Raw genomic sequence first — 115,343 nt, forward strand, 5'->3', positions numbered from 1 at the left:
GCCAATTGCGACATTGCGGTCGAGACGCGCCCCGCTCATACGGGCGCCCTCGTCGAATCCGGAGCGACGGAAGAGCCGGACGGCGAAGCGCGCCTGCTTGGCGGCGTGGGCCGCGAGCGTTTCGTCTATTCCGGTCGGGCGGGCGTCTGGCGTACGCCGGTCGATATCGGGATGTGGGTTCCAAAGGGCTTTTTAATTGGCCGCCATGAAGGCTCGCCGGTCCTGGCGCCACTCGACGGCCATGTGCGCGGCGTGGCGCGCGATTCGGCTTTCGCGCCGGCGGGCGTGAAACTATTGGAAATCGATCCGCGCGGGCGCGCCGAGGGCTGCAAGGGCGCCGACGAGCGCGGCCGGATGATCGCCGCCGCCACCTTGAAGGCGGTCAAGCTGGAGGCCGCCCGGCGCGAAACCATGGCCGATGCGGCGCCGGGCGCTCGCTGACGGACGCGCGGCGTTTCAATATTCCCACTGCGTGGCGACGCCCGCCGAGGTGCTGCCGTCGGCGGCGGCTTCGCCCTGCACACGCAGCCGCCGGGTGACATCCACGCCGAGGGTCACGCCATTGTCGGCGGGCTTGGTGCCGGTCTGGACGCCAATCGTCACATTCCGCGTGATGTAGCGGCTGGCGCCGAGGCGCGGATTTCCGTCGGGACCGAACTGGACGTCCAGACTGTCGACGCCGAGCTGGCGGCGCATCCTCTCCAGAACGCCGGGGCCGCCATTTCCGCTGAATTCGGCGACCGTCTGCGCCAGCTGCAGCGCCTGGATGGGGGTGAGGCCCCCCGACGCCGAGGCGAACAGCAGGCGCGAAATCACTTCGTCCTGCGGCAGTTCCGGCGACGAGGAGAAGGCGAACACGGGCTGGTCCGCCGGGCCGGTGATGGCGATGGTCGCGGTGACGTCGCCGGCGGAGGTCTGCGCGGCGAAATCAAGCTGCGGGATGGTCCCGCCGGCGAAGAAAACATTGCCGCGGTTGAATGACAGCCGCTTGCCCGCCAGCGTGAAGGCGCCGCGCCGAAGCTGGAACGCGCCATGGGTCACCGGGGCGGTCAGATCGCCGGTCACGGTCAGGTCGCCGCCCAGTTCCGCGTCCATGCCGTGGCCGCGCACGAAAATGCGCGAGGGCGCGCTGACGGCGATGTTGAGATCGGCGTTGAAGGCCGGGCGGGGCGCGCCCCTGCGGGCCTGTTTCGCCTTGCGTTGCGTTTCCAGCGCCAGACGCGCGCGGGCGGCGGGCGTCGGATCGACCTGGACGGTATTTTCCAGCGGTCGGCTCGAAGAGGGGATGCGGTCCGGCACGCGAACATCGATGCTGTCGAAGGCGATCTTGCCGCCGATGCGCGGACGGCGCGCCAGCGGGCCGCTGAGGTCGAGCGCCAGATTGGCGACGGCCGTGACATAATCATTGGAGACCAGCTCCGCCCGCTGGCCCGTGACCCGTAGTGAGGCGGGAAATCCGGCGTCGGGCGCGACGCGGAAACTGCCGGCGACGCCGAGGGTTCCGCCGCCCCGTGTCGCGGCGGTGAAGCGCTCGACGACGACCTCATCGCCGCGCGCGCGCAGGCTGGCGGCGATCTGGTCGAACCGAATCCCCGCCAGCGGATCGTCGAAGGCTCCATTGGCCAGATTGGCCGAGCCGGACAGCTGCGGGTTTTGTGGCGAGCCTTGCGCGTGGGCGTCGATTGTCAGCCGCCCCCGCACGGTCTGGCCGCCGGCCGCCATGGCGACATTGGCCACAGCGGCGTCGAGCGCGGCGCGAATGGTCAGGTCCATGGCGCCGGCGGGGTCGAGCGGCAGGAAGCCGTCAGCCTGCGCGCTTCCGCCGCGCGGCAGGCTCAGGGCGGCGTTGAGGCTGGTCCGTCCGCCTTGCAGTCGCCCGGAGGCTTTGAGAGCGACGGCGGGAAGGCCCGCCGCACGCAGCGGAGGCGCCGACAGCCGCGCCAGTTCGAGCCGCCAGTCGCCGACGGGCGCCGAGGCCTTGCCGGCGATGCGCGCCGAAGCGTCGAGTGCGCCATCGAGTGCGAGATCCGGCGCCGCGAGCCTCGCCAGCGCCAGCGGAAGCGCCCTGGCGGAAATATTCAGGTCGAGCGTCTCGCCCGCCGTCCCATCCACATTCAGCCGGCCCGCGCCCGAGGCCAGCGCAAAGCCGCGAATTTCGACCCCGCCAGCCGGGAAGGCGAAGCGCGCCGGTCCCGCCAGCGTGAGTCTCTGGCCCGCGCCCCTGGCCTCGAAGGCGCCGAGTTCGACCCGCAGCGGCGTCGAGGCGAACAGGCGGCCCCGGCTTTCGACCTGTATGCCCCGCGCTTCGGTCGAGAGGTTGAATTCGCTGGCGTCGCCAGCCGCCTTCGAGGTGAAGCGCAGACGCGGGATGCTTTCCCCTGCAAAGGTCGCGCGGTCGAGCGCGGCATTGGCGTCGAGTTTCGGCGCGCCGTAAAGGTCGCTGGCGCGGGCGTCGAGATCGAGCCGTTCGAGGCTGGCCTGCGCGCCGCGCAGGCCCGAGGCCTTTATCTGGATCGCGCCGGATTGCTTGCCGCCCTCGGAACTGAACGTGAATTGGCCGTCGAGCCGGCCCGCCAGCTTCTGCAAGGCGAGCGGCGACAGGTCGTCGAGATCGTCGGCGCGCAGCGTCAGCGCGCCGTCCAGAAATTTTCCTGCCGTCAGCGCGCCGGACCCGGCGATGGCGACGGAGCCAAGGCTCAGATGATCGGCGACGAGGCGCCAGACCGATTGCGCGTCGCGCGCAACGTTCAGCGCGCCCTTGGCTGGTTTGCCGCTGACGATTCCATCGAGCGCGATCCGCGCGGACGGCGCCGCGACGAGGTCCCTGGCGGCGACATCGACATTCAGGCGCGGAATGGCGCGGCCCATCGAGCGCACGTCGGACAGGGCCAGCGTGATGGCGGCGTCGGGATGGGCCAACGAGCCGGTCAGGCGGCCCTGCGCCTTGGCGCGTCCCGTGACGTCGCTGGAGAGGCGGCCGAGGTCCGGGGCGTCGGCGGCGAAATTCACATCCGCTGTCGCGCGCGTGGCCTGCCCATCGAGGCGCGCGGTGACATTGGGCGTGGAAAGCGTGAGGCCGTCAAAATGGAAGCCGTCCACGCTTTTGCCGAGCGCCCCGGCGATTTCGGCCTTGCCGCCGATCATGGCGTCGGCGGCGTCGATCCCGGTCGCCAGCTTTTCGCCGGTCGCCGCCACTTTGGCGTCGATGCGGCCTTGCGCGGGCGCGCCGGAAAGGTCGAGGCTTCCTTTGAACGATCCGGCCAGCGCCGTTTTGGCGAGCGCGGCGAAGCGGCCCAGATCCGGCGCCGCGAAGGCGACGCGTCCCTTGAGCAGGTTCAGGCCGAAGGCGCCAGACGCTTCGAACTCGCCCGCGCCCGTGGCCAGTTTGGCGACCGACACATCGGCGTCGCCGCTCGGCGCGGCCCTTGCGCGCAGCGTGAGGGCGAGTTTGCCGCCGAGCGCGGCGTCGAGGCCGGTGTCGCTGAAGCTCAGGTCCTCGCCGGCGGCGTCGGCGGCGAAATCGACGCGGGTCGCCGCGTCGGTCGCGGGGCCATCGGGCCGCGCCGTCGCCTTCGCGTCGAATCGCCCGATCCGCCCGGCGGGAGCGGTCGCGTCCGCGACATGGAGCTTCGCATCCAGCTTGGGCGCGAGCAGAGGTCCGGCGGCGTCAAGCTGGAAATCGAGCGCGCCGATTTCGGCGCCCCCGGCATGGGCGGCGCCGCCGTCGTCATTGCGGGCGCGGAGCGTGACATGGCCGTCGAGCATCTGATCTGCGCCGAGCCGGCCATTGGCCTCGAGCTGGGCCTGTTTTGCCATGATCTGGAATTTGTCGAGGCCATAGGAGCCGTCGGCGCCAAACAGCGCCGCGCCCGCGAGTTTGGTCTGGCCCTGGAACACCGGCCCGAGCCAGGGCGGCAGCAATTTCTCGATGGCGCCGTCGAGGTCGAGCGTCAGGGCGCGCGCGGCGTCGCGCCGGTCGAGCCGCGCGCCGCCGCCGACCGAGGCCAGCGGCCCGGCGGAGAATTGCAGCTGCGCCTGAAAGGCGTCGAGCGGTCCCGCGCCCTTGAGATCGAGATCGACCGGCGGCAGTCCCTCAAGCCGCGCGGCATGGGCGATCAGGCCGCCCGCCGGCTCATGGGTGGCGGCGTTGATCTTCAGCAGGGTGGATTTCGGCTCATAGGAAAGGCTCAGGCCGAGGGCGCCGGGCGCGTCCTGCCGTTTCAGGTCGAAGACGAGATCGAGACCGTCGGAGGGGCGGCCGAGGCTGGCGTGGCCCTTCGCGCCCAGCCGCGCCGCGACGCCGATGACGTCCTCGCCGAGGTCGAGCTGGGCGAGGGAAAAGGAATCGATCGCGACTTTGATCGGCAGGCTCGGCGCCGAGAAGCCGGAGGAAGGCGCGGAGTCGCCTGGCGCAGCCTCGGGCGCCGCAGCCGGGATGGGCCGGCGCAGCAGTTCCAGATGGCCGATCTCGAGATTGCGGACGATCAGTTGTCCCAGCAGCAGCGCGCTGCGTGTCCAGACGATGCGCGCCCGGTCGAGCCTGAGCCAGGGGCCTTGCTCGTCGGAAATCACGACGTCGCGGATGACAGCGTCGGAGGAGAGCGGGCCGTCCACGGCGCCGATGGAGATTTTCATGCCCGGCGTGGACAAGACGTTTTCGATTGCGGTGGCGAGGAGGCCCTTCTGGTCGTCGCCGGAGACTCCCGTCAAATGGTCGCCGGGGCGCGCGAAATAAAGCAGGCCGGCGTAGATCCCGCCGCCGATCAGGGCCAGAAGAAGCACGGCGACGCCGAGATATCGCAGCAAGCGCGCCATCAATAGGCCTGTCCTATGCCGACGTAAAACGCCATGGAGGGCTCGCCCGATTGCCGTTGCAGCGGGAAGGCGACATCGACGCGGAACGGTCCGAAGCCCGTGTAATAGCGAAGGCCGAGGCCGACCGCATAGCGCATCTGCGTGAAATCCGGGAATGACGTCGCATAGGCGTCGCCCGCGTCCACAAAGGGCACGATTCCGATATCGTCCGTGACCTTGATGCGCGCCTCCATCGAGGCCTCGAACAGGCTCTGGCCGCCGATGGGCTGGCCATTGGCGCCGAGGGGGGCGAGCGAGCGATAGGCGTAGCCGCGCACCGAGCCGCCGCCGCCCGCGAAGAAGCGCCTCGTGTCCGGAATGTCTAGAATATCGGCTCCGCCGCCCGCGCCCAGCCCGATGCGGCCGGCGATGATGTAGCGGCTGTCCTCGTCGATGGAATAATAGGTCGAGGCCTGCGCCTTGCCCTGAAACAGATTGATCGAGGAGCCGAAGAAGCGCGGATAGGCGCCGCCGGTGGCGAGCACGCGCACGCCGCGGTGCGGGTCGAGCGGGTTGTCCGTGGTGTCATAGCGCAGGCCGACCGAGACGCCGGACAGGAAATAATTGGTCTTGCCGAAGGAGTCCTGCGACGTCCCGCGCTCGACCTCCCAGCCGCCCTGCGCGGAAAAGGTCTCGTCGAACCGATGCCGGATATATTGGCTGACGTTGAAATATTCGGCCTGATAGCTGGTGGTGACCTCGCGCGCCAGAGTGACGTCGGCGAGGTAATCGTTTCGCGTGCCCCACAGCGCCGGCTTGATGAAATTGGCGTTGAACCGTCCGATCATGCGGTTGGGATCGAACCAGTCCCGGGTGTTGGAATTATAGGTCGTTTCCTGCGAATAGCCGACCAGGCCGCTGAGCCGCAGCCTTTCGCCCCCGCCGAACAGGTTGCGCGCGGTCCAGTCCGCCCGCGCGGAGGGGCCGTCGATGCTGGAATATTGCGCCGCCGCGCTCACCGCATATTTCTTGCGCTCATCGATCTGCGCGGTGATCGGGAGATTGCCGTCGCGGTCGAGATGATCGGATTCCAGAATGCGCGTCGAGCCGATCGCCTCGATCTGCGCAAGAGACCTGCGCATCGCCGCGATTTTTTCCGGCGAATAGGGGTCGCCGGGCTCGACATAAATGAAGGAGCGCACCACGCGCGGATCGAGGTCGCGGGCGCCCGTGATCGTAACCTCGCCAAATCCGGCTTTCGGCCCGGAATCAACCTTCACCAGCAGATCGACGGTCTGGCTGTCGTGGAGGACGGCGGCCTGGGCGAGATCGACCTTGGCGAAGGGATGCGAGGTCGCGCGGATCGCGTCGGCGAGGCGCGCCTGCATGTCGCGGACGGCGTTGGCGCGGGCGGGGTCGCCGCTGGCCAGTTTCAACACCCGCGGTTTGGCGATCTCGGGGTCTATGGGCGCGCCTGTCTGGGCGTCGACGATTTTGATCGCGCCAATGTGGTAGAGCGCGCCGGGATGGATTTCGAGCCGGATCGTCACGACGCTTCGGCCACGCGCGGATTCCGCTGCGCGGGCGGCGGCGTCAAGTCCCGCGCCTCCCATTTCGATGGCGTGGCCGTCGATGATCGCGCGCGCGGAGGCGTCGTAATAGCCCTGCGCCCAGAGAGCATCGACCAGACGCGGCAGATCGGCGGAGGCGCGCCGCGCGAGGCCCTCGCCGCTTTCCGGCGGGTCCTGGCGCAGGCGGTAAAGATTGGACGCTCCTTGCAGCACGTCCTTCAGCGAGTCGTCCGGCGTGACGAATTCGACTGAATAAGAGACAGCGTCGGGGCGCGGGGCGGGGGGCGCGTCGGAGCCTCCAAACAGGCCGAAGAACCAGTCGGCGCGCGCGGGCGCCGAGAGCGTCGCCCCCGTGAGTAATCCAATCAAGAGGACGCTGCCAAACCGGCTCATTAAGGAACTGCTTCAAGGCCGGCCGAATGTCCGGGGGGCAATTATCTCCAACTATCTTAAATCGGCGTTTCTTTCAAAGCGATTGGCAAAGGGACTGCGCGCGCCTCCACCCGGTCGAAGTGGAACCGAATATCAACCCTATTGCCCTAACAGGACGTCTCACGGCGCCATTGCCGTCGGGAGAGTACGATGCTGCCGAATAGTGTGACGACCGCGCTGGAGTTGCCGGGTTACCGCGTGGTCCGAAATATCGGGATCGTGCGCGGAATCACGGTCCGCTCGCGTTCCGTCGTTGGAAATATCGCCGGCGCGTTCCAGATATTCTTTGGCGGGAATATCTCGGTCTATACCAATCTCTGCGAGCGCGCGCGCACGGAAGCCTATGAAATGATGTGCGAACACGCCGACGCCGTCGGCGCCAACGCGATCCTGATGATGCGCTACGACGCCAATGAAATCCTCAGCGGCGTCACCGAAGTCATCTGCTACGGGACGGCGGTTGTCGTCGAGGAGGAGGCGACATGAACTGGACGGTTCCCGCCGGTTTCGGCCTTTTCCTGGTCGGCGCGATTGTCGCGCTGATTCAGCTCTGGCTTCGGGTTCTTGATCCCGAGATATTCATGAAGACGATGATCACCCTCGGCGTGCTGCTGGCGCTGGTCGTCGCCTGGGGACTCGTCCTGCGCGAGCGGCGCGATGCGGCCCGGCTGAAGGACAAGAGCCGGCTCGACTAGGACCCGACGCGTCAGGAATGGTCGTGGCGGTGATGCAGGTCCGGAAAGTGCGGATGGGAATGGACCAGCCGCTGATGCCTATGACGATGGGAATGCGGCTCGACGACAACTTCGCCGTCATGCCTGTGCCGGTGGTGCGCGTCATGCACATGGCTGTGCTCGTGCTCCAGCGGTTCATGGTCATGCTCGTGCTCATGCCGTTCGGCCAGATGAAGCCAGACGCCGAAGCCCATCAAGGCGCCCGCGACAAGCAGGCTCGGCGTGGCCGGCTCGCGCAGAAGCAGGATGGCGGCGACAGCGCCGATGAAGGGGGCGAGCGAGAAATAGGCGCCCGCGCGCGCGGTCCCCAGATGACGCAAGGCCAGAATGAACAGCACGAGACTGATGCCCACGCCGAAAAATCCAAGCGTGGCGGCGGCGGCGACCGGCCCCGGTCCCGACAGGTCTGCGCCGCGCGCCAGCGCCACGGCGCAATTGACCGAACCCGCCGCAAGTCCCTTGATCGCCGCGATCGCCACGGGATCGGCCGAAGACAATTTGCGCGTGAGATTATTGTCGACGCCCCAGGCGAGGCAGGCGCCTGCGATCAGCAATGCGCCTTTGTCCAGCGACACGCCCGCGCCGTTCCATGACAGCACAACGGCGCCGGCCAGGATCGCCATCGCCCCGGCGAACAGACGCGCGTCGACATTTTCGCGAAAGACGATCCAGGCGATGGCCATGGTCGCCAGACCTTCGAGATTGAGCAGCAGCGAACCATTGGCGGCGCTGGTCGATTGCAGGCCCGTCATCAGCAGCAGCGGGCCGATCAGGCCGCCCGCGAGGACGACCGCCGCGAGCCACGGCAAATCGGGCCGCCGCAGCGGCGCCTCGGCTCCGGGCAGGTCGATCGCGCGCCGACCGAAATTGACCGCCGCAAGGCCGAGGCCCGCGCCGAGATAAAGCACGCCCGCCAGCAATTGCGGATCGAACCGGTCGAGCAGCAGTTTACTGAGCGGCGCGGTCAATCCGAACAGCAATGCGGAGCCGAAGGCGAACGCCGCTCCCGGCCAAAGGCGGGAATGAGAATGAAGGCCAGACATAACGCCTTTTACCACTGCGCAGGCGATGGCGGCCAAAATTGGATCTGTTGGCCGTGCAAACGGGGTCGCTCGGCAGCGCCAACAATCATCGAAATGCCAGCGGCCTCGCCGTCGATCAGATAAAACCCAGATCGCAAAATCAAGCCGCGCAGGAGATGCATTTGGTCGCTGTCGGAAGCGCCTTCAGACGTTTCGGGTCGATGAGCTCCCCGCATTGCGCGCAGACGCCGTAGGTTCCTTCAGCGAGCCGATTCAGTGCGTCTCGAATCTGGCCGATCTCCTGAAGCTTGGACTTCTCTATGCCTTCGAGCGCGTCCTGATCCTCGAGTTTCGTGGCCTGCTCTTCCCAACCGGCGGGCAGCGCGCTGCGCAATTCGCTGTCGATGTCGGCGACATTGCCCAGCAGTTCCGCCAGACGGCGCTGAAGCGCTTTCTCGATGTCCTTGTTCATTTCTACCGCTCCAGGTCACATATCGAATGGCTGATCAGGTTATTCTTAACCTGAGTCCTGGGCCGCCGCCATTCGCAATGGAGAGAAACCAGCGGAGACGCCCGGCGCCCTGTGAAGGTCAAAGCTGCCTTGGTTGGGGACCGGCGCGCGCGAAAGCTTGGCGCTGCCGCGTCTAAGAACCAACTGTCTAATTTCATTGGTTTAATTGGCTGGGAGACCTGGATTCGAACCAAGATTAACGGAGTCAGAGTCCGCTGTTCTACCGTTGAACTATCTCCCACCGGGCGCGCAGCCAAGCTGGACTTCACATAACGAAACGTCCGTTGGAACGCAACCCCCGATTTGCGTCCTGCAGGGGGCGCTTTTGCAGGGCGGGCCTGTGTTTTCCACATAATTCCCTTGTCTGCCAGCTTGTCGGGGCTTTATGCTGCCGCGTTGACCAGTAGCGCGCAGAGACGCGGGGAGGAAGAGTGCCGTCAGCTGACGCGACACGAGCCGAGCGTTCCGACGGCCAGTCGGCGACTCTGCCGCGGTTCTCCGCCGGCGGAGGGCCTTCGCTCGCGCGGCGCACGGCGACCTATGCGGCGCTCGATCTCGGCACGAATAATTGCCGCCTGCTGGTCGCGCGGCCCGTCTGCGACCCAGAAAATCCCTTTGGCGAAAGTTTTCGCATCGTCGACGCCTTTTCGCGAATCGTCCGCCTCGGGGAGGGGCTGAGCCAGAGCGGGCAGCTCTCGGAGGCGGCGATTCGGCGCACCATCGACGCCTTGCTGGTCTGCCGGGACAAGATGGCCGCGCGCGGCGTCACGCGCTCCCGCCTCATCGCCACGGAGGCCTGCCGCGCGGCGGCGAATGGCGCGGAATTCATCAACCGGGTGCAGGACAGCACGGGGCTGGCGCTCGAAGTCATCAGCCGTGAGACCGAGGCGCGACTTGCCGCCGAGGGCTGCGCCTCGCTGGCCGATTCTGCGGCCAAGAGCGTGGTGCTGTTCGATATCGGCGGTGGTTCCTCCGAAATCGTCTGGCTCGCCGCTGGAGCGGGAATCCCCGGCGCCGACAGGGTGCGGCACTGGACCTCGCTTCAGCTTGGCGTGGTGACGCTGGCGGAGCGATTCGGCGGCGCCGACGTCACTTATGCGCAATTCGCCGCCATGACCGATCTGGTCGTCTCTGAATTGCAGCAATTTCTCGCCTCGGCCTCCAAGGAAGAGCGGTGCAACCGCTTCCATCTGCTTGGAACCTCGGGCACCGTCACGACCCTTGCGGGCGTTCATCTCAATTTGCCGCGCTATGACCGGCGCCGCGTCGACGGACTCTGGATGTCCCACGCGGAAATCGACGCGGTCATGAATCGCTTGCGCCGCATGTCCTTTGCGGAGCGTTCGCGCAATTCCTGCATTGGCCCGGACCGCGCCGACCTTGTTCTGGCTGGTTGCGCGATTCTCGAGGGAATCCGCCGCTGTTTTCCTTCCGAGCGGATACGTATCGCCGATCGCGGCTTGCGCGAGGGCATCCTGCTGGAGCTGATGCGGGCGGATCGCTCCTTCGCTTTTTGATCGCGGCGCTGTTCATCCGGAGCTTTTGCGTTTACGGGAGGGCGATCTCGCGCAAAAGGGCGGTGGAACGTGAAAACGACAAAGAGCCCCGGCGGACCGGGTGGCCGTGAACTCAAGACGCGGGTCAAGACCGCCCGCAAGCGCACACTCTCCTCCACGCTTTGGCTTCAACGCCAGTTGAACGACCCCTATGTCGTACGCGCCAAGCGCGAGGGCTGGCGCTCCCGCGCGGCCTATAAACTGCTCGAAATCGACGAAAAGCACCATTTGCTTCAGCCGGGCCAGCGGATCGTCGATCTTGGCGCGGCGCCGGGCGGCTGGTCCCAGGCGGCGGCGAAGAAGGTCGGCTCGGCTCATGGGCATGGCAAGGTGGTCGGGATCGACCTGCTCGACATCGAACCCATTGCCGGCGTCGAATTCGCCGTGCAGGATTTTCTGGCGCCGGAAGCCCCGGATTTGCTCAAGACGATGCTGGGCGGAGAGGCCGATGGCGTCATTTCCGACATGGCGGCCAACACCACGGGTCACAAGAAGACCGATCATCTGCGGATCGTGCATCTGGGCGAACTGGCGGCGGAATTCGCCGGCGAGGTGCTCAAGCCGGGCGGTTATTTTTTATGCAAGCTGTTTCAGGGCGGGGAAACGGGCGAACTGGTCGCGCGGCTCAAGCGCGATTATGCCGTCGTGCGCCATATCAAGCCGAATTCCAGCCGCGCCGATTCCTCGGAGCTTTACGTTCTTGCGACCGGTTTCCGCGCGAAAGCGACATGATCGCAAAATTGATTTGAACAAAAAAAAGAGCCCGGCCAATTGGCCGGGCTCAATCGGGTTACCCCTGATCCTTACGGATCTCAGTACTTGGCGACGACCGGAGCCGGGGCGCTGAACAGATAAGCCAGGCCGACGCGGACGGTGTTGACCGAGGTCTGCTCGCGGATGGGGGTGAACGTGTTAACCAAGGCGCTCACGTTGTTGTTGCCGAAGTCGTAGTAACGATATTCGACGCGGCCAACCCAGTTCGGGGTGAAAGCGTATTCCACGCCGCCACCAATATCGAAGCCGGACAGGTCAGTATTCTTGGAGACCGAACCGATGAACAGGCCGCTCGGAGCAGCGCCCGACAGGGTCGCGCTGCCCTGAGCCCAGGCCGCGCCGCCAATGGCGTAGAACAGGGCGCGGTCATAGGCGACGCCGAGGCGGCCGTTGATCGAAGCCAGCCAGTTCGTCTGAACCTTCGCGGTGTAGACATTGGCGTCGCCAAGGACGTTGCTGCCAACCCACGACCAAGACTTCGAAGCCGACGAGCCCTGGAAGTCGCCTTCGAGGCCGATCACGAAGTTCTGGTTGATCTGGTAGTTATAGCCGACGTAGCCGCCGCCCATGACGCCCGAGGTGTCGAGGCTGTGAGAGTTCCAGCCGGTCCAGTCGGAGTGGAGCGAGGTGGAGCCGAACTGGCCGCCGATGTCCGCGCCGATGTAGAAGCCGGTCCAGGAGAAGACCGGGGTCGGAGCGATGTAGACCGGGGCTTCCTTGCGCGAGGGCAGGTCGGCGGCGAAGGCCGAGCCCGCCAGAGCCGCGAGAGCGACCGTGGAGAGAAGAAGATGACGCATTGAATTTTCCTTCCTTGCTAAAGCCCATAACGACCGCAAGCCGCTATCGTGGGCAGACCATAATTCGACTTACCAACCAAGGCTAGGCGAATAAAACTTCGTCAGCTTGATTGTCACGGCGTGTTGCAAAACTGCCTCACTGCGGGGCCGTATTCGCCGGGAAACCGGCTGAAACGCGGCGTAATGACAATCAATGACAAAAATTTGATATTCCATTAAGGACGATGCGTCGAGCGTAAAATTTCTGTGTTGTTGTGCTTCTTGGTTTGTTTTGCGCAGGCGTTTCTTAAAAACCACACGTCGGATTGTGGCGATTCGTTGGCGGCCGTTTAAGAAGAAGAGAAAAGCCTTATCGCCTCAGAGCGTTATTTGAAAATATACCTTCCCATTCGTTAACACCGTTTTCCTGCGCTTCAGCGATTGCCCAAAAATGTTTCAAGGCAAGACGGGAAAGCATCATTTTTGCTCACGCGGATTCGCCCAGGCGAGTCCGGCGTTCGTGGCGCGGCAGCATTCTTGCGTTGGCCTGGCTCTGTCCTTCGAACGGCTTTGCCAGCCTTAAGCTCGCGTCATCCGGCGGCTTTGCGGCCCGCCAGACTCGCTCCGGCGTCGAGCGAAAGCCTGCGGAAAATTAGGGTGGATGAGGCCGTGATGGCCGCGACGACGAAGAAGGCAGGCGGAAATTCGCCAAATTCGATCTCGCCGCTCGGGGAAAGCCGCCGGGTCTCCTCCACGACGGCGGCGGCGATGGCGACCCCGGAAGACAGGGATAATTGCTGGACCACCGCGGAAAAGCTGGTCGCCTTGCTAACGTCGGAATCGGCGACGTCCGCATAGGCGAGCGCGTTCAGGGCCGTGAATTGCAAGGATCGGAAAAAGCCGCCGACAAACAGGGCGAGCAACAGCACGAATTGGGGCGTGTCGGGCCGGAACCAGCCATTGCCCGCTAGAAAGGCCGCGCTGATCACGGCGTTGAAGATCAATGTGGAGCGGAATCCGAACCGGCCGAGCGCGGTGGCGGCGGTCGCCTTCATGACGAGAGCGCCTGCAGTGGCGACAAAGGTCGTCAAGCCGGACTGGAACGGCGTCATGCCGAATCCCAGCTGAAAGAACAAAGGCAACAGGAAAGGCGTCGCGCCGACTCCGATCCGGAACAGGAAGCCCCCGGCGACGCTGGCCAAAAAAGTCGGGATTCGCAGCAGCCGGAGTTCGAGAATCGGATTGGCGGCATTGAGCGCGTGGCGAACATAGAAGCCCATCAGAATGAGTCCGGCCGCGATCAAGGCGATATTGATTCCCAGCCCGATGGAGCCGCGTCCGAGCACGGTGAGGCCGAAAATCAGGCTCGGCAGGCCGAAACCGGACAGGAGAAAGCCACGGAGGTCAAAGGCGGCGACATTTTCGTCGCGGATATCGGGAATGTAGAGGCTGGTGAGAATGACGCCGACGATTCCGACCGGCACATTGATCCAGAAATTCCAGCGCCAGTGCAGATAGGTCGAGATGAAGCCGCCGAGCGGCGGCCCGAGAATCGGTCCGATCAGCGCCGGAATGGTCAGATAGGCCATGGCGCGCACGATTTCACTGCGTTCGACGGAGCGAAAAAGGGTCAGTCGGCCCACAGGCGTCATCATCGCCGCGCCGCAGCCCTGAAAGATACGTGCGCCGACGAATTGCGGCAGCGTACTGGAGAGGGCGCAGAGAATCGAGCCAAGGGTGAAAACGATGATCGCCGCGCGAAACACCTTTTTCGTGCCGAATCGATCCGCGACCCAGCCCGACGCCGGGATGAACACAGCCTGCGCCAGGAGATAGGAGGTCAAGGCCAGTTTCAGCGCGATAGGGTCCTGCTTCAAATCGGCGGCGATGGCCGGCAGCGACGTCGCGATGATGGTCGAATCGAGATTCTCCATGAAGAGGGCGCAGGCGACGATCAGCGGCGTAAGTATGAATGGGCGCAAGTTCCGTCCCGATAATTCGTATTTATAAGCCAATATGTTGCAGGCGATATTTCGAGCATTGCGGTAAGTTTCCACGTCCACGCCGGAGGCCGGCGGCCGGGACTTGTTGCTTTGAATCCGCCCCGGCGTTCCGGTGACCGCGTGGGGAAGGACCGCTCCTGCGCGCAAGGATCGGACTTCGCCGGGCGGCCGTTCCTGCGCCTGTCTTTAAGCATAGAAACCCGGGATGCAAAATCGGGTTGAGGCCTGCCGCAGGGGAATTTGGCCGAGGCGAGGTGAAAATATGCGCTTGCGCGGCGCATTGGTTTGAAAGCCGCGAAAGAAATGCTATGAGCAGCCGCCAACTCGGATGGCCACGCGCCATGCGTCCTTTTCGCCGATGGAGCTGGCTATGAACGGTTTTCCCCAACTGACCGAAGCGCTGACCTTCGACGACGTATTGCTGCGTCCCGGTCATTCCGAAGTCATGCCCTCGGGCGTCTCAATCAAGACCCGGCTGACGCGTGATATTGAACTGAACCTGCCGATCCTGTCCTCGGCCATGGACACGGTGACCGAGGCGCGCCTCGCCATCGCCATGGCGCAGGCGGGCGGCATCGGCGTCATTCACCGCAATTTTGAGCCGGCCGAGCAGGCCGAGGAAGTCCGCCGCGTCAAGCGCTATGAGAGCGGCATGGTGGTCAATCCGATCACGATCTTTCCCGACGAGACCCTCGCCGACGCCCTGAGCCTCATGAGCCGGAACTCCATTTCCGGCATTCCGGTCGTCGCGCGCGGTTTCGACAACCGGCCGGGCAAGCTGGTCGGCATTCTCACCAACCGCGACGTGCGCTTCGCCGACAATCCGGCCCAGCCTGTCTCGGAACTCATGACCAAGACCCTCGTCACCGTGGGCGAGGGCGTCCAGAAGGACGAGGCGCGCCGCCTTCTGCACCATCACCGCATCGAAAAGCTGCTGGTGGTGGACGCTGAATACCGCTGCGTCGGGCTGGTGACTGTCAAGGACATTGAAAAGGCTACGCTCCATCCTTCCGCGTGCAAGGACGAAGCCGGACGCCTGCGGGTCGCCGCCGCCTCCACGGTCGGCGACAAGGGCTTTGAGCGCGCCGAACTGCTGATCGACGCCGGTGTGGACTGTATCGTGCTGGATACGGCGCATGGCCATTCGCAGTCCGTGCTGGACCAGGTCGTGCGCATCAAGCGCGTCTCCAACAAGGTTGCGGTGATCGCCGGCAATATCGCGACCGCCGAAGGCGCCAAGGCGCTGATCGACGCCGGCGCGGACGCCATCAAGGTCGGCATCGGCCCGGGCTCGATCTGCACCACCCGCATCGTGGCGGGCGTCGGTGTGCCGCAGCTCACCGCGATTCTCGAAGCCGCTTCGGAGGCGAGGAAGGCGAACGTTCCGGTGATCGGCGACGGCGGCATCAAATATTCTGGCGATTTCGCCAAGGCCGTCGCGGCGGGCGCGGATTGCATCATGATCGGCTCGCTGCTGGCCGGCACCGAGGAATCGCCGGGTGAGGTGTTCCTCTTCCAGGGGCGCTCCTTCAAGGCCTATCGCGGCATGGGGTCGGTCGGCGCCATGGCGCGCGGCTCGGCGGACCGCTATTTCCAGCAGGACATCAAGGACTCGCTGAAGCTGGTGCCGGAAGGCATCGAGGGCCAGGTGCCCTATCGCGGCCCCGTCGGCCCGATCCTTCACCAGCTCGCGGGCGGGTTGCGCGCCGCCATGGGCTATGTTGGCGCCGCCTCGATCCCGGAATTCCAGAAGCGCGCGAGCTTCGTGCGCATCACCAACGCCGGCCTGCGCGAGAGCCACGTCCATGATGTGGCGATCACCCGCGAGAGCCCGAACTATCCAACCGGGCTCTGATCGGGCCGCCGTTGAAAAGAAGCGTTTGAAATCGCTTCCTTATTGGCGTCGTCGCAAATCTGGGCCACATTGACGCCTTCTGGGGCGCAAATCGAAAGGCGGGCTTCCAGCCGCCTTTCCTGCGCGCAAAAGGAGGGGCCATGACGCCATCTTGCCTGTGTTTCAGAGCCGGGGTTTTGATTCTCATCTCAGGAATGGCCTGGGGCCTGCAGATGGGCATATCCGGCGAGCATTCGGCCCTCGCCGCGCATGCGCATCTAAATCTGCTCGGATTCGTCGCGCTTTTCCTGATCGGCATTTTCTACCGCCTCAATCCGACGGTGGAAATGAATCCGCTGGCCAGGCCGCAGGTCTGGATCTGGATCGCCGGAACGCTGACGCTGACCCTCGGCGTGGCGCTGCTGCATCTGGGCCACCCCATCGGCGATTCGTTCGCGGGAATCGGCTCGATCATCGTCCTGCTCGACGCAATCCTGTTCGCCTGGCTGGTGTTCCACGCGCCTCCGGGCGAGGCGAGCGCGCCCTGACGCTGGATCGATTTGGGTTGCGCGCGGGCGAGGACTATGGAACGACGAGCCCCATGAAGGGCGGCCCGCGCGCCGTTCCCCCCCCCTTTTTCCTATAGGTCAAGATGCATCCCTCCGCCCGGATCGCCGCCGCGATTGAAGTTCTCGACGATCTCGAAACCCGCCGTCGCCCGGCGAATGACGCCATGAAGGATTGGGGCCTCGCCCATCGCTTTGCAGGGTCCAAGGACAGGGCGGCCATCGCCTCGCTCGTCTATGACGCCCTGCGCCGCCGCGCCTCGGCGCGCTGGCTCATGAAATCCGAGACGCCTCGCGCGGAAATGATCGGCGCGCTGGTTCTTGCGCGCGGTTATTCGCCCGGCGAGATCGAAAGTCATTTCAGCGGCGAGGGCCATGCGCCGTCGCCTTTGAGCGCTGACGAGCGCGCGGCCCTCTCCGCAGCGGATCTCGCAGATGCGCCAGTCTGGGTTCGCGGCGATTTCCCCGAATGGCTGGCGCCTCAATTCGAGCGCGCCTTCGGCGAACGCGCGGCGGAAGAGGGCCGGGCGCTTTCCGCCCGCGCCCCGCTCGACCTGCGCGTCAACGCCCTGAAGACGACGCGGGAAAAAGCTCTTGAGGAACTAACGCATCTCGGCCCCTCGGCGTGCCGCTTCGCGCCGCTCGGCTTGAGAATTGCGCAGGCGCAGGACGGCCGCGCGCCGGCGCTCGCCGCCGAGCCGGCCTATGTGCGCGGCCTGGTCGAAATTCAGGATGAGGGCTCGCAGATCGCCGCGCGCCTCGCCCGCGCCGCGCCGGGCGAACAGGTGCTCGACCTTTGCGCCGGTGGCGGCGGCAAGAGCCTCGCCATGGCGGCGCAAATGGACAATAGCGGCCAGATCTACGCTACCGATACCGATGGGCGGCGGCTGACGCCGATCTTTGCGCGGCTGGATCGGGCAGGGGTTCGCAATGTGCAGGTGCGCGCGCCGCGCGGCCCGGCGCATGATCCGGTCGGCGATATCGCGGGAGCCTGCGATCTGGTGCTGGTCGACGCGCCTTGCACGGGCGTTGGCACGTGGCGGCGCAATCCCGACGCCAAATGGCGCATGCGTCCGGGCGCCCTGGAGCAGCGGATCAAGGCGCAGGACGAAGTCCTCGCCCGGGCCGCGCCCTTCGTAAAGCCGGGCGGGCGGCTGGTCTATGTCACCTGTTCGCTGCTGTGCGAGGAAAATGAGGATCGCGTGGCGGGTTTTCTCGCCGCCCATCCGGATTTTTCCGCCGAACCGGCTGAGGAAAGCCTGAAACGCGCGGGGCTGGACGCGCTGGCGGGAATCCAATCGCCGCATGGCCCTGGCCTGCGTCTCAGCCCGGCCCGGCATGACACTGACGGCTTTTACGCCGCCGTCCTTCTCCGCGCCGGAGTCTGACGCCCCGCTGGCGTCGCCCGGCTCAGGCTCGCGCGACGATTTTCAGGGACGATTCGCCGATGCGGCGCACCAGCGGCCGCAGGTCTTCGGCGATGCGCCAGTGCCCGTGGCGTCCGCCGCAGGCGTTGCTCGCCAGTTCGCCGCAAAAATTCGCCCGGGTCATGGTCGCGCATTGCAGTCGCGTCGCCAGGTCCGAAGGGCTCCTGATGTCGATCAGGGCGAAATTCCAGCGCTGGAGCTGAAAAGCCAGATTATTGACGGCGTGGACGAGCGAATCCTCATCGAGCGCGAACATGCGCTCGATGGTGAAGACGCCGCCGGCGGCGACGCCGATCAGGCCGGCGACCAAAACGCCATCGCGGCCACGCACCTCAAGGGAATGGGCGAATCCGGCGTCATAGAGATCGCCGAGCGCCATATCCAGCTCGGGCTTGCGCCAATGAGCCGGCTCCGCGCCGCCGCAGGCGGCGAGCACGACGTCAAAGGCTTCGTCGAGACTGACGCGTTCGCCTTCGGCGTCGCTTGCGGCGATGCCGCGCGGAAAATCCCACGGCCGCAGCACGGCGCGGGTGCTCGGAGCCCAGAGCGTCGGCGCCCCCATGAAATTGCGCAAGATCAGGCCGCGCGCATAGGCGTCGATCAGATATTCCGGCTCGAGCGAGGCGGCGAGCCCGCAGAAACCTTCAGGCGATTGTGCGGCGCGGGCCGGCGAGGGCATCTGATGCGCTGTCATCCAGTCATGAGTTATGCGCGCGAAGGCGAGGATCGCGGCGGGCAGGTTCTTTGGCGCGAGCCAATGGAGGGTCCCGCGCAATTTGCGCGAGAAGGCCGCAGCTGGCCGCTCCGCCAGCGTTTCCGCGCGCGCCTGGCGCCGTTTCGCGCGGCTGGGGGCGGGGCAATCGTTCTCGACGCCTTCGGCGAACAGTTCGGCGATTCGGGCGGCCCGCTGCTTCAAAGGCAATTGAGTCAGTTCAAAAAAACGGGGGTCGGACACTTCTGGCTCCCAGTATGACGCTGGGAAAGATTGCACGATCAAATTGCCGTCTGGTTTGGGCATTAACTAAATTGCGTCCTAAATGGCGTTAAGACTTTTGCCGTCGCCGCGGGAATTCGACCTTGCCGGAATGGCCGAATCGGACAAGTTTCCGACCTGTCCCGAGGGTTTTCCCTGCTACTCCGGGCTTGCGGCCGGCGGATTGAGGGACAGCGTCCGGAAAGGTCTTTTTTTGCGCGCAATTCCGGACTATCTGCGAAGAAAATGCGTCGAACTCGGCGCGCTCGCCGCTTCGGGCTCCTCACGCTCGCTTCCGCTTCCGCCTCGGACCCTGATGACCCAATTGAGATCGATTTTTGCCGGTCGCGGCGGCGATGCGTCGGGCGCCGCGCCCTTCGGCGCCTATGAGCGCATGCTCGCGTTGCGCTACATGCGCTCGCGCCGGAGCCGCTGGCTCCCCTCGGCCATCGCGGGGCTGTCGGTCACCGGCATCACCGTCGGCGTGATGGCGCTGATCGTGGTCATGTCGGTGATGAACGGCATGCGCGACGAGATGATTTCCAAGCTGATCGGCGTCAATGGTCATATTTTCGTCCAGCCGATCGACACGCCTCTCACCGATTACCGCGAACTGACCGATCAGCTCGCCACGATTCCGGGGGTGACGCTCGCCTTCCCGATGGTCGAGAACGCGGCGGGCATTTCCTCGCCCCAGCAGCAGACCGGCGCTTTGGTGCGCGGCGTGCAGGAGGCCGATCTCAAGCGCCTGCCCGGCATAGTCGGCAATGTGAAACAGGGGACGCTGGAGCATTTCGACGATGAGGTCGGCGTGGTGATCGGCCAGAGGATGGCCGAAGTGCTGGGCGTGCAGGTCGGAGACAAGGTCTCTATTCTCACCGCGCGCGGCGCCCAGACGCCATTTGGCATGACGCCCCGGCTCAAGGCCTATCCGGTCAAGGCGATCTTCCAGTCCGGCCTGTTCGATTTCGATCAGCTGATCGTGTTCATCCCGCTGGCTGAGGCCCAGGCCTTTTTCGACCGCCCCAACGAGGTCAACATCATCGAGGGATTCGTCGCCCATCCCGACAAGGTCGACGACGTGCGCACCGAAATCGTCCAGAAGATCACCCGGCCGATCATGCTCACCGACTGGCGCCAGCGCTACAAGAGCTTCTTCGACGTTCTGAAGGTGGAGAGCGACGCCATTTTCCTGATTCTGGCGATCATTGTCGCCGTCGCCTCGCTGCTGATCGTGCAGGGGCTGATCCTGCTGGTGAAGGACAAGGGGCGTGACATCGCCATCCTGCGCACCATGGGCGCGACCCGCGGGGCGATCCTGCGAATCTTCATCCTGACCGGCCTGTCGATCGGAGCGACCGGCGCAGTGCTGGGCGTGGCCCTGGGCGTGCCGCTCGCGCTGCAGCTCGAAAGCATCAGGGCGTTCATCAATAGCGTGTTCGGCCTCAATCTTTTTCCCGCCGACATCTATCATCTCTCGCAACTGCCCTCGTCGCTCGACCCGCACGAAGTGGTCGGCGTCGCGATCATGACCCTGTGCCTGTCCTTCTTCGCCACGCTCTATCCCGCGTGGCGGGCCGCGCGGCTAGACCCGGTGGAGGCGCTTCGCCATGAGTGACGTCACGCAAGAAGCCGGGGCGAGGGCCGCCAGCCAGGAGATCTCGCCGACCCTGAGACTCGAGGGCGTCGTGCGCCGCTACCGCGAGGGCGACGGCTATCTGGAAATTCTCAAGGGAGTCGACGGCGTGCTCTGGCCGCATCAGGCGGTTGCGCTCGTGGCGCCGTCCGGCGTCGGCAAATCCACTTTGCTTCACATTGCCGGACTGCTTGAGCGGCCGGACGGCGGCGAGGTCGTGATCGATGGGTTGCCGACTTCCACGCTCAGCGATTCGCAGCGCACCGCCCTGCGCCGCAACCGAATCGGCTTCGTCTATCAGTTCCACCATCTGCTGCCGGAATTCACCGCGGCGGAAAATGTCATGACGCCGCAGATGATCGCGGGCTTGCCGGCTGTCGAGGCGCGACGTCGCGCGCTCGAACTGCTCGATTATCTCGGCCTCGCCGCGCGCGCGAATCACAGGCCTTCGGAAATGTCGGGCGGCGAGCAGCAGCGGGTCGCGATCGCGCGCGCGGTCGCCAATGCGCCGGCTCTCCTGCTGGCCGACGAGCCGACCGGCAATCTCGACCCGGAGACGGCCGATCGCGTCTTCACGGCTTTGATGTCGCTGGTGAAGGCGACCGGCCTCTCCGCGCTGATCGCGACGCATAACCTCGAGCTCGCGACGCGGATGGACCGGAGAGTGACGCTGCGCAACGGACTTCTGGTCGAGTTGCCCTGACCCTGCAACTGTCCGGCGAGGCAGTCGCTCGCGGCCGGCGGTCGCGGGGCGCTGGCAAAGTGGGCGATTTCAAGGCGTTGACCTGCCGCGCCTTGTTCTCGTGGAAAAATTGTCCACAAGAAGAAATCGAACTTATCCACAGGCTTTTAATCTGTAAGAATTTGTTTTCGCGATCCTTGTGGCCTTGGAAGAAATATTTTCAGAAGATTTTGCCAAACGGAACATAAGCAGAATATAATTAGAACATCTGTTCGGGCGGGTTATCCACCGCATTTTGGCGCGCAAACTTTTCGGCAATGCCGCCGGACGCGACAAGACCAGAGGCCTTGGCTATGCTGGTGGCTATTCTGCGGCTACGGGGAGGGTTGGAATGATTGACGAGACGATCGCGAAGGTCGGCTTCGTCCATCTTCACGTCCACACCGCCTTTTCGCTGCGTGAGGGCGCGCTTCCGGTCGGCAGGCTGCTGAAGCTGGCCACAGCCGACGCCATGCCGGCGGTGGCCGTCACCGACGCTAATAATCTGTTCGGCGCGCTCGAAGTTTCAGAGAAATTCGCCAAGGATGGCGTGCAGCCCATCGCTGGCTGCCAGCTGACGGTGGAATTCGGCGACGGCGAGGCTTTGCGCACGCGCGGCGAGATTCCGCCCGCCGACGCCGGCCGAGGCAATATCGTTCTGCTCGCCCAGAGCGAGCAGGGCTATTCCAATCTCATGCGGCTGGTCTCGCAGGCCTGGCTGGAGGTCGAGGCCGGCGAGACGCCGCATGTCGGAATTGCGCAGCTCGCAGAGGCGAGCGAAGGGCTGATAGCTCTGAGCGGCGGCCCGACGGGACCGCTCGATCGCGCCTTTCTGCTCGACAAGCCGGACGTCGCCTGGGCGCGACTGGGGGCTCTCGCGCCGCTGTACCCGACGCGATTTTACGTCGAATTGCAAAGGCACGGGCTGGAGAGCGAGCAGCAGGTCGAGCCCTTGCTGCTGGACCTCGCCTATCGCGAGGAGCTTCCTCTCGTTGCGACCAACGAGCCTTTTTTCGCCAGCGCGGCGGATTACGAGGCCCATGACGCGCTGACCTGTATCGCGGACGGCACGGTCGTCGGGCAGGACAACCGCCGAAGGCTGACGCCCGAACATCGCTTCAAGACCCGCGCGGAAATGGTCGCGCTCTTCGCCGATCTGCCCGAGGCGACGCAAAACAGCGTCGAAATCGCCATGCGCTGCGCCTATCGGCCGCGCACGCGCAAGCCGATCCTGCCGAATTTCACGCAGGGGACCGACGAGGCGGCGGAATTGCGCGCCCAGGCCGAGGCTGGACTGACCGCGCGGCTGGCGGCCCATGGCCCGGCGCCCGGGCAGACCGAGGAGGATTACCGCAACCGGCTCGCCTTCGAGCTGTCGATCATCGAAGGGATGAAATTCCCCGGCTACTTCCTCATCGTCTCGGACTTCATCAAATGGGCCAAGTCGAAGGGAATTCCGGTCGGGCCCGGGCGTGGTTCGGGCGCCGGCTCGCTGGTCGCCTACGCCCTGACCATCACCGACCTCGATCCGATCCGCTTTTCCCTGCTGTTCGAACGCTTTCTCAATCCCGAACGCGTCTCGATGCCGGATTTCGACATCGACTTCTGCCAGACCCGGCGCGACGAGGTGATCGCCTATGTGCGTGAGCGCTACGGCAAGGACCGGGTCGCGCAGATCATCACTTTCGGCTCGTTTCTGGCGCGCGGCGTGCTGCGCAATGTCGGGCGCGTGCTGGAAATGCCGCTCGGGCTCGTCGACAAGCTCGCCAAGCTGGTGCCGCAGAATCCCGCCGCGCCGATCACGCTGCAGCAGGCTATCGACACCGAGCCGCGCCTGAAGGAGGCTGCCGAGCAGGATTCGCGCGTGCGGCAATTGCTGGAGATCGCGCGCAAGTTGGAAGGGCTTTATTCCAACGCTTCGACCCATGCGGCGGGCATCGTGATCGGCGACCGTCCGCTCGACCAGCTGACGCCGCTCTATCGCGATCCGAAATCGGACATGCCGGCGACCCAATATAATATGAAATGGGTCGAGCAGGCGGGGCTGGTCAAATTCGACTTTCTGGGCCTGAAGACCCTCACCACGCTCTCGACCTGCGTGGCTTTGCTCAAGCAGCGCGGGGTCGAAGTCGATCTGGCCAAGATCCCGCTCGACGACAAGAAAACTTTCGACATGCTCGGGCGCGGCGAGACTGTCGGCGTGTTCCAGCTGGAAAGCGCGGGCATGCGCAAGGCTCTGGCCGAAATGCGCGCTGACCGGTTCGAGGACATCATCGCTCTGGTCGCGCTCTATCGCCCCGGCCCGATGGCGAACATCCCGACTTATTGCGCGGTGAAGCTCGGCGAGGAGGACGCCGATTACATCCATCCCAAGATCGAGCCGGTGCTGAAGGAAACTTTCGGCGTCATTATTTATCAAGAGCAGGTGATGCAGATCGCGCAGATCCTGTCCGGCTATTCTCTCGGCGAGGCGGACATGCTCCGCCGCGCCATGGGCAAGAAGATCAAGGCGGAGATGGACGCCCAACGCGCGCGGTTCGTCGACGGCGCCATGAAGGGCGGTCTCGAAAAGGCCAAGGCCGACGAAATCTTCGATCTGCTGGCGAAATTCGCCGATTACGGCTTCAACAAGAGCCATGCGGCGGCCTATGCGCTGGTCGCCTATCAGACCGCCTGGTGCAAGGCCAATCATCCGGTCGAGTTCCTCGCCGCCTCGATGACGCTCGACAAGAGCAATACCGACAAGCTGGCGGAATTCCGCAATGAGGCCATCCGGCTCCGCGTCCGGATCGAGCCGCCCTCGGTCAACAGGTCCGGCGTCGATTTCGACGTCCATCGCGATTCCGACGGCGAATTGACGATCCGCTACGCGCTTTCCGCGGTGAAAGGGGTTGGCGAGGGGCAGGCCGGCGCTCTGGTCGCCGTGCGCGGGGACAGGCCCTTCCGCGATCTGTCCGATCTCGCCAAAAGGCTCAACCCGCGCGAGGTCAACAAGAAGGTTCTGGAGGCTTTGGCCGCCGCGGGAGGGTTCGACGAGATCGAGCGCGACCGCGCCCGCGCCTTCGCGGCGGTGGAGCAGATACTCGGCCTCGCCAATCGGGCGCAGGAGGATCATCTCATCGGCCAGACCGGCCTGTTCGGCGCCGGCGAGCCCGAGGCGCTGCGTTTGACGCAATATGAAAACTGGTCGGCGGAAGAGCGTCTGCGCCGCGAATTCGAGGCGATCGGTTTTTTCGTCTCCGGCCATCCGCTCGACGCCTATCAGAAGGTTCTGGAGCGGCTCAAGGTCATGAGCTGGGCGCCTTTCGTGCGCAGCGTGAAGCTGGGCGCCGTCGCCAACCGCCTCGCGGCGACCGTGCTCGACCGCGCCGAGCGCCGCACCAAGTCCGGCAACAAGATGGGCATCGTGACCCTGTCCGACCCCACCGGCCAATATGAGGCGATCCTGTTTCAGGAGGGCCTGAACCAATATCGTGATCTGCTGGAGAAGGGCGCCTGCGTGCTGGTCACGATTCAGGCCAATGTCGAAGGCGAGGACGTCCGCGCGCGCATCACCATGGTCGAAAAGCTCGATGAGGCCGCGGCGCGCATCCAGAAGGGGCTGCGCATCACCCTGCGCGATTCCTCGCCGTTGCCGAAGCTTTCGGAAAAACTGAAGGGTCGGCCCGAAGGCGAGGTGTTTCTGGTGCTCCGTCTTGACGCCCCGGAGCGCGAAGTCGAGATCAAGCTCCCCGGCCGCTATCCGATCAACCCGCAGGCGTCGGGCGCCATCAAGGCGATTCCGGGCGTGGCGGAAGTAGAGTTGGTGTAGGGTGTGGCTTCGCGGGAACGCCCGGTGGTTTTCTCCAAGCTGCGGCTGGACAGGGCTTGGGTGTTTTAACTAGCTTGTCGCCAGCAATGCCCCGGGAATGGCCGCGATGACGTCCGTCGATACAATAACTCCAGAGCGCTTCCGCTTTTCCTCGCGCGCGGCCGCCTTTTTCTCGCATCTCCGATATTCGCTGCAAAATATCGCCTTTCTGTTCGGCGTTTTCGGGCTGCTCGCCGGAGGCGTCTGGCTATGGCTGCCCTTCATCCTTTTCGTCATCACTATCCTTATCGGCAACGTCAAATTCAGGCTCGATATTACCGAGCCTGAAAACCCGCCCTACGCCCTACATGATTTCCTGCTGCGCGCAGCTTTGCCGCTGCTGCTGACCAATGCGATCCTGTTCGCGCATTATTTCACTAATGCGGACCCCTTCCACATCGTCGCCGGGCTGAAGCATGTCGGCGTCAATCTCGACGCGGCGCGAGCCTCGACCAATCTCGGCGATCGGATCCTCGGCGTTTTCGCCCAGGGCTTTTACTGGGGAATCGGCCAGACGGCGGGGCACGAGCTCTGCCATCGCCTCAATTCACGGCTCGATCTCGAACTCGCGCGCTGGATCGGCGGACTGGCCCTTGACCCTGTGTTTCACCTCCATCACCCCTTCTGCCACCATCGCCACATCGGCCTGCTGCGCGATCCGGGCACGGCGAGGCGCGGCGACAATCTCTATGGCTTCACGATCCGTTGCGCCGTCGGCAGCACGCTTTACGCCGCGCGGGCCGAAGCCGAGCGCATGCGCCGGACCAATCGCCCCGTTTTTTCGCTTCACAACAGATTCGTCACCGCCTGGGGCATTTGCATCCTTTACCTGGGCGTCTTTGTCGCCATCGCTGGTCCGGCTGGCGGGTTGGCCTTTCTCGTCGCGGGCGGTTTCAGCCGGCTGCTGCTCGAAAGCACCGCCTATGTCGAGCATTACGGGCTCTTCCGGCTCGAAGGCGAACGCATCAACAACCGCCTGAGCTGGGACGTCTATACGTTCTTCAGCAATGCGATCCTCTACAATGTCGCCCGGCACACGGATCATCACCTTCATCCGCTGCGCCACTGCGCCGATCTGAAGATTGACCCGGGAGCGCCGCGCCTTAATCACGGCTATATCGCGCTGGTGTTGATTTCGCTCGTCCCGCCGCTCTATTGGCGCATCATGCAGCCGCATCTCGACGCCTGGGACCGCGAATTCGCAACGCCAGCCGAACTCGCCTATATGCGCGAACATAATATTCCTCACGCCGAACCCCTTCCGGCGGACTGACCTTCTCGACGCCGAGGGCAGCGCCGGCGGCGCGGCCGGGCGGGCGCAATGGCGGCCTCGCGGAAAATGGGCATAATGGCGGACTCGGAGAAGCAGGCGGTTTGTTGCTCCGCACGACTTGCGCAGTTGAAGCCATGACCTCTGTCCGCCTCAAGGCAATCGTGTTTCTCCTGCTTGCCTCAATTGCGGGCCCGGCGATGGGCGAGCGAGGCTCCCATCTCTCGCGGGGCTACCGGCCTCATTTTCCGCACCGCAATTTTCCGCGCGTGCTGCCAGGCCCCACCATCGTTCCGAATATCATCCTGCCGGCGCCGCCCGCCGGCATGCCGATGGCGCCGGACATGCCGCCCGCGTCCGGGTCGGCGCCTTTTCGCGAACCATCCTATTCAGGCGTGGCGCCCTCCCTGTCGCAAGGGATGGTGATGACCATCGACAAGATAGTGTCGGATCAGCACGGGCCCGAGGACGCGCGATCCTCCTCGCCAGTGACCCGTCCGATCGAGGCGGCGCGGGCGCTGGCGAAATGCTGGGCGCCGCCCATTCCGGCGAAAGGAGAGACAGTCGAGGTCACGATCCGATTCGGCTTCGACAGCGGCGGTTCGGTGCGCTGGCCGCCCCGGATCACCTATGTGAAAGCGGCGCAGGGATCGTCGCAGGATGTGGTGCGGACCTCGATCCTCGATGCGCTCAAGGCCTGCACGCCCTTGAATTTCACGAAATCCATGGCGGCCAGCGCGCCGGGCTATCCTTTGACCATTCGCTTCATCGGCCGGCGCGGCGAAGACTCCCAGTCCCCCGGCGACCGCCGCTGAGTGGCCCGGAGCCAGGGCGGAGAGCAGGAAATTCTCGATCCGCCTTGCCAAACGGCCCCGGCTGCTATAGGAGGGCCGTCCATCCCACACGCGAATTCAGGCGGGCCTGTTTCAAGGTTTCGCTCCGGTGGCCGCAAGGCCCGAAAATTCGCGGAGGTCTAACCGGAGAATAGTTTTATGTCGCTTCCCGATTTTTCCATGCGCGGCCTTCTCGAAGTCGGCGCTCATTTCGGTCACCAGTCGCATCGCTGGAATCCGAAAATGGCCCCCTACATCTTCGGCACCCGCAATAACATCCACGTCATCGATCTCGCCCAGACCGTGCCGCTGCTGCATCAGGCGCTGAAGGCCGTGTCGGACACCGTGGCCAAGGGCGGCCGCGTGCTGTTCGTCGGCACCAAGCGCCAGGCGCAGGAGCAGATCGCCGACGCCGCCAAGCGTTCCGCGCAATATTACATCAACTCCCGCTGGCTGGGCGGCATGCTCACCAACTGGAAGACCATTTCGGCCTCGATCCAGCGCCTGCGCAAGCTCGACGACCAGTTGGGCGCCGGCGCCTCCGGCTTGACCAAGAAAGAGCGCCTGATGCTCTCGCGCGAGCGCGAGAAGCTGGAAAAGGCTCTTGGCGGCATCAAGGATATGGGCGGCGTCCCAGACCTGATCTTCGTCATCGACACCAACAAGGAGCAGTTGGCGATCAAGGAAGCGGCCCGCCTGCACATTCCGGTTGCGGCCATCCTCGACACCAATTGCGATCCGGACGGCATCACCTTCCCGATCCCGGGCAATGACGACGCCGGCCGCGCCATCGCGCTCTATTGCGACCTGATCGCCCGCGCCGCGCTCGACGGCATTTCCCGCAGCCAGGGTTCGCTCGGCCTCGACACCGGCGCCTTCGAGGAGCCCACCGTTGGCGAATTGCCCGCCGACGCCGAAATCGGCGAAGCCGCGGCCGACCAGTTCGAACTGCTGACCGCGCCGCGCGGCGCCCCCGACGACCTGTCCAAGCTGGCTGGCGTCGGCCCGCAGGTCGAGAAGAAGCTGAACGAAGCCGGCCTGTTCCATTACTGGCAGTTCGCGGCCATGACCGCCGAGGATTCCCAGAAGGTCGACGCCGATCTGAAGCTGAACGGCAAGGTCGGCGGCTGGGTCGAACAGGCGCGCGGCCTCATCGCCGGCTGATCCAAACCTTCAGCTGGGAGATTCGCGGCGCGCCGGGTCCTGCTTGGCGCGCCGTCCTTTTGAATGGGCGACTGACGCTCGTCGATTGTCTTCCAGTTTTCACATTTTCCCGATTTTCATACGGCAGAGGCGCCAGAGCGCCGGCCTTAAACCCTGAAGGAAACGTTTCCATGGCCAATATCACCGCCGCGATGGTGAAAGACCTGCGCGAAAAGACCGGCGCGGGCATGATGGACTGCAAGGGCGCGCTCAATGAGACGGGCGGCGACATCGAGGCGGCTGTCGATTGGCTGCGCAAAAAAGGCCTGTCCAAGGCCGCCAAGAAGTCCGGCCGCGTCGCGGCTGAAGGCCTGGTCGGCGTCGCCGTGCATGGCGAGAAGGGCGTGGCCGTCGAAGTCAATTCCGAAACCGATTTCGTCGCCCGCAACGAGGAATTCCAGGCTCTGGTCAAGACCATCGCGCTGGTCGCGGTGGAAAAGGGCGAGACCGACGTCGAAGCCCTCAAGAACCAGCATTATCCGGGCGGTGCCGGCACCGTCGCCGACGCGATCTCCAACGCCATCGCCACCATCGGCGAGAACATGACCCTGCGCCGCGTTTCCGCGCTCAGCGTCTCGCAGGGCGTGATCGGCCAGTATGTCCATAATTCGATCGGCGACGGCCTCGGCAAGATCGGCGTCATCGTCGCGCTGGAATCGACCGGCGACAAGGAACAACTGACCGAACTCGGCCGCAAGATCTCCATGCATGTCGCCGCCGCCGGTCCGCTGGCGCTGGACGCCGCCGGCATCGACCCGGCCGTGCTGGAGCGCGAGAAGAACGTGCTGCGCGAGAAGAACGCCGGCAAGCCGGATCATGTGCTGGAAAAGATCGTCGAATCCGGCCTGAAGACCTATTTCAAGGAAGTCACGCTGCTCGAGCAGCCCTATATCCACGACAATGGCAAGACCGTGTCGCAGGCTGTCGCCGAAGCCGCCAAGACCGTCGGCGCCCCCGTGGCTCTGAAGGGCTTCGTCCGCTATGCGCTCGGAGAAGGCATCGAGAAGCAGGAATCGGATTTCGCGGCGGAGGTCGCGGCGGCGGTTTCGGGCGAAGCCTGAGTACAGGCTTCACTCTCATTTCAGGGAAAGGCGGCCGCATTGGCCGCCTTTTTCATTTGTGTAAATCGAAGGGCAGGGCGTCGGCGCGGGCGTGGATGATGGCGTCGCGGTCGGCGTAAATCCTTTTCCAGCCGGGGCGGGCGTCGAGCGTCCGCACGACGGCGGAGGTCGGCGGGAAGATCGTCCAGACGATCGCGTCCTTCTCGATCGCGGCGTCGAGCGCCTTGGCGTTTCCGGCGGCGATGCGGTCGAAATTGTCGAGGAAAGCGTCGCCGAACAGATCCGCGCGGCCATCGACATAGGGCCTGACGCCCGAAAAGATCAGATAGCCGCCGAAGTCGTAATGATTGAGCACGGGACGCGCGCGCAGTTCGGACGGAACAGCGGCGACGGCGGAGATGGGGGCCATCGGGCCGTCTTCGCGTGCGACCGGAATGGCGAGCCGCAAACTGGCCAGCGCGACGAAAAGCGCGAGCGCTAGCGCCGCTTGAACATGGGTCAAGCTGCGTGGAGCATCCGGCTCTTGCGCCTGGGTTTCGGGCGTTTTCGCCAAGGCTTCGGCGATCGGGCGGGCGAGGATCATCGGGGCCAGCAGCCCGAGCAGCATTCCGTGCCGCGTATGATGCAGGGCGAGGTGGATCAGGCCGATCAGCAGCAGCAGCCGCACCGGCGCCACGCGCAGCGGACGAAGCAGTGCGAAGCCGAGCAGGGCGAACAACGCGATTTCCATTGGCCCGACGTGATCGAAGGCTTCCGGCCGCCATTCGCCAACGCCCGCGAGGCTTTTCTGGCCCATCAGTCGGATCGGGAACAGCAGGGCCTCGATCCCCAGCGGGTTGATCAAAGCCGCGCCGACCGCCAGCACGCTGAACAGAATCCAGCCGCGCGTGGAGGCGATCCTTTTCTCCGAGGGGGCGGCCAGCACGGCTTCGAGCGCGAAGGGGCCGATCAGGGCGAGGCCGAAGATGAAGCTGCCATGCAGATTTGACCACAGCGTCATCACCGGCAGCAGAGCCAGCGAAGGCGCTTCGTCCCTGTCGCGCGCGGAAAGCAGTCCGGCGGCCCATGCGGCGAGTGCGGGCAAGGCGAAGACATGCGGACGGGCCAGCAGGCTGCCGGCGACGAGGCTGAAACCGAGCGCCGCGACGCAGAGCAGGGCGGCTCCGTCGAGATCGCGGGCCAGTCGGCGGATGAAGATGAAAATCGTCGCCGCGACCGCCGCTGCAGTCAAGACCACCACGCCGCTCCAGCCGCCCAGGCGGAAGCTGAGCGCCAGCAGGACCTCTGACAGCCATTCATGGGCCGTCCACGGCGCGCCGCCAAAGCTGAAAGTGAAGGGATCGATGGTCGGAACGGCGCGATGGGCGAGGATCCAGTCGCCCGCCGCAATATGCCAGAATGTGTCGCCATCGTTGAGGATGGCGGGCGACAGCAGGGTGAGGGAGAAGATGAGCAAAGCCGCCGCGGCGGGCGTCCATGCGCTGCGGCCGATGGATCCGGCGGGGGAGGCGGCGGTCAGTGGCAGGGCTGCAAAGGTCATGAGGCGAATTCGAGGCTCGTCGCGGCGACAATGGGGAGAGCGTAGGCGGAAGGCGGTAAAGAAAGGGCTGCGAAAGGCCGATGCGGGATTCCCATACCGGCGATTCCAAAGATTGCCGCGATGCTTTAGAAGCGGGACGCGGCCGCTCGAATCGCGGCCCGCGCAAGGAGCCCGGCATGAACGCTTCGCCTCAAACCCCGAAATGGAAACGCGTGGTGGTGAAACTGTCGGGCGAGGCCCTTCAGGGCGGCCAGACCCACGGCCTCGATTCCGCTACTCTGGAGCGGATCGCGGGCGATCTTGACGCGGCGGCGGGACTTGGCGTCGAGATTGCGGTGGTTGTCGGCGGCGGCAATTTCTTCCGCGGCATCCAGGGCGCCGACAAGGGCATCGAGCGCGCCCGCGCCGATTCCATCGGAATGCTGGCGACCGTCATGAACGCGTTGGCCATCGAATATGCGCTGGAAAAGCTCGGCCGGCCGGCGCGCGCGCTCTCCGCCGTGGCCATGCCTTCGGTCTGCGAGCCCTATTCGCGCCAGGCTGCGCTGCATCATCTCTCCAAGGGCCGCGTCGCGATTCTCGCCGGCGGAACCGGCAATCCCTTCTTCACGACGGATACGGGCGCAGCCTTGCGCGGCGCGGAATTGTCCTGCGACGCCATCATGAAGGCGACCCAGGTGGACGGCATCTATACTGCCGACCCCAAGAAGGACCCCAAGGCGACGCGCTACGAGAGCCTGACGCATGACGAAGCGATCGCGAAAAACCTCGCCGTGATGGATACCGCGGCCTTTGCACTTGCGAGGGAGAACCGGATTCCGATAATCGTGTTCTCGATCGCCTCGCCGCGCGCCATCACAGAGGCGCTGTCGGGGCAGGGCAAGGCGACAATCGTCGTTCCGTGACGAAAAAGCCGGGCCTGGCGCATTTGGCGATAGCCAGCACGGCGCGGCCCGTTACAGAAAAAGAAGGCGCTCGCGCGCCGGTGAGGACAGGTGGTTTCATGAGCGCTCCATTCGATCTGGCGGAAATCAAACGGCGCATGCAGGGCGCGATCCAGGCTCTCAAGCATGAATTGGGCGGCCTTCGGACAGGTCGCGCCTCCGCGGCCTTGCTCGAGCCTGTCCAGGTCGAGGCCTATGGCCAGTCCATGCCTCTCAACCAGGTGGCGACCATTTCGGTGCCGGAATCCCGCGCCCTGGCCGTGCAAGTCTGGGACAAGGGCATGGTCGGCCCCGTCGACAAGGCGATCCGCGACGCCAATCTCGGCCTGTCGCCGACCGTCGAAGGCCAGATCCTCCGCATCCGCATCCCGGAGCTGAACGAGCAGCGCCGCAAGGAGCTCGTCAAGCTGGCCCATAAATATGCCGAGGATTCCCGTGTGGCCGTGCGCCATGTGCGCCGCGACGGCATGGACACCCTGAAGAAGCTGGTCAAGGACAAGGCGATCAGCGAGGACGACGAAAAGCGCCACGAGACCGAGGTGCAGAAGGCCACCGACTCCGCCATCGGCGAAATCGATACGGTTCTGGCCGGCAAGGAAAAAGAGATCATGCAGGTCTGAGCGGGCCTCCTTTCCGCCGGGCGTCGTTTCCGGCGGATGATTGTGCTAAGGCAATTGGGCGTGCAATGATTGGCGCGCGCGGGAAGCCCGCTTCAACCCGGCGCCGGCGCTGGCGAAGCGGCGCGCTATTGGGGCAGCGGACGGAGCTCGATGAGCGAAAAGCAGACAAGCGGCGGCGTCGCCGGCCAGGCAGGCGCGGCTGACGCCCAAGGGCTGCATGTCGGAATCATCATGGACGGCAACGGCCGCTGGGCGGCTGCGCGCAGTCTTCCGCGTTTCGAAGGCCATCGTCGTGGAGTCGAGGCCCTTCGCCGCACCGTGCGCGCGGCGACCGATCTCGGCGTGCGCTATCTCACGGTCTACAGCTTCTCCAGCGAGAACTGGGCGCGCCCCCCGCAGGAAATCGCCGAACTGATGGGCCTTCTGAAGCTCTTCATCCGCAACGACTTGCTCACGCTTCAGGAATCGGGCGTCCGAATCAGGGTGATCGGCGAGCGCGACAATCTCAAGCCCGACATCGTGGCTCTGCTCGACGAGGCCGAGCAGCGCACGCGCCACAATGACAGGCTGCACCTGATCGTCGCCTTCAATTATGGCGCGCGGCAGGAAATCGTCGAGGCGGCGCGGGCTCTGGCGCGCGACGCGGCCGCCGGGCGGCTCAACCCCGACGACATCGACGAGGCCGCCTTCGCCGCGCGCCTCCATACGTCGGGCATTCCGGACCCGGACCTCATCATCCGCACCTCGGGCGAGATGCGGCTCTCCAATTTCCTGATGTGGCAGGCGGCCTATAGCGAGCTGGTGTTTCTGCCGATCTACTGGCCAGATTTCGACCGCCAGTCCTTCGAACAGGCAATCGAGAGCTTCCGCGCCCGCGAGCGGCGCTTCGGCGGCGTTGGCGCGGCCTGCGTCCCGAAAGTGAAATCCGCCTCATGATTTTCGGCTGCCTTGCCCAAGAACTTCGGCTGACCGGCCATGAATGAAAAGGATCTGGCGCCGCCGGCAGAACCGGCGCAGGCCATCCCGCCGGGCCTGATGTCGCGCCATCATCTGGAAGACCTCGGCGTCCGCGCGGCTTCCGGGATGGTGCTGGTTGCGACGGCGGTCGGGTCGCTCTTCGCGGGCGGCTGGCTGTTCGTGCTCTACTGGCTGATCGCCGCCCTGGCTGTGCATTGGGAATGGCAGCGCCTGATCGGCGCGCCGCTGCCCTGGCTGCGTTTTTTCAGCGGCGGCTTGGCGCTCTGCGCCGCCGCCGCGTTCTATCGACTCGGGCTGACCGAACTCGCTTTCGCGATGATTCCGCTGGCTGCGGCCTTCGCCGCCTGGGCCGGGGGCTCCGGCTTTCTGCTCTGGAGCGGATTCGGCCTGTTTTACGCGGGCGGCCTGCTGCTGGCGACGCTCTCTCTGCGTCATGCGCCTTTTTTCGGCGTCTGCGCGATCGGTTGGCTATTCGCCGTCGTGTGGGGGACGGATGTCTGCGCCTATTTCGGCGGACGGTTGATCGGCGGACCAAAGCTGGCGCCGCGCATCTCGCCCGGGAAGACCTGGTCCGGTTTTCTCGTCGGCGTCATTTGCGGCGCGGCTTTCGGCGCCTTCGTCGCCCATGTCTGGCCCAATGTGCTGGCTCCGCTGCTGCCGGTCTTCCTGCTTGGCCTGGCCGCCGGCGCCGTGGCGCAGGGCGGCGACTTGTTCGAGTCCTGGGTCAAGCGCCGTTACGGGTTAAAGGATTCCAGCCGGCTCATCCCGGGACATGGCGGCGTCATGGACCGGCTCGACGGCTTCATCGCGGCGGCGATTTTCGCCGCCTTGTTTGGCATGGCGCGCGGTCTGCCGAGCGCGGCTGCCGGTTTGCTCTATTGGCAATAGGATTCGAATGACAGCTCCCGCTCAAGTCTCGCCGCCCCGCAAACTGACCATTCTCGGCGCCACCGGCTCGATCGGCCGGTCGACCGAAGCGGTGATCCTTGGCGCGCCGGGCTCCTTCGAGACGGTGGCGGTCGCGGGTGGGCGAGACGCAAAGAATCTGGCGCGGGTGGCTCGAACTTTGAAGGCGACCTTCGCCGCCGTCGCCGATCCCTCGGCCTATGCCGAGCTCAAGGCCGAGCTGGCGGGAACGAATATCGCGGTCGGCGCGGGGCCTGAGTCGCTCAAGGAGGCCGCCGCCATGGATTCCGACCTCGTCGTCGGCGCCATCGCGGGCGCGGCGGGCGTGATCCCGACTTTTGCCGCCGTGGAGGCGGGACGCAACGTGGCGCTCGCCAACAAGGAATGTCTCGTCTGCGCGGGAGAGCCCTTCATGCGCCGGGCGCGCGAAAAGGACGTCCGCATCCTGCCGATGGATTCCGAGCACAACGCCATTTTCCAGGCGCTCGGCGGCGAAAGCGCGAAGACCATCGAGAAAATGTGGCTGACGGCGTCGGGCGGCCCCTTCCGGACCTGGAGCGCCGAGCAGATCGCGGCGGCCACGCCGGATCAGGCGCTCGCCCATCCGAACTGGGCGATGGGCCCCAAGGTGACCATCGATTCGGCGAGCCTGATGAACAAAGGGCTCGAACTGATCGAGGCCCTGCATGTCTTCGGCATCGACGCCGGCAAGCTCGATGTTCTGGTTCATCCGCAATCCATCGTGCATGGCCTCGTCTCGTTCACCGACGGCGCCGTGACGGCGGGCATGGCGATGCCGGACATGAAGGTTCCGATCGCGCATTGTCTCGGCTGGCCGGACCGCGTCCCCACCCAGGCGCGCCGGCTCGATCTCGCCGAGATCGGCTCCCTGACCTTCGAGAAGCCGGATTTCAATCGTTTCCCCGCGCTCCGCGTCGCCATGCAGGCGCTCGCGGCGGGGGGCGCCATGCCGACCATTCTGAACGCGGCGAACGAGATCATGGTTGCGGCCTTTCTTGATAAACGCATCAGCTTCAATGATATAGCCAAGCATGTTGAAGCGATTTGTGAGATTTTTGACAAGGAGGGCGCGGCTCGGACTCCGCCAGACATTGATGCCGCCCTCGCCGTTGACCATATTGTCAGAGAAAGGTCCCGGGCGGTCCTCGCAGGCCTTGGCCATTAAACCGTGATGCGTCATGGTAACGAAATGGTAACCATTTTCGCGACAGGCGGGATCTAGTCCGTCATCGCGGGCGGAGTAGGTCATGGCGATTTTTCACTGGCTCTGGACCGTGGGGTCCTATCTCGTGCCCTTCCTTTTCGTGCTCAGCCTTGTCGTGTTCGTTCACGAATTCGGCCATTTCCTGATCGGCCGCCTCTGCGGGATCAAGGTTGACGCCTTTTCGATGGGATTCGGGCCTGAACTGGCGCATTACGTCGATCGCAGCGGCACACGCTGGCGGCTCGCGGCCATTCCCCTGGGCGGCTATGTCCGCTTTCACGGCGACGCCAATGGGGCGAGCCAGCCCGATTTTGACGCGACGTCCAAGATGCCGGAAACCGAGCGCGCGGTCTCATTCTTCGCGCAAAAGGTCTGGAAGCGCGCCGCGGTTGTCGCCGCAGGGCCGATTGCGAATTTCATCCTCGCCATCGTGATCTTCACGGCGCTGTTCTATGTCGACGGACGCTCGGTGCTGACGCCGCGCATTGAAAGCGTGGTCGCTGGCGGACGCGCCGCCGCGGCGGGGTTCCAGAAAGGCGACCTGGTCGTGTCCATCGACGGCCAGCCAATCGACAGTTTCGCGGAAATGCAGCGCATCGTTTCGGCTTCCGGCGACACGCCGCTGCGCTTCATGGTGCAGCGCGACGGCAAGCCGGTCGCAATCGACGCCACGCCCGAGCGCAAGGACACCCGGACGCCGTTCGGCGTCAGCCGGGGCGGGGTGCTCGGCGTCGCCGCTGGCGGCGCGCCGGAAGACTGGCGCACGGTCAGCTACAGCCTGCCGAAGGCCTTAGTCGAGGCGACCGGCGAGACCTGGTATGTCATCGAACGCACAGGCTCCTATCTGGGCGGGTTGGTGATCGGCCGCGAATCGCCGGAGCAATTGTCGGGTCCGATCCGCATCGCCGAAGTGTCCGGCGAAGTGGCGAAAGCGGGCATCTGGCCGCTGTTCAATCTCGCGGCAATTCTCTCGATCTCAATCGGGCTGCTGAATCTGCTGCCTGTGCCTCTGCTCGATGGCGGACATTTGCTCTATTACGCCTGCGAAGCGGCCCGTGGCCGGGCGCTGACACAGCGGGCGCAGGAATTCGGGTTCCGCATCGGCCTCGCTTTCGTCGCCGCGCTTATGCTGGTCGCGACCTATAACGACCTTGTCCGCATCACCCGGCAATGGCTGAATATCGGCTGATATCCCATTTCGATGGGATGCTGGACGCCATGAAACAACACGCCCGTTGCGCCAAGCAACGGGCGTTTTCTTGGGGTTCATTCGGGGATTGCGGCAGAAATGTGAAGCAAAAACGTGGCTTACCGGCCACGGCGGCGTAAAAAAACGAGACAGCGGCCGTTAGGCGTTTGCAGGGTTCCGTAAACCTTGTAGAAGCAGAGTGAGATGGGCAGGCTGGGTTTGTGTGTTATCCAGCCGCGTCTGAAGTTCGGCCGAATCGCAAGATTCGGCCTCCGCTTGCGGGGCGAGTCCCCAAGCGCTGGAAGAGTTCACGGGGACCGGGTTTCAATGAAGTTTCGCCGAGGTCTTAAAGGTCGGTCCGCATTGGCGGTCGCGTTGGTTGTCGGTACGCTCGCGGCGCCGAACCAGGCGTTTGCCGAAACTATCGTCGTCGAAGGCAATCATCGCGTCGATGCGGAGACGATCCGCTCGTATTTCGTGGGCGGCGACGCCAACGATGCGGTCAAGAAGCTTTACGGCACCGGATATTTCTCCGACGTGCAGGTCAGCCGTCGTGGTTCGACGCTGGTGGTGCATGTCGTCGAGAATTCGACGGTGATCAATCACGTCGTTTTCACCGGCAATAGCAAGGTCAAGTCCGAGGACCTCGAAAAAGAGGTCCAGCTGAAGAACCGCGGCGCCTATAGCCGCGCCGTCGCTGACGCCGACGTGCAGCGCATCATGGACGTCTACCGTCGCGCCGGACGCAATGCCGCTTCCGTCACGACGCGCACGGTCGAGACGCCCAATGGCACGGTCGACGTCGTCTATGACATCAAGGAAGGCGAAAAGACCGGCGTCAAGGAAATCCGTTTTGTCGGCAATCAGGCTTATTCCAGCGGTCGCCTGCTGGGCCTGATGGACACGACGGAGATGAACCTCCTGTCCTTCTTCAAGACTTCGGACGTTTTCGATCCCGACCGTCTCGCCAAGGACGCCGAGGCGATCCGTCGCTTCTATCTCAAGAACGGCTATGCCGACTTCCGCATCATCGGCGTCGATCCGGTCTACGACCCGGCTCAAGGCGGCTATATTGTCACGATTTCGCTGGAAGAGGGCGGCGTTTACCACGTCGGCTCCGTCCAGGTCGAATCGCACATCAATGGCGTTTCCGACGCCGCTCTCCAGCCGTCGCTCCAGATTCATGCTGGCGACACCTATGACGGCGACGCCGTCCAGAACACTGTTCTGCGCCTGACGAAGGAAGTCCAGAAACAGGGCTACGCCTTCTCGCAGGTTCGCCCGCGCGGCGACCGCGATCCGGCCACCCACACCGTTGCGATCGCCTTTGTCGTCGAGGAAGGTCCTCGCGTTTATATCGAGCGGATCAACATTCGAGGCAACACGGCGACGCGCGATTACGTGATCCGCCGCGAGTTCGATATTGGCGAAGGCGACGCCTATAACAAGGTGCTCGTCGACAAGGCCGAACGCCGCCTGAATTCGCTGGGCTTCTTCAAGAAGGTCAAGATTTCCAACGAGCCCGGTTCGGCGGCCGACCGCATCATCGTCGATGTCGATGTCGAGGAGCAGTCCACGGGTTCATTCTCGGTCTCGGGCGGCTATTCGACGACCGAAGGCTTCATTGCCGAAGTCTCGGTCACGCAGAGCAACTTCCTGGGTCGCGGCGATTACATTCGCACCTCGCTTTCCTATGGCCAGTACACCAAGGGCATCGAGCTCAACTACACCGAGCCCTTCTTCCTGGATAACCGCCTTGCGGCGGGCTTCGACCTTTATTCCAAGATGTCGAGCGCCTCCAACTATGCCTATTATTCAAACTGGGTCACGGGCGGCACCATTCGCTTCGGCATACCGCTGACGGACGATCTTTCGATCGCCCCGCGCTATTCGCTGTATAATTCGCAGCTGACGATCCCCAATAATTCCAGCCGTCCTTATAACGACTGTACTTATCCGATCTGGGGCATCACGCCCGGCACGCCTGGCGCGCTGCCAATCGACTATACATTTGGCACTTCGAGCTGCTTGACCAATGGCGAAGCTTCGCTGGCGCTGAAGCAGGCGCAGGGCAACTGGCTCACGTCGATGATCGGCTATACGCTGGCCTATAACACGATCGACAATCCGCGTGATCCGCATAACGGCATTCGCGCCGAATTGAAGCAGGATTTCGCCGGTGTTGGCGGCGATTCCAATTTCCTCCGCACGACGGTCGATATTCGCGGCTATCACGAGCTTTATTTCGACAATATCGTCGGCATCGGGCATTTGCAGGCGGGCAACTTGCTGAATACCGGCAGCCAGCCCCTGCGTATCGTTGATAACTTCAATCTTGGCCCGAGCCTGGTTCGCGGCTTCGCGCCGGGGGGCATCGGTCCGCGCGACGTCACCAACCTCTATACCAACAATAACGGCAACGCGCTCGGCGGCACCGATTATTGGGGCGCTTCGCTCGAAGCGCAGTTCCCGATCTGGGGCGTGCCCAGGGATCTGGGACTCAAGGGCGCGGTCTATGCCGATGCCGGCAGCCTCTGGAACTACCAGGGCATGACCAATTTCGGCACCTATCTGGGGTATAATTCCGCTCAGGCGCTGTCCTGCGCCTATATGACCAACAACACCCCGACGGGCGCGCCGAAGAGGACCTATGCGGCCAACGGCGTCCCTGTTCAGCAAACGCCTTGCATCAATGTCGGCAGCAACAACGCGGCCGTCCGGTCGTCGGTTGGCCTCGGTCTGATCTGGGCTTCGCCCATGGGTCCGATCCGATTCAACTATTCCTTCGTTCTCTCGAAGGCCAATACCGACGTCACTCAGGCGTTCAGCTTCACCGGCGGCACGAATTTCTGATCGCGCAGCGTAGGGATAAGAGGGCGCGGCCGAAAGCCGCGCCCTTTTCCTTTGGCGGGCCGGCTCTCGAGCGCCGCGTCTCGCTTTGTCGCACAACCGAAATCTCTTCGAAGCAAGGGAGTCCCGAAATGGACGAGATGAAGTTTTTTCGTCGCGCGATTTCGCCCACTCTTGGCGAGATTGTCGAATGGACGGGCGCAAAGCCGGCCGAAGGGGTCGATCTGAGCGTCGCAATCGTCGATGTCGCGCCGCTTGACCGGGCGCGGCCCGGCGACCTGGTCTTTCTCGACAATCCCAAATATGCCGATCAACTCGCCGGCACGCGGGCGACAGCCTGTCTGGTCGGCGAACGCTATGCGGACCGCGTGCCCAAGGGCGTTGCCGCATTGGTCGTGCGGGAGCCTTATCGCGCCTGCTCCATCGTCACAGCGCGGCTTTACCCCGACGCCGCGCGTCCGGGCTCCCTGTTCGACAGCCATGGCGTCTCGCCCGGCGCGAATGTCCATCCGCTTGCGCGCCTTGAGGCGGATGTCATTGTCGATCCCGGCGCGGTGATCGGACCCTATGCGGAAATCGGCTCGGGCGCCGTCATCGGCCCCAATGCGGTCATCGGCCCGCGTGTGCGGATCGGCCGCTCCAGTGCCGTCGGCGCCGGCGCGACCATATGCAACGCCTTGATCGGCGATCGCGTCATCATTCATCCCGGCGTGCGAATTGGTCAGGACGGATTCGGCTTCGCGATGAGCCCGAAGGGGCACCAGAAGGTGCCGCAAATCGGCCGCGTCATCATCCAGGACGATGTCGAGATCGGCGCGAACAGCACGATTGATCGCGGCGCCAATCGCGACACGATCATCGGCGAGGGCACGAAGATCGATAATCTGGTGCAGATCGCCCATAACGTTGTGATCGGTCGCCATTGCGTCATCGTCAGCCAGGTCGGCATATCCGGCTCGACCGAGTTCGGCGATTTTGTCGTCGCGGGAGGGCAGGCCGGCATCACCGGCCATTTGCGTATCGGCATGGGAGCGCAGATCGCGGCGCAGTCCGGCGTCATGAATGACGTCGATCCGGGCGCCAAGGTCGGCGGATCGCCGGCCAAGAATGCGCGCGACTGGCTGAAGAGCGTCGCCGCGCTCGACAGATTGACGAAAAGTCGTAGCCGCGGGCGCGAGGAATGAGTTTTTGCGCTGGCTTTCGACGCGAATGTGTCGTTAAAGCGGGCTTAGTCGTACAGGGCTTGAATTTTACGGAACTTGATATGTCGGACCAGGGCAGTACTTTGGAGACGATCGATATCCAGCGGCTGATGCAATTGCTCCCGCATCGCTATCCTTTCTTGCTGGTCGATCGGATCATTCAGGCGCGCGGGGACGAATTCGGCGTCGGCATCAAGAATGTAACGATCAACGAGCCGCAATTCACCGGCCATTTCCCTGAACGGCCCGTCTTCCCGGGTGTTCTTCTGATTGAGGCAATGGCCCAGACGGCCGGCGCGCTGTGCGTCAATTCGCGTCTCGGCGGCGCCAAGCCTCCGTTGGTCTATTTCATGACCATCGACAAGGCGAAATTTCGCAAGCCGGTCGTGCCGGGCGACCGCGTCGAATTTCATATGACGCGCATCAATCAGCGGCGCAACATCTGGTGGTATCAGGGCAAGGCGATGGTCGACGGCGCGCTGGTCGCCGAGGCGGAAATCAGCGCCATGATCATCACCGAAGACGCTGACAAACAAGGCTGAACCATGTCCATTCATCCCACTTCGATCGTCGAGGACGGCGCGAAACTGGGCGACGGCGTCCATATCGGCCCGTTCTGCCATATCGGCCCGAATGTGACGCTTGGCGACGGCGTGAGCCTGAAGTCCCACGTCGTCGTCAACGGCCACACCGCCATTGGCCCGCGCGCCCGCATCTATCCCTTCGCGTCGGTCGGTTATGAGCCGCAGGATCTGAAATATCGGGGCGAGGAAACCACGCTGACCATCGGCGCCGATTGTGTGATCCGCGAGGGCGTGACGATGAATCCCGGCACGGTGACGGGCCGCTCGGCGACCATCGTCGGCGATCGCTGTTTCTTCCTTGCCAATTCCCACGTCGGCCATGACAGCATCATCGGCAATGACTGCGTTTTTTCCAACAATGTCATGATCGCCGGCCATGTCACCATCGACGACTTCGTCATTTGCGGCGGCGGCTCGGCCATCGTCCAATATGCCCGCGTAGGCGCGCATTCTTTTGTCAGCGGCATGACAGGCATCGGGGCCGATCTCATCCCATTCGGTCTGGCCTTCGGCAGCCGTGGCTTCCTCATGGGCCTCAATCTCGTTGGTCTGAAGCGGCGAAATTTCACCCGCGAAGCCATCCATGACCTGCGCCGCGCCTATCGCGCCCTGTTCGCGCCGGAAGGGACCTTGAAAGAGCGCGTCGAAGACGTCGCCGAGGAATTTGCCGATAACGCCGAGGTCATGATGATCGTCGATTTCATCCGCGCGGGCGGGGATCGCGCCTTGTGCATGCCGCAGATTGAGCGGCTCACGCCGTGAGCGACCGCGTCGCCCTGATTTGCGGCGGCGGGCAATTCCCCCTCGTCGCGGCCCGCGCGGCGCGGCAACGGGGGCTCGAGGTCTTTATCCTCGGTCTCAAGGGAATGGCGAGTGAGGCGATCGAGGAGTTTCCGCATATCTGGCTCGGAGTCGGGCAGTTGGGCGCTGCGCTGCGCGAGATCGCGGCGCGGGACATCAAGGACGTCTGCCTGATCGGCGGCCTTGGGCGGCCTGAATTCGCCGACCTGCGCCCGGATTGGGGTGCGATCAAGCGTCTGCCCGATATTGTTCGACTTCTGAAAGGCGGCGACGATCACGCGCTCAAGGGCGTGATTCGGCTGTTCGAAGGCGAGGGGCTGCGTGTGGTTGGCGTCGATTCCTTCGCGCCGGAACTGCTGGCGGCCGCAGGGCCGATGAATCGCGTTCCGTTTCCGAAGGATTGCGCGGAAGATCTCGTCTTCGGCCACGATTGCCTCAGCGCGCTTTCGGCCTTCGATATCGGGCAGGCTCTCGTGCTGTTCCATCGCCGCATCATCGCTCTCGAGGCCGCCGAGGGGACGGACGCCATGCTCCACCGGGTCGCGGAACTGCGCGAAAAAGGACGCTGGCGGGCCAAGGGGCCGGCGGGCCTGCTTATCAAGGCGCCGAAAAAAGGCCAGGACCTGCGTGTCGATTTGCCCGCCATGGGACCGGAAACGGTGGCTTCGGCCGCAAAAGCCGGGCTAATGGGCATCGCGGTCGAGACGGGCAGAGTGCTGATCCTCGATCGCGCCGCCGTCGCCGCGCAGGCGGAAAAGGCGGGACTGTTCCTTTACGGCTTCTCGCGGGAGACGGCGGCGTGAAAATTTACATGATCGCCGGCGAGCCCTCGGGTGATCTGCTCGGTCAGGGCTTGATCCGAGCGATACGCGCCCGCGCGCCCGATGTCGAACTTTTGGGCGTCGGCGGCGAGGCCATGCGCGGGGAAAATTTCGACAGCCTGTTTCCGATGAACGAAATTTCGTTGATGGGCGTGCTGCCAGTGCTCGCCAATCTGCGCAACCTGCTAAAACGGATAGACCAGACCGCGCGCGCGGTGATCGCCGCGCGTCCCGACGCGCTGATCCTCATCGACAGCCCGGATTTTACCCATCGCGTCGCCAAGCGCGTGCGCAGGGTGCTGCCAGATCTGAAAATCGTGAACTATGTCGGGCCGACGGTCTGGGCCTGGCGTCCTGGGCGCGCGAAGAAGATGCGCGCCTATGTCGATCTGATTTTGGCGATATTTCCTTTCGAACCGGAGGCGCATCTGCGCCTCGACGGGCCGCGTTGCCTTTATATCGGCCATCCGGTGATCGAGCGGGCGGCGCAGTTGCGGGGCGATGACGAGACCAAGAAATTAGGCCCGGTGCTCGTCCTGCCCGGCTCGCGCGCCTCGGTTGTGCAGCGCATGGGCGCGCCTTTCGGCGAGGCCATCGCGCGGCTCGATGCGGAGCATCCGGGCCTCGAATATATCTTGCCCACCGCGACGAGCGTGCTCGAACAGGTTCGCGCAATGACCGCCGGCTGGCCGGTCAAGCCGCGCGTGGTGGTGGACGACGCCGAGAAATACGCCGCCTTCCGCTCCGCTCGCGCCGCGCTCGCGGCCTCGGGCACCGTGGCGCTGGAACTGGCGATGTCGCGGACGCCTGCCATCGTCGCCTATCGAATCCCCAGGATCGAGGAATTCTTCGCGCGCCGCCTCATTCAGGTGAACATGGTGTCGCTGCCCAATCTGATCATCGGCGAAAAGGCCTATCCGGAATATTTGCAGGACGAAGCGAACGGCGCATTGCTGGCCGCGCGTCTGGCCGAGATCATCGAGGACAGCCCGGAACGGCGCCGGCAGCTTGCCGCGCTTAGCCTGTTGCGCGAACGGATCGCGATTGCCGAAGGGCAGAAGCCGAGCGAAAAGGCGGCTGAAGCCATTTGCGAGCTTATCGGCGCAAACTAATAAAATAACGGAATAATTTTCTTCAGCGCGGATTCATGATCGCCAGCGTCTTCTTGCCGAAGGTGGTCAGCACGACAACGCGCGCCCTGGCGTCGCCGATCTTCGGGCTGTAACGCAGGAAGGGCGTATTCGGGTTTTCATTCCCCGCATAGCTGAACGCCTTGTCGCCGAGGCAGGCTTCGACAGTCGCCTTGAGGTCGGCCAGACTCAATTTCTCGGCCTGGCAGGAATAGATGATTTCGCCGATCTTCTTCTTATCGACGATCTCGCAAGCGCCAAACAGCGGGTCTGTCACGCCAAAAGTCGCCAGCGAATCGCTTTCGGCCTTTACGGCGCTGCGAACGCCTTTGAAGCCGTCCGAGGCGGCGGCGATCAGTTTCCTGAAAGCGGCGCAATCGAAGGCCTTGTCGTCGATGGGCGCCGGTTCGACGCGCTTTTCGACCAGTCCGCCTTCTTCGATCGCATTGGCCTGCGCGAAAACGAAACCGCCCCCAAGGCTGAGCCAGATGAGGGCGGCTGCGGAAGAGGACCGCGCCGCCGCGCGCAAGGCGCAGGACGCGGGCCGGATTTTGTCCGAGAGATGGATCAACGCGAACCCATTTTCACATAATCGCGCTTCGGCGCACCGGTGTAGAGCTGGCGCGGACGGCCGATCTTCTGGCTCGGGTCTTCGATCATTTCCTTCCACTGCGCGATCCAGCCGACGGTGCGGGCGAGAGCGAACAGAACGGTGAACATCGAAACGGGGAAGCCCATCGCCTTGAGAGTGATGCCCGAATAGAAGTCGATGTTCGGATAGAGCTTCTTCTCGACGAAATATTCGTCGTGCAGCGCGATGCGCTCCAGTTCGACCGCGACGTCGAGCAGCGGATCGTCCTTGATGCCAAGTTCGCCCAGCACTTCATGGCAGGTCTTGGCCATGATCTTGGCGCGCGGATCGTAGTTCTTGTAAACGCGATGGCCGAAGCCCATCAGGCGGAACGGATCGTTCTTGTCCTTGGCCTTGGCGATATATTTCGGAATATTCTCGACCGAGCCGATTTCCGACAGCATCTTGAGCGCGGCTTCATTGGCGCCGCCATGAGCGGGGCCCCACAGGCAGGCGATGCCAGCGGCGATACAGGCGAAGGGATTGGCGCCCGAGGAGCCAGCGAGACGAACGGTCGAGGTCGAGGCGTTCTGCTCGTGGTCGGCGTGCAGGATGAAGATGCGGTCCAATGCGCGCGAGAGGATCGGATTGACCTTGTATTCCTCGCAGGGCACGGCGAAGCACATGCGCAGGAAGTTCGATGTGTAGTCGAGGTCGTTCTTCGGGTAGATGAAGGGCTGGCCGATATTGTACTTATAGGCCATGGCGGCCATCGTCGGCATTTTCGCGATGATGCGCATGGTGGCGACCACGCGCTGCTGCGGATCCGAGATGTCGGTCGAGTCGTGATAGAAGGCCGAGAGCGCGCCGACCGAAGCCACCATAACGGCCATCGGATGGGCGTCGCGGCGGAAGCCGGAGAAGAACTTTGCCATCTGCTCATGGATCATGGTGTGGCGGGTGATGCGATAGTCGAAGTCCGCCTTCTGGTTGGCGGTCGGCAATTCACCGTACAGCAGCAGATAGCATGTCTCGAGGAAGTCGCCGTGCTCGGCGAGCTGTTCGATCGGATAGCCGCGATGCAGCAGGACGCCTTCGTCGCCGTCGATATAGGTGATCTTGGATTCGCAGCTCGCTGTCGAGGTGAAGCCGGGATCATAGGTGAACATGCCGGTCTGGCTGTACAACTTGGCGATGTCGGCGACGGCCGGCCCGATGGAGCCATGCTTGACCGGCATTTCTACGGTCTTGTCGCCTAGGATAAACTTGCCCGTTTCGCTCATGAGACTCGCCTTTTCGCTGACGCTGCAGGCCGCGCGTTGCCGGTCGCCCGCCGCGATTTGACGGGCGAAATACGGCGAAAACGCGGGAAAATTGTGCGCTGCAAATGACTAGCTCATTGTCGGCGCCGGTTCAAGATGACAGCTTCTTAAACGTTGGGGGCGCCGCCGCCGTGCGCGGCGTCCCGGATTCGGCCGAGACTCTCCTCGCGGCCAAGCGTGACCAGCACGTCGAAAATGCCCGGCGAGGTCGCGCGCCCGGTGAGCGCCGCGCGCAGCGGTTGGGCGACCTGGCCGAGCTTGGCGCCGGTTTCGGCGACATAGGCGCGCACGGCGGCCTCGGCCGCCGCCGCAGCCCATTCGGGCAAGGCTTCGAGCTTCGGCGCGAGCGCCGCGAGATGGGCGCGGCCCGCCTCGCCGAGCAGGTCGCGGGCCTTCTCGTCATAGGAAAGCGGCCGCTGCGCGAACAGGAACTGCGCACCGTCGGCGAGTTCGACCAGCGTCTTGGCGCGCTCCTTCAGGCCGGGCATCGCGCTGGCGAGCTGCGCCTTTTTCCTGTCGTCCAGCTTGGCCGCAAGCTCGGGCCCGTTGGGGAGATAGGGCAGGGAGGCGACGAATTGCTCCAGCAGCAGCGCGTCGTCCATCGCCCGCATATATTGGCCGTTCATGTTTTCGAGCTTCACATAGTCAAAGCGCGCCGGGGAACGGTGCACCTGGTCCAGCGAAAAGGCTTCGACCAGCTCCGGCGTCGAGAAGAATTCGCGGTCGCCCTGGCTCCACCCCAGCCGCGCCAGATAATTGCGCAGGGCTTCGGGCAGATAGCCCAGCGCGCGATAGGCGTCCACGCCGAGCGCGCCATGGCGCTTGGACATTTTCGCCCCGTCCGGCCCGTGGATGAGCGGAATATGGGCGAAGGCGGGGATGTCCCAGCCCATGGCCTGATAGATATGGGTCTGGCGCGCGGCGTTGGTGAGATGATCGTCGCCGCGAATGATCTGGGTCACGCCCATGTCGTGATCGTCCACCACCACCGCGAGCATATAGGTCGGGTTGCCGTCGGAACGCAGCAGCACGAGATCGTCGAGATCCTTGTTGGGGAAGGTGACCATCCCTTGGACCTTGTCCTGGATGACTGTCTCGCCCTCGCGCGGCGCCTTGAGCCGGATCACCGCCTTGCGGCCTTCGGCGATGGCGTAAGCCTCGGCCTCGCTGCCGCCGAGGTCCCGCCAACGCCCGTCATAGCGCGGCGGGCGGCCCTCCTTGCGCGCCAACTCGCGCATTTCGTCCAGTTCGGCCGGCGTCGCGTAGCATTTATAGGCGGCGCCGCTGGCGAGCATTTGCGCGGCCACCTCGCGGTGGCGGTCGACGCGGGCGAATTGGTAGATGGTCTCACCGTCCCAATCGAGCCCCAGCCATTGCAGGCCGTCGATGATGGCTGCGATGGCGCCTTCCGTGGACCGTTCGCGGTCGGTGTCCTCGATGCGCAGCAGCATCTTGCCGCCGCTCTGGCGGGCGAGCAGCCAATTGAACAGAGCGGTGCGCGCGCCGCCAATGTGCAGATAGCCGGTGGGGGAAGGGGCGAAACGCGTGACGGCGGATTGGGACATGACTAGAAAACCTGATGCGGCGCGCGGGGTGATGACGCAATGCGGCGTGGCGTTGCGGCGGCGCGTTCGTGTAGCATGGGCTCTAACGGCATAAAAACTAAAAAGGCAATGGCATGGCGTCCCCGCCCAAGGGGTTGACGGAGCGGCTGACAGACAGGGTTTTCGGCGGCGCGGGCCTGGCCGGCTGGACGCCGGGCGCCGCGCTCGCCGCCCTGCGTCGCCGCTGCGGCGCGGCGATGGAGGAGGAATCGGACCTGCGCCGTCCCTTCCTCTGGCTGCCAGCCGCCGCGGGCGCAGGCGCGATCTTTTATATCCTCGCGCCGACCGAGCCTGTGCTGTGGATCGTCGGGGCCGCCGCCGTCCTGTTCGCGGCGCTGGCTTATGCCGCGCGGGGGCGTCGCGTCCTTTCCGCTTTGTTTATCGGGCTGGCGGCGATGGCGGCGGGAGAATTTTCCGGCGGCTGGCGCGCCGCACGGGTCGAGGCGCCGGTGCTGGAGCACACCTTCGTCGGCGACGTCGCGGGTTTCGTCGAGGAGGTGGACCATCGCGTCCAGGGCGCGCGATTCCTGTTGCGCGTGACTGAGGCCGAGGGGCTGGCGCCGGAAAAGACGCCTTATCGCGTACGCTTGACCTCGCGCGGCGTTCCCGCTTTCGCCGCCGGCGATTTCCTGACCATCAAGGCGCGGCTGCTGCCTCCGGCCCATGCCGCGCTGCCGGGCGGCTATGATTTCGCCCGCGACGCCTATTTTCAGCGCATCGGCGCGGTCGGCAATGTGCTCGGGCGGGCAGAGGCCGCGCCTGCGCCCGAAGAGCCGGGCTGGCGGCTGCGGTTTTTCGCCGGGCTGGACCGGGCGCGCAACGCCCTGGCGTTGCGGGTTTACAACGCCATCGGCGGCGACAATGGCGCGATCGGCGCGGCCATGGTGACGGGCAAGCGCGACATGCTCTCCGAAGACGCGCGCGAAACCATCCGCAAGGCCGGCATTTTTCACGTCATCACCATATCCGGCGTGCAGATGACCCTGGTCGCCGGCATATTTTTCGTCGGATTTCGCGGGCTGCTGGCGCTCTTTCCTGCTCTGGCGCTCAATTATCCCATCAAGAAATGGGCGGCGGCGCTCGCGATGCTCGGAGCGCTGGCCTATGGCCTGTTCACGGGATCGCGCGTCGGATCCGAACGGGCCTTGTTCATGACCTTGATCCTGCTCGGCGCTGTTCTGGCGGATCGTCCGGCGCTGACCATGCGCAATCTCGCCTTCGCCGCCCTGGCGGTAATCGCTCTGGAGCCGGAGGCCCTGCTTGGGGCAAGCTTCCAACTCTCCTTCGCCGCTGTCGCGGCTCTGGTCGCGGTCTATGAAACGCGCGCGGGGGCGCGACGTCCGATCGCCCCGGCGAGGCTGGATGGAACAGAAGCGGAAAAGGAAAAGCAGGGAGTCGCCAAGCATGTCGCCGAAATGAGCCGCCACGGGCTGCTTGGCGCTCTGGTGGCGACTTTCTGCGCGACCTCGGCGACGGCATCCTTCATGGCCTATGATTTCCATGAATTGAGCCCCTATGTCCTGATCGGCAATCCGCTGACGCTGGCGATGATCGAGCTGTTCGCGGTGCCCGCCGCGCTAATGGGATCGCTGCTTTTTGCTTTCGGGATCGATGGCTGGGTCTGGTCCTATCTCGGGGTGGGCATCGCCATGATCATGACCTTCGCACGCTGGATCGGCGAAGCGCCGGGCGCGACTGTCGCTCTGCCAGCTTTCGCGCCCTGGTCGATCGCCTGCCTGACGCTGGCCGTGTTGTCAGCCGTGCTGTGGCGTACACGAATTCTGAAGCTCACAGCGCTGCCCTGGCTTGCTCTGGGGCTGCTCGGCGCGGCGAGCGGCGAGCGCTTCGACCTCGCGGTGGCGCCGACGGGCGATATGGCCGCCCTGCGCGACGCTGACGGGTTGCTGACCCTGTTGGGCAAGAGAAGCGATAATTTCGCCGCCGAGCAATGGCTGCGGGCCGACGCCGACCTGCGATCTTCCGGCGAGACGGAAAGATCGGGCCGCTGCGACTCGCTCGGCTGCGTCGGCGTGTTGCGCAATGGCGACCAGACTGCGCTGGTGCTCGACCCTTCCGCCTTCCATGAGGATTGCGCGCGGGCTCAGGTCGTGATTTCGCCGCTCTACGCGCCGCGCTCCTGCGCGCCGAAAATCCTGCTCGACCGGCGCAAGCTGGCGGAAACAGGCTCGGTCACGCTGGCTTTTGGCCCGGATGGCGCGTCATGGCGCACGGCGCGCGCCCCGGGCGAGGATCGACCGTGGTCGCGCGCGCCGCGGGGGCGCGCCGCGGCGCTTGCCCCGCTTCCCCAAACGGGGCCCCGGCGCGAGACGTCCGCCGGTTGGAAGGAGCCGCCGGAAGAGCCAGTGGACTGAGCCTTCCGCGCGGGGCAGGGCCGTTCAATATTTGCGTAGCAGGCTGACCAGCTTGCCCTGGATATTGACGCGATCCGGCCCGAAAATCCGGGTTTCATAAGCGGGATTGGCCGCTTCGAGCGCGATCGAGGCGCCGCGCTTGCGCAGGCGCTTCAAGGTGGCTTCCTCGTCGTCAATCAGGGCGACGACGATATCGCCCGACTCGGCGGTGTCCTGCTTCTTGATGACGACCGTGTCACCATCAAGGATTCCGGCCTCGATCATCGAATCTCCACGCACTTCCAGCGCGTAATGCTCGCCGCCCGAGATCATGTCCGGCGGGAGCGCGATCGAATGCGAGCGCGTCTGAAGGGCGGAGATCGGCGTGCCGGCCGCAATGCGTCCCATCACGGGAATGGTGACGGTGTCGGTCGATTCAAAAGGATCGCCGGCCGCGACCGGGCGCGACTTGCCGAGATTTCCTTCGATCACGCTGGGCGAGAAGCGGCCGCTGCGCGGCGTCGCGGGCGTGGATGATTCGGGCAGGCGCAGGACTTCCAGCGCCCGCGCGCGGTTGGGCAGGCGCCGGATGAAGCCGCGCTCCTCCAGCGCCATGATCAGCCGGTGAATGCCCGATTTCGAGCGCAGATCGAGCGCATCCTTCATTTCGTCGAAGGACGGCGGCACGCCCGTCTCCTTGAGGCGCTCGTGAATATAGCGCAGCAGTTCGCTTTGTTTTTTCGTCAACATGGTCGCGCCTTGTCTCGCCTCGCGGGCTGCCGGAACTTGATCCGCCGAATATTGGACTCAACTTAGACAAATCATGAACGGAACATAGACGTTCCTGCTTAGTTCTGCAATATAAATGTTCCAATTTCGTTAGCGACACGGCGTATGGAGACGCCAGGGCGGCTATTTCTGGCCGATCCGATTCGATCAGTATTGATTTGCCGATGCTTCGGCCGGCGCCGTAATTTGTTCGCCATAACGAATCGTCAAAACTTCGGCCAAGCAATGCGTAAACTGGGCGCCTCGCCTCTGACCGGCGCGGAGAAGCAGCGTCGCCACCGCGAGAGAACCAAGGCGCGCCTCGCCGAGGCCGAGCGTTTGAAAAGCCTGTTCGCGGGTGAGGACCGCGGGGCTTTTCCCGGCCTTGCCGCGCTTTATGATTCGCTGCTCACGGGACTCGGCGCGTCGGCGGATGAGCGCGAGGCGCTCGCCGCAGGCGTCGGCGCCGTCGCTGCTGATCTCCATGCGGCGCTGGCGGCGCGCGCTGGCGACGATCTGGCGCAATTGCGCGAAGACAAGCGCTGGCGCCCGACGAGCCTGCTGGCGCGGCTCGATGGGGCGAGCCGCATCAAGGGCTAGTCGATTTTCTGGCCCAGCCGCCCCGCCAGGTCCTGGATATATTGATATGCCGCGCGGCCGGAACGTGAGGCGCGCGTGATGGCCCACTCCAGAGCCTCGGCCCGGATCTGCTCTTCCGGCGCCTGCAACCCATAGTGCTTGATGTAAGCGAAGACCATGGCGAGGTAATCGTCCTGGCTGCATTTGTGGAAGCCAAGCCAGAGGCCGAAACGATCCGAGAGCGAGACTTTTTCCTCGACCGCCTCGCCGGGATTGATGGCCGACGAGCGTTCATTGTCCATCATGTCGCGGGGCAGCAGGTGGCGGCGGTTCGAGGTCGCGTAGAAGAGGACATTGGCGGGCCGCCCTTCGACGCCGCCCTCCAGCGCGGCCTTGAGCGATTTATAGGAGGCGTCGCCGCCGTCGAAGGAGAGATCGTCGCAGAAGACGATGAAACGTGGCGCGGCGTCGCGCAGTTGGGCCATCAGCGCGGGCAGCGATTCGATGTCCTCGCGATGGATTTCGATCAGCTTGAGCCCGGGAAAATCCGGTGTCGCGGCGAGCCGGTCGTTGATGCCGGCATGGGCGGCCTTGACCAGCGAGGATTTGCCCATGCCGCGCGCGCCCCATAGCAGGACGTTATTCGCAGGCAGGCCGCGCGCAAAGCGTTCGGTATTGCCGAGCAGCTGGTCGCGCAGATAATCGACGCCCTGCAAAAGCGCGAGCTCGACGCGGCTCACTTTACGGACCGGAGCGAGAGTCTGCGTCTCCGCGCGCCAGACGAAGGCGTCGGCAGCGGAAAAATCGGGCCGCGGCGGCGGCGGCGGGCTCAGCCGCTCCAGCGCCTCGGCGATGCGCGCGAGCAGGGTTTGCACGTTCGAGGTCTCTGCAACAGTCATCGGCGTCCGTCCGGGTCGGAAAGGGCCGGTTTAGGGCCGCTCCGCGAAAGACTCAAGGCTTTCGCCGCCGCCGGCGATTGCTTTCGGCTTTGCAGCCGCTATAGTCCGGCGCGATTTTCATCCCGGCGCCCGAAGCGCCGCAGGCAACTGGCGCCCAGAGTGCGCCCAAGAGCGGAAACGTGACATGAATTTCATCACCCCGGCTTTCGCGCAGACGGCGGCGGGCGCTTCCGGCGGAGCCGACGTCCTTATGCAGCTGGCGCCGTTCGGCATCATCCTGATCATTATGTATTTCCTGATCCTGCGCCCGCAGCAGCAGCGCGCCAAGGCGCAGCAGGACATGATCACGAACATTCGCCGCGGCGACACCGTCGTCACCAATGGCGGGCTGATCGGCAAAGTCACCAAGACCATCGACGACAGCGAAATCGAAATTGAAATCGCTCCGAACGTCCGCGTGCGCCAGAGCCGCGTGGCGATAGCCGACGTGCGCGCCAAGGGCGAGCCGGTGAAGGACAACGCCTGAGGGCGCAGGAAAAAGAACGGACTAGCCGCCCGCAATGATGCGCTTCGCCCCCTGGAAGGTAGCCGCCACCGTCGCCGCGACCCTCATCGCCATCCTGATCTGCCTTCCGAGCATGATCGGACCGGATAATCGCGCGCGGCTCGCGGGCGTTCTGCCGTCCTGGCTGCCGCCAAACTCCATCGTGCTCGGCCTCGACCTTCAGGGCGGCGCGCATCTCCTCTATGAGGTCGATCGCGGCGACGTCATCCGCTCCATGACCGGCAATCTGCGCGACGACTTGCGCCGCCTGCTGCGCGACGAAAAGATCTCCATCGCGGGAGGCATTGGCGTCAATCCGCGCGGCGTGCAGGTCCGCATCCCCGACGCGGCCGAACGCGCGCGAATCATGCCCAAGCTATATGGCCTGGTGCAGGTCGCGGCCGGTCCGGGCGGCTCGGGCCTCGATATTTCCGACGCCGGCGACGGGCTGCTCAAGCTCACGCTCACCGACGGCGCGATCGATTCCAAGGTGAAGCGCGCGGTCGAGCAGACGATCGAAGTCCTCAATCGCCGCGTCAACGGCCTTGGCACGACCGAGCCGAACATCCAGCGCCAGGGCTCGGACCGCATCCTCGTCGAGGTGCCCGGCCTCCAGGACACCAATCGCCTGAAGGATATCGTCGGCACCACCGCCAAGCTGGAATTCCGTCTCGTTGGCGAACCCGGCGCCAATCCCGGCGACGTGGACATGCTCGACCAGGCCGATCAGCCCGGCAAATTGCCGGTCGAAAAGCAGGTCATGGTGCAGGGCGAGGATCTCACCGACGCTCAGCCCGGCTTCGATTCGCGCACGGGCGAGCCGGTCGTCAATTTCCGCTTCAACATTCGCGGCGGCCAGAAATTCGGCCAGGTCACCTCGGCCAATGTCGGGCGGCCCTTCGCCATCGTGCTGGACAACAAGGTCATTTCCGCGCCGCGCATCCTGGGTCCGATCACCGGCGGTTCCGGGCAGATTTCGGGCCGTTTCAGCGTGGAGCAGGCCAATAACCTCGCCATTCTGCTGCGCGCGGGCGCGCTGCCGGCCAAGCTGAACATTGTCGAGGAGCGCAGCGTCGGTCCGGGCCTTGGCCAGGATTCGATCGACGCCGGCAAGCGCGCGGCCTATTGGGCGGCGGGTCTGGTGGTCGCCTATATGCTCGTCACTTATGGCGTGTTCGGCATCTTCGCCAATGTCGCGCTGCTCATCCATATTTCCATGATCTTCGCGGCCCTTGTAATGCTGCGCGCGACCCTGACGCTGCCGGGCATCGCCGGCATCGTGCTGACCATCGGCATGGCGGTCGATTCCAACGTGCTGATCTATGAGCGCATCCGCGAGGAATCGCATGCGGGCCGCTCGCTGATTTCGGCGCTGGACGCCGGCTTCAACCGCGCCTTCGCCACCATCGTGGATTCCAACGTCACCATGTTCGTGGTCGCGGCGATCCTCTATTTCCTGGGCTCCGGCCCGGTTCGCGGCTTCGCGGTCTCGCTCGCGCTCGGCATTCTCACCACCATCGTCACCGCCGTGACCATGACGCGAATGATGATCGCTCTGTGGTATCGTTACGCGCGCCCGACCAAGCTGCCGATCTGACGGGTTTTTCCGATGAAGCTTCTGCGCCTCGCGCCTGAAAACACCAAATTCCCGTTCATGCGCTTCCGGCGCGTGTCATATCCCTTTTCGGCGGTGCTCTCGATCATCTCGGTCGTGCTGTTCCTCGTCGTGGGCATGAATTTCGGCATCGACTTTTCCGGCGGCACCTTGCTGGAGGTTCAGGCCCGGTCGGGAACGGCGGATCTGTCCTATATCCGCGACCTGTCGGATCATCTCGGCCTTGGCGATCTCGAAGTGCAAGGGTTCGGGACCCCGGCCGACGCCTCGATCCGCTTCGGCATGCAGCCGGGCGGCGACGCGGCGCAGCAGGTCGCGGTCGAGAAGGTCAAGACCGCGCTCGGCGATTCCTATGAATTCCGCCGCATTGAGGTCGTCGGCCCGCGCGTGTCGGGCGAATTGGTGCAGCAGGGCACGCTCGGCGTAGTGCTCTCGATCTTCGCCGTTCTGGCCTATCTCTGGTTCCGCTTCGAATGGCAGTTCGCCATTGCGGCCATTATCGCGACCATGCATGATCTGCTGCTGACGGTCGGCTTCTTCTCGATCACCCAGCTTGAATTCAACACCACCTCCATCGCGGCCATCCTGACCATCGTCGGCTATTCGCTGAACGAAACCGTCGTTGTGCTCGACCGCATCCGCGAAAATATGCGGAAATACAAGAAGATGCCGACAGACCAGTTGATCGACCTGTCGATCAACGCCGTGCTGCCGCGCACCTTGATGACCGCGACCACGGTGTTCCTGGCGCTGCTGTCGCTGGTCGTCTTCGGCGGACAGGTGATCCGCTCCTTCTCGCTGGCGATGATGTGGGGCATTTTCGTCGCCACCTATTCCTCGATCTTCATCTGCTCGCCGACCCTGATTTATCTCGGCCTGCGCAATGAATCGCGTTCGGCCAGCGAAGAAGTCGCCGGGGTTGGCGCCAAGACCGGCGCCCGGCCGCTGTCGAGCGCCTGATTTGGCGATCGAGCGCAAATATGACGGCTTCCTGCCCGGCAGCTTCCCGATCGACAGCATCGGAGCGGGGGGATTTCAGTTCGGCGGCATGTCGCATCGTGGCTCGCTGCTCGCATTGCCGGACGGAATCCGCGCCTTGGCCGCAACAAGCTTTTCGGAGATCGACGTAGCGGCCTTGGCTCCTTTGTTCGCGCTGCCGCGCGGCTCGGTCGAACTGATGCTGTTCGGTTGCGGCGCGTCGCTTCAGCTGATCCCGCCAGTCTTGCGGCAGAAGCTACGCGATTTCGGCATAGCTTGCGACCCGATGAGCACCAGCGCAGCCTGCCAGACCTATAATATTCTTTTGGGCGAGCGGCGCCTCGTCGGCGCGGTCCTCATCGCCGTCGAGTGACGGGCGGACTCAAAGGAAATCGAGGGCTGTAAAAGAAAAAAGCGCCCGCCGGGGGGAGGAACCGGCGGGCGCCATATTGAACGAGGGGTAGTCCGCGCCCGTTCAGAAGTTTGTCCAGACGAAGCGGAGGGGATGTTTGCCGTCCGTCTAGAAACCCAGTCTGTGCGCAGATGCGGTATAAGTGAACCAATTATTTTGCAAAGCAGCATTTCGTTTTTGCATAGCTTCGCTCATCGCCTGTTCACTTCTCCTTCGCCCAAAACTAACCCACGCACGAAAAAATGGCGCCCCAACCTTTCGGTTAAGACATAGGCAGGGGGCGGCGCGGCGTCGCGCCGTGCAAGTCTCACTCCGCAGCCTGGGCTCCGCTGGGGCGCCGCTCCAGCACGTCCTTGAGATATTTCCCGGTGTGGGAGGCGGGCTCGCGCAGGATCGCCTCCGGAGGGCCATGCGCCACGATGCGCCCGCCGCCGTCGCCGCCCTCCGGCCCCATGTCGATCACCCAATCCGCAGTCTTGACCACTTCGAGATTGTGCTCGATCACCACGACGCTATTGCCCTGGTCCACCAGTTCGTGCAGCACCTCGAGCAGCTTCTTGACGTCATGGAAATGCAGGCCGGTGGTGGGCTCGTCAAGGATATAGAGCGTCCGCCCGGTCGAGCGGCGCGACAATTCCTTGGAAAGCTTGACGCGCTGCGCCTCGCCGCCGGACAGGGTGGTGGCCTGTTGTCCGACCTTGACATAGCCGAGGCCGACGCGCGCAAGGGTTTTCATCTTGTCGCGGATCGAAGGCACCGCCTTGAACAATTCGGCCGCTTCTTCCACCGTCATGTCGAGCACGTCGGCAATGCTGCGGTCGCGATAGCGCACTTCGAGCGTCTCGCGATCGTAGCGCTTGCCCTTGCAGACGTCGCAGGTGACGTAAACGTCAGGCAGAAAGTGCATTTCGATCTTGATGACGCCGTCGCCCTGGCAGGCCTCGCAGCGACCGCCCTTGACGTTGAAGGAGAAGCGTCCCGGGCCATAGCCGCGCGCCTTGGCCTCGGGCAGCCCGGCGAACCAGTCGCGGATCGGCGTGAAGGCGCCGATATAGGTGGCGGGATTGGAGCGCGGCGTGCGCCCGATCGGCGACTGGTCGATGTCGATGACCTTGTCGATCAGTTCCAGTCCTTCAAGTGTGTCGAACGGGGCGGCGTGCTCCAGCGCGCCGTTGAGCCGCCGCGCCACCGCCTTGTAGAGCGTATCGACGATCAGCGTCGATTTGCCGCCGCCGGAAACGCCGGTGACGCAGGTGAACAGGCCGAGCGGAATTTCCGCAGTCACATTTTGCAGATTGTTGCCGCGCGCGCCGACCAGTCGTAACTTGCGGCCAGCCTCCGGCTTGCGGCGCTTTTTCGGCGTCGCCACCTGCATGCGGCCAGTAAGATAGGCGCCGGTGAGCGAATTCTTGTCGGCGAGAATGTCCGCCGGAGTTCCCTGCGCGACGATCTCGCCGCCATGGACGCCCGCGCCCGGGCCGACGTCGACGACATAATCGGCCGTGAGGATCGCGTCCTCGTCATGTTCGACGACGATGACCGAATTCCCAAGGTCGCGCAGCCGCCGCAAGGTTTCCAGCAACCGGGCGTTGTCGCGCTGGTGCAAGCCGATGGAAGGCTCATCCAGAACGTAAAGAACGCCGGTGAGGCCCGAGCCGATCTGCGAAGCGAGGCGGATGCGCTGGCTTTCTCCCCCGGAAAGGGTGCCGGAACCGCGTGATAAAGTGAGATAATCCAGCCCGACGTCGATCAGGAATTTCAGCCGATCGTCGATCTCGCGCAGGATGCGCGAGGCGATTTCCAGCCTTTTGGCGTCGAGCTTGCCGGGCAGCGCGGTAAACCACTCGGCGGCATCACGCACCGCCAACTCGGAAATTTCGCCGATATGCTTGTGGTCGATCTTGACCGCCAGCGCCTCGGGCTTGAGGCGATAGGCGTTGCAGGCGGGGCAGGGGCTCGCCGCCATGAAGCGCGAGATTTCTTCGCGCGACCACTCGCTCTCCGTCTCGATATAGCGCCGCTCCAGGTTGCGGATGACGCCCTCGAACGGCTTTCTCACCTCATAGGAGCGGATTCCGTCGGCATAGGCGAACACCAGCTCCTGATCGCCGGAACCATAAAGAATGATGTCTTTCGCCACCTGCGAAAGATCCGACCAGCGGTCCGACAAGCGGAATTTGAAGGCCTTGCCAAGGGCTTCAAGCGTCTGCGCGTAATAGGGCGAGGGCGATTTCGCCCAGGGCGCGATGGCGCCCTTGCGAAGGGTCATCTCCGGATTGGGGACGATCAGGTCGGGATCGACCTTCTGCTGCGAGCCGATGCCGCCGCATTTGGGGCAGGCGCCGAACGGATTGTTGAAGGAAAACAGCCGAGGCTCGATCTCGGGGATCGAAAAACCGGATACGGGGCAGCAGAATTTCGATGAAAAGATGATGCGCTCAGGCTCTTTCCCTTTTTCATTCGCCTCCGCGCTTTCCGCGATTTCAATCACGGCGATTCCGTCGGCGAGCTCAAGCGCGGTTTCGAAGCTTTCGGCGAGCCGCGCGGAAATGTCGGGCCGCACCACGATGCGGTCCACCACAACGTCAATGTCATGCTTGAATTTCTTGTCCAGCGTCGGCGCGTCGGCGATGTCATAGAACTGGCCGTCGATCTTCAGGCGCTGGAAGCCGCGCTTCATGTAATCGGCGATTTCCTTGCGATATTCACCCTTGCGGCCGCGCGCGACCGGCGCAAGCAAGTAAAGCCGCGCGCGCTCCGGCAAAGTGAGCACGCGATCCACCATCTGGCTCACGGTCTGGCTCTCGATGGGCAGACCGGTGGCGGGTGAATAGGGGATGCCGACGCGCGCCCAGAGCAGGCGCATGTAATCGTGGATTTCCGTGACCGTGCCGACGGTCGAGCGCGGATTTTTCGAGGTGGTCTTCTGCTCGATGGAAATGGCAGGCGACAGGCCCTCGATATGGTCCACGTCCGGCTTCTGCATCATCTCCAGGAATTGCCGGGCATAGGCCGAAAGGCTTTCGACATAACGCCTCTGGCCCTCGGCATAGATGGTGTCGAAAGCCAGCGACGACTTGCCCGAGCCTGAGAGGCCCGTGAAGACGACCAGCTTGTCGCGTGGGACGGTCAGATCGACATTCTTGAGATTGTGCTCGCGCGCGCCGCGCAGGGCGATGACGCGGCCCTCGCCGATGCGATAGGCAGCTTCCTCCACCGCCGATTTCGCAGGCGTAGTTGTCTTGGGCGGCGTGGCGGCTTTCGACGAAATGGACCCTTCCGCCGGAATCGACGCCTTGGTCGCGGAGGCGGGCTTCCGGGGCTTTTTCGGCTTCGCGGGACTTGAATCCATCATTGCTTTCCAAAGACGCGCCGCTTCGATCGCCGACGCTTTATGCCCCTATGTAACGCCTTTTCGCCAAATTTCACCGGGGCAGGGTTGCATGATTCGCACCGGCGCGCTAGAACATAAACGGAACATAAGAGCCGCTGTGGAAAAGAGATTTTGGCGGGCGCGTGAAATTGTCCGAGCGTATAGTATGCGCGGCCAATATGGGGAGCGAGACAGATGTCGGGCAGCGTCAACAAGGTGATTTTGGTCGGCAATCTGGGACGCGATCCGGAAGTGCGGCGGATGGGTTCGGGCGACCCTGTCGTGACCTTTTCGCTGGCGACGACCGAATCCTGGCGCGACAAGGCGACCGGCGAGCGCAAGGATCGCACTGAGTGGCATAATGTCGTGATTTTCAATGAAAATCTCGGCAAGATCGCGGAACAATATTGCAAGAAGGGCGCGAAGGTCTATCTCGAAGGCCAGTTGCAGACCCGCGAATTCACCGACAAGGAAGGCAACCAGCGCAAGACCACCGAGGTCGTGCTGCAGCGGTTCCGTGGCGAGTTGACCCTTCTCGACAGCCGGAGCCGCGGCGGGGAGGAATCCTCCTATGGCGGCGCGTCCGGCGGCGGCTTTGGCCGCCAATCGCCCATGGAGCGCGCTCCCGCCTCCGGCGGAGCCGGCAAGGGCGGCAGCATGGGCGGCCGCGCCTCGGATTCCATCGACGACGATATCCCGTTCTAAGCGGCTTCGCCTGCGCCGGCATAATCCACAATTTTGAGCCTGCGCGCCGGGCCGCCGTCCCGTTCGGCGGCCAACCATGACGAATTTATTGCGCGGTCGTTCGCCGCATCGTCATAACATGCTGCAACTCATTGTTTTAACATATTAAAGTCTGCGCCCGACGCAGCCCGCGAAACTGGCGTTCACCGTAAGAATCGCCTAGAAAGAGCTGGCTCTTTTTTCATCAACACGCGAGCGCATTTTGGCCGATCAAAACGACGACACGCCGGTCCCGCCTGCCTCGGACATTCGTCCGGTCTCCATCACCGACGAGATGAAAAGCTCCTATCTCGCTTATGCGATGAGCGTGATCGTGAGCCGCGCGCTGCCCGACGTCCGCGACGGCCTCAAGCCGGTGCATCGCCGCATCCTGCATTCGGCGCAGGAAAACAATTTTCTGCCGGACCGCCCCTATGTGAAATCGGCCCGCATCGTCGGCGAAGTGATGGGTAAATATCACCCGCATGGCGACCAGGCGATCTATGACGCGCTGGTCCGCATGGCCCAGCCTTTCTCGATGAGCCTCCCGCTGATCGACGGGCAGGGCAATTTCGGCTCCGTGGACGGCGACCGCGCGGCGGCCATGCGCTACACGGAATCGCGTCTGGCGCGGTCGGCTTTGGCGCTGATCGAGGACATCGATTCCGACACGGTCGATTTCCAGCCCAATTACGACGGCAAGGAGCGCGAACCGACCGTCCTGCCCGCGCGTTTCCCCAACCTGCTCGTCAATGGCGCCGGCGGCATCGCGGTCGGCATGGCGACCAATATTCCGCCGCATAATCTCGGCGAGGTCATCGACGCCTGCGTCGCCCTGATCGACAGGCCCGACATGACGCTGTCGGAAATCATGGAGATCGTGCCGGGACCGGATTTCCCCACCGGCGGCAGCATCATGGGCCGCGCGGGCATCCGCCAGGCTTACGAGACCAGCCGGGGGTCGATCCTCATTCGCGGCGTGGCGACCATCGAGACCTTGCGCAAGGACCGCGAGGCGATCGTCTTCACCGAAATTCCTTATCAGGTGAACAAGGCGACGCTGATCGAGAAGATCGCCGAACTGGTGCGAGACAAGCGCCTTGAGGGCATTTCCGACCTGCGCGACGAATCCGACCGCGAAGGCATGCGCATTGTCATTGAGATCAAGCGCGACGCCGTGGCGGATGTGGTCCTGAATCAGCTTTACCGCTTCACAGCGCTGCAAAGCTCCTTCGGCGCCAACATGATCGCGCTGAACGGCGGCCGCCCGGAAAGCCTGAACCTGATGGACTGCCTGAAGGCATTCGTCGATTTCCGCGAGGAAGTGGTCAGCCGGCGCACGAAGTTCCTGCTCAACAAGGCGCGCGACGGCGCCCATATCCAGGTCGGCCTGGCCATCGCGGTCGCCAATATCGACGAGGTGATCCGCCTCATCCGCACGTCGGCCGACGCGGCGGCTGCGCGCGAAGCCCTGATGGGTCGGGTCTGGCCGGCCTATGATATGGCGCCGCTCGTCGCGCTGATCGCCGACCCGCGCCATTCCATCGACGAGGACGGCAATTGCCGCCTTTCCGAGGCGCAGGCGCGCGCCATTCTCGATCTGCGCCTGCAACGCCTTACGGCGCTCGGCCGCGACGAAATCGCCGAAAACCTCAACAAGCTGGCGGTGGAGATCGCGGATTATCTTGAGATTTTGCGCTCGCGCGAAAGACTGTTCGGCATTGTGAAGGATGAAATGCTGGCTGTGAAAGCGGCTCACGCCGTGCCGCGCCGGACCCAGATCCTCGATGTCGACGGCGACATGCTGGATGAGGACCTCATCCAGCGCGAGGAGATGGTCGTGACCGTCTCGCACGCCGGCTATATCAAGCGCGTTCCGCTCTCGACCTATCGCGCGCAGCGGCGCGGCGGCAAAGGCCGCTCCGGCATGCAGACCCGCGAGGAGGATTTCGTCCAGCGCCTCTTCGTCGCCTCAACCCATGCGCCGGTGCTTTTCTTCTCGTCACTCGGACAGGTCTATAAGGAAAAGGTATGGCGTCTGCCGCTGGCGGCGCCGCAGGCGCGCGGCAAGGCTCTGGTCAACATGCTGCCGCTGGAGCAGGGCGAGCGGATCACCTCGATCATGGCCCTGCCAGAGGACGAAACGCTCTGGGAAGGCCTGGACGTGATGTTCTCGACCACGCGCGGCACGGTGCGGCGCAACAAGCTGTCGGACTTCACCCAGGTCAATCGCGCCGGCAAGATCGCCATGAAGCTCGATCCCGGCGAGGGCATCGTCGATGTCCAGATCTGCCAGGAGAGCCAGGACGTTCTTCTCACCACCGCCAAGGGGCAGTGCATCCGCTTCCCCGTCACGGATGTGCGCGTGTTCAAGGGCCGCGATTCCATGGGCGTGCGGGGCATCAACCTCGGCGAGGGCGATCAGGTCATCGCGCTGTCGATCCTGACCCACAGCGACGCCACTCCCGCCGAGCGTCTTGCTTTCCTGAAAATGCGCCGGGCGTCGGCGGATGAAGCCGTCGCGCCGGAGGTGGTCGAGGAGACCGAGGAGGGCGTCGAGGCTGCGGCGCAGCTCGATGCCGAAACCTATGCGCTTATGGAGCAGACCGAGCAGATCATCCTGACCATCTCGGTAAACGGATATGGCAAGCGCACGTCGTCCTTCGAATATCGGGTCACGGGCCGCGGCGGCAAAGGCATTGTCGCCATGGCTGTGAACGCCCGCAACGGCGATCTCGTCGCCTCCATGCCCGTCGAGACGAACGACCAGATCATGCTGGTCACCGACGGCGGCCAGCTCATTCGTTGCCCGGTCGCGGGGATTCGCGTGGTCGGGCGCGGCACCCAGGGCGTCATCGTGTTCAATACGGCGGAGAGCGAGAAGGTCGTCTCCGTCGAGCGGATTGGTGAAGACGAGAACGGCGACGGAGAGGCAGAGGGCGACGAAGCCGGTCCCGGCGAGGAATAGGAACGCGTCATGGCGGAGCAGCCGCAGGTTTTCGATCCGCTTGATCCGGAACAGGCAGCGAAGCGCGCGGCGGCGCGGCAGAGGCTCGACGCCATCGACCCAGCCAAGCAGCCGGGCGGGGCGCTGAAGGACCCGAAAAGGCGTGAATGGTTCGAAGCCGTTTACGCGCTTTCCGGCAACGATCCGGCTAATGTGCCCTGGGGCAACATGGTCGCTCATCCACTGCTGACGGATTGGCTGGCCAAAGGCCCGGATCTCCATGGGTTGACGGCGCTGGATGTCGGTTGCGGGTTGGGCGACAACGCCGCGGCCCTGGCGGAGGGCGGCGCGAAGGTCACGGCCTTTGACCTGGTGGCGCGCGCGGCGGAATGGGCGCAGGAACGCTTCCCCGACAGCAATATCGAATTCCGCGCGGCAGATCTGTTGGCGCCGCCGCCGGAATGGCGCGAGGCTTTCGATCTCGTCCACGAGACTTATACGTTGCAGGCGCTTCCGGCGGAGATTCTGCCTGTTGCGCGCCAGGCTCTGGCCAATCTGGTCAAGCCGGGCGGACGCCTGCTGGTGATCTGCCGCGCGCGCGACGAAGGGCAAGGGACCGAGGGACCGCCCTGGCCGCTCGCCCGCTCGGACATCGAGGCGTTTGCTACGTGCGGTCTTGTGCTGGAGAGTCTGGAAGACGTTCCGCCGGTGACGACGCCCAGCCGCCATTGGCGGGCTGTATTGCGCAAGCCTGCCTGAGAACGCGCGTCAGGATTGGGCTTCGAGCGAACGTTCGAGTCTCTTGGCCTCATCCCATAGCGCATCCATCTCGACAAGCGTGACTTCGCCGAGCTTCTTGCCGCGGCGTTCGAGTTCGCGCTCGATATGATGGAAGCGGCGTTCGAATTTCGCGTTGCAGCCGCGCAGGGCGCTTTCAGGGTCGGTTTTGACATGGCGCGCCAGATTGGCGACGGCGAATAAGACGTCGCCAATTTCGCTGGCGACATGGGCCTTGTCGCCCCGGTCCAGAGCCTCCTCGACTTCGTCGCATTCCTCACGGATTTTCGCCAGCACCAGTCGTGCGTCATTCCAGTCGAAGCCGACCTTCGAGGCCTTATCCTGCAATTTGATCGCCCGGGTCAGGGCGGGCAGGACGGCGGGCACATCCGCGAGATAGCCCTGTCGTGGTTGATCGGGCAGGCCGGCGGCGCGGCGCGCCGCCGCCTTTTCGGCTTTTTCCTGCGCCTTGATTTCCGCCCAGACGCCTTCAACCGCTTCCGGCGTGCGTTGCTCGGGCTCGCCGAAGACGTGTGGGTGACGTCGGATCAGTTTCTGTGTGATGGCCTCGACCACGCCGCCGAAATCGAACAGGTCGCGCTCCTGCGCCATGCGGGCCTGGAAAACAACCTGTAGCAGCAGGTCGCCCAATTCATCGCGCAGGTCGACAAAATCCTCGCGCTCAATCGCGTCGATGACTTCGCAGGCTTCTTCGACCGCATAGGGCGCGATGCTCTTGAAGTCCTGCGCCAGATCCCATGCGCAGCCTGTGTCCGGGGTGCGGAGGGCGGCCATGATTTCGAGCAGTCGGGAGATTTCGCGCGAAGGCTGCATCGGACATCCCAAATGAAAAGAGCAGGGCGCCCGGCGCCCTGCTCTGAATTATGTTCAATTCGCCAAAGCTCAAGCGAGCGAGATGGCGACCGCTTCGCGGCCCTTCTGCGTGTCGACGACCTTCATGGTCACCGGCTGGCCTTCAGGCAGCTGCGAAATTCCGGCCTGGCCGAGGATGGAGATATGGACGAAAACGTCCTTGCCGCCATCATTCGCCTGAACGAAACCGAAGCCCTTGGCGCCGTCGAACCATTTCACCGCGCCCTGGATTTCCACGGCGTTGGAAAGGTCGGGCGCACGACGCGCCGCCGGCGGACGGGCCGGATCGAAGGTGCGCTGCGGCGCGCGTTCCGCGGCGCCGGCCGTATCGACTTCGAGAACGCGGGTGACCTGCTGGCCCTTGACGCCATTGGCGACAACGACTTTGAGCTTGGCGCCGGGCGGAACGGTCTCATAGCCGGCCGACTGCAGGGCGCCGATGTGCAGGAAGGCGTCGCCGCTGCCATTGGACAGTTCGACGAAGCCGAAGCCCTTGTCGCCCTTGAACCATTTCACAACGGCGTCGATCGCATTGGCGGCGCCGAAGCTGGCCTGGGGCGCTGCGCCGAAATCGCCAAAGCCGCCGCCCATAGGCGGACGGTCGAATGCGGGGCGAGTGGGGCGAACCTGGCGCGGATTGTCATAAGGCGAGGGCCCATCATCATCAAAACCGCGCTTCCTGGGTCCCCGAAAATCTTTACCTTTGCTCATGACCGCCTTTAGATCTCCGCCTCATTTCAATCGTGACGTGCGGCTCAGAGTTACGCCGTACGCCACCTTGCTCCCGCAACGGCCGTAATTGACCGCCCGGAAACGCCAGCCGATGGTGTGTGGTTATTTTCGCCCAAAGCCCGCGCAATAACCTTTTAGCAGCAAACCCCCCGGGCTGGCTAGATTTAATCGGCCGCAAATCGCGCCAGGAATGACCAAAAAGCTGGCGTTTTTGCGCCTTCGTCCGATTGGACAGGCTGTTCTGCGCCAATCACTCCGCCGCATCACATTTTCGTGAATGGAAAGCGGCGCCGCCAGGACCGTCTGCGGAGCAAAGACCGCCGGGTTCAAAGAGGCCAGCGAACTCCGCCTGTGCAATTGACCTTATCCATCTGGGAACCTTTTCGGGCGCGCTTGAAATGCATGGTCTGGGGCGCTGGCTTATGCGGAACGCCTTCGGCGAGCGTCCAGGCGTTCCAATGCCAGTCCTCGTGGCCGAATCCCAGCACCAGATCGTTGCGACGAAAGGGAAAGCGTCGATAGAGTTCCGTGCGGGCGAAACTCATCGCATCCCAATAATTCAGCCAGTCCAGATAGTTGGGGTCGCATAGCCCGCTCTCGGAATCGACATGCCACCATAAATTGCGACGCACGCCAAAGACGAGATTGCAGGCGGAATGAGCCACGGCGTCGGGGCGCCGTTCGATGAGCCTCCAGGCCTCGACCAGCCAGTTGTCCGACCATAAATCGTCGCCGTCGAGAAACGCCGAACAGAGGCCCTCCGCGATCTCGACGCCGCGATTGCGGGCGGCGCCTGGATCGCCTTCGGTGGTCGCCAGAAACCTGGCGTTCGCGCCAAAGGCGGATCGAAGCGTCGCCTCGGTCACGGAATCGGCGCGGTCCAGCACCACGATCACCTCATGCCTTAGTCCTGCTTCGGCGCTTCTTTTGAGCGCCGCCATCGCGCTATTTGCGGTCACGCCTGCGATCACCCCTTCGCGATGGGCCGTGAGGATGACGGAAAGGTCCAGTTTGGCGGCCAAGGCGCGCTCCCATTTGTTCCAAGATCCGGGTGCAGGCTTTCAGGTTTCACTGATTTTCTGCGCATAGGCGGCGAAAACATGGCGCTCGCGGACCCGCGCCCGTAACGCCTCGACCTTGCGGACGCGATGGTCGGAATCGCCAAGCATTTTCCGCAACGCCGCGACATAGGCCATCGGGTCTCCGGCCGCACGCACCGGCCATCCGGTCTCTTCATCGATCAATTCGGGAACGCCGCCGACGGCGCTCGCGACGATCGGCAAGCCCAGGGCTGCGCATTCGATCAGGATCGTCGGCAGGCCGTCCCATTCGGCGGTATAGATCCACCCATCGGAATCGGCCAATGGCAAATCGTCATATGACGAGAAAGGCGGGTGGAGGCGAATGTTTTTCGGCAAACGGGAGAAATTCGGCGGCGCGTCGAGCACCGCCTTTCCCCAGCAGTCAAAATCAACTTCCGGCATTTCTTCGGCGATCTTGAGCAAGAGATCGAAGCGCTTTTGACGATCGAAACGTCCTGCCCAGATCAGCCGGGGCCTCTGACGCTTCGCGCGCGAACTCGCCTGCAACTCCACCATCGGTTGCGCGGGCAGGGGGGTGATTGCCGGCGTATAGATTGGACAGAGCTTTGCTTTCAACTCAGGCGGCAGATTGTAGCGTGCGGCCAGAGTTCCAGCCAAACTCTGCGTATCGAGCAGAGCCGCGTGAAGGTGCGGGATCAGATCGGCGAAATACCAGACCGGATAGCCGGCTTCGATGCCTTCGGGCGACCGGTCAGCGCAGAAATAATAGGCGTAAAGACGACATTGCGTCGCGAGTCTTGCGCCATATTCGGCGAGCATCTCGAAGCAAAGCCGACTGTTTACATTGTAGAGCCGTTTTGGAGAAAGTTCCTGCAGCAATGTATAGAGCACGCGGGTCTTTTCGGGGACATTCGCGAGCGCTTGCGACAGGTCGACGCTGACCACCGTTCCCGGATACCAGTCCGGACGCTCCCAATCCGGGCCATCGGTCCGGAGAATCAGGGTCCGCCCCAGTTGGGAAACCGCCCTGGCCAACACGCCGGCGACAAAATCGGCCCCGCCCAGCTTGCCGAACGGCATCACGATGATCGATTCATAGGGGCCCGGCGGCAAGATTTTGCGCGCCTCAAGAATCTCGGCATATTGTCGATCGAACCAGGGCGCGCAATATTTTATCTCATATCCGGTCAGCGCGCCGACATTTGGATCCAGGGCGACAGCGGCGGCTAATTGGCTTCGCATCAAATCCGAGCCGAAATAGGCGGTCATTTCCGCGATGGAGGCCCCTGCGTCCGAGCGGCTTTTGCGAAGGTCTTCGAAATCCATTTGGCGGCTTGGCGCGACCTCGAAAGGCGGCGCATGGTTTTCGGCGACGAGCCGCGGCGCAATGGCTTGAAACATGACCGCCGGCATGGCCTTCGCGCATTCGGTCCCCGGGGAGAGCCGCTTCTTGATCGAACGACGGATACGGCGCGACAGATCACGCGGGAAATGCCGGAGCTTCGCGCCAAGTTGCCGTAGCAGCCAGCGCGAACTGTCGCGGCTGCGTTCGTGCTGTCGCACGAGATCAAGCAATCTTTGCAATTCGCTCTGCTCGTCCATCATCATACTTTCCGTATCGTTCTATTATTCCGACGAAAACAGTCGTTTCTTTTCTTGGGAAACTCGATGACGCTTAAATGGTCCGCGAGACGGACCGGGCTTCGAAAATGCCCGATTATTTTGAAGAATATAGAAACCTTCCGAACAATTCCCTCATTGGGCAATTGATCGCGGGCGGTCGTTCTGCAGCCATTTCCAGCTTCGTTCAACACCATCCGCGAGCGAGATTTTCGGCCTCCATCCGAAAGCCGCCCGCGCCCTGGAAATATCCAGAATTGAACGCGGCACATCGACGGGGCGCGCTGGCTTGTAGCGCGGAGAAATGGCGAACCCTGTCACCTTGCGTATGACATCGAGGATCTCGTTGAGAGAGTGGCCTTCGCCGCTCCCGACATTGAATGGCCCGACGTGTTCGCTGGCGGCGGCCATGACGCAAAAGTCAGCGAGATCGGCGACATAGAGGTAATCGCGCACGACGCTGCCGTCGCCCCAGATCTCGATTTCCTCTTCATCATGCGCGCGCTGCAGGAAAGTCGAAATGACGCCTTGAACTCCCGAATGGGCCTGACGTGGCCCGTAGGGATTTGACGCGCGCACGACAAGAGAGGAAATGCCATGCAGGCCGCGGTACATGGCGAGATATTGTTCGATCGCCACCTTGACGATGCCATAGGAATTGATGGGCCGTAAAGGGTGATCCTCCCGCACGGGGATTTGATCCGGCGCGCCATAGACCGTGCCGCCCGAGGACATGAAGACGATTCTCTTGACGCCGGCGGCGGCCATCAGATCGAGCAGGTTGATGGTGTTGATCAGGTTGTCGCGAACATCGCCCTTCGGGTCCAGGTTCGCGGTGCCGGGAAAAGTCGTGCTGACGAGATGAAAGACCGTATCGGCGCCGTCCAGCGCCGAAGCCAGCGCGACGGAATCGGCGAAATCGCCGACGCGATAGTCGACATCGGCCAGCGGTTGCCGAAAAATTTCGGGATGGCGACTGAATACGCGAACTGAATGATGGCGCGCGAGGAGCGAGTCCACGACATGCGATCCGATGAAGCCGCACCCGCCGATGACCAGGGATTTCATTGGGCCGCCCATTCGAAACGCCGAGTCGGCAGAGTGTTTTGACGGTCAAGCTTCAGAAAAGAGAACACGATTTCGGTCCCGGTTTTCGATCAAAGGCGGTGCGAGGGCAGGGCGGTCCCGCGGGCCTTTTGCGCGGGCGACGTGAAATTTAAACGGCCGTCTCCTCGATCAACGCGCGAATTTCCATTTCGCGCGACAGATCGGCAAAAAGGCGCCGCCAACCCTCCAGATCGATATTGTTCGCGGCATGGTAGGGAGCGAGCCATCCTATCGCGCCTTCAAAGACCCCATCGCCCTTTCGGACAAGGGCGAATTCGGAGGACGCCGTCACATGAAGCAGCTGATGGCTTGAATTATACCTTCTGAGCTCCCGAGCAAGGGCAAACAGGTCTTCATCTTGAATCCCGGCATTGGCCTTGATGACATACAAGCGAGGCGGCCCGGCCAGATGCAGGAGAAATTTGGATCTCAGATGGTCTATCTTCTGCTTCTCGCGTGGATAAATCGTCGAAAACTCGATTGGATCCGAAACCAGTTCGCGTCCGCTCCCATGTTTTTTGATGAGATCCGAATGAAAATAAAATCCTGAGCCTTTGTCAAAGACGAGATCGGATTCAACGCATTGCAGATCAGCGTCAAGGAATATTTCGGCAGGCGCCTGGAGAAATTGAATGAGCCTGTCGATCGGGGTCACGGCCCAACGAAACAAGCTTGATGGCTCGCAGTTTTCAAATCGTTGAAAGAAGCCGAACTCGCAATTGTCGCCCAGGCTTTCGGAATTCCGCAGCAAGCGGACATATATCGGAACCGGAGGCTGGGCGCCTCGCGCCTCGCGATTGCCATCCTCTGCAGGCGAGGAAGGAGCCGAACGCGCCGCCAGCCTTCCGAACTGCCTGTTCAAAGCCCTTTGCAACCTGCCGAACATGTTCAGAATCCAATCGGGCGCGGCGACGCCGCTTGATTCTTGCAGGAACATCCAACGCCGTCAGAATGCGCCTTCAAAGATATTTGGCCAGATGCGGCGCATAGATATGCGGCACGTTTGGATCTTTCACGTGATCCGGCACACGCACATTGCCGCGCCAGGCCACGCCGAGAATCTGCATGGTGTTGAACAGGCGGACGGAAAATCCGGCGTCGCGGAACACAGCGAGCCCGCGCTCCACGAAGGGGGAGGTGAGATCATGAAATACGACCAGCGCGTCTTGCGCCAGGCAGTTCAGAACCGCCCTCGCATCGTCTCGGGGACCGTCGCCGTCGTGATTGCCGTCGATGAAGGCGAAGGACCAGGGCTCCGGCGCGGAGGCGCGAGCCTCCGGCACGATCGCTGGCGAAAACCCGGCCCATAGCCGATAGGGCAGGTGGCCGGGAACTGCGTCGAACGCTTCTCTTATGGCCGCCTCGCGCTTCGGATTGGCGAATTCGGGGTCAATGCAATCGAGGCGCAAGCCCGCGGCCAGCAAATGCGCTCCCGTCCAGCCAAAATGGGTGCCGATTTCAAGGCCCCTCTTGCCGCGAAAAAGCGACGCCAGGTTGTAGAGGCATGCCGCCTCCTCGCTCGAAGCGTTTCCGGTGACATAAGGCGTATCGTTGCGGGAATCCGAGCGCCAGATGTGGGGAACTTCCTTGCGCAAATAAGGCCATTCAACCGCCCAGGGATTCTCGGCCAGCGCATGGGGAAACAGGGGCGACAGATCCGGCGCGGCCATCCCCGGCGGCATATAATCGTAACGGGGGATTTCGACTTCGCCGCGGGTTTCAACCTTCACGCCGCAGACGCCGGTGTAATCGACGGCCCACAGGATCGGCCGCGAAAAGCCGTGCTCCGGCGCCGCGAAATAATCGTCCACCGCTTGTCGCGCGCCGCGCCAGTGGCCGTAGTCGTCGACAATGAGCGCGCCGCCTGTCGCCAGACGGGGATAGAGATGGCGCAACTCCGCAAACGTGCTGTCGTAAAAATCGGTATCCAGCCGCAGCAGGCAAATCCGCAATGTTTGCGTTTCGGGCAGGGTCTTCTTCACGTCGCCCTTGATGAAATGCACCAGCCGCATGTCATAGCCTGTGCTGGCGATGGCCGCGCGTACATCGTCGAGGCCAGCGGCGGCCTTTACCAGTTCGGCCAATGCGGCCCCCGAGGCCCCTGTCATGAGGTCGGAGGCGTGATTGCCGTGGATGTCCAGATCTTGCGGGCCCGGCTCGGTCATGCCCTCAAACGTGTCGAACAGAAATATTTCCCGATTCCTGACGTCGCGCTGGAGAAGAGTCAGCGCGATCAGCATGGATGATCCGCCTTTCCACACGCCGCATTCGACAAATGCACCGGGAATGCCTGAGTCGATCACATGATTGACAGCCGTCCAGAGGGCAAAGCCGCGCTCGGGCGACGTCATCGTGAAAGGAGCTACCTTTTCCCACAGTTGGGCGAACTCGGGGTTCTTTTGCAGATCGATCCATCCCTCCGACACAATAAAATTCCTCCGAAAGCAGCCAGATCGTTTTTAGGCCTTAATTTTTGTCTGGACCAGCGTCCCCGCAGGGCGTCCCCAGGACAGTTTTCACGCTTATTGAAGCGGGTCCCGAGCCATTCATACGGTCGGCGTCGACTTTTCCGAACCATCCAGCCTGCGCCTCGAACATTGCGGCGGAGGGCGGAGGCGGGGGGAAGCTTGCAAATGACTCGTGGAGGGCGTCAAAATCTCCCGATGCATGATCGATACAGCATTAAGGACAGCCGACAAGTTTGCGCTACAATACGCGCCAAGGCCTGCGCTCTCCGCGGTTTCCCACCTGATTTCGGCGCCCGAATAAGCGCAATCCGAGACATTTTTATGGCTTTTGCCAGTCGCGGCTTTTTGTCTTCGGCCTTCGGCGGGCCCACGGAAAGCAGCGAGAAACTCCGCAATGTCAGATATCGCAATTTCGATTATTTGCGGTTGTTCCTCTCACTGGAAGTCGTCGCTGGGCACCTCCATGCCGGTTTGCTGGCGCCGGGCGGGTTCTGGACCCCGATTCCGCCGGTCGCCGCATTCATCGCATTGAGCGGCTTCCTGATTCCGCAGGCGCTCGATCGCTCCGGAAACATCCGGCTTTTCGCGCGAAACAGGGCGTTGAGAACCTTGCCGGCGCTGGCGCCGCTTATGATCGCAATCACGCTGGTCTTTGGCCTTTCGGCGGCCGGCGGAGCGATGCTCCAATATTTGTCCGCCGGATATATGGGTCAGTTCCGGGGCGTCACGCTTCCGCTATGGTCGCTGATCGTCGAAGACGGGCTCTATGCCTTTACAGCCTTGCTTTTCGTGTTCTCGCTACACAAATCGCCATTGCTCACAGCCTCGATCATCGTGATCCTGCTGATCGGAGAGAGCTATGTCGAAGACCCTTCGACCAAATACCGGATCTTCCATACCTCCATTTCTTTTTTCGCGGGAAATCTGGTCAATATCTATCATGACCGGCTTCGCAAGCTGTCGTGGGTCTGGCCTGCAATCGTCGTCGTCGTCTGCCGGGCTGGCTGGGCCGACGGACTCGGTCTGGCGAGCCTGCCACTTCTGATGGCGGGGACCATCGTGCTCGCCATATGCTTGCCGCAGGGGACGCTTCGGCTGCCGGACCTATCCTATGGAATTTATATCTGGCACGGCCCGATCATGATCGCCTTGCTCGATCCGGTCGGCATGGGTCGCAACGCGCAATGGGTCGTTGCGACTGTGCTGGCGTCAATAATGTTCGCAACGCTGTCCTGGCGTCTCGTCGAAAGGCCGGCTTTGCGCCTCAAGAGCCGATGAAGCGGGAACGCCTGTCAAATCTGGCGGGCTGTTACCGCCGATATCAAATTCGCATAATCAATATTATGGAACTAACAATCCGCCCTTTGTTGCAGTCCCCGCACCCTATCGGACCTCATTCCGGCGACCGGATGTTCGTCCCGTTTGAGATCACGAGTTCGCCGAATTTGAGCATGGCGATGCGGACTTCGCGCAGGAGGCACACGAAGGCGTGCGAGAACAGGCCGAAGGCCAGCAGGAACAACAGGGCCGATCCCCACTCGTGCGTCATGCCGAACAATGTGTCGAGAAAGACGACCAGGACCACGGCGGCGATGGCCAGCGCCGATCCAATGGTCGAGCGGATGGCTTGATAGATCAGTCGCGCCCGGGCCAGAAGCCGCTCCGCGTCCTGCCGGGTTTCGGGCGTCGAGCGGTCGCTGTCCAACGCGCGGAACTGGTCGAGAATCCGCCACAACCGGTTCATCAGGACGGAAAGCACCGCCGCGCAGGCGGACAGGAGGAAGGCCGGCGCGAGCGCCTGCGCCGCGATGGGCGCGAAGCGCATGCGCTCGAAACTTTGGAAGGTATCTACCAATCGTTCCGTGATCGCCGGATCCATCGCATCACTCGGCCCTGCCCGCGCGCGTCGCGCGGCAGCCTTCCCGTTACTGCGCCTGCCGCGCGATGATGACGATCGGCGCCGCGACGACGGCGAAGGGCAACGAAATCACGGTCTTGACGACATCTGGGGCGCCATTCACCGGATTGACCTCGTCAATCGTTTCCTTCTTGCCGACGCCTGCCGCCAGCACTTCCTTGAGTTGCGGCGCCATTTGGGCGAGTTCGGCGAATTTGTCGTGGTTGAACGAATCCTGGCCCTTCAGATCGCTCAGATCGACGACGACCGCTCCATATTTCGTCAAGTCGGCGGCGTTCTTGTAGTCGCCGAGGCGCTGTTCATTGCCGGCGATCAGACGCGACGCCGCCAAGGCGCGATCGTCGCGCGAAAGGACGACAAGGAACGGCTTTTTCGGCACGCCGATCCGCTGCATCTGGGAACGGAACACATCGATGTCGATATCGGGAGACGCCAGCACGATCGTGCCGATTTTCGATGCGAAGCCCGCGCCGTTTCCGGAGATTCGGATGCCGCGGAAAGCTTCGACCGTCACCCAATTTCCCATCGAATGCGCGATGATGTTGATATGTTCGGCGTTGCTCCGGGCGAGCAGCCCCAACAGATGCTCAAGTCCGTCGCGCGCGGCCGTCGCGCTGTTCTGGTCATATACATAGCCGAGCAATTCGCCGCGCGACGCCCAGCTGAAATAGACCGGCACGCCATTGGCGTTGGCGTCGTGCGCCACCTGGGCCAGCCTGTAAAGACCTTCAGGAAACAGGGTGTTATAGCCATGAACAAACAGCACCACCGTGCGTTGGCCGGGCGGACGCTGCGCGAGTTGCTGGTTCAGCGAAGTGACGAATTGCTTCTCGCTGTCGACGTAGAAGGATTCGCGGGTCACGAAATCGGTCTGCGGATTTCCGGGCGGCTGGGACGGCCATTCGATCCGGCTCGGGACATGAGTCGGCGGAACGCTGACGACCGCCTGGGCGAAATCGAGTTCACGGGCGCGTTCGCCGCTGAACATGGCGCCGGGGACCGCAGAGCGCGTACGGGTGGTGGCGATCAGAATCGTGTGTTCGGTGGCGCCGGGCGCCGACCCTGAAACGGGAACCATCGCGTTGACGCCGGGGCGCGAACAGGCCGAGAGCATCGCCGGCAGCAGCATGATCAGGAAGAGGGCGCGGACCCGGCTCCATGCGCCCGGAACGGGAGTGCGATCAGGGCGAGAAGCGATGGGCGGTCGACGCAAAACCTGTTCCTTCCGATGGCGAAATTCGAGCGGGCGCCCTGCCCTCGCGGCAACTGCGCCGCAACGGTCGAGACGCCGACGGTACACGAAAATGTGATCGGAGGCCAAGAAGCCGCCAGTGGCGTCGAAGGACGAGGCTTGTCCCTGCCCCGCGCGGCCCTGAGGCGGCGCAAACTTCTGATATGAGAACGGAATATCCTCGTAAATATTTGAGTAAAAAGGAAATTGAAGAAAACATCGATCCGGCGTCGCCCGGTAGCGGTCAGTCCGAATCTGCGCGGACGCGTGCGCCGGCGGTGTTGCGCCGGCGCCGCAACCCTCCGCTATTTTTTAAACTTGCGCGTGAACATGTCGATCGCCGTGACGGCTTCCGACGTGTCGGACCACATCTCGGCTTTATCTTCCGTCTTGAATTCCTTGCCTAGATCGACCGGCGCCTCGGCTTCTGGCAAGTGCAGGAAGCACGCCCATTTGCCATTGTCCTTTTGCTCGATCGTCACCTTGCTTTCGGCCATCATGCCCTCCGACTTTGACGTGTTCGCTACGCGGTTTGTCCGCTTCCCATCTCGCGGACTCCCGCATCGCGCGGAGAGCAATCCCCGCGCCAGCAGTCGATCTGAAAACATGTCGCGTGATCATGTGGGGGGGGGCAGGCGGGATGGAAGCCTAAGTCTCCATCGGATAGCCGGCGTCGCGCCAGGCCTTGACGCCGCCGTCGAGGGCGCCGACCCGGCCATAGCCTAGCTCGCGCAAGGTGGCGGCGGCCAGGGTCGAGATCTTGCCGAATTCGCAGGAGGTCACCACCCGCACGGTGGGGTCGGGCAACTCGACATTGACCCGCAACTCCAGTTGGCCCCGCGGCAAATGCCTGGCGCCCGGGATGTGGCCTGTCTGGAACGCGTCGCGCTCGCGCAGGTCGAGCACGACCAGATCGCAGCTATTGCCGCCGATCCGCGCGCTGAGTTCGGCCAGCGAAATGAACGGCACCTTCGCGCCAGCTTCCGCCAGCAATTGCGCGACGGATTTGCCGCCGCTCATATTGGTGCGCAGCGCCTCCGTGAGATGCGTTGGCGCCGCGAGGTCGAGCTTCTCCATCATCTCGACGAAAGCCGCGCGCTCCTTCTTCTGCAATCGCGGATTTTCGGCGATTTCGGCGCCGATGGTCGAATGGCCGAGGTCCTTGTAGTCATGGGCGGGATAGACCAGGAATTCGGGGGGCAGTTTGAGCAGTTTTTCGAACAGGCTTTCGTAAAGCGCGCGCGGATCGCCGGTCGGCAGATCGGTCCGGCCTGTGCCGCCGATCAGCAGCGTGTCGCCGGTGAAGACGCGGTCGGTCATGACGAGGCACATGGAATCCCGCGTATGTCCCGGCGTGTGAAGGGCCTTCAGCCGCAGCTCTCCCACGAGCAGCATGTCGCCGTCGTCGAGCCGCAAGTCGGCGTAGGGCGCCGGGCTGAGTCGATTCATGACGACAGGTGCCGACAGCGCCTTGCGAAGTTCGCGGCTGGCCGAAAAATGGTCTGCATGCGTATGGGTGTCGACGATATAGCGGACATGGAGGCCGTGCTGGGCGGCGTAGCCGATATAGCAGTCGATCCGCGAGATTTCGGGGTCGATCAGCGCCGCAGCGCGGCTCGTCTCGCAACCCACGACATAGGATTTGCAACCGCCGGCCGCGAACGTTTCGAAAATCATCCGCCCCTCAATTCTTCGGCTGTGCGACCACGCGCAGATAGGGCTTCATGGTCTTCCAGCCGCCGGGATATTTGGCCCTGGCCTGTTCGTCGGACACCGAGGTCGGGATGATGACGTCCTGCCCGGGTTTCCAGTTCACCGGGGTCGCTACCGTGTGCTTCGCCGTCAGCTGGCAGGAGTCCAGCAGCCGAAGCACTTCGTCGAAATTGCGGCCGGTGCTCATCGGATAGGTCAGCATCGCCTTGATCTTCTTGTCGGGACCGATGACGAAGACCGAGCGGACGGTGGCGTTGTCGGCGGCGGTGCGCCCTTCCGATGTCACGCCCGCATCTTCGGGAAGCATGTCATAGGCCGTGGCGACCTTGAGTTGGGGATCGCCGATCATCGGATAGGTGACCGTGTGTCCCTGGGTCTCCTCGATGTCCTTCGCCCATCGGGCGTGGTTGTCGACCGGATCGACGCTAAGGCCGATGATCTTGGTGTTGCGCTTGTCGAATTCCGGCTTCAGCCCGGCCATATAGCCGAGCTCGGTGGTGCAGACCGGGGTGAAATCCTTCGGGTGGGAAAAGAGGATGACCCAGCCGTCGCCGATCCATTCGTGAAAATTGATCGTCCCCTGCGTGGTCTCGGCGGTGAAGTTCGGAGCTTCGGAATTGATTCTCAAGGACATCGGCTTGCCTCCGCCTCTCACCCTTTGCGCTGCGATCCGCCAATGGTAAACGCCAGGGAGCGAAAGCCTAACCGACGTTCGCTCAAAATGGTTCCCGGCGGAAGCCCGATATTTTGGCCGCCGCGCCGCGCTCAGGCCTATTTGGCGAAACGGTGATCAAAACGAGCCCTGCTTAAGCCGTCCCGGCGTCAATTGCATCGCGGAAGGCGATCGCCTCCTGCTCTACGCGCACGGCATCCATCACCGGCACCACCGGGCGTGCTTCAAACACGAAGGACGGCAGCATGGAGCAGATTTTATGCACGGTCAGCGGATCGTCGCAGTCCACCAGCATATAGCCGCCCCAGTCGCCGACGCGGACGACGAACACCTCGATCTTGAAATTGGCGGGCGCTTGCCATTGCAGGAAAACCTCCAGGATGCGCTTCTGGGCATTTTCATAATCCGCCGGCGATCCCTGCGGGCGCTCATTCCACGTGATCATATATTTCATCGTCCTCACCTCCCCTTTGCCAGGCATTGCGCCCGGGCGGCCGCCAGCACGGCGTAATCGCCGGCCGGGCCGACGTTGAGGTCGGTGTTTTTTCGCGGCGTCACAGCGATCGAACCTCTAACCGAGCAGGGCCGGCGATAGTTCCTCGCGTTTGAGAACAGGCGCCGGACGCTGGGCCATGTTTAGGCAGCCCCCAGCTTGGAAGGGCCAGTCGGCGGCGAGAAATTGGTAAGGTTAATTCCGCGATTACGGAAGTGGCTGCGAATCTAAACGGCCTTCCTGCGCAATGGCTTCAACGTTTAACGCCGAAATTTACGTTTCGTAATGGGGTTACGTTCGTAATTGGCGACGAAAATCTATTGGTAGGTTGCTTCAGATTTATAGGGTCGGAGCCATGCAGGTGCACATAGTCAACAAGCTTGTCCTCGCGGCCCGCCGCCTTCCGAAAGAAAAGCGCGGCAGCGTGGCGATATATTTCTCCCTCTCGCTGTTCCCGATCCTCATGATGACGGGGGCCGCCATCGATTACGGCCGGGCGTTGTCCGCGAAAACGCATCTGCAAAGCGCAGTGGACGCGGCAACTGTCGCCGTCGTGCAGGCCTCGCAATCCTCCAGCTCAACTCAATCCCAGCGGCTGGCGCTGGCGCAAACGACATTCAACGCCGCTCTGGGCCCTTTGGCGAACACCCTCAATGTGACAGTCAGAGAATCGGATCCCACCAGCGCAAAAGCCTATTACGAAGTCACGGCGAGCACTTCCCTGCCCACGGCGATCATGAATATCGCCAAGATCAATTCGATGCCGATCACTGTGAGATCCGGCGGAAAAATCAAGAACCTCCCCAGCGGTCCGGGCAGCGGTTGCGTGCTGTCGCTCGACAATTCCGCCGTTGACGCCCTTTGGGACAATGGCAACGCGACCGTCAGCCTCGCCAACTGCGATATTTATGACAATTCCTCCAATGGCGCCGCCCTCGCCGTCGGCGGCAGCGCCACGCTTAAAGCCAGAACTGTCAACGTGACCGGGGGCGTATCCGGAGCGTCACAAATCACCACGACGTCTTTGAAACCGGACGGGACCAAGGCAATCTACACGGGCGCCGCGCGAACTCACGACCCCTATGCAAATGTTGTAATTCCCGCCTATCTCGGCTGCGATCATACGGGTTATTCGACGAACAAGAATGACGCGCTGACCCCCGGCGTGTTTTGCGGTGGAATTCAGATCAATTCCAGCGCCGTGGTCACGATGGCCCCCGGTCTGTACATAATCAACGGCGGCTCCTTCACGGTCAACGGGCAGGCCAGCCTGTCCAGCATTACCGTTGGCGGGGTGAGCGGCGTGACCATTGTGTTCACTTCCAGCACAAATTCGAATTGGCCGACAGTCACATTCAATGGCGGCGCGACCATCAATCTGATCGCGCCGACGGCGGCCGATATCGCCAAGGGCAATAAAGGGCTGAACGGCATCCTCTTTTATGGCGACCGTAACATGCCCGTCGGGCTCAACTATAAGCTCAACGGAGGTTCGACGCAGACCTTAACCGGGGCGATTTATCTTCCGGAGGCCGCCGTGTTCTATGCGGGCAATACCAGCGCGGCAAACTGTCTGCAGCTGATTGGCGATACGGTCACGTTCACCGGCAACAGCAATATCGCCATATCGGGTTGTGGCATTTACAACCTTGCCAATTTTGGCGTGTCCCCCAACACAACCCAATATGTGTCGTTGTACGAATGAGGTCGTCCGGCGCGCCAGTATTCGAAGGAGGATCACCGACCGATGTCGACGGCGCCGATAAATCCAGCCTGCGACTATGGCGAATTGAGGGGTCTCTGGCCCCTCATTCCCACTCGATCGTGCCGGGCGGCTTCGAGGTCACGTCATAGACGACGCGGTTGACGCCCTTGACCTCGTTGATGATGCGGGTCGCGGCGCGGCCGAGGAAATTCATGTCATAGGGGAAGAAGTCCGCCGTCATGCCGTCGACGGAGGTCACGGCCCGCAGCGCGCAGACATGGTCATAGGTGCGGCCGTCGCCCATCACGCCGACGGTGCGCACCGGCAACAGGACCGCGAAGGCCTGCCAGATCTTGTCGTAAAGCCCGGCCTTGCGGATTTCGTCGAGATAGACCGCGTCGGCCTTGCGGAGAATATCGAGCTTTTCACGCGTCACGCCGCCGGGGCAGCGGATGGCGAGGCCCGGGCCGGGGAAAGGATGGCGGCCGACAAAGGCTTCCGGCAGGCCCAGTTCGCGCCCGAGGATGCGCACCTCGTCCTTGAACAATTCGCGCAGAGGCTCCACGAGTTTCATGTTCATGCGCGCGGGCAGACCGCCGACATTATGATGGCTCTTGATCGTGACCGAGGGGCCGCCGGTGAAGGAGACGCTCTCGATCACGTCGGGATAGAGCGTGCCCTGCGCCAAAAATTCCGGCGCGCCCCGCCCGTCCTCGGCGATCTTCTTCGCCTCGGCTTCAAAGGTCTCGATGAACAGCCGGCCTATGGTCTTGCGCTTGGTTTCCGGATCGGCTTCGCCTTCCAGCGCGCCAATGAACAGGTCCTGCGCCTGAACATGCACCAGCGGGATGTTGTAATGGTCGCGGAACAGGGTCACGACCTCTTCCGCCTCGCCCATGCGCAGCAGGCCGTGATCGACGAAGACGCAGGTGAGCCGGTCGCCGATCGCCTCATGGATCAGCACGGCCGCCACGGCGGAATCGACGCCGCCAGAGAGGCCGCACAGAACCCTGCCCTGCCCCACCTGGTCGCGGATCGCCTTGACCGCCTCGCCGCGAAAGGCCGCCATGGTCCAGTCGGATTTCAGGCCCGCGACCTTGTGAACGAAATTGGCGAGCAGCTTCGCGCCATCCGGCGTATGCACGACTTCGGGATGGAACTGGGTGGTGAAAATCTTGCGCTTTTCGTCCGAGGCGACGGCGAAAGGCGCGTTCTCGCTCAGCGCCTTGACGGTAAAGCCTTCCGGCAGGCTGGTCACGCGGTCGCCGTGGCTCATCCAGACCTGATAGGAGCCGCCAATTTCCCAGACGCCGTCAAACAGCGCGCTCGGCTCGACGATCTCGACATTGGCGCGGCCGAATTCAGCGGGATGACCGCCTTCAACCGCGCCGCCGAGTTGGGCAGCGATGGTCTGCTGGCCATAGCAGATGGCGAGAATGGGCAGGCCGGAATCGAAAATCTTTTGCGGCGCGCGGGGCGAGCCGGCCTCGGTGACCGAGGCTGGGCCGCCGGAAAGGATCACGGCTTTCGGCTGGATGGCGTCGAAAACCCTCTCCGCCGACTGGAACGGCGCGATCTCGCAATAGACGCCCGCCTCGCGCACGCGGCGCGCGATGAGCTGGGTTACCTGCGAGCCGAAATCGACAATGAGAACCTTGTCGTGATGCTGGCGGATTTCGTCGTGCAGAAGTGTCATGAAATGGGTCCCGTCGAGAGGTTCCGATTAAGCCAAGCGTGGCGACGAAGCAAGGCGCGGCTTTTCGCGGTGGGAACGAAGGAATGGCGCCTTGCGCGGGCGCCTTGGAATAATTTTTGTCTTTCGGCTTGATCGACGCCAATTTTTTGAAAAATTGGGCGCTTCTCCTGATGACAAGGCCAAAAGCTTGGACTAACGTGGCCACGCACTCCAAAGGAGGCCAGGGCCGAAAACGGCCCATGCATGCTGTCCAAGTCGTGGGAGGACGTTTCGCATCGGACGGTGCGCCATAAGGCGCTGGGGAGATGAGCTGAACAGCTTTTTCGATGCGGGACAGGACAAGTGAGGCGGAGCGGAAAGACTCGATAGTCTTTCCGCTCATTCTTTTTCAGAGCCTTGATTTGATCTTTCAGGCCGGCGCGTCAGGCTCGCCGCCGCGCTCCCAATCGGCCTTCACCTGAAGCCGATAATCGGCGAAGCGCCCCTCGGCGATTGCCGCGCGTGCGCCCGCCATCAGCTCCTGATAATAGGCCAGATTGACCCAGGTCAGCAGCATCATGCCCAGAATCTCCTGGCAGCGCACGAGGTGATGCAGATAGGCGCGGGAATAGTCGCGCGCCGCCGGGCAGGAGGAATGCGGGTCCAGCGGGCGCGGGTCATCGGCGTGCCGGGCGTTGCGCAGATTGATCTTGCCCCAGCGGGTATAAGCCAGCCCGTGGCGCCCGGCACGGGTCGGCATGACGCAATCGAACATGTCGATCCCGCGCGCGACCGACTCGATCAGATCGTCGGGCGAGCCGACGCCCATCAGGTAATGCGGTTTGTGCTCCGGCAGATGCGGCATGACCGTCTCGATCATCGCCAGCATGACCGCTTGCGGCTCGCCCACAGCAAGTCCGCCAACGGCGAGGCCGTGGAAATCCATATCCGCCAAAGCCCGTGCGCTCTCGATGCGCAGGGACCGCTCGGCCCCGCCCTGCACGATGCCGAAACAGGCGTGGCCGGGCTGTTCGCCAAACGCCTTGCGCGAGCGTTCTGCCCAGCGAAGCGATAGCCGCATGGCGCGTTCGGCTTCCTCGGGCGAACAGGGCAGCTTCACGCATTCGTCGAACTGCATCTGGATGTCCGAGCCGAGCAGGCGCTGGATTTCCATCGAGCGTTCCGGCGTCAGCACATGTTTGGCGCCGTCGATATGGGACTGGAAGGTGACGCCGTTCTCGTCGAGCTTGCGCAGCTTGGCCAGCGACATGACCTGGAAGCCGCCGCTGTCGGTCAGGATCGGATGGGGCCAGTTCATGAACCTATGCAGGCCGCCGAGCGCCGCGACCCGTTCCGCGCCGGGGCGCAGCATCAGGTGATAGGTGTTGCCGAGCACGATATCCGCGCCCAGTTCGCGCACCTGCTGCGGATACATGGCCTTGACGGTCGCGGCCGTGCCGACCGGCATGAAGGCGGGGGTTCGGATGGCGCCGCGCGGCGAAAGAATTTCGCCCAGACGGGCGCCGCCGTCCCGGGCGATAAGCCGGTAGCCGAAAGTGTCGGTCATGAGATCCTCAGGCGAGCGCGGCGCGGGCGGCGCGTTCGGCTTCCGCTAATCGGGAAAAGACGATGATCGCGAAGGCCCTTTTGTCGAGATTGTAGATTTCCAGATCGCGGGTTTCCCGCTCCAGAAATTCCCAGACCTCCGCATAAGGCGCCAAGGCGCGCGGGCCAAGCCCCGGATTTCGCCGCAGGGCGCCGGCCAGCCAGTCGAAACACGATCGCAGAAAGGCGTCGAACTCCACTTCGCCCTCGCGTCCGGTGACCGCGTCGGCAATGCGATGGGCGGACCGCCAGTTGACCTGGGGCAGTTTGGCGAGAACCTGCTCCATCAGACCGTCGACGACTCCATCTCTCGCCGCGAGGAGGCGGAGAGCCTCGTGGGCCGAGCCATCTGCGCGGGCGCAGGCGCGGCCCAGCGCGTCGCTGGGCGCGCGCAGCTCCGCTGCGTCGGCCGCGGCGCGGACTGCCTCCGACAGCGCCGGAGTTTCAAGCCGTTGCAGCATCAGCATGCGGCAACGCGAACGGATGGTCGGTAGAAGGCGCCCCGGCTGGTGGGCGACCAGCAGGAACAGGCTGCGCGGCGGCGGCTCCTCGATCAGCTTGAGCAAGGCGTTGGCGCTGCTGACGTTGAGGTCGTCGGCGCTGTCGATCAGCGCCATGCGCCAGCCGCCTTCGCCCGCCGCCTGTTCGAACTTGTGCAGCGCGCGGCGAACGTCGTCCACGGTGATGCGCGTGGCGAATTTCTTGTTCTTCTCGACCCATTCCCGCCTGAGCAGCGCGAGATCGCCATAGGCCAGCGCCGAAATTTTCCGCGCGACCGGGTGGCGCGGATCGACTGCGAGATTCCTGGCCTGCTGGACGGCGGGCGCCGTCGAATCGGGATGGGCCGCCATGAACCGCGCCATGCGCCAGGCGAGGGTCGCCTTGCCGATTCCCGGCGGCCCGCCGATGATCCAGGCCTGCGGCATCCGGCCTGCGCGAAAAGCTTCGAGAAATTCGCTCTCCGCATGCTCGTGCCCGAACAGCTGGAACGTGTCGCGCGGATGCGGCGCCGGCGAGAAACGGTCGCTTTCCGGCAGGCCGTCCTCGCCTGCTTTCACGCCCATTGCTTCTGGTCCGAGGCGAGCTGGGGCCATTGTCCGACGCAGGCGGCCCAGATCGCCCGGGCGACCTCGTCTTCGGGCTGCGCTGCGTCGATCACCCGGCAACGCTCCGGCTCGGCGCGCGCGATTTCCAGGAATTTCTCGCGCAACTGCCGGTGAAAGCCCGGATCCTCGGCCTCGAACCGATCGACGGCGCCCTGCCCTCGCCGCAGCCGCGCCCGCTCCATGCCGGCCTCGGGCGCGATATCGAGGATGAAGGTGAGGTCGGGCCGGACTCCGGCGAGCGTGACCCTCTCGAGCGTCGCCAGCATATTGTCTTCGACGCCGCCGCGCGCGCCCTGATAGGCGCGGGTCGAATCGGCGAAACGGTCGCACAGCACGAAGGCCCCGCGCGCAAGCGCGGGACGGATCAGCCGGTCGATATGGTCGATTCGCGCGGCGGAAAACAGCAGGGCTTCGCCCACGTCGCCAAAATCGCGCGCCTTGCCCGCGAGAATCACGGAACGGAGCTTTTCGGCAAAAGGCGTGCCGCCCGGCTCGCGGGTGACGACGACCTCAGGGGCGTGTTCGCGCAAAGCCGCGGCGAGGCGGCGAATCTGGGTCGATTTGCCGGCGCCTTCGCCGCCCTCGAAAGTGATGAACCGTCCGTGGCGCAAGGGCGCTCCGTTTCCGAAATCCGGTATGAAATTCATGCGCCGACTTCTGACGGCCAGGGCGACAGTCTTAACGCGAAAATACGGCGGTTCAAGGCTGCCGCGTCTGCGCGGCGGGCTGCTTCTTTTCGATCGAGCGCATGGCCGTCGCCAGTCCCTTGTGGAACAGCTGCAAACCGAGCTCCATTGCGGCGTCGCGGGCGCGCTGAGCCAACGGCCCCTGCTCCACCGCCTCGGCGGTTTTCAACGGCGCGTCGAGGGCGAGGCTCGTCCCGCGATAGATCTTCAGCCGCGCCACGGTCTGGCCGGCGGCGACCGGCGCGATCAGCGGCCCGACATAAACGATCTTGCCGGTCAACTTTTCCGGCGAGCCGCGCGGGATCATCAGCCGAACGGCCGTGTCCGAGATAAGCGGGACCTCGGTCTTGACCCCGCCATAGACTTTGGCTTCCCCCACGGGTTCATTGGCTTCGAACAGGTTTTTGGCCTCAAATCCCCGGAAGCCCCAGTTGAACAGTCGGCGCGCTTCCTCGGCGCGGTCCTTGGCGGTCTTGGAGCCGAGCACGACCACGATCAGCCGCTGCCCGCCGAACACGGCGGAGCCGACGAGATTATACTCGCCATCCCTCTCGTTGCCGACCTTGAGGCCATCGCCATTGACGTCCATGAACAGGATCGGATTGCGGTTGAGCTGTCGGATCTTGCTCCAGGTGAACTCTTTCTCGCCGAAATAATGATAATAGTCCGGGTAGGTCTTGATGATGTGTTCGGCGAGCGTCGCCATGTCGCGGGCCGTAACCTGCTGGGCCGGATTGGCGCCGCCCCACGAATCCGTGAAATGCGATTTGGTCATGCCGATCTCGGCGGCGCGGACATTCATCATGGCCGCGAAATTCTCTTCCGAACCGCCCAGCCCCTCGGCCAAAGCAATGGCGGAATCATTGCCGGACTGGACGATCAGGCCGCGCAGCAGGTCCTCGACCCGGATATTGGTGTTGACGCGGGCGAACATCGACCCGCCGCTCTGCCCCGTCTTCCACGCTTTCTCTGAAATGTAGAAGGGCGTATCGAGCGTGATCGAGCCCTTTTTCAGGTCCCGGAACACCATTTCCGCCGTCATCAGCTTGACGAGCGAAGCCGGCGGCGTCTGCTCGTCCGCGCCCTTCTCGAACAGGACCGTCCGCGTGCCGGCGTCCATCACAACCGCGTGGGGCGCGGTCGTGGTGATATTCTGCGCGCGTGCGGCGGAGGCCGCCAGCGTGGCGATCAAGGGCAAGGCGAGCAGAAGCCGGAGGAAAAAAGGCAAGGGACGTGACAGCACGAACGCCTCTTCGCTGCGTGAGCCGAAATGGCTCAGGTGAGTTCGGCGGCGTCGTCCCAAGGAGAGCTTGAGCCTGGGCGCACGCCGCATCTCACAGAGAGATAGGCTTTTTTGGCGCGGGACGCCAGCGCCGCCGCGCGATTCAACTTATTGAAGTCAGCGCCGCGCAACCGAGACCGGAACGTCCGCGCCGGGAATGGTCCCCAGATCGAAGGGACGCTGCGGCGGCAGCGGCGGATTTTTCGGGAGCGGCGCCGAGGGGCTCGCAGTATCAGCCAAAGCGACGCGCTGCGGCGGCTCGGGCGGCAGCGGCGGCTCGACGGCGGCCTCCATCTCGCGCTGGCGCGGCGGAGGCGCCGCGACGCGCTGCGCATAGGCTTCCGGCGTAGATTCCAGCGCCATGCGCTGGCCTTCGCGATCCGGCGCGGCTGCGGGCGGCAGTTCGCGCTGATCGGCGACGCGCGTCGGCGAATAGGCGAAATCGCCCAATTGGGCGGGCTGGCCGTCAACGCGCAGCGTCGCCAGCAATTTGCGGTCGTCGGAACCCGACAGCGCGGCGCGGCCGACATATTCGACCTTGACCTTGGCGGTGCCGACCGACTTGTATTCCAGCGCCTCCGCCGCCTTGGCGGAAAGGTCCATGACGCGTCCGCCGTGATAGGGGCCGCGATCGTTGACGCGGACGATAATCGAGCGCTGGTTGCGCAGATTGGTCACGCGCGCATAGCTCGGCAGCGGCATGGTGGGATGCGCGGCGGAGATGGAGAAACGGTCATAGACTTCGCCATTGGCGGTGCGGCGCCCGTGAAATGCGTCGCCATACCAGGAAGCGAGGCCGACAGCTGAATATTTCCGTTCGCTTGGCACATAGGTCTTGCCGGCGACGGTGTAGGCGTTGCCGACCAGATATTGGCCGCCGCCCTTGGGCACGGCTTCGCCGTCGGCGACGACGCGCGGGCTGGCGCGGCCATAGACGCTCTCGGGGAAATATTCCTTGCCGTGATGGCGGGCCATCTGTTGCGGGGCCTGCGCGCAACCGGCCATGGCGACCACGCCGGCGAGGGCGATGATTGAGCCGGCCTTGGCGCGGATTTCATGACGGGCCCCGGCGATGAGGGCGAGGGAGCGCTCGATCGAGCGCGAGAACGGATGGGCGGGCGTGCTGGTCACGGGCCAATGATCCTGTTTTCGGCGGGGCCGGTTGCGCCCTCTTGGGCGATGCGGCGAGCGCGCGTCGAAGCGGAAGTTGTTTTGGCGAAAGAAAACATCATTCGCCACATTGCGCCGGGAAAATTGCCAAAAGGTTGAGTCAAATAGTTAACCCTTCGCTAGCCGTGACGGCGCGCATGCGACACACAACCCCGCGTGAAGCCGCCCGCGAGGGCGGATCATATCACGGAATTGTGAACACCTGTTCAGATTGGCTCCGACATTTTGGCGGAAATGCGGCAGCTTCGCGGAAGGCGGCCTTGCGCTTCGGATTCAGGCCTGGGACTCAGGCCTGCTTGCGCCAGCCGCCCTCCTCCGTCTCCTGCCAGTAGGAGAGCGTGGCGCCGCCGTCGCGCAGGAGCCTCCATTGCGCGCGGGCGGCCGCGAGCGCTTCGTCGTCGCGCCCGTCGAACAGCAGGATCAGGCGTTGGTAATCGGCGTTCAGGAACGGTTCGGCCTCGGCGCCCTCGATCAGGAATCGGATTTGGGCGCCATTGGGATTGTCCTGGCCACAACTAAGCCAAACGGCCTGCAATACGGGGTCGCCTTCGGCTTGCGAGCCATGTGGCAGGAAGGCCTCGTCGTCATAAGTCCAGAGCAGATCGTCGATCGCGGCCATATATTCCGGGGTCCGGGCCTGGACGACCGCCCGCCAGCCGCGCTTCAGCGCAAGCTCGACAAGGGCCGGCAGGGCCTCCTCGAGCGTGCGCTTCTGCAATTGATAAAACCAGAACTCGGCCATCAGCCTTCGTAATAGTCTTTCACCAGCCGGTCGAGCAGGCGGACGCCCCAGCCGGAGCCCCAGCTCTGGTTGAGATCGCCGGTCGGCGAGGACATGGCGGTTCCGGCGATGTCGAGATGGGCCCAGGGCGTGTCGTTGACGAAACGCTGAAGGAACTGCGCCGCCGAGATCGAGCCGGCGTGACGCCCGCCGGTGTTCTTGATGTCGGCGAATTTCGATTCGATCATTTTTTCATAGGCCGGGCCCATCGGCATGCGCCAGACCTTCTCGCCGGTCTGGGTTCCGGCCTCGGTCAGGCGCTGGGCGAGTTGGTCATTATTGCTGAACAAGCCGGCGTATTCCTGGCCGAGCGCGACGAGAATGGCGCCGGTAAGGGTGGCGAGATCGACAATGAAGGCAGGTTTGAAGGCGCTCTGGACGTGCCAGAGCACATCTGCGAGGACCAGCCGCCCTTCGGCGTCGGTATTGATGATTTCGATGGTCGTGCCGGACATGGCCGCGACAATGTCGCCAGGGCGCTGCGCTGCGCCGTCGGGCATGTTCTCGACCAGGCCGATGGCGCCGATCGCATTGACCGCAGCCTTGCGCGAGGCGAGCGCGTGCAACAGGCCGGTGACGCAGGCGGCGCCGCCCATGTCGCCCTTCATGTCCTCCATGCCCGCGCCAGGCTTGAGCGAAACGCCGCCCGAATCGAAGCAGACGCCCTTGCCGACGAAGGCCACGGGCTGCGCGTCTTTCGCCCCGCCGTTCCAGCGCATGATGACGACGCGGCTCGGCCGTTTGGAGCCCTGCCCCACGCCGAGCAAGGCGCGCATGCCCAGCGACTCCAGCGCCGGAACGTCGAGGATTTCGACGTCGACGCCGAGCTTTTCCAACTCCTTCGCCTTGTCGGCGAAGCTTTCGGGATAAAGCAGATTGGGCGGCAGGTTGACGAGCGTCCGGGCGAGATCGACGCCGTCGGCCAGACCCGAGACTTTCGCGATGGCGTCGGCGATCGGGGCCGCTTCCGCGCCGGCGATGCGGAAATCGACCGGGCCGCCGTTTTCGGGCTCGTCCTTGCCAGTCTTCCTGGTCTTGAACTGGTCGAATTTATAGGAACGCAGACGCAGCCCAAGCGCGAAATCGCCCGCCGCAGTTGCGAAATCCTCCGGCTGCGCGGCGAAATCGAACAGGATGCGGGCGTTTTTGGACTTGCCGAGCTTCGCGGCGACCAGGCCGCCGAGGCGCAGATAATCGGTCTTGCCGCCCTCCTTTTCGGGCGCCGTGCCCAGCACCAGCAGCCTTCGGGCGTCGAGGCCGGCGGGGGCGAGCAGATCGAGCGCGGAGCCGATCTTGCCCTTGAAGGCCGAAATTTCGGCGGCGCGGGGAATCACGCCGGCGGCCTCGCCCAGCGCGGCGGAAGTTTTTGCGCCAAGGCCAAGCGCGCCATCGGCGAAAGCCACGAGAACATAACCGGCGGGCGCGGGGGCCAGGGCCTCGGCGATCGTCAGGGCGCCGAGCGTGACGGGTTCAGACATTGATACCTCTTGCAAACCATCTTGATTCGCCTCGCCGGATGCTATTCGGAGACGGCCTGTCGGCGTCTCGCGCATGGCCGGAGCGGACGGGAGTCGCCCCACTATGCGACGCCCCGGCGAAGGGGGTCAATGCGCGCTGTTTTCAAAATGTCACGGCGGGACACAAAGATCGTTCGGGCTGGCCGCAAATGGGAGCGGACGAGGCCTTGGCCACGGAAACGCCATTGTGGAGGGAATAATGCCCCCTCGCCGCGCCGGCTGATTTGGGCCATGGATTGGCGAAGGATTTGAGCCGCCGCTTTGCGGTGCAGCACGATTTGATTTATGCAGGGCGCGCGAAGGGATACGAAGCCGGAATGTCACTGATCGAACGCTATATTCTCAGAATCGCCGGCTCGGCCTTCCTGGTCGGACTCGGGGTTCTGACGGCAGTGATCTGGCTGACGCAGGCGATGCGCGATTTCGACCTGATGACCACCAAGGGCCAATCGCTGATTGTGTTCTTTCACGTGACGGGCCTGATCATTCCCTCGCTGGTGATGGTGATCTCGCCAATCGCTTTGTTCATCGCGACGCTCTTCACGCTCAACCGGCTCAACGGCGACAGCGAACTGGTCGTGACCGCTTCGGCGGGATTCTCGCCCTTCCAGCTCTTCCGCCCCTTCGCCGTGCTGATCGTGGCGGTTGCGCTTTTTTCGGGCCTGATGTCGCTATGGGCGATGCCCGCGAGCTTCCGCGCCCTGCGCGACGCTATCACTGAGGTGCAGTCTGATTTTCTCACCCGAATCGTGCGCCCCGGAACCTTCAACCTATTGGAGCCGGGGCTCTATTTCCATTATCGGGAGCGCGGGCCCGGCGGCGCGCTGCTGGGCATTTTCATGCTCGACCGGCGCGAGGAGGGGCAGAACAACGTCTATCTCGCCGAAACCGGCATCGCCTCGAAGGTTGAGGACCAGAATTATCTTGTTCTGGAGACCGGGACGATCCAGCGCCAGGACAAGGGCGCGGAAACCCCCGCCATGATCGTGTTCGATTCCTACGCCCTCGACCTGAGCCATTTCGGCTCACGCGCGACGGGCGCGCCCCTGCGCCCGCGCGAGCGCGGCACGTTCGACCTGCTGAACTACGACCTGTCCGACTCCTATGTGAAGGAGAACGAGGGCCGCTTCCGCGCGGAACTGCACGAGCGCTTCATCGCCCCTCTCTATGCCGTCGCGATGGGAATGATCGCCTTCGCGGCCTTGGGCGCGCCCCGGACCACGCGCCAGAATCGCGGGCTTGCGATTGCCGCGGCTGTTGGAGCGGCGCTGTTGTTGCGGGTTGGCGGATTCGGCGCCTCGGCGCTGATGGCGCGCGACGTTACGGGCGTTCTGGCCGCCTATGCGCTACCCCTGCTTGGCTGCGTACTCGCGGCGCTCTATGCGTTCCGTTTCGCTCTGGATCGTCCTTTCAGGCGCATGCGCGCCGTTTTCGCGGCGGCCTGAATGATCGGACCCACTCTCGGCTTTTACCTGGGATCGCGCTTCGTGAAGAGCGTCGCCGTGGTCTTTTTCACGATTTTCGGCCTGATTTACATGGTCGATTTCGTCGAGATGCTGCGTCGGACCGGCGACAATCCCAAGGCGGGCGCGGCTCTGGTCGCATGGCTGTCCCTGCTGCATACGCCAGCGGTTTCCGAACAGATCCTGCCCTTTGCGGTGCTGTTCGGGGCCATGGCCTCCTTTATCACCCTCACCCGCAAACTCGAACTGGTGGTGGCGCGCGCGGCCGGGGTCTCGGTCTGGCAATTCCTGACGCCGCCGGTGGTGGCGGCCCTGCTCATCGGCCTGTTCGCGATCGGCGTCTACAATCCGCTGTCGGCGGTGATGAAGCAGCAGGCTGACGAGATCGAGACGGGAATTTTCAAGAATAAATATCTCGCCAACATCACCGCCATGTGGATTCGGCAGAAAAGCGTCGACGGCCAGTCGATCCTCCGGGCGGAGGCGTCGTCGAACTCCGGCTTGCGGCTGGCGGGTGTATCGGCCTTTGTCTTTGATTCTACAGGAAAGTTTTTGGAGCGCGTGGACGCGAACAACGCCGAGATGGGCGAAAGGGAATGGACCCTTAATAATGTCGTCATTACCGCGCCGGGCGTTGAGCCGCGGAGAGCGGATGTTTACCATCTTGCGACTAATCTGCTGCCCAGTCAGGTGGTGCAGAGTTTCGTATCGCCCGAATCGGTGCCGTTCTGGTCGCTGCCGCGCGTGGTGGACGACACGGAGGACGCCGGTCTCGATGCAGTGGGGTATCGTTTGCGTTTCCAGTCGCTTCTCGCCTTGCCGGCCTTGCTCGTCGCCATGGTGTTGATCGCCGCGTCCTTCTCGCTCAAGCTGTCGCGCATGGGCGGCGTCGGCGTTCTTGTTTTGGGTGGCGTCGGCGCAGGCTTCGTGCTTTATGTCGCTACGAAACTCGTTTCCGATCTTGGCGGAGCCGGGGTGCTCAGCACGCCCGTCGCCGCCTGGTCGCCTGCGATTGTGGCGAATATGTTGGGCGCGTTGACACTCCTGAATCGAGAGGACGGCTGATGGCGATGCGCTCCCTCGGCCTCTTGGGCCGTCGCATCTTCTGCCGCTGCGGCGCCCTGCTCGCGGCCCGTCCCCGCCATTTCGCCGTCGCCGCGACTGGCCTGGCGGCCGGACTCGCCATGTTCGCCTGTCTCGGCGAGGCGCGCGCGCAGACTCTCAATGACCGTTTCGCCGGCGCGACCGGCAAGAAAGGCCCAATGGTCGTCGAGGCCAATAGCGTGGTCTATAACGACCAGGCGCATTCGGTCACGGCTGAGGGCGACGCCCAGATTTATTACCAGGGCAAGGTGCTGGAAGCCGACCGCGTCACTTATTTCAAGGATACCGGACGCGTCCTGGCCGAGGGCTCGGTCAAGCTCACCGATCCGGAAGGCACGGTCACCCATGCCGACAAGATGGAGCTGACCGGCGACTTCAAGCAGGGCTTTGTCGATTCCGTCCGGGCCGACACCAAGGAACGCACCCACATCAGCGCCTCGCGTTCCGAAAAGATCGACGCCGATACGACGGTTTTCCACAAGGGCACCTATACCGCCTGCCCGAGCTGCGCCGAACATCCCGAACGCGCGCCGATCTGGCGCCTGCGGGCGCAGAGAGTGGTCCACAAGAACAACGAGCAAATGCTCTATTACGAAGGCGCGACCTTCGAGCTTTACGGCCTGCCGATCGCCTATTTTCCCTTCCTGTCGATGGCCGACCCGAGCGTGACGCGCCAGTCCGGCTTCCTGGCGCCGAGGATTTTCTACAAGTCGACCCTCGGCTATGGCGTCGGCACGCCTTATTTTTGGGTGCTCGCCCCCAACATGGACGTGACTCTCACGCCGGCCTATCTGTCGCGCCAGGGCTTCCTCGGCGAGATCGAATTCCGTCACCGCCTGGAAAACGGCTATTATTACATCCAGGCGAGCGGCATTCATCAGCAGGACGACTCCGCCTTCGCCCCTCAGCCCTGGGGCTCGGGCAACCAGACCAATCGCGGCGAAATCACCTCGCAGGGCGCGATCTGGCTGAGCCAGAACTGGAAATTCGGCTGGGATGTCGCCCGCGTTTCGGACAAATGGTTCCTGAACGATTATGGCATGCCCAATCCGGTTCTCTCGGGCAATTTTTTCCGGGAAACCTCGTCGACCGTCTATCTGACCGGCCAGGGCGACCGCGGCTATTTCGACCTGCGCGGCTTTTCCTTCCAGGGCATGGCGAATTTCGACTACCAGCCTCAGCTCGCTGCGGTCTGGCCGATCCTGGACTATAACAAAGCCATCGACATCGCCCCTGAAAAGACTTTCGGCATCGGCGGCCAGATCACGGTCGATGCGAACGTCACCAGTTCCTCGGCGTCCCTGGCCTCCTATCAGCAGGTCGGGGCGATCTCGCTCGACAATCTATATGGCCTGCATCCGGTCTGCGTGAATCCGCTCACCGGCAAGTCGGATTACACCCCGGGATCGTGCCTCGTGCGCGGCATCGGCGGCAGCTACACCAGCGGCACGATCCAGCTGTCGTGGCAGCGCAAATATATTGATCCGCTGGGCGAAGTGATCACGCCTTTCGCCTTCATGCGCGCCAACGGCAATTACCTCAGCTATGACACCTCCGGTTCGGCGACCTTCGGCACGGACACGATCGCCAATTCCTATCAGAGCAATTTCTTCACCAATAACAACCAGTTCATGGGTTCGGTCACGCCGGGCGTCGGCATCGATTGGCGCTATCCCATCCTGGCGCGCACGCCGCTCGGCTCGCTGGTCGTGGAGCCCATCGCCCAGGTCATCGCGCGTCCGAACACCCAGATTTCCAACACGATCGTCAATATGGACGCCCAAAGCCTGGTGTTCGACGATTCGAACCTGTTCGAGTGGAATAAATATTCCGGCTATGACCGGTTCGAGACGGGCGTTCGGGCCAATTATGGCGCCCAGTTCACGCTCGACATGAACAAGAACGGCTATCTGAACGCCATGTTCGGCCAGTCGGCGCAGCTTGCGGGAACGAATTCCTACGCCACGCCCGACGCCGCCAATATCGGCCTCGATTCAGGCCTCAACACGCGCTTGTCGGATTATGTCGGGCGCGTCACCTATACGCCGAACTCGAACTATACCTTTGTCGCGAAGGCGCGTTTCAACGAGGCCAACTGGGCGCTCGACCGTCTGGACGTCTCCGGCCACGCCCATTACGGCCCGCTGGATCTCAGCGCGCAATTCGCCAATTACACGCAGCAGCCGCTGATTGGCTATGTTTTCCGGCGCGAAGGTTTGCAACTCGCGACGCGTTATGACGTGCTCGAGCATTATTTCGTCTCCGGCAACGTCAATTTCGATCTGAGCCGGCATTATTACTATCCGTCCTATCTTCCCACGGCGCAGCCGGTCTTCTCGATCGCGACCTGGGGCCTCGGCATGGGCTATAACGACGACTGCACCAAGCTGGGGCTGTATTACATCAACCAGATCTCCGACATGTACGGCAACCCGCCGGTCTATGCGCGCAACCAGACCATTCTTCTGACCCTCGACTTGCGCACGCTTGGCGACATCAAGGCGCCTATCTCCCTGTCGCCGTCGCAAATTCAGGACGGCGTGCGCTACAACTGATTTCGCCAAATTCCGCGCGCGTCTCGTCCTGATCTGGCGAAGCGCGCGGAAAAACGGTATGGCTCAGCTTCCTCGCATCGAATTGCTGCCGCAATTTTCGGAAATGGGAGGAGGCGCAATTTTCGCGGCGCGCGCGAATGCCCTGTTGGGCTTTGCGCGAGTCGCCGATGCAAGCTGGCTGAAACGGATCGCACGAATGAAAAACAGGGTTAACCGGTTCTGGGGCGAAAAATGGGCCGCCTTGGCTTTGGCCTTGCTGGCCATCTTGGCGATCTGTCCGGCGCAGGGCGTCCGCGCCCAGACGATCGTCGCCAGCGTCAACGGCGATCCCATCACCTCGATTGATATTGCCGAGCGCGAAAAGCTGCTCCGCGCGATCGGTCAGCCGTCTTCACCTTCCGCCGCGCTCGAAAGCCTGATCGAATCCCGCGTCAAGGCGGGCGAGATCAATAAATACGGCATCAAGGTCTCGCCGAATGAATTCGGACCGACGGTGAATTATTACGCCGAAAAGGGCCATATGACGGTCGCCGCCATGTCGCAGCGGATTTCGGCGGCCCATATCGATCCGAAACATGTCGAGAACTTTTTTGCGATCCAGCAGGCTTTCACCATTTATGCCCGGGCGCGCAATCGCGCCGTCGAAGTCAGCCAGCAGGACGTCGACGCCGAGATCGCGCGCGACAAGAAACTGGCCAATGAGCAATCCTTCACGCTGCGGCAGGTGGTTCTGATCTTGCCGACGACGGCGAGCCCCGCCGCGGTGCAGGAAGCCGGCAAGAAGATGGAAGGCCTGCGCGCGCGTTTCACGAGTTGCGAGACGGGCGTGAAAGCCGCGACGGAATCCGGCCAATTCGTGGTCCGCGAGCCGATCACCCGCAGTTCGTCGCAGCTCGGCGAGCAATTGGTCGCCCTTCTGGACAAGACGCCAGTCGGCCACATGACCGGCCCGAGCCGCGATTCGACGGGTCTCGTGGCGATCGCCATTTGCGCGCGCAAGGCCGCGGGCGCAGACGCCGCGAAAGAGGTCGCCCAGCAAAAGCTTTTGCAGCGCATTGTCGAGGGCCAGGCGCAGAAGCTCTATGAAGAGATGCGCGCCCATGCGGTGATCGTCAAGAAAGGGCAATGAGCGCGCTTCCGCCGCTTTGCCTTACCCAGGGCGACCCTTCCGGAATTGGGCCGGACATCGCTTTGGCGCTCTATCGCCAGAGCCGGGAGAGCGGCGAGCCTTTTTTTGTTCTTGCCGATCCGAACTTGTTGCGCCGTCGCGCGGAACTGCTTGGGCTGGCGATTGAAATCGCCGAAACGGCGCCCGAGCGGGCGCGCTCCCTTTTCGCCACGGCGCTGCCGGTTGTTCCGCTCATGGCCTCGGTCAAGGGTTTGCCGGGCCAGCCCGACCCATCCGACGCGCCGGGCACGATCGAGGCGATCTCGCGCGCCGTAGCACTGGTCCATGCGGGGCGGGCCAGCGCCGTCGTCACCAATCCCATCGCCAAATCCGTGCTGTATCGCGCTGGCTTCGCGCATCCCGGCCATACCGAATATCTCGGCGAGCTTGCGCGGGAGCATTGGGGAGTCCCATGCCGCGCGGTGATGATGCTGTGGTCGCGCGATCTCGCGGTCGTCCCGGCCACGATCCATGTCCCGCTGGCCCGTGTTCCCTCCCTGCTCAAGACCGACGACCTCGTCGAGATCGGCGCGATCGTGATCGAAGTGTGCAAGCGCGATTTCGGCATTGCGCGGCCGCGGCTGGTTTTTGCTGGTCTCAATCCCCACGCCGGCGAGGACGGGGCCATTGGCCGCGAGGACGTTGAAATCATTGCGCCGGCGGTCGCGCGGCTCTCGGCTCTGGGCCATGACGTTCGTGGCCCCCTGCCCGCCGATACGATGTTTCACGCCGCCGCGCGAGCGACCTATGACGTCGCCATCTGCGCCTATCACGACCAGGCGCTCATTCCGCTGAAGACGCTGGCCTTCGACAGCGGCGTCAACGTGACCCTGGGCCTGCCCTTCATCCGCACCTCGCCGGATCACGGCACAGCCTTCGATATCGCCGGGACCGGCGCCGCGCGTCCGACCAGCCTCGCCGAGGCCGTCGCCCTTGCGGGCCGCATGGCGCGGGCGCGCGCATGAGCGATTCCCTCCCGCCCCTGCGCGAGGTCGTCGCCAGGCATGGCCTCGCGGCGAAAAAGTCACTCGGTCAGAACTTCCTGTTCGACCTCAATCTCACCGGCAAGATCGCCCGCGCCGCCGGGCCGCTGGATGAAGCGACGGTGCTCGAAATCGGGCCGGGACCGGGCGGGTTGACGCGCGCCCTGCTCGCCAATGGCGCCAAAAAGGTGATCGCGGTCGAGCGCGACGAACGCTGTCTTGCCGCGCTGGAGGAGATCGCGCAAGCCTATCCGGGCCGTCTGGACATTGTGCCGGGCGACGCGCTGGCGCTCGACTATCCGGCCTTTCTCGCCGAACGCGGCATCGCCGGGAAGGTCCGGATTTGCGCCAATCTGCCCTATAATATCGGCACGCAACTGCTGGCGGGCTGGCTCTCCGCCGAGCCGTGGCCGCCCTTTTACGAGCGCATGGTGCTGATGTTCCAGCGCGAGGTCGCCGAACGCATCGTGGCGACGCCGCGCGAGCGGGCGGACTATGGCCGTCTCGGCGTGCTCGCCGGCTGGCGTAGCACGGCGCGCATTCTGTTCGACGTGCCGCCCTCCGCCTTCACGCCGCCGCCCAAGATCGTTTCAAGCGTCGTCGAATTGCGCCCGCGCGAAGAACCGATCCCCTGCGACGCCAGGGCGCTGGAAATGGTCACGCTCTCCGCGTTCGGCCAAAGGCGAAAAATGTTGCGGCAATCGTTAAAAAGTCTGCCCGGGATCGGCGATCCGGCGCCCTTGCTGGAGGAAGCCGGGATCGAGCCGACCCGTAGGGCGGAAGAAATCGAGGTGGCGGGTTTTTGCGCCCTCGCGCGCGCCTATGCGGCGCGACGCGGCTAGGCCCCAAGTTTCAGCCATCCGCCTTCGGCTTCGCGCTCAGGGCCCGGAGCAGCGCGACCAGCGCCGCCGCAGCCGCCGCAAGACTCATGACCAAGCGCGGATTGCCGACTGCGAGGCGCGCCGCGAAGGGCGCCGCCCGGACCAGCGCATTGCTCTTCACGGCGGACCCGACTTGATCCGTGGCGCGCGCCAGAGCCTTGACCGCCACAACGAGAAGGATCGCGCCGACGACAAGCGCGCCGCCGGCGACCGCCAAAGCCGCCTGCCACGGCGCGAGTTGGCTGAGCAACGCCAGATAGGCGGCGAAGGCCAGAAAGGCCGCGGTCAGCATGAGGAGCGCCGCGCCAATGAGCGCGGCGAGCGCGAATATCCGGAAACGGCGGGAAAGAGCGGCGGTCTCCACGCCCATGGCTGCGAATATTCCGCTCATGAGCGTCGGCCCCCATGCCGCCAGAGCCCGACGATCAGGCCCACGCCGACGGCCCCTGCGAGCCACGCCAGCGGATTGCGGCGCACTGCGGCGCTGAGGTCCTCGAGCTTGGCGAGGCCGAGGTCGCGCGCGTCGTCGGCGACGCCCGCAAGGTTTTCCGTGGCGGCGTGGCGCGCCTGATTCAATGCGTCGAGCGTGGCCGCAGAATCGACGCCAAGCAGCGCGGCGAGGTCTTCCATCGCTGTCTGGACGGCGCGAAGGGCTTCTGCGACCGGCGCCGGTTCGGACTCCTTCGGGCTTTCGGATTCATGCTGCTCGCTCATGCCGGTCTCCAAGCCGCGCGAGGGTTTCGGCCTCGCCATTGTCCCCGAGTCTAGCAGAGCCGTGGCCGAAGCCGAAATGGTCAGACGTCTTCCGCCAGCAGCGCGGCGACGAAATCCTCCACGCCCTTGGCGACCCGGGGCCTGCGCAGCCGCTCAGCGCGCACGATGGCCAGCAGATCGTCGAAGGTTTTCTGGATATCGTCATTGATCAGGACGTAATCATAATCGGCCCAGCGCCCGATCTCATGGCGCGCGTTTTCGAGCCTGTGCGCGATGGTGTCCTGGCTGTCCTCGGCGCGGCGCTCGAGGCGCGCCCGCAATTCGCGCATCGACGGCGGTAGGACGAAAATGGTGACGACGTCGCGCGGCATTTTCTCCCGCACCTGTCGGGCGCCCTGATAGTCGATGTCGAACAGGACGTCCCGCCCCTGCGACAGGATCGTTTCGACCTGGCCGCGCGGCGTGCCGTAGAAATTGCCATGGACCTCGGCGTGTTCGAGCAATTCGCCGGCGTCGCGGCGTCGCGCGAATTCTTCCTGGTCGATGAAATGATAATGGATGCCGTCCGCCTCGCTGGAGCGGCGCTTGCGGGTGGTCAGGGAGATCGACAGCTTGAAGTCGAGTTCCTGCTTCTGTAGCAGCATGCGCGTCAGCGTAGTCTTGCCCGCGCCCGAGGGCGAGGAGAGAATCAGCATCAGCCCCCGGCGGCCGCCGGGAAGCGCCGTAGCTTCCGTTTCCATCAGATCACTCGATATTTTGCGCCTGCTCGCGCAATTGCTCCACTTCGACCTTCAGATCAAGGCCGATCGCCGTCAAGGCGGCGTCATTGGATTTGGCGCAGAGCGTGTTGGTCTCGCGCCCGAACTCCTGCGCCAGGAAATCCAGCCGGCGCCCGACGGCGCCACCTTCCGCGAGCAGCTTCCGCGCGGCCGAGACATGCGAGACCAACCGGTCCAGTTCTTCGCGGATGTCGGCCTTGGCGGCCATCAGAACCGCCTCCTGATGCAGTCGGGCGTCATCGAGGCGTCCGGTTTCGGAGATCAGGGCGACGGCCGCGCGCAGCCGTTCGCGCACTGCCGCCGGATGGCGGCCGGGGCAAAGATCAGCAGCCTTGGAGAGATCCCCGATCCGGTTGAGCCTCTGGTTGAGAAAAGCCGCCAGCGCAGCGCCCTCGCCTGCCCGCATGGCGCAAAGCTGTTTCAGCGTCCGTCCGAGGCCAGCAAGAATCTCCGCCTGCGCCGCTGCTTGGGCGTCCGCGTCCTCTTCGGTCTCGACGGTTTCGATGACGCCGCGCACATTGAGAAGGCCATCGAGCGTCAGGGGACCGATATGGTCGGGACGCTCGATGCCGGCGAGCGAGTCCATCAGATTGACGAGCAGGTTGCGATTGACCCGCGCCGAAAGAGAAGGAGATTCACGCGTCACGCTGAGATTGGCGTAGCAGGCGCCGCGCGCCAGGGCGCCGGAAATGGCGGTCCGGATCGGCTTGTCGAGATCGTCGAAGCCAGGAGGCAGGCGAAGCCGAAGGTCGAGCGCCTTCGAATTGACCGTCTTGATCTCCCAGTTCCAGCGGTAGGGAGCGGAAAAGCCGGACTCACTCGCGAAACCCGTCATGCTGGAAACCGTCATTCCAAATCCTGTCCGCCGTCAAATGCGCATGGCCTGATCCGGCCACTGCGGCTCACTCGCGTATAGCAGGATTCGTCGAGCAAAACCCAGCGATTCTACGCGCCTGAGGTTGATCGGGGGACGCTTATTTTCCGGCCTTGGCGCTGGCTTTCGCGGGCGGCGCATCAACGGATTTGGGGCTGTTGAGGTCCCAACTCTTGTCCAGCAAGGGATCGAGCGCGGTGCCCTCCGCCGCATCGTAAATGCGCGGCTTGCCATTGGGCGCGGCGTTGACGAGGCCTCCCGCATAGCCAAGGGCGCTGCTTTCAACCGGCGCTGCCGGGCCATCGAGATCGGCGGCGGCGACGACGCGTCCGCGCGCATCCGGCGCCCTGGGCGTCTGAACCTCCGCCGCGGGGCCATCGAGATCGTTCTCGGCCTGGGTGATTCCGCCAAGCTGTACGTTGCCGAGCGCGTCGGCATATTGGGCTGGGCCCGCCAAGCCCTGGGCCGGGACATAGTCCGCAAGGCGAACCGGTCCCGAGGACGCGCCGGGCAGCACGGGCGAGACCCGCGCGATCAGGTCCGGGTCATGCGCCAAGCGTGGCGGCAAAGGCGCCCGTCCGACGCGACGGGCGTCGAATTCAGGCGCGTTCGGCGCGAGGCCATATTGCGAGGGCCGTGCGCGCTCGGCGCCCTTGTCGCGGCGTGGAGCCGGGGCCGCCGGGGCGACCGCCGCGGGTGGCTGGGTCGCCGGAGCTTGCGTCGTGGGCGCAACGGCGCCCGGAGCTGGACTGCCGGGCGTTCCCGGCGCTTTGACCTTGCTATTCTGCTCGATCTGGCGCCAGCGCTGCACATTGCGATTATGCGAATCGAGGGAATCCGAAAAGACGTGGCCGCCGGTTCCATCCGCGACGAAATAGAGATCCTGCGTGCGCGACGGATTGGCGACGGCCTCCATCGCGGCGCGGCCGGGATTGGCGATCGGTCCGGGCGGCAATCCGTCGATGACATAGGTGTTATAGGCGCTGGCCGTGTCAATATCCGTGCGCGTGAGCGGCCGGCCCAGCGGCCCCTGCCCGCCCACGAGGCCATAGATGATGGTCGGATCGGATTGCAGCCGCATATGCTTGCGCAGGCGATTGATGAAAACGGAGGCGACGCGCGGACGCTCGTCCGCCTTTCCGGTCTCCTTTTCCACGATCGAGGCGAGCGTGACCAGTTCATAGGGCGAGGAGAGCGGCAGGTCCGACGCGCGACGACGCCAGATCTCGTCGAGCAGCGCCTTCTGGTCATGCACCATCTTCTGGAGGAGCTTGTCGCGGCTGTCGCCGCGCTGGAATTTGTAAGTTTCCGGCAAAAGCGCGCCTTCGCGCGGAATGTCGCGGATATCGCCGGCCAGAATGTCGCTCTCGCGAAGGCGCTCGACGATCTGCTGGCTGGTTAATCCCTCGGGGATGGTGAGCGAGTGCAGGATCGCCTTGCCCGATACGATGGTGTCAATCACTTCCTGCAGCGAGGCGTTCTGCTTGAACAAATATTCGCCCGCCTTGAGTTTGGAGCGGGCGCCTTCCACAAACAAGGTCAGCGTGAACAGGAACGGGCTGTCGATGACGCCCTGGGTCTGCAATTGCTCGATGATCTGATCGGAATCCGAGCCCTGCTGGATATAGACGACCTTGTCGGCGGTCAGCGGCCCGGGCGCGCGCACGGCGCGGTCGGCGAATACGGCTCCGACGCCAGCAAGAAGCGCGGCGGCGAGCAGAAAGGTCAGAAATCCGGACGCCGCGCCAAGGCGCGAAGGCTTGCGTTTCTTTTCGGGCGGAGGCGGCGGCGCGTCCTCGGGATGCAGCGCCTCGGCGGGGCTCAGCGCGCCGCGACGACCGAACAGGCTGGCGCCCGACCGTTCCGCCGGAGCGGACTTCGGCTTGTCCCGGTCGCCGTGATCCTGGACGCCCGCATCATAGCCGCCAGTTTCCTGGCCACCCGATGATTCCTGGCCACCCAGCTCGGTGTCCCGCGGTTCTTCGCTCATGCCTTTGGCGCGCCTTGCTCTGATCCGCTTGCGCGGCGAAAGATCATCCCACAGTTTGCCTTAATTTATGGCGAATTGAGGATCGATCAGGCGAAACGTCTCATGATGAGCGAGGCGTTGGTGCCGCCGAAACCGAAGGAATTGGACAGAACGACGTTGATTTCACGCGGGCGCGGCTTGTGCGGCACGAGGTCGATCGCCGTCTCGAAGGCCGGATTGTCGAGGTTGATCGTGGCAGGAGCAATCTGGTCGCGGATGGCGAGGATCGAGAAGATCGCCTCCACCGCGCCCGCGGCGCCGAGCAGATGGCCGACCGAGCTCTTGGTGGAGGACATCGAGATCGTGCTGGCCGCCGCGCCGACAACGCGCTCGACCGCCCGCAGCTCGATGCCGTCGGCCATGGTCGAGGTGCCATGGGCGTTGACATAGTCGATCTCGGCGGGCGTGACGCCTGCGCGCTTGATAGCCGCCTGCATGCAGCGGAAGGCGCCGTCGCCATCTTCTGAGGGCGCGGTGATGTGATGGGCGTCGCCCGACATGCCGTAGCCGATGACTTCGGCATAGATATGCGCGCCGCGCGCCTGGGCGTGCTCCAGCGATTCCAGCACGACGCAGCCGGCGCCCTCGCCCATCACGAAGCCGTCGCGATCGCGGTCGTAAGGCCGCGAGGCAGCCTTCGGGTTGTCGTTGAAAGAAGTGGCCAGAGCCTTGCAGGCCGCGAAACCGGCGATCCCGATCCGGTTGCAGGCCGATTCGGCGCCGCCGGCGACCATGACCTCGGCGTCGCCGAGCGCGATCAGCCGCGCCGCGTCGCCAATTGCATGGGTTCCGGTCGAGCAGGCCGTGACGACCGCATGATTCGGGCCTTTGAGCCCGTGCATGATCGAAACATGGCCGCCGATGAGATTGATGAGGCGCCCGGGAACGAAGAAGGGCGACACGCGGCGCGGGCCTTTCTCGTTCAGGACCAGGGTCGTCTCGTAAATACCGCCAAGTCCGCCGATTCCAGAGCCGATCAGGACGCCGGTTTCGATCTGGTCCTGATAGGTCTTGGGCGCCCAATTGGCGTCTTTGAGCGCCTGCGCCGCCGCGGCGACGCCGAAGATGATGAAATCGTCGACCTTGCGCTGCTCCTTGGGTTCCATCCAGTCATCCGGATTGAAGGCGTCGGGGGCGTCCCTGCGCGGAACCTGCATCGCGATCTGACAAGCAAGATCGGAGGCTTCAAAGCCTTCGATTCGCCCGGCGCCGCTTTCGCCGGCCAGCAGACGTTTCCAGGTTTCCTCGTAGCCGCTGGCTAGCGGCGAAACCATGCCCAATCCCGTAACGACGACCCTGCGCATTAGCTCCCTCGGGCTTTGCATTCGACGCTCAGGCGCAACCTTGCGCCAGAGCGGACCAACCAGACGAACACGCCGAACGGAGCCGGCGCTCCTAATGTCAAACGCGCGCGCCCGACGCCAGGCCGAACGCGCGCGAACAAGTCCTCACGAGCTGAAATCAGCCCTGAGCCGTGGCCTTTTCCAGGAACTTCACCGCGTCGCCGACCGTCACGATCGTCTCGGCGGCGTCATCGGGGATCTCCACGCCGAATTCTTCCTCGAAGGCCATGACCAGCTCGACGGTGTCGAGCGAGTCGGCGCCCAGATCGTCGATGAAATTGGCGCTGTCGACCACCTTGTCGGCGTCCACGCCGAGGTGTTCGATCACAATCTTTTTCACGCGCTCGGCGACATCGCTCATCTTTAGTTTCCTCGTTATATAGAACTGACGGCGCGCCTGAAGGCAGGCCTGGGCGCGCTGGGGAGTGACCGATCCGCCGACGCGAAAATTTCAGCCCGCAGCGAAATTTCACACGTTGGAACGTACAAACCGAGGCTTGCTAACATACTTCCGTCACGATTGCGAGGCCCACTTGCGGTTAAAGCCGCAGCCTACGCACCGCAGACGCAAGTAATTCAAATCATTGCCATTCCGCCGTTGACATGAAGGGTCTGACCGGTGACGTAGGCGGCTTCCGAACTGGCGAGAAACACGCAGGCGGCGCCAATATCCTCGCCCTGGCCAAGATGACCCGAGGGAATCGTCGCCAGAATGGCTTCTTTCTGCTTGTCCGTCAGGACGTCGGTCATCGGGCTGGCGATGAATCCCGGCGCGACGCAATTGACCGTGACGTTGCGCGAAGCGACCTCGGCGGCGAGCGATTTGCTCATCCCGATCAGGCCGGCCTTGGAGGCGGCGTAATTGGCCTGCCCGCCATTGCCGGTGACGCCGACGATCGAGGTGATGTTCACGATGCGGCCATAGCGGCGCTTCATCATGCCCTTCAGCACCGAACGTGACAGGCGGAACGCCGACGTCAGGTTGACGGTCAGCACCGTCTCCCAATCCTCGTCCTTCATGCGCAGGAACAGGCCGTCTCGGGTCACGCCGGCGTTGTTGACCAGGATATCGAGCGGGCCAGCAAGGGCCTCGGCCTCGGGAACGAGTTTTTCGACGGCGTCCTTGTCGGAAAGGTTGCAGACCGCGACGAACGCGCCTTCTCCGAGTTCGGCGGCGAGAACGTCGAGGGCCTCGCGGCGCGTGCCCGAAAGCACGACTTTCGCGCCCTGCTTGTGCAGGGAGCGGGCGATCGCGGAGCCGAGGCCGCCGCTGGCGCCGGTGACGAGCGCGACGCGATTGCTCAGATCAAACATGAGAAACTCCGGATAAAGGATCAAACCGTCAGTGAAAAACTCTCAACGTCCGCCGGCACGCCGACATTGAGCGCACGCGCGCCTTCGGCCGTGCGCTTGACCAGACCGGCCAGAACCTTGCCGGCGCCGATTTCAACGAACAGATCGACGCCCTGCCTGTGCATATAGCCCATGCACTCGCGCCAGCGCACGGTCCCGCAAACCTGGGCGACCAGCAATTTGCGGATTTCGTCCGGGTCGCGCACGGGCGCGGCGGTGACATTGGCGACCACGTCCACGACCGGCGGCAGGATGCTCGTTTCGGCCAGCGCGGCGCGCATGGCCTCGGCGGCAGGCGCCATCAGGGCGCAATGGAAGGGCGCGGACACCGGCAGCAGCATGGCGCGCTTGATGCCGTTTTCCTTGGCGATTTCAATTGCCAGATCCACAGCCTGCTTCGCGCCGGACACCACGATTTGCCCGCCGCCATTGTCATTGGCGACTTCGCACAGGCTGCCTGAGGCCGCCGTGGCTTCGCCGGCGATCTTCGCGGCCAGCTCCGGCTCCGCGCCGAGCAGGGCCGCCATGGCGCCCTCGCCGACCGGAACGGCCTTCTGCATGGCCTGACCGCGCAGGCGCAGCAGGCGGGCGGCGTCGGAGACCGTCAGGGCGCCGGCGGCGGCGAGCGCGGAATATTCGCCCAGCGAATGACCGGCGACAAAACGCGCGTCGCGCGCCAGCTTCACGCCCTTCTCGGCCTCAAGCGCGCGCAGGGCGGCGAGGCTCACGGCCATCAGGGTCGGCTGGGCGTTAGCGGTCAGCTGCAGCTGTGCGGGATCGCCCTCGAACATCAGGGTCGAAAGCTTTTCGCCGAGCGCCTCGTCGACTTCCTGGAAAACGTCGCGCGAGGCGGCGAAAGCCTCGTAAAGCGCCTTGCCCATGCCGACGGCCTGGGAGCCCTGCCCCGGAAAGAGAAATGCGACGGTCACTTGCGGTCCTGCCTCGTTTTACGTCAAATCGCTGTCGGCAATGGCGCCGCCTGTCGCGCCTGTCAAGGCGGCGCGCGCAAAAGCCCAGCAATTGCGCGCTTTTCGCTTGATCGGCGGCGAAATCCCGTTATAAGGCGCGCTTCGTCCCTCGGCCGGGGGCTGAACGGAAGGCCGCGCTTGCGGCTGGGTTTACCCGTCTTCCCGTGTTCCCGCCTTCGAAATGTTTCCGTCGAGCCTTTCTCCGGGCTCGAAGGGCTCCGCGCCGGGATGGATGAAACTGGCGGCTCAAGCCGCCGGGAATCATAGAGAAAGGCAATGACATGGCTCTTTATGAGCACGTTTTCCTTGCTCGCCAGGATCTGACCGCCCAGCAGACGGAAGCCCTGACCGAGCAGTTCAAGGCCACCGTGACCAGCCTCGGCGGCACTGTCGGCAAGGTGGAATATTGGGGCGTCAAGTCCCTCGCCTACCGGATCAAGAAGAACCGCAAGGCGCATTTCACCCTCATCAACCTCGAAGCCCCGCCGGCCGCCCTGGCCGAGGCCGAGCGTCAGTGGTCGATCAGCGAAGACATCCTGCGCTCCCTGACCATCCGCGTCGACGCCCTCGAAGACGGCCCGTCCGCCATGCTGCGCAAGCGCGATGACGACGACCGTGGCGATCGCGGCGATCGTGGCGATCGCCCGGGCCGTGGCGGCCCCGGCGGCCGTCCGCCGCGCCCGCGCCGTGACGACAACGCTGAAGGAGGACAGTTCTGATGACCACCGCCGCCGCCCCCGCGCGCCGCCCCTTCTTCCGCCGTCGCAAGACCTGCCCGTTCACGGGGCCGAATGCGCCGAAGATCGACTACAAGGACACGCGTCTGCTGTCGCGCTACATCTCCGAGCGCGGCAAGATCGTGCCCTCGCGCATCACCGCCGTCTCGGCCAAGAAGCAGCGCGAACTGGCTCAGGCCATCAAGCGCGCCCGCTTCCTCGGCTTGCTGCCTTACGTGATCGTCTGATCTGACACTCGCGCCGCGCGAGCCATTCGCGCGGCGCCGCTTTCGTTGGGGCGGGCTATGATCCGTCTCTAACCGCCCTCGCATGACCCTCAATTCCGCACTCGGAACAAGGTCAGGCGCATGGTTCCGGGACAGCAGGGTAAATGAACGACAATTTTCCGCCGGCCAATTGGCCCGACCGCGCCGTGGCTTTCGGCGCCGGGCTCGCCAGCGCCCTCCTTTTCGTCGTCTCGACGCGTGGCTCCAGCCTCGCGATGGCGCTCGCCTATTTTTCCCCGCTGCCCCTTATGATCGCCGCCGCCGGATTCTCCTTTCCGGCCGCCCTGGTCGGCGCGCTCGCCGGCGCCGCGCTGCTCGTTTATGCCGCCCAGCTCCCCTTCGGCCTCGGCTATTTCCTCGGCTTTGCAGGACCAGCGCTCTTGCTTGCGGCTTTGCTCCAGGCTCCCCTGGCCTCGCGCGATTCCGCCTCGCCTGCGCCGCGTTTCATGACGCCGGGCGCCCTGCTGGCGACGATCATCCTGTTGGCCATCGGCGTCGCCGGACTGGGCGTCGTCGCTCTCGTTACGCATTACCATGGCTTCGACGCCGCGCTGACCGCCATTCTGAAGCGCCTCGGCCCGGCTCTGGACGAGCTGGCGTCCGGCCTGCGGCCGGTGGCGCCGGATCTCGAGGCGGACAAGATCAAGCGCCTTCTGGTCATGAGCGCCCCCGCTGGCGTCGCCGCCTCGCAGACGCTGCTTCTCGCCGTCAACCTCTGGCTCGCGGCGCGGACAATCGAAATTTCCGGCCGTCTGCAGCGTCCCTGGCCGTCGCTGCCGGAAAATCTGGCGCTGCCGCGTCTCGTAGCGCCGCTCTTTCTGCTCGCCGCGGGCCTGTCGTTCAAGGGCGGCCTCGTTGGCGTCCTCGGCGGCGCCGTCGCAGCGGCGACCGGCTTCGGGCTGGCGCTGCATGGCCTCGCCGCGCTTCACGGACTGACCCGCGACAACCGGTTTCGCGGCGCCTGGCTCTCCGGCCTCTACGCCGCGGTGCTTGTGCTCGAACCCTGGTCGGTCGTGGTTCTCGCCGTGTTCGGCGTGGTCGATTCCGCCTTTTCCCTTCGCGCCCGCAAGGCGCGCTCTACCACCGTCAAAATCTGATCAAACTGGAGTTCACATCATGCAAGTCATTCTTCTCGAACGCGTCGCCAAGCTGGGCCAGATGGGTGAAGTCGTCCGCGTGCGCGACGGCTACGCCCGCAACTTCCTGCTGCCGCGCGGCAAGGCGCTTCGCGCCACCGAAGCCAACAAGAAGCATTTCGAAGGCGAACGCGCCCAGCTCGAAGTCCGCAACCTCGAGCGCAAGAGCGAAGCCGAGGCTGTCGCCGAGAAGCTGAACGGCCAGATCTTCGTGATCCTGCGCCAGGCTGGCGAATCAGGCCAGCTTTACGGCTCCGTTTCGACCCGCGACATCGCCGAGGCCGCCACGGCCGGCGGCTTCACTGTCGAGCGGCATCAGATCGTGCTGCATACGCCGATCAAGACGCTTGGCCTGCACAAGACCCCGGTTCATCTGCATCCGGAAGTCGATGTCGAGATCACCGTCAATGTCGCCCGCTCCGCTGAAGAAGCCGAGCGTCAGGCGAAGGGCGAATCGGCCGTCGTGCGCGAAGAGACCACCATGGCCGATCTCGGCCTGGAAGTCGGCGCCGCCCTGGCCGAATCCGGCGACGTCGAGCTCTGATCTTTAGTAAGCCGTTGAAACACAAGGCCGGACGGGAGCGATCCCGTCCGGTTTTTTTGCGCGTGGCGCCGGAGGCGCGGTCAAGCCAATTCGCCGCCCCCGCGCAATTTAGCCGTGGCCATGTGGACAACGTGGACAAGGCGAGGCGCTTAACGTTTCGTTGATTTCTTCCGTCCGAAGCCATGTCAGAACAATGCGGCGATTGCGTATTCCGTCGCATCAATCCGATAATTCACAATGATTCGGCGCGGCGGCCAGGCTGTCGCGCGAGGAATGGCGCTGCAATGGCCGTACTTGAAAAGAAAATCGACCGCGCTCTGATGACGGTCGCCGCTCCCGAAACCAATTTTCGCACGCCTCCCGCCAATATCGAGGCGGAACAGGCGCTGCTGGGCGCGATCCTCGTCAATAACGACGCTTTCGATCGCGTCTCGGACTTTCTGAAGCCGGAGCATTTCGCCGAGGAGCTGCACCGCCGCATCTATGAAATCGCCGGCCAGCTGATCCGCGCCGGCAAGCTGGCCACGCCGGTCACGCTGAAGACTTTTCTGGGCGACATCGACCTCGGCGGCATGACCATTCCGCAATATCTGGCGCGACTGGCGGCGGAAGCTACCACCATCATCAATGCGGTGGATTACGGCCACGCCATCCACGACCTCGCCCTGCGGCGCGATCTGATCTCCATCGGCGAGGATGTCGTCAACACCGCCTTCGACGCGGGCGTGGACGCCAGCCCGCGCGCCCAGATCGAGGAGGCCGAGCGCAAGCTCTACGCGATCGCCGAGACGGGGCGCTACGAAGGCGGGTTCCATCGCTTCTCCGAAGCGCTAACCAGCGCCGTGGACATGGCGGCCCGGGCCTGGGAGCGCGACGGCGGACTCTCGGGCGTCGCCACCGGCATGAACGACCTCGACAGGATGATGGGCGGGCTGCAGGCTTCCGACATGATCATCGTCGCGGGCCGTCCCGGCATGGGCAAAACTGCGCTGGCGACCAATATCGCCTTCAATGTCGCGCGCGCCTATCGCGGCGAAGCGCAGCCAGACGGAACGCATCTCACCGTCAATGGCGGCATCGTGGGCTTTTTCTCGCTGGAAATGTCGTCCGAACAGCTCGCCACCCGCATCATCGCGGAGCAGGCCCAGGTCCCGGGCTACAAGATCCGCCGCGGCGACATCACTGAGGCGGAATTCCATCGCATCACCCACGCCGCGCGGGAAATGCAGAGCATTCCCTTCTATATCGACCATACCGGCGGCATTTCCATCGCCCAGCTCACGGCCCGCGCGCGGCGCCTCAAGAGGCAGCGCGGCCTCGATTTGCTGGTGGTGGATTACCTGCAATTGCTGTCCGGCTCGCGCGCGCGCAGCGACAATCGCGTGCAGGAGCTTACGGAAATCACCACCGGCATGAAGGCCTTGGCAAAAGAATTGAATGTGCCGATCATCGCCCTGTCACAATTGTCGCGTCAGGTCGAATCGCGCGACGACAAGCGGCCGCAATTGTCGGATCTGCGCGAATCCGGCTCGATTGAACAGGACGCCGACGTCGTGATTTTCGTCTATCGCGAGGAATATTACCTGAAGAACAAGCAGCCGCGCGAGGGCACGCCGGAGTTCATGACCTGGCAGAGCGAAATGGAGCGCGCCCACGGCAAGGCCGAGGTGATCATCGGCAAGCAGCGCCACGGACCGACCGGCACGGTGGAGCTGGCATTCGAGGGCGAATATACGCGATTCAGCGATCTGGCGCAGGACGATCACCTGCCCGCCCATATGTGAGGACCTTTGATGACGGATGGGGCGTCTTCCGACGAGGACCGGGCGATGGGGGAATCCATCCTCACGGTCGATCTCGGCGCTCTGGCGGAGAACTGGCGCCGCCTGTCCGCCCGCGTTCGGGGCGCGGAATGCGCAGCTGTGGTCAAGGCCAACGCCTATGGCCTCGGCGTCGCGCCGGTCGCGCAGGCCCTGCTCGACGCGGGCTGCCGGACTTTTTTCGTCGCGCATCTCCGCGAGGGCGAGATCCTGCGGCAGGTTGTGCGGGACGGCGCGCAGGCGCGCATCTTTGTCCTGAATGGCCTCGCCCCCTCATCGGCGCGTTTCTTTGTCGAATCGCAGCTCATCCCGGTGCTCGGCTCGCTGCCGGAGATTGCCGAATGGGCTGAATTTTGCGTCGCCGACGGCGTCCCCCACCCTGCGGCGATCCATATCGACACCGGCATGAACCGGCTCGGCCTCGCCGCGCGCGACCTCAAGCTCGCCCGCGCCCTGACGAGCTCCTTCACGCCCGTTCTGGCAATGAGCCATTTCGTCTCGGCGGAAGACATTTCGGCGCCAAGCAACCGGCTGCAGATCGAACGTTTCGAGCAGGCCTGCGCCCAACTGCCGCCCATGCCGGCGTCGCTGTGCAACAGCTCGGGCCTGTTTCTCGAAGACGCGCCCTTTCTCGACCTGTGCCGCCCGGGCTACGCGCTTTACGGCGGCAATCCCACGCCCGGCAGCGATAATCCAATGCGTCGCGTCGTCGGCCTGTCGTCGCTCGTGCTTCAGGTCCGCGACGTCGCGGCCGGCGAGGCGGCGGGCTATAACGCCCGCTGGACCGCGCCCTCGCGCCGACGGCTCGCGACCATCAATCTCGGCTATGCCGACGGCTATCCGCGCAGCGGCTCCGAGGGGCCGATCGGCGCCGAGGTCTTCGCGGGCGGGCATTACTGTCCGATCGTCGGGCGGATTTCGATGGACCTCTCGATCATCGACATCAGCGAGACCGGCCCGTTGCGACGCGGCGACCGTGTCGAGATTCTCGGACCCAATATCAGCATCGACGAACTCGCCGCCGAATCCGGGACGATCGGCTACGAGATCCTGACCCGGCTCGGCGCGCGGTACCGGCGCGAATATATCCACGGCGCGGAGACGCCGGCCGAGGCTCCGGCGAGCGAGGACGCTAATCCTCCCGCCTGAAATTGGCGTGCGGAGGCTGGACAAGCCGCAATGGCTATGTTCTATAATTGTTCTCGTTTGAAGTCCGGATTCCCGGCTTTTTTGGAACCCCGTCTTTTTTGGATTCCTGCCTTGGCCAAAGCGCGCACATCTTTCATCTGCCAGAATTGCGGCGCGGTTTCCCCGCGCTGGCAGGGGAAATGCGAAGCTTGCAACGAATGGAACACTCTGGTCGAGGAGGCGCCTTCGGCGGGCATCGGGGCGCTTGCCGCGCGCAATGCCAAAAAGGGCCGGGTCTTCGCGTTGGAAGGCCTGACCGGGGAAGCCAAGCCCGCGCCGCGCCTGCTTTCGGGCATGGCGGAACTGGACCGCGTCACCGGCGGCGGCTTCGTGCCCGGTTCAGTCCTGCTGATCGGCGGCGAGCCGGGCATCGGCAAGTCCACCCTGCTCATCCAGTCCTGCGCCGCTCTGGCGCGGCGGGGCCAGCGCGTGGTCTATATTTCCGGCGAGGAGGCCGTCGCCCAGGTGCGCCTGCGCGCCGAGCGGCTGGGCTTGAGCGACGCGCCGGTCGAGCTGGCGGCGGAAACCTCCGTCGAGGATATTATCGCCACGCTCTCGACGGGACGGCTTCCCGCTCTGGTGGTGATCGATTCGATCCAGACCATGTGGACCGAGACCGCCGAGGCGACCCCTGGCACCGTGACGCAGGTCCGCTGTGCGGCGCAGGCGCTGATTCGCTTCGCCAAACTGTCAGGCGCCTGCGTGATTCTCGTCGGCCACGTGACCAAGGATGGCCAGATCGCGGGCCCGCGCGTGGTGGAGCATATGGTTGATGCTGTGGCCTCATTCGAGGGCGACGGCTCGCACCATTTCCGCATTCTGCGCAACGTCAAGAACCGCTTCGGGCCGACCGACGAGATCGGCGTGTTCGAAATGACTGGCGCCGGTTTGTCCGAAGTCGGCAATCCGTCGGCGCTCTTTCTCGCCGGGCGCGACGGCTCGGCTCCCGGCGCGGCGGTGTTTGCCGGCATGGAGGGCACTCGGCCCGTGCTGGTCGAGATTCAGGCTCTGGTGGCGCCAAGCACGCTCGGCACGCCGCGCCGCGCCGTGGTTGGCTGGGACCCGAATCGCCTGTCCATGCTCGTCGCCGTGCTGGAAACCCATGGCCGGGTGCGGCTCGGCCAGCACGATATATATCTGAGCGTGGCGGGCGGCGTGAAGATTTCGGAGCCGGCCGCCGACCTCGCCGCCGCTGCGGCGCTCGTGTCCTCGCTCACAGGCGCCGTGCTGCCGCAGGACATGGTGTTTTTCGGCGAGGTCGCCTTGTCCGGCGCCGTGCGCCCATCGCCGCACGCCAATTTGCGGCTCAAGGAGGCGGCAAAGCTCGGCTTTTCGCGCGCCGTCGCGCCGCAGGGGCCGCAGGAGGGCGAGGGCGCCGGCAAGAATGGGGGAATCGCCCAGCGCCCGGTTCGCCATATCGGAGAGGCCATCGCCGATATCGCCGCCCTCGGCCGTGGCGCGCCGCCGAGAGAAACTCCAAGAGACTCACAAAGACCTGCGCGCGCCGCCGTTTAAACTGCTGGCGCCGAGCCTATCGACGCCAGAGGCCGCATTAGCTATAAGCTTGCGCGAAGAAAGACGGCGGAAGATCGCCTCCCTTGTCTTCCGCTCCCGGCTGCTGCGCCGGAACCTGATTTCATCGCTGTTCGAGGCGCCGAATGCCGTCTTATCTTGACCTGGGTCTTCTCGCCGTCGTTCTCGTTTCTGCTCTGCTCGCCACGGTGCGGGGCTTCACCCGCGAGGTCATGGCGATCTTTTCCTGGGGCGCGGCGGCGGCTGCGGCGGTCTATTTCTACCCGCTCCTGATCCCCAAGCTCGCGGACCCCGCCTCGCCGGTCTTCATCAGCAAGGAGGCCCTGCGCCCCTACGCCGCCGGCGCCGCCATCTTCTTCGTCGCGCTGATCATCGTCTCCTTCATCACCATCCGCATTTCGGACGCGATTCTCGATTCCAAGATCGGCGCGCTGGACCGGTCGCTGGGCTTCCTGTTCGGCGCAGTGCGCGGGTTGCTGCTCTGCGCCATCGCCTTCATCTTTTTCAATTGGCTCGCCCCGGAAGCCGCCAGTCCCACGGCTGGCGGCGTTGGCTCCAGCGCGGCCCTGCGCAATCAATGGCTGGCCAATTCGCGCAGCCTGCCGCTGCTGAAGGCCACAAGCGACCAATTGCTCGCGCTTCTCCCGGACGACCCCGACGGCCTGCTGGCGAAATTCAAGAAGCCGAAGCTGCCCGCCACAGGCGAGGAGGCGCCGCCGCCGGAAACGGATTCCGAGCCGAAAACCGCGCCCGCGACGCCCTCGCCTCCGGTCCCGCCCACGCGTCCCGGCAAGCCGGCGGCTGCGCCCGCGGCGCCTGACGACAAGAAAACCATCGATAATCTTCTCAAGAACACGCGCTGATCAAGATTACCGTCCAGCGGCGCTGGAAATTTCGGCAAAGACTTTCCATTTGTCGCACAGAGGTTTATTGAGCACTCTTTCGCTAATGGGGCGATAGATACGCCTCGCGCGCGGATATTTTTCGCGCGCAACTGGAGCCAGGACAATGGATCAATCCGGTGCGGGGCGAGGCTTGACCGCCAATTACGACATGGCCGCGGACTTTGACATGGACGCCGACCGCTTGCGCGAGGAGTGCGGCGTTTTCGGCATTTTCGGCCATCCCGACGCGGCCGCCATCACCGCGCTCGGCCTGCACGCCTTGCAGCATCGCGGTCAGGAGGCGGCGGGCATCGTGTCCTATGACGGGCGGCGCTTCAATTCCGAGCGCCGCATGGGCATGGTCGGCGACACTTTCTCGAAGGCCTCGACGATCGAGCGCCTGCCCGGCGATCGCGCCATCGGCCATGTGCGTTATTCGACGACCGGCGAAACCATCCTCCGCAATGTCCAGCCCCTGTTCGCCGAACTCGACTCGGGCGGCTTCGCGGTCGCCCACAACGGAAATCTCACGAACGCGCTGACGCACCGCCGCGAGTTGATCCGCGCGGGCGCGATCTATCAATCGACCTCCGACACCGAAGTCGTGCTGCATCTTGTCGCCCGCAGCCGCAAACATTCGGTCGTCGACCGCTTCATCGAAGCGCTGCGCCAACTCGAAGGCGCTTACGCCTTCGTCGCCATGAGCAACAAGAAGCTGATCGGCGCGCGCGATCCGCTAGGCATTCGTCCGCTTGTCCTCGGCCAGCTCGATGGCCATTACATTCTGGCTTCGGAAACCTGCGCGCTCGACATCATTGGCGCCCATTTCATCCGCGACGTCGAAAATGGGGAAATCGTCGTGATTTCGGATGAAGGGCTGGAAAGCATCCGGCCCTTTCCGCGCCAGCCCGCCCGCCCCTGCATCTTCGAATATATCTATTTCGCCCGTCCCGATTCCATCGTCCACGGCCGCTCGGTCTATGACGTGCGAAAGGAAATGGGCGCGCAGCTCGCGCGGGAAAATCCGCTCGACGCCGATGTCGTCGTGCCCGTGCCCGATTCCGGCGTTCCGGCGGCGATCGGCTATGCACGCGCCTCTGGAACGCCGTTCGAGCTGGGCATCATCCGCAACCATTATGTTGGCCGCACCTTCATCCAGCCGACGCAAACGGTGCGCGAACTGGGCGTGCGCATGAAGCATTCCGCCAATCGCGCGGTGGTCGCGGGCAAGAGGATCGTGCTGCTCGACGATTCCATCGTGCGTGGGACGACGTCGGTGAAAATCGTGCAGATGATGCGCGAAGCCGGCGCCAAGGAAGTGCATTTCCGCATTTCCTCGCCGCCGATCACCCATCCCGATTATTACGGCATCGACACGCCGCAACGCGACAAGCTGCTCGCCGCGACCCACACTCTGGAAGAGATGCGCGCCTGGATCGGCGCCGATTCCCTCGCCTTCCTTTCGGTGGACGGCATTTATCGCGCCATGGGCTGCGACGGCCGCGACCCGAATCGCCCGCAATTCACCGACCATTGCTTCACCGGCGACTATCCGACCACGCTGACCGACATGAATGGCAAGGATATTCGCGCGCAATTGTCGCTGCTCGCCGAAACCGGCTGACCCCCACCACCAACAGGCCTCTCTGATGTCCGATCTTTCCTCGCCCGGCGGCAAGCTCGCCGGCCGTATCGCCCTCGTCACCGGCGCCTCGCGCGGCGTCGGGCGCGCCGTTGCGCTCGAACTCGCCCGCCGCGGCGCCCATGTCATCGCCATGGCGCGGACACAGGGCGCGCTGGAGGCTCTGGACGACGAGATCCGG

The 115,343-nt window shown here is 63.9% G+C and carries 98 protein-coding genes and 1 tRNA gene (2 of these 99 running past the window's edge); 54 read left to right on the forward strand and 45 right to left on the reverse strand.

Annotation, left to right across the window (positions count from 1 at the left end):
• Positions 1 to 441, forward strand: partial view of a xanthine dehydrogenase gene (locus tag QM467_RS03480; RefSeq protein ID WP_283364908.1) — the 3' portion only. The gene continues 426 nt to the left of window position 1, outside the view; 441 of the gene's 867 nt are visible here — the last part of the coding sequence; the start codon falls outside the window, past its left edge; it ends in the stop codon at positions 439 to 441.
• A gap of 15 nt (positions 442 to 456) precedes the next feature.
• Here QM467_RS03480 and QM467_RS03485 read toward each other — a convergent pair whose 3' ends face one another.
• Positions 457 to 4,815 (reverse strand): translocation/assembly module TamB domain-containing protein, encoded by a 4,359-nt coding sequence (locus QM467_RS03485; RefSeq protein WP_283364909.1) that lies wholly within the window; start codon positions 4,813 to 4,815, stop codon positions 457 to 459.
• On the reverse strand, positions 4,815 to 6,734 hold the full coding sequence (locus QM467_RS03490) for an autotransporter assembly complex protein TamA (RefSeq protein ID WP_283364910.1): 1,920 nt from the start codon (positions 6,732 to 6,734) through the stop codon (positions 4,815 to 4,817). The genes QM467_RS03485 and QM467_RS03490 overlap by 1 nt, the downstream gene beginning before the upstream one ends.
• A gap of 213 nt (positions 6,735 to 6,947) precedes the next feature.
• On the opposite strand from QM467_RS03490, the gene QM467_RS03495 reads away from it, so the two are divergent.
• Positions 6,948 to 7,283 carry a YbjQ family protein gene (locus tag QM467_RS03495; protein ID WP_283364911.1) on the forward strand — a complete coding sequence of 112 codons (336 nt, stop codon included), beginning with the start codon at positions 6,948 to 6,950 and terminating at the stop codon, positions 7,281 to 7,283.
• Positions 7,280 to 7,492, forward strand: coding sequence for a hypothetical protein (locus QM467_RS03500; RefSeq protein WP_283364912.1), 213 nt, complete (start codon positions 7,280 to 7,282; stop codon positions 7,490 to 7,492). Before QM467_RS03495 ends, QM467_RS03500 begins: the two co-directional genes overlap by 4 nt.
• A gap of 11 nt (positions 7,493 to 7,503) precedes the next feature.
• On the opposite strand, the gene QM467_RS03505 is transcribed toward QM467_RS03500, so the two are convergent.
• The 3 genes from QM467_RS03505 to QM467_RS03515 form a co-directional block, all read right to left on the reverse strand.
• On the reverse strand, positions 7,504 to 8,574 hold the full coding sequence (locus tag QM467_RS03505; protein ID WP_283364913.1) for a DMT family transporter: 1,071 nt from the start codon (positions 8,572 to 8,574) through the stop codon (positions 7,504 to 7,506).
• A gap of 139 nt (positions 8,575 to 8,713) precedes the next feature.
• Complete coding sequence (locus tag QM467_RS03510; RefSeq protein WP_283364914.1) at positions 8,714 to 9,025, reverse strand: TraR/DksA family transcriptional regulator; 312 nt, start codon at positions 9,023 to 9,025, stop codon at positions 8,714 to 8,716.
• 206 nt (positions 9,026 to 9,231) lie between these two features.
• A tRNA-Gln gene (locus QM467_RS03515) sits at positions 9,232 to 9,305 on the reverse strand.
• 190 nt (positions 9,306 to 9,495) lie between these two features.
• On the opposite strand from QM467_RS03515, the gene QM467_RS03520 reads away from it, so the two are divergent.
• Together QM467_RS03520 and QM467_RS03525 are read left to right on the forward strand one after the other, a co-directional pair.
• Complete coding sequence (locus tag QM467_RS03520; RefSeq protein ID WP_446737725.1) at positions 9,496 to 10,581, forward strand: Ppx/GppA phosphatase family protein; 1,086 nt, start codon at positions 9,496 to 9,498, stop codon at positions 10,579 to 10,581.
• A gap of 69 nt (positions 10,582 to 10,650) precedes the next feature.
• A complete protein-coding gene (locus tag QM467_RS03525; protein ID WP_283364915.1) occupies positions 10,651 to 11,352 on the forward strand; it encodes an RlmE family RNA methyltransferase in 702 nt (233 codons plus the stop codon).
• Positions 11,353 to 11,432: 80 nt separating this feature from the next.
• Here the strand turns inward: QM467_RS03525 and QM467_RS03530 are convergent, their stop codons facing one another.
• Together QM467_RS03530 and QM467_RS03535 are read right to left on the reverse strand one after the other, a co-directional pair.
• Entirely contained in the window at positions 11,433 to 12,191 is a 759-nt protein-coding gene (locus tag QM467_RS03530) for an outer membrane protein (protein WP_283364916.1), read from the reverse strand.
• Positions 12,192 to 12,760: 569 nt separating this feature from the next.
• Positions 12,761 to 14,233 carry an MFS transporter gene (locus QM467_RS03535; RefSeq protein WP_446737726.1) on the reverse strand — a complete coding sequence of 491 codons (1,473 nt, stop codon included), beginning with the start codon at positions 14,231 to 14,233 and terminating at the stop codon, positions 12,761 to 12,763.
• Positions 14,234 to 14,543: 310 nt separating this feature from the next.
• Here QM467_RS03535 and guaB point away from each other — a divergent pair, with 310 nt between their 5' ends.
• The 3 genes from guaB to QM467_RS03550 all read left to right on the forward strand — a co-directional run bounded on the left by guaB (position 14,544) and on the right by QM467_RS03550 (position 17,961).
• Positions 14,544 to 16,028 carry an IMP dehydrogenase gene (gene guaB, locus QM467_RS03540; RefSeq protein WP_283364917.1) on the forward strand — a complete coding sequence of 495 codons (1,485 nt, stop codon included), beginning with the start codon at positions 14,544 to 14,546 and terminating at the stop codon, positions 16,026 to 16,028.
• 140 nt (positions 16,029 to 16,168) lie between these two features.
• A complete protein-coding gene (locus QM467_RS03545; RefSeq protein WP_283364918.1) occupies positions 16,169 to 16,555 on the forward strand; it encodes a hypothetical protein in 387 nt (128 codons plus the stop codon).
• A gap of 104 nt (positions 16,556 to 16,659) precedes the next feature.
• A complete protein-coding gene (locus QM467_RS03550; RefSeq protein WP_283364919.1) occupies positions 16,660 to 17,961 on the forward strand; it encodes an RsmB/NOP family class I SAM-dependent RNA methyltransferase in 1,302 nt (433 codons plus the stop codon).
• A gap of 22 nt (positions 17,962 to 17,983) precedes the next feature.
• Here QM467_RS03550 and QM467_RS03555 read toward each other — a convergent pair whose 3' ends face one another.
• A complete protein-coding gene (locus QM467_RS03555; protein WP_283364920.1) occupies positions 17,984 to 18,955 on the reverse strand; it encodes a hypothetical protein in 972 nt (323 codons plus the stop codon).
• Positions 18,956 to 19,289: 334 nt separating this feature from the next.
• Between QM467_RS03555 and QM467_RS03560 the strand changes: the two genes are divergently transcribed.
• The 7 genes from QM467_RS03560 (at position 19,290) to tsf (ending at position 29,547) form a co-directional block, all read left to right on the forward strand.
• Positions 19,290 to 20,591, forward strand: coding sequence for a lipoprotein-releasing ABC transporter permease subunit (locus QM467_RS03560; protein ID WP_283364921.1), 1,302 nt, complete (start codon positions 19,290 to 19,292; stop codon positions 20,589 to 20,591).
• On the forward strand, positions 20,584 to 21,312 hold the full coding sequence (locus QM467_RS03565; protein ID WP_283364922.1) for an ABC transporter ATP-binding protein: 729 nt from the start codon (positions 20,584 to 20,586) through the stop codon (positions 21,310 to 21,312). Before QM467_RS03560 ends, QM467_RS03565 begins: the two co-directional genes overlap by 8 nt.
• A gap of 370 nt (positions 21,313 to 21,682) precedes the next feature.
• A complete protein-coding gene (gene dnaE, locus QM467_RS03570; RefSeq protein WP_283364923.1) occupies positions 21,683 to 25,141 on the forward strand; it encodes a DNA polymerase III subunit alpha in 3,459 nt (1,152 codons plus the stop codon).
• Between the two features lie 106 nt (positions 25,142 to 25,247).
• Positions 25,248 to 26,453 carry a fatty acid desaturase gene (locus tag QM467_RS03575; RefSeq protein WP_283364924.1) on the forward strand — a complete coding sequence of 402 codons (1,206 nt, stop codon included), beginning with the start codon at positions 25,248 to 25,250 and terminating at the stop codon, positions 26,451 to 26,453.
• A gap of 134 nt (positions 26,454 to 26,587) precedes the next feature.
• The gene (locus QM467_RS03580) at positions 26,588 to 27,265 is read left to right on the forward strand and encodes a hypothetical protein (RefSeq protein WP_283364925.1); all 678 of its coding nucleotides are present in this window, start codon (positions 26,588 to 26,590) and stop codon (positions 27,263 to 27,265) included.
• Positions 27,266 to 27,442: 177 nt separating this feature from the next.
• Complete coding sequence (locus tag QM467_RS03585) at positions 27,443 to 28,447, forward strand: 30S ribosomal protein S2 (RefSeq protein ID WP_283364926.1); 1,005 nt, start codon at positions 27,443 to 27,445, stop codon at positions 28,445 to 28,447.
• Positions 28,448 to 28,617: 170 nt separating this feature from the next.
• A complete protein-coding gene (tsf, locus tag QM467_RS03590) occupies positions 28,618 to 29,547 on the forward strand; it encodes a translation elongation factor Ts (RefSeq protein WP_283364927.1) in 930 nt (309 codons plus the stop codon).
• Positions 29,548 to 29,599: 52 nt separating this feature from the next.
• Here tsf and QM467_RS03595 read toward each other — a convergent pair whose 3' ends face one another.
• Complete coding sequence (locus QM467_RS03595) at positions 29,600 to 31,087, reverse strand: hypothetical protein (RefSeq protein ID WP_283364928.1); 1,488 nt, start codon at positions 31,085 to 31,087, stop codon at positions 29,600 to 29,602.
• 176 nt (positions 31,088 to 31,263) lie between these two features.
• On the opposite strand from QM467_RS03595, the gene pyrH reads away from it, so the two are divergent.
• The 12 genes from pyrH to lpxB all read left to right on the forward strand — a co-directional run bounded on the left by pyrH (position 31,264) and on the right by lpxB (position 44,319).
• Positions 31,264 to 31,992, forward strand: a complete 729-nt coding sequence (gene pyrH / locus QM467_RS03600) for a UMP kinase (RefSeq protein ID WP_283364929.1) — start codon at positions 31,264 to 31,266, stop codon at positions 31,990 to 31,992.
• A 98-nt stretch (positions 31,993 to 32,090) separates the two neighbouring features.
• Positions 32,091 to 32,651: a ribosome recycling factor gene (gene frr / locus QM467_RS03605; protein ID WP_283364930.1), complete on the forward strand. Its 561-nt coding sequence runs from the start codon at positions 32,091 to 32,093 to the stop codon at positions 32,649 to 32,651.
• 150 nt (positions 32,652 to 32,801) lie between these two features.
• Entirely contained in the window at positions 32,802 to 33,587 is a 786-nt protein-coding gene (locus QM467_RS03610) for an isoprenyl transferase (RefSeq protein WP_283364931.1), read from the forward strand.
• A 39-nt stretch (positions 33,588 to 33,626) separates the two neighbouring features.
• Complete coding sequence (locus QM467_RS03615) at positions 33,627 to 34,517, forward strand: phosphatidate cytidylyltransferase (RefSeq protein ID WP_283364932.1); 891 nt, start codon at positions 33,627 to 33,629, stop codon at positions 34,515 to 34,517.
• Positions 34,518 to 34,524: 7 nt separating this feature from the next.
• Positions 34,525 to 35,721, forward strand: coding sequence for a 1-deoxy-D-xylulose-5-phosphate reductoisomerase (dxr, locus tag QM467_RS03620; RefSeq protein ID WP_283364933.1), 1,197 nt, complete (start codon positions 34,525 to 34,527; stop codon positions 35,719 to 35,721).
• Positions 35,722 to 35,803: 82 nt separating this feature from the next.
• The gene (gene rseP, locus QM467_RS03625) at positions 35,804 to 36,949 is read left to right on the forward strand and encodes an RIP metalloprotease RseP (protein WP_283364934.1); all 1,146 of its coding nucleotides are present in this window, start codon (positions 35,804 to 35,806) and stop codon (positions 36,947 to 36,949) included.
• Between the two features lie 327 nt (positions 36,950 to 37,276).
• Positions 37,277 to 39,802 (forward strand): outer membrane protein assembly factor BamA, encoded by a 2,526-nt coding sequence (bamA, locus tag QM467_RS03630; protein WP_283364935.1) that lies wholly within the window; start codon positions 37,277 to 37,279, stop codon positions 39,800 to 39,802.
• Positions 39,803 to 39,930: 128 nt separating this feature from the next.
• The gene (gene lpxD / locus QM467_RS03635) at positions 39,931 to 40,983 is read left to right on the forward strand and encodes a UDP-3-O-(3-hydroxymyristoyl)glucosamine N-acyltransferase (RefSeq protein WP_283364936.1); all 1,053 of its coding nucleotides are present in this window, start codon (positions 39,931 to 39,933) and stop codon (positions 40,981 to 40,983) included.
• Positions 40,984 to 41,063: 80 nt separating this feature from the next.
• A complete protein-coding gene (gene fabZ / locus QM467_RS03640) occupies positions 41,064 to 41,543 on the forward strand; it encodes a 3-hydroxyacyl-ACP dehydratase FabZ (protein ID WP_283364937.1) in 480 nt (159 codons plus the stop codon).
• Between the two features lie 3 nt (positions 41,544 to 41,546).
• Complete coding sequence (gene lpxA / locus QM467_RS03645; RefSeq protein WP_283364938.1) at positions 41,547 to 42,347, forward strand: acyl-ACP--UDP-N-acetylglucosamine O-acyltransferase; 801 nt, start codon at positions 41,547 to 41,549, stop codon at positions 42,345 to 42,347.
• Complete coding sequence (locus QM467_RS03650; RefSeq protein WP_283364939.1) at positions 42,344 to 43,189, forward strand: LpxI family protein; 846 nt, start codon at positions 42,344 to 42,346, stop codon at positions 43,187 to 43,189. Before lpxA ends, QM467_RS03650 begins: the two co-directional genes overlap by 4 nt.
• Positions 43,186 to 44,319, forward strand: a complete 1,134-nt coding sequence (gene lpxB, locus QM467_RS03655; RefSeq protein WP_342395094.1) for a lipid-A-disaccharide synthase — start codon at positions 43,186 to 43,188, stop codon at positions 44,317 to 44,319. Before QM467_RS03650 ends, lpxB begins: the two co-directional genes overlap by 4 nt.
• 22 nt (positions 44,320 to 44,341) lie before the next feature.
• Here lpxB and QM467_RS03660 read toward each other — a convergent pair whose 3' ends face one another.
• The 3 genes from QM467_RS03660 to gltX form a co-directional block, all read right to left on the reverse strand.
• Positions 44,342 to 44,908: a hypothetical protein gene (locus QM467_RS03660; protein ID WP_283364940.1), complete on the reverse strand. Its 567-nt coding sequence runs from the start codon at positions 44,906 to 44,908 to the stop codon at positions 44,342 to 44,344.
• Positions 44,905 to 46,191 (reverse strand): citrate synthase, encoded by a 1,287-nt coding sequence (gene gltA / locus QM467_RS03665; RefSeq protein ID WP_283364941.1) that lies wholly within the window; start codon positions 46,189 to 46,191, stop codon positions 44,905 to 44,907. The genes QM467_RS03660 and gltA overlap by 4 nt, the downstream gene beginning before the upstream one ends.
• A 146-nt stretch (positions 46,192 to 46,337) precedes the next feature.
• Positions 46,338 to 47,795: a glutamate--tRNA ligase gene (gltX, locus tag QM467_RS03670; RefSeq protein WP_283364942.1), complete on the reverse strand. Its 1,458-nt coding sequence runs from the start codon at positions 47,793 to 47,795 to the stop codon at positions 46,338 to 46,340.
• A gap of 113 nt (positions 47,796 to 47,908) precedes the next feature.
• On the opposite strand from gltX, the gene QM467_RS03675 reads away from it, so the two are divergent.
• Positions 47,909 to 50,206, forward strand: a complete 2,298-nt coding sequence (locus QM467_RS03675; RefSeq protein WP_283364943.1) for a ComEC/Rec2 family competence protein — start codon at positions 47,909 to 47,911, stop codon at positions 50,204 to 50,206.
• Positions 50,207 to 50,230: 24 nt separating this feature from the next.
• On the opposite strand, the gene lexA is transcribed toward QM467_RS03675, so the two are convergent.
• Positions 50,231 to 50,935: a transcriptional repressor LexA gene (gene lexA / locus QM467_RS03680; RefSeq protein WP_283364944.1), complete on the reverse strand. Its 705-nt coding sequence runs from the start codon at positions 50,933 to 50,935 to the stop codon at positions 50,231 to 50,233.
• A gap of 264 nt (positions 50,936 to 51,199) precedes the next feature.
• Here lexA and QM467_RS03685 point away from each other — a divergent pair, with 264 nt between their 5' ends.
• The gene (locus tag QM467_RS03685) at positions 51,200 to 51,553 is read left to right on the forward strand and encodes a hypothetical protein (protein WP_283364945.1); all 354 of its coding nucleotides are present in this window, start codon (positions 51,200 to 51,202) and stop codon (positions 51,551 to 51,553) included.
• Here the strand turns inward: QM467_RS03685 and QM467_RS03690 are convergent.
• Positions 51,550 to 52,431 carry an ATP-binding protein gene (locus QM467_RS03690; RefSeq protein ID WP_283364946.1) on the reverse strand — a complete coding sequence of 294 codons (882 nt, stop codon included), beginning with the start codon at positions 52,429 to 52,431 and terminating at the stop codon, positions 51,550 to 51,552. The genes QM467_RS03685 and QM467_RS03690 overlap by 4 nt on opposite strands.
• Positions 52,432 to 52,615: 184 nt before the next feature.
• Between QM467_RS03690 and yajC the strand changes: the two genes are divergently transcribed.
• From yajC to QM467_RS03710, 4 genes are read left to right on the forward strand one after another with little or no spacing between them, the layout of a single operon-like run.
• The gene (yajC, locus tag QM467_RS03695) at positions 52,616 to 52,957 is read left to right on the forward strand and encodes a preprotein translocase subunit YajC (RefSeq protein ID WP_283364947.1); all 342 of its coding nucleotides are present in this window, start codon (positions 52,616 to 52,618) and stop codon (positions 52,955 to 52,957) included.
• A gap of 34 nt (positions 52,958 to 52,991) precedes the next feature.
• On the forward strand, positions 52,992 to 54,572 hold the full coding sequence (gene secD / locus QM467_RS03700; RefSeq protein WP_283364948.1) for a protein translocase subunit SecD: 1,581 nt from the start codon (positions 52,992 to 52,994) through the stop codon (positions 54,570 to 54,572).
• Positions 54,573 to 54,584: 12 nt separating this feature from the next.
• Positions 54,585 to 55,550 (forward strand): protein translocase subunit SecF, encoded by a 966-nt coding sequence (secF, locus tag QM467_RS03705; protein WP_283364949.1) that lies wholly within the window; start codon positions 54,585 to 54,587, stop codon positions 55,548 to 55,550.
• Position 55,551: 1 nt separating this feature from the next.
• Positions 55,552 to 55,941 (forward strand): Mth938-like domain-containing protein, encoded by a 390-nt coding sequence (locus QM467_RS03710; protein ID WP_283364950.1) that lies wholly within the window; start codon positions 55,552 to 55,554, stop codon positions 55,939 to 55,941.
• A gap of 346 nt (positions 55,942 to 56,287) precedes the next feature.
• Here QM467_RS03710 and uvrA read toward each other — a convergent pair whose 3' ends face one another.
• A complete protein-coding gene (gene uvrA / locus QM467_RS03715) occupies positions 56,288 to 59,332 on the reverse strand; it encodes an excinuclease ABC subunit UvrA (protein ID WP_283364951.1) in 3,045 nt (1,014 codons plus the stop codon).
• 216 nt (positions 59,333 to 59,548) lie between these two features.
• Here uvrA and ssb point away from each other — a divergent pair, with 216 nt between their 5' ends.
• From ssb to QM467_RS03730, 3 genes are all read left to right on the forward strand, one after another.
• Positions 59,549 to 60,058: a single-stranded DNA-binding protein gene (gene ssb, locus QM467_RS03720; RefSeq protein WP_283364952.1), complete on the forward strand. Its 510-nt coding sequence runs from the start codon at positions 59,549 to 59,551 to the stop codon at positions 60,056 to 60,058.
• 241 nt (positions 60,059 to 60,299) lie between these two features.
• Positions 60,300 to 63,044 carry a DNA gyrase subunit A gene (gene gyrA, locus QM467_RS03725; protein WP_283364953.1) on the forward strand — a complete coding sequence of 915 codons (2,745 nt, stop codon included), beginning with the start codon at positions 60,300 to 60,302 and terminating at the stop codon, positions 63,042 to 63,044.
• 9 nt (positions 63,045 to 63,053) lie between these two features.
• Complete coding sequence (locus QM467_RS03730; RefSeq protein ID WP_283364954.1) at positions 63,054 to 63,782, forward strand: class I SAM-dependent methyltransferase; 729 nt, start codon at positions 63,054 to 63,056, stop codon at positions 63,780 to 63,782.
• 9 nt (positions 63,783 to 63,791) lie between these two features.
• Here QM467_RS03730 and mazG read toward each other — a convergent pair whose 3' ends face one another.
• The 7 genes from mazG to QM467_RS03765 form a co-directional block, all read right to left on the reverse strand.
• Complete coding sequence (gene mazG, locus QM467_RS03735; RefSeq protein WP_283364955.1) at positions 63,792 to 64,634, reverse strand: nucleoside triphosphate pyrophosphohydrolase; 843 nt, start codon at positions 64,632 to 64,634, stop codon at positions 63,792 to 63,794.
• Positions 64,635 to 64,703: 69 nt separating this feature from the next.
• Positions 64,704 to 65,384: a cold-shock protein gene (locus QM467_RS03740; RefSeq protein WP_283364956.1), complete on the reverse strand. Its 681-nt coding sequence runs from the start codon at positions 65,382 to 65,384 to the stop codon at positions 64,704 to 64,706.
• Between the two features lie 347 nt (positions 65,385 to 65,731).
• Complete coding sequence (locus QM467_RS03745) at positions 65,732 to 66,427, reverse strand: glycosyltransferase family 2 protein (protein WP_283364957.1); 696 nt, start codon at positions 66,425 to 66,427, stop codon at positions 65,732 to 65,734.
• 39 nt (positions 66,428 to 66,466) lie between these two features.
• Entirely contained in the window at positions 66,467 to 68,053 is a 1,587-nt protein-coding gene (locus tag QM467_RS03750) for a glycosyltransferase family 4 protein (protein ID WP_283364958.1), read from the reverse strand.
• A gap of 150 nt (positions 68,054 to 68,203) precedes the next feature.
• Positions 68,204 to 69,136: an NAD-dependent epimerase/dehydratase family protein gene (locus tag QM467_RS03755; protein ID WP_283364959.1), complete on the reverse strand. Its 933-nt coding sequence runs from the start codon at positions 69,134 to 69,136 to the stop codon at positions 68,204 to 68,206.
• Between the two features lie 148 nt (positions 69,137 to 69,284).
• Complete coding sequence (locus QM467_RS03760) at positions 69,285 to 70,112, reverse strand: hypothetical protein (protein ID WP_283364960.1); 828 nt, start codon at positions 70,110 to 70,112, stop codon at positions 69,285 to 69,287.
• A 22-nt stretch (positions 70,113 to 70,134) separates the two neighbouring features.
• On the reverse strand, positions 70,135 to 71,526 hold the full coding sequence (locus QM467_RS03765; RefSeq protein ID WP_283365043.1) for a class I SAM-dependent methyltransferase: 1,392 nt from the start codon (positions 71,524 to 71,526) through the stop codon (positions 70,135 to 70,137).
• A 438-nt stretch (positions 71,527 to 71,964) separates the two neighbouring features.
• Between QM467_RS03765 and QM467_RS03770 the strand changes: the two genes are divergently transcribed.
• Entirely contained in the window at positions 71,965 to 72,921 is a 957-nt protein-coding gene (locus tag QM467_RS03770) for an acyltransferase family protein (RefSeq protein ID WP_283364961.1), read from the forward strand.
• Positions 72,922 to 73,036: 115 nt separating this feature from the next.
• Here the strand turns inward: QM467_RS03770 and QM467_RS03775 are convergent, their stop codons facing one another.
• From QM467_RS03775 to QM467_RS03800, 6 genes are all read right to left on the reverse strand, one after another.
• Positions 73,037 to 73,498: a DUF2721 domain-containing protein gene (locus QM467_RS03775; protein WP_283364962.1), complete on the reverse strand. Its 462-nt coding sequence runs from the start codon at positions 73,496 to 73,498 to the stop codon at positions 73,037 to 73,039.
• Between the two features lie 70 nt (positions 73,499 to 73,568).
• Positions 73,569 to 74,774 carry an alpha/beta hydrolase gene (locus QM467_RS03780; protein WP_283364963.1) on the reverse strand — a complete coding sequence of 402 codons (1,206 nt, stop codon included), beginning with the start codon at positions 74,772 to 74,774 and terminating at the stop codon, positions 73,569 to 73,571.
• A gap of 323 nt (positions 74,775 to 75,097) precedes the next feature.
• Entirely contained in the window at positions 75,098 to 75,289 is a 192-nt protein-coding gene (locus tag QM467_RS03785) for a hypothetical protein (RefSeq protein WP_283364964.1), read from the reverse strand.
• A 151-nt stretch (positions 75,290 to 75,440) separates the two neighbouring features.
• Entirely contained in the window at positions 75,441 to 76,469 is a 1,029-nt protein-coding gene (locus QM467_RS03790; RefSeq protein WP_283364965.1) for an MBL fold metallo-hydrolase, read from the reverse strand.
• A 7-nt stretch (positions 76,470 to 76,476) separates the two neighbouring features.
• Entirely contained in the window at positions 76,477 to 77,139 is a 663-nt protein-coding gene (locus QM467_RS03795) for a peroxiredoxin (protein ID WP_283364966.1), read from the reverse strand.
• A 172-nt stretch (positions 77,140 to 77,311) separates the two neighbouring features.
• A complete protein-coding gene (locus QM467_RS03800; RefSeq protein ID WP_283364967.1) occupies positions 77,312 to 77,632 on the reverse strand; it encodes a DUF3303 domain-containing protein in 321 nt (106 codons plus the stop codon).
• A 394-nt stretch (positions 77,633 to 78,026) separates the two neighbouring features.
• Here QM467_RS03800 and QM467_RS03805 point away from each other — a divergent pair, with 394 nt between their 5' ends.
• Positions 78,027 to 79,376, forward strand: a complete 1,350-nt coding sequence (locus QM467_RS03805) for a TadE/TadG family type IV pilus assembly protein (RefSeq protein ID WP_283364968.1) — start codon at positions 78,027 to 78,029, stop codon at positions 79,374 to 79,376.
• Positions 79,377 to 79,479: 103 nt separating this feature from the next.
• On the opposite strand, the gene guaA is transcribed toward QM467_RS03805, so the two are convergent.
• The 8 genes from guaA to QM467_RS03845 all read right to left on the reverse strand — a co-directional run bounded on the left by guaA (position 79,480) and on the right by QM467_RS03845 (position 89,159).
• Positions 79,480 to 81,072, reverse strand: a complete 1,593-nt coding sequence (gene guaA, locus QM467_RS03810) for a glutamine-hydrolyzing GMP synthase (RefSeq protein WP_283364969.1) — start codon at positions 81,070 to 81,072, stop codon at positions 79,480 to 79,482.
• A gap of 409 nt (positions 81,073 to 81,481) precedes the next feature.
• Positions 81,482 to 82,618 (reverse strand): tRNA guanosine(34) transglycosylase Tgt, encoded by a 1,137-nt coding sequence (tgt, locus tag QM467_RS03815; protein ID WP_283364970.1) that lies wholly within the window; start codon positions 82,616 to 82,618, stop codon positions 81,482 to 81,484.
• 7 nt (positions 82,619 to 82,625) lie between these two features.
• Positions 82,626 to 83,720: a DNA polymerase III subunit delta' gene (locus tag QM467_RS03820; protein WP_283364971.1), complete on the reverse strand. Its 1,095-nt coding sequence runs from the start codon at positions 83,718 to 83,720 to the stop codon at positions 82,626 to 82,628.
• The gene (gene tmk, locus QM467_RS03825) at positions 83,711 to 84,409 is read right to left on the reverse strand and encodes a dTMP kinase (protein ID WP_283364972.1); all 699 of its coding nucleotides are present in this window, start codon (positions 84,407 to 84,409) and stop codon (positions 83,711 to 83,713) included. The genes QM467_RS03820 and tmk overlap by 10 nt, the downstream gene beginning before the upstream one ends.
• A 52-nt stretch (positions 84,410 to 84,461) precedes the next feature.
• On the reverse strand, positions 84,462 to 85,691 hold the full coding sequence (locus tag QM467_RS03830; RefSeq protein ID WP_283364973.1) for a D-alanyl-D-alanine carboxypeptidase family protein: 1,230 nt from the start codon (positions 85,689 to 85,691) through the stop codon (positions 84,462 to 84,464).
• A 156-nt stretch (positions 85,692 to 85,847) separates the two neighbouring features.
• Complete coding sequence (locus QM467_RS03835) at positions 85,848 to 86,861, reverse strand: septal ring lytic transglycosylase RlpA family protein (protein ID WP_446737727.1); 1,014 nt, start codon at positions 86,859 to 86,861, stop codon at positions 85,848 to 85,850.
• Positions 86,862 to 87,186: 325 nt separating this feature from the next.
• Positions 87,187 to 87,642, reverse strand: a complete 456-nt coding sequence (locus tag QM467_RS03840) for a DNA polymerase III subunit chi (RefSeq protein WP_283364974.1) — start codon at positions 87,640 to 87,642, stop codon at positions 87,187 to 87,189.
• On the reverse strand, positions 87,642 to 89,159 hold the full coding sequence (locus QM467_RS03845) for a leucyl aminopeptidase (protein ID WP_283364975.1): 1,518 nt from the start codon (positions 89,157 to 89,159) through the stop codon (positions 87,642 to 87,644). Before QM467_RS03845 ends, QM467_RS03840 begins: the two co-directional genes overlap by 1 nt.
• Before the next feature lie 356 nt (positions 89,160 to 89,515).
• Between QM467_RS03845 and lptF the strand changes: the two genes are divergently transcribed.
• From lptF to rsmA, 6 genes are all read left to right on the forward strand, one after another.
• Positions 89,516 to 90,643, forward strand: a complete 1,128-nt coding sequence (gene lptF, locus QM467_RS03850) for an LPS export ABC transporter permease LptF (RefSeq protein WP_283364976.1) — start codon at positions 89,516 to 89,518, stop codon at positions 90,641 to 90,643.
• The gene (gene lptG, locus QM467_RS03855; RefSeq protein WP_283364977.1) at positions 90,644 to 91,726 is read left to right on the forward strand and encodes an LPS export ABC transporter permease LptG; all 1,083 of its coding nucleotides are present in this window, start codon (positions 90,644 to 90,646) and stop codon (positions 91,724 to 91,726) included.
• Positions 91,726 to 94,320: an LPS-assembly protein LptD gene (locus QM467_RS03860; protein ID WP_283364978.1), complete on the forward strand. Its 2,595-nt coding sequence runs from the start codon at positions 91,726 to 91,728 to the stop codon at positions 94,318 to 94,320. Before lptG ends, QM467_RS03860 begins: the two co-directional genes overlap by 1 nt.
• Positions 94,321 to 94,516: 196 nt before the next feature.
• On the forward strand, positions 94,517 to 95,449 hold the full coding sequence (locus QM467_RS03865; RefSeq protein ID WP_283364979.1) for a hypothetical protein: 933 nt from the start codon (positions 94,517 to 94,519) through the stop codon (positions 95,447 to 95,449).
• Entirely contained in the window at positions 95,446 to 96,453 is a 1,008-nt protein-coding gene (pdxA, locus tag QM467_RS03870) for a 4-hydroxythreonine-4-phosphate dehydrogenase PdxA (RefSeq protein WP_283364980.1), read from the forward strand. Before QM467_RS03865 ends, pdxA begins: the two co-directional genes overlap by 4 nt.
• Entirely contained in the window at positions 96,450 to 97,313 is an 864-nt protein-coding gene (rsmA, locus tag QM467_RS03875) for a 16S rRNA (adenine(1518)-N(6)/adenine(1519)-N(6))-dimethyltransferase RsmA (RefSeq protein ID WP_283364981.1), read from the forward strand. The genes pdxA and rsmA overlap by 4 nt, the downstream gene beginning before the upstream one ends.
• Positions 97,314 to 97,323: 10 nt before the next feature.
• Here rsmA and QM467_RS03880 read toward each other — a convergent pair whose 3' ends face one another.
• The 9 genes from QM467_RS03880 to fabD all read right to left on the reverse strand — a co-directional run bounded on the left by QM467_RS03880 (position 97,324) and on the right by fabD (position 105,373).
• On the reverse strand, positions 97,324 to 97,743 hold the full coding sequence (locus QM467_RS03880; protein WP_283364982.1) for a hypothetical protein: 420 nt from the start codon (positions 97,741 to 97,743) through the stop codon (positions 97,324 to 97,326).
• Positions 97,740 to 98,066, reverse strand: coding sequence for a hypothetical protein (locus tag QM467_RS03885; protein ID WP_283364983.1), 327 nt, complete (start codon positions 98,064 to 98,066; stop codon positions 97,740 to 97,742). Before QM467_RS03885 ends, QM467_RS03880 begins: the two co-directional genes overlap by 4 nt.
• A gap of 80 nt (positions 98,067 to 98,146) precedes the next feature.
• Positions 98,147 to 98,806, reverse strand: coding sequence for a guanylate kinase (gene gmk, locus QM467_RS03890; protein WP_283364984.1), 660 nt, complete (start codon positions 98,804 to 98,806; stop codon positions 98,147 to 98,149).
• Between the two features lie 4 nt (positions 98,807 to 98,810).
• Positions 98,811 to 99,695: a YicC/YloC family endoribonuclease gene (locus tag QM467_RS03895; RefSeq protein WP_283364985.1), complete on the reverse strand. Its 885-nt coding sequence runs from the start codon at positions 99,693 to 99,695 to the stop codon at positions 98,811 to 98,813.
• A 124-nt stretch (positions 99,696 to 99,819) separates the two neighbouring features.
• A complete protein-coding gene (gene mltG / locus QM467_RS03900; RefSeq protein ID WP_283364986.1) occupies positions 99,820 to 101,709 on the reverse strand; it encodes an endolytic transglycosylase MltG in 1,890 nt (629 codons plus the stop codon).
• A gap of 86 nt (positions 101,710 to 101,795) precedes the next feature.
• A complete protein-coding gene (fabF, locus tag QM467_RS03905) occupies positions 101,796 to 103,052 on the reverse strand; it encodes a beta-ketoacyl-ACP synthase II (protein ID WP_283364987.1) in 1,257 nt (418 codons plus the stop codon).
• Between the two features lie 157 nt (positions 103,053 to 103,209).
• The gene (locus tag QM467_RS03910) at positions 103,210 to 103,452 is read right to left on the reverse strand and encodes an acyl carrier protein (protein ID WP_283364988.1); all 243 of its coding nucleotides are present in this window, start codon (positions 103,450 to 103,452) and stop codon (positions 103,210 to 103,212) included.
• A gap of 215 nt (positions 103,453 to 103,667) precedes the next feature.
• On the reverse strand, positions 103,668 to 104,405 hold the full coding sequence (gene fabG / locus QM467_RS03915) for a 3-oxoacyl-[acyl-carrier-protein] reductase (protein WP_283364989.1): 738 nt from the start codon (positions 104,403 to 104,405) through the stop codon (positions 103,668 to 103,670).
• Between the two features lie 20 nt (positions 104,406 to 104,425).
• Positions 104,426 to 105,373: an ACP S-malonyltransferase gene (gene fabD / locus QM467_RS03920; RefSeq protein WP_283364990.1), complete on the reverse strand. Its 948-nt coding sequence runs from the start codon at positions 105,371 to 105,373 to the stop codon at positions 104,426 to 104,428.
• Between the two features lie 320 nt (positions 105,374 to 105,693).
• Here fabD and rpsF point away from each other — a divergent pair, with 320 nt between their 5' ends.
• The 10 genes from rpsF to QM467_RS03970 all read left to right on the forward strand — a co-directional run.
• A complete protein-coding gene (rpsF, locus tag QM467_RS03925) occupies positions 105,694 to 106,131 on the forward strand; it encodes a 30S ribosomal protein S6 (protein ID WP_283364991.1) in 438 nt (145 codons plus the stop codon).
• The gene (gene rpsR, locus QM467_RS03930; RefSeq protein WP_283364992.1) at positions 106,131 to 106,376 is read left to right on the forward strand and encodes a 30S ribosomal protein S18; all 246 of its coding nucleotides are present in this window, start codon (positions 106,131 to 106,133) and stop codon (positions 106,374 to 106,376) included. The genes rpsF and rpsR overlap by 1 nt, the downstream gene beginning before the upstream one ends.
• A gap of 143 nt (positions 106,377 to 106,519) precedes the next feature.
• Positions 106,520 to 107,512 carry a hypothetical protein gene (locus QM467_RS03935; protein WP_283364993.1) on the forward strand — a complete coding sequence of 331 codons (993 nt, stop codon included), beginning with the start codon at positions 106,520 to 106,522 and terminating at the stop codon, positions 107,510 to 107,512.
• 19 nt (positions 107,513 to 107,531) lie between these two features.
• Positions 107,532 to 108,095 (forward strand): 50S ribosomal protein L9, encoded by a 564-nt coding sequence (rplI, locus tag QM467_RS03940; protein ID WP_283364994.1) that lies wholly within the window; start codon positions 107,532 to 107,534, stop codon positions 108,093 to 108,095.
• Positions 108,096 to 108,415: 320 nt separating this feature from the next.
• Complete coding sequence (locus QM467_RS03945; RefSeq protein WP_283365045.1) at positions 108,416 to 109,879, forward strand: replicative DNA helicase; 1,464 nt, start codon at positions 108,416 to 108,418, stop codon at positions 109,877 to 109,879.
• A 9-nt stretch (positions 109,880 to 109,888) separates the two neighbouring features.
• Positions 109,889 to 111,064, forward strand: coding sequence for an alanine racemase (alr, locus tag QM467_RS03950; RefSeq protein WP_283364995.1), 1,176 nt, complete (start codon positions 109,889 to 109,891; stop codon positions 111,062 to 111,064).
• 111 nt (positions 111,065 to 111,175) lie between these two features.
• Complete coding sequence (radA, locus tag QM467_RS03955) at positions 111,176 to 112,618, forward strand: DNA repair protein RadA (protein WP_283364996.1); 1,443 nt, start codon at positions 111,176 to 111,178, stop codon at positions 112,616 to 112,618.
• A gap of 143 nt (positions 112,619 to 112,761) precedes the next feature.
• Complete coding sequence (locus QM467_RS03960; RefSeq protein ID WP_283364997.1) at positions 112,762 to 113,499, forward strand: CvpA family protein; 738 nt, start codon at positions 112,762 to 112,764, stop codon at positions 113,497 to 113,499.
• Positions 113,500 to 113,644: 145 nt separating this feature from the next.
• Complete coding sequence (purF, locus tag QM467_RS03965) at positions 113,645 to 115,144, forward strand: amidophosphoribosyltransferase (RefSeq protein ID WP_283364998.1); 1,500 nt, start codon at positions 113,645 to 113,647, stop codon at positions 115,142 to 115,144.
• Between the two features lie 25 nt (positions 115,145 to 115,169).
• Positions 115,170 to 115,343 carry the start of an SDR family NAD(P)-dependent oxidoreductase gene (locus QM467_RS03970; RefSeq protein ID WP_283364999.1) on the forward strand. 594 nt of this gene lie beyond the right edge of the window, so 174 of the gene's 768 nt are visible here — the first part of the coding sequence; the start codon lies at positions 115,170 to 115,172; the stop codon falls past the right edge of the window.

Source organism: Rhodoblastus sp. 17X3, from assembly GCF_030056575.1.
Lineage (GTDB): Bacteria > Pseudomonadota > Alphaproteobacteria > Rhizobiales > Beijerinckiaceae > Rhodoblastus.

Coding starts and splice junctions, on each gene's coding strand:
- dnaE (WP_283364923.1), top strand. CDS start 21,683: ATGATTGACGAGACGATCGCGAAGGTCGGCTTCGTCCATCTTCACGTC.
- QM467_RS03740 (WP_283364956.1), bottom strand. CDS start 65,384: ATGAGCAAAGGTAAAGATTTTCGGGGACCCAGGAAGCGCGGTTTTGAT.
- alr (WP_283364995.1), top strand. CDS start 109,889: ATGACGGATGGGGCGTCTTCCGACGAGGACCGGGCGATGGGGGAATCC.
- mazG (WP_283364955.1), bottom strand. CDS start 64,634: ATGCAGCCTTCGCGCGAAATCTCCCGACTGCTCGAAATCATGGCCGCC.
- QM467_RS03495 (WP_283364911.1), top strand. CDS start 6,948: ATGCTGCCGAATAGTGTGACGACCGCGCTGGAGTTGCCGGGTTACCGC.
- QM467_RS03550 (WP_283364919.1), top strand. CDS start 16,660: ATGCATCCCTCCGCCCGGATCGCCGCCGCGATTGAAGTTCTCGACGAT.
- QM467_RS03795 (WP_283364966.1), bottom strand. CDS start 77,139: ATGTCCTTGAGAATCAATTCCGAAGCTCCGAACTTCACCGCCGAGACC.
- gltA (WP_283364941.1), bottom strand. CDS start 46,191: ATGAGCGAAACGGGCAAGTTTATCCTAGGCGACAAGACCGTAGAAATG.
- pyrH (WP_283364929.1), top strand. CDS start 31,264: ATGAACGCTTCGCCTCAAACCCCGAAATGGAAACGCGTGGTGGTGAAA.
- lptG (WP_283364977.1), top strand. CDS start 90,644: ATGATCGGACCCACTCTCGGCTTTTACCTGGGATCGCGCTTCGTGAAG.
- pdxA (WP_283364980.1), top strand. CDS start 95,446: ATGAGCGCGCTTCCGCCGCTTTGCCTTACCCAGGGCGACCCTTCCGGA.
- rseP (WP_283364934.1), top strand. CDS start 35,804: ATGGCGATTTTTCACTGGCTCTGGACCGTGGGGTCCTATCTCGTGCCC.
- tmk (WP_283364972.1), bottom strand. CDS start 84,409: ATGAATTTCATACCGGATTTCGGAAACGGAGCGCCCTTGCGCCACGGA.
- dxr (WP_283364933.1), top strand. CDS start 34,525: ATGACAGCTCCCGCTCAAGTCTCGCCGCCCCGCAAACTGACCATTCTC.
- QM467_RS03785 (WP_283364964.1), bottom strand. CDS start 75,289: ATGGCCGAAAGCAAGGTGACGATCGAGCAAAAGGACAATGGCAAATGG.
- frr (WP_283364930.1), top strand. CDS start 32,091: ATGAGCGCTCCATTCGATCTGGCGGAAATCAAACGGCGCATGCAGGGC.
- QM467_RS03530 (WP_283364916.1), bottom strand. CDS start 12,191: ATGCGTCATCTTCTTCTCTCCACGGTCGCTCTCGCGGCTCTGGCGGGC.
- QM467_RS03800 (WP_283364967.1), bottom strand. CDS start 77,632: ATGAAATATATGATCACGTGGAATGAGCGCCCGCAGGGATCGCCGGCG.
- QM467_RS03770 (WP_283364961.1), top strand. CDS start 71,965: ATGGCTTTTGCCAGTCGCGGCTTTTTGTCTTCGGCCTTCGGCGGGCCC.
- yajC (WP_283364947.1), top strand. CDS start 52,616: ATGAATTTCATCACCCCGGCTTTCGCGCAGACGGCGGCGGGCGCTTCC.
- QM467_RS03595 (WP_283364928.1), bottom strand. CDS start 31,087: ATGACCTTTGCAGCCCTGCCACTGACCGCCGCCTCCCCCGCCGGATCC.
- uvrA (WP_283364951.1), bottom strand. CDS start 59,332: ATGGATTCAAGTCCCGCGAAGCCGAAAAAGCCCCGGAAGCCCGCCTCC.
- ssb (WP_283364952.1), top strand. CDS start 59,549: ATGTCGGGCAGCGTCAACAAGGTGATTTTGGTCGGCAATCTGGGACGC.
- QM467_RS03865 (WP_283364979.1), top strand. CDS start 94,517: ATGAAAAACAGGGTTAACCGGTTCTGGGGCGAAAAATGGGCCGCCTTG.
- QM467_RS03960 (WP_283364997.1), top strand. CDS start 112,762: ATGCCGTCTTATCTTGACCTGGGTCTTCTCGCCGTCGTTCTCGTTTCT.
- QM467_RS03845 (WP_283364975.1), bottom strand. CDS start 89,159: ATGTCTGAACCCGTCACGCTCGGCGCCCTGACGATCGCCGAGGCCCTG.
- QM467_RS03500 (WP_283364912.1), top strand. CDS start 7,280: ATGAACTGGACGGTTCCCGCCGGTTTCGGCCTTTTCCTGGTCGGCGCG.
- QM467_RS03580 (WP_283364925.1), top strand. CDS start 26,588: ATGACCTCTGTCCGCCTCAAGGCAATCGTGTTTCTCCTGCTTGCCTCA.
- tsf (WP_283364927.1), top strand. CDS start 28,618: ATGGCCAATATCACCGCCGCGATGGTGAAAGACCTGCGCGAAAAGACC.
- QM467_RS03880 (WP_283364982.1), bottom strand. CDS start 97,743: ATGAGCGGAATATTCGCAGCCATGGGCGTGGAGACCGCCGCTCTTTCC.
- rpsR (WP_283364992.1), top strand. CDS start 106,131: ATGACCACCGCCGCCGCCCCCGCGCGCCGCCCCTTCTTCCGCCGTCGC.
- purF (WP_283364998.1), top strand. CDS start 113,645: ATGGATCAATCCGGTGCGGGGCGAGGCTTGACCGCCAATTACGACATG.
- lexA (WP_283364944.1), bottom strand. CDS start 50,935: ATGTTGACGAAAAAACAAAGCGAACTGCTGCGCTATATTCACGAGCGC.
- gltX (WP_283364942.1), bottom strand. CDS start 47,795: ATGTCCCAATCCGCCGTCACGCGTTTCGCCCCTTCCCCCACCGGCTAT.
- QM467_RS03685 (WP_283364945.1), top strand. CDS start 51,200: ATGCGTAAACTGGGCGCCTCGCCTCTGACCGGCGCGGAGAAGCAGCGT.
- fabG (WP_283364989.1), bottom strand. CDS start 104,405: ATGTTTGATCTGAGCAATCGCGTCGCGCTCGTCACCGGCGCCAGCGGC.
- gmk (WP_283364984.1), bottom strand. CDS start 98,806: ATGGAAACGGAAGCTACGGCGCTTCCCGGCGGCCGCCGGGGGCTGATG.
- tgt (WP_283364970.1), bottom strand. CDS start 82,618: ATGACCGACACTTTCGGCTACCGGCTTATCGCCCGGGACGGCGGCGCC.
- QM467_RS03585 (WP_283364926.1), top strand. CDS start 27,443: ATGTCGCTTCCCGATTTTTCCATGCGCGGCCTTCTCGAAGTCGGCGCT.
- QM467_RS03545 (WP_283364918.1), top strand. CDS start 16,169: ATGACGCCATCTTGCCTGTGTTTCAGAGCCGGGGTTTTGATTCTCATC.
- QM467_RS03505 (WP_283364913.1), bottom strand. CDS start 8,574: ATGTCTGGCCTTCATTCTCATTCCCGCCTTTGGCCGGGAGCGGCGTTC.
- mltG (WP_283364986.1), bottom strand. CDS start 101,709: ATGAGCGAAGAACCGCGGGACACCGAGCTGGGTGGCCAGGAATCATCG.
- QM467_RS03510 (WP_283364914.1), bottom strand. CDS start 9,025: ATGAACAAGGACATCGAGAAAGCGCTTCAGCGCCGTCTGGCGGAACTG.
- QM467_RS03820 (WP_283364971.1), bottom strand. CDS start 83,720: ATGGGCGTGAAAGCAGGCGAGGACGGCCTGCCGGAAAGCGACCGTTTC.
- QM467_RS03895 (WP_283364985.1), bottom strand. CDS start 99,695: ATGACGGTTTCCAGCATGACGGGTTTCGCGAGTGAGTCCGGCTTTTCC.
- QM467_RS03560 (WP_283364921.1), top strand. CDS start 19,290: ATGACCCAATTGAGATCGATTTTTGCCGGTCGCGGCGGCGATGCGTCG.
- rplI (WP_283364994.1), top strand. CDS start 107,532: ATGCAAGTCATTCTTCTCGAACGCGTCGCCAAGCTGGGCCAGATGGGT.
- fabZ (WP_283364937.1), top strand. CDS start 41,064: ATGTCGGACCAGGGCAGTACTTTGGAGACGATCGATATCCAGCGGCTG.
- QM467_RS03690 (WP_283364946.1), bottom strand. CDS start 52,431: ATGACTGTTGCAGAGACCTCGAACGTGCAAACCCTGCTCGCGCGCATC.
- QM467_RS03730 (WP_283364954.1), top strand. CDS start 63,054: ATGGCGGAGCAGCCGCAGGTTTTCGATCCGCTTGATCCGGAACAGGCA.
- guaB (WP_283364917.1), top strand. CDS start 14,544: ATGAACGGTTTTCCCCAACTGACCGAAGCGCTGACCTTCGACGACGTA.
- QM467_RS03575 (WP_283364924.1), top strand. CDS start 25,248: ATGACGTCCGTCGATACAATAACTCCAGAGCGCTTCCGCTTTTCCTCG.
- QM467_RS03885 (WP_283364983.1), bottom strand. CDS start 98,066: ATGAGCGAGCAGCATGAATCCGAAAGCCCGAAGGAGTCCGAACCGGCG.
- QM467_RS03805 (WP_283364968.1), top strand. CDS start 78,027: ATGCAGGTGCACATAGTCAACAAGCTTGTCCTCGCGGCCCGCCGCCTT.
- fabF (WP_283364987.1), bottom strand. CDS start 103,052: ATGCGCAGGGTCGTCGTTACGGGATTGGGCATGGTTTCGCCGCTAGCC.
- QM467_RS03945 (WP_283365045.1), top strand. CDS start 108,416: ATGACGGTCGCCGCTCCCGAAACCAATTTTCGCACGCCTCCCGCCAAT.
- QM467_RS03760 (WP_283364960.1), bottom strand. CDS start 70,112: ATGTTCCTGCAAGAATCAAGCGGCGTCGCCGCGCCCGATTGGATTCTG.
- secF (WP_283364949.1), top strand. CDS start 54,585: ATGAAGCTTCTGCGCCTCGCGCCTGAAAACACCAAATTCCCGTTCATG.
- QM467_RS03615 (WP_283364932.1), top strand. CDS start 33,627: ATGAATGAAAAGGATCTGGCGCCGCCGGCAGAACCGGCGCAGGCCATC.
- lpxA (WP_283364938.1), top strand. CDS start 41,547: ATGTCCATTCATCCCACTTCGATCGTCGAGGACGGCGCGAAACTGGGC.
- lpxD (WP_283364936.1), top strand. CDS start 39,931: ATGGACGAGATGAAGTTTTTTCGTCGCGCGATTTCGCCCACTCTTGGC.
- lptF (WP_283364976.1), top strand. CDS start 89,516: ATGTCACTGATCGAACGCTATATTCTCAGAATCGCCGGCTCGGCCTTC.
- QM467_RS03750 (WP_283364958.1), bottom strand. CDS start 68,053: ATGATGGACGAGCAGAGCGAATTGCAAAGATTGCTTGATCTCGTGCGA.
- rsmA (WP_283364981.1), top strand. CDS start 96,450: ATGAGCGATTCCCTCCCGCCCCTGCGCGAGGTCGTCGCCAGGCATGGC.
- QM467_RS03790 (WP_283364965.1), bottom strand. CDS start 76,469: ATGATTTTCGAAACGTTCGCGGCCGGCGGTTGCAAATCCTATGTCGTG.
- QM467_RS03755 (WP_283364959.1), bottom strand. CDS start 69,136: ATGAAATCCCTGGTCATCGGCGGGTGCGGCTTCATCGGATCGCATGTC.
- QM467_RS03860 (WP_283364978.1), top strand. CDS start 91,726: ATGGCGATGCGCTCCCTCGGCCTCTTGGGCCGTCGCATCTTCTGCCGC.
- QM467_RS03910 (WP_283364988.1), bottom strand. CDS start 103,452: ATGAGCGATGTCGCCGAGCGCGTGAAAAAGATTGTGATCGAACACCTC.
- QM467_RS03675 (WP_283364943.1), top strand. CDS start 47,909: ATGGCGTCCCCGCCCAAGGGGTTGACGGAGCGGCTGACAGACAGGGTT.
- QM467_RS03565 (WP_283364922.1), top strand. CDS start 20,584: ATGAGTGACGTCACGCAAGAAGCCGGGGCGAGGGCCGCCAGCCAGGAG.
- QM467_RS03840 (WP_283364974.1), bottom strand. CDS start 87,642: ATGGCCGAGTTCTGGTTTTATCAATTGCAGAAGCGCACGCTCGAGGAG.
- QM467_RS03765 (WP_283365043.1), bottom strand. CDS start 71,526: ATGACGTCGCCCGAGCGCGGCTTTGCCCTCTGGACGGCTGTCAATCAT.
- QM467_RS03485 (WP_283364909.1), bottom strand. CDS start 4,815: ATGGCGCGCTTGCTGCGATATCTCGGCGTCGCCGTGCTTCTTCTGGCC.
- guaA (WP_283364969.1), bottom strand. CDS start 81,072: ATGACACTTCTGCACGACGAAATCCGCCAGCATCACGACAAGGTTCTC.
- QM467_RS03610 (WP_283364931.1), top strand. CDS start 32,802: ATGAGCGAAAAGCAGACAAGCGGCGGCGTCGCCGGCCAGGCAGGCGCG.
- bamA (WP_283364935.1), top strand. CDS start 37,277: ATGAAGTTTCGCCGAGGTCTTAAAGGTCGGTCCGCATTGGCGGTCGCG.
- QM467_RS03935 (WP_283364993.1), top strand. CDS start 106,520: ATGAACGACAATTTTCCGCCGGCCAATTGGCCCGACCGCGCCGTGGCT.
- secD (WP_283364948.1), top strand. CDS start 52,992: ATGATGCGCTTCGCCCCCTGGAAGGTAGCCGCCACCGTCGCCGCGACC.
- rpsF (WP_283364991.1), top strand. CDS start 105,694: ATGGCTCTTTATGAGCACGTTTTCCTTGCTCGCCAGGATCTGACCGCC.